Origin of the sequence: Microbacterium zouquanmingi, assembly GCF_052266675.1 — a bacterium.
In the GTDB taxonomy this organism is placed as follows: Bacteria; Actinomycetota; Actinomycetes; order Actinomycetales; family Microbacteriaceae; genus Microbacterium.
This window is the reverse complement of record NZ_JBQPRA010000005.1, coordinates 111,257-201,820: the sequence shown is the minus strand read 5'-3', so window position 1 is coordinate 201,820 and position 90,564 is coordinate 111,257. Positions and strand designations below refer to the sequence as shown.

At 63.7% G+C, this 90,564-nt stretch carries 70 protein-coding genes, 1 tRNA gene and 1 pseudogene (1 of these 72 running past the window's edge); 46 read left to right on the top strand and 26 right to left on the bottom strand.

Annotation, left to right across the window (positions count from 1 at the left end; all coding sequences use genetic code 11):
* From ACTU6V_RS13410 to ACTU6V_RS13350, 13 genes and pseudogenes are all read left to right on the top strand, one after another.
* Positions 1-482, top strand: a pseudogene (locus tag ACTU6V_RS13410) (hypothetical protein); the annotation flags it as partial.
* 35 nt (positions 483-517) lie between these two features.
* Positions 518-1,621 carry an alpha/beta hydrolase gene (locus ACTU6V_RS13405; protein WP_443475838.1) on the top strand — a complete coding sequence of 368 codons (1,104 nt, stop codon included), beginning with the start codon at positions 518-520 and terminating at the stop codon, positions 1,619-1,621.
* Between the two features lie 113 nt (positions 1,622-1,734).
* Positions 1,735-1,932, top strand: coding sequence for a helix-turn-helix domain-containing protein (locus ACTU6V_RS13400; protein WP_443475837.1), 198 nt, complete (start codon positions 1,735-1,737; stop codon positions 1,930-1,932).
* A gap of 90 nt (positions 1,933-2,022) precedes the next feature.
* The gene (locus tag ACTU6V_RS13395; protein WP_443475836.1) at positions 2,023-2,625 is read left to right on the top strand and encodes a DUF1819 family protein; all 603 of its coding nucleotides are present in this window, start codon (positions 2,023-2,025) and stop codon (positions 2,623-2,625) included.
* On the top strand, positions 2,625-3,236 hold the full coding sequence (locus tag ACTU6V_RS13390) for a DUF1788 domain-containing protein (RefSeq protein ID WP_443475835.1): 612 nt from the start codon (positions 2,625-2,627) through the stop codon (positions 3,234-3,236). Before ACTU6V_RS13395 ends, ACTU6V_RS13390 begins: the two co-directional genes overlap by 1 nt.
* A 4-nt stretch (positions 3,237-3,240) precedes the next feature.
* On the top strand, positions 3,241-6,720 hold the full coding sequence (brxC, locus tag ACTU6V_RS13385; RefSeq protein WP_443475834.1) for a BREX system P-loop protein BrxC: 3,480 nt from the start codon (positions 3,241-3,243) through the stop codon (positions 6,718-6,720).
* Complete coding sequence (gene pglX, locus ACTU6V_RS13380) at positions 6,720-10,169, top strand: BREX-1 system adenine-specific DNA-methyltransferase PglX (protein WP_443475833.1); 3,450 nt, start codon at positions 6,720-6,722, stop codon at positions 10,167-10,169. The genes brxC and pglX overlap by 1 nt, the downstream gene beginning before the upstream one ends.
* Positions 10,162-12,654, top strand: coding sequence for a BREX-1 system phosphatase PglZ type A (pglZ, locus tag ACTU6V_RS13375; protein WP_443475832.1), 2,493 nt, complete (start codon positions 10,162-10,164; stop codon positions 12,652-12,654). Before pglX ends, pglZ begins: the two co-directional genes overlap by 8 nt.
* A 7-nt stretch (positions 12,655-12,661) precedes the next feature.
* Entirely contained in the window at positions 12,662-14,854 is a 2,193-nt protein-coding gene (gene brxL, locus ACTU6V_RS13370; protein ID WP_443475831.1) for a BREX system Lon protease-like protein BrxL, read from the top strand.
* 6 nt (positions 14,855-14,860) lie between these two features.
* Complete coding sequence (locus tag ACTU6V_RS13365; RefSeq protein ID WP_443475830.1) at positions 14,861-15,685, top strand: hypothetical protein; 825 nt, start codon at positions 14,861-14,863, stop codon at positions 15,683-15,685.
* A 154-nt stretch (positions 15,686-15,839) separates the two neighbouring features.
* On the top strand, positions 15,840-19,388 hold the full coding sequence (gene mobF / locus ACTU6V_RS13360; protein ID WP_443475829.1) for a MobF family relaxase: 3,549 nt from the start codon (positions 15,840-15,842) through the stop codon (positions 19,386-19,388).
* 196 nt (positions 19,389-19,584) lie between these two features.
* Positions 19,585-21,114, top strand: a complete 1,530-nt coding sequence (locus ACTU6V_RS13355) for an Abi family protein (RefSeq protein ID WP_443475828.1) — start codon at positions 19,585-19,587, stop codon at positions 21,112-21,114.
* Between the two features lie 292 nt (positions 21,115-21,406).
* Positions 21,407-22,648 (top strand): Fic family protein, encoded by a 1,242-nt coding sequence (locus ACTU6V_RS13350; RefSeq protein WP_443475827.1) that lies wholly within the window; start codon positions 21,407-21,409, stop codon positions 22,646-22,648.
* Between the two features lie 41 nt (positions 22,649-22,689).
* Here ACTU6V_RS13350 and ACTU6V_RS13345 read toward each other — a convergent pair whose 3' ends face one another.
* From ACTU6V_RS13345 to pgi, 4 genes are all read right to left on the bottom strand, one after another.
* The gene (locus ACTU6V_RS13345) at positions 22,690-24,957 is read right to left on the bottom strand and encodes a heavy metal translocating P-type ATPase (RefSeq protein WP_443475826.1); all 2,268 of its coding nucleotides are present in this window, start codon (positions 24,955-24,957) and stop codon (positions 22,690-22,692) included.
* Between the two features lie 7 nt (positions 24,958-24,964).
* Positions 24,965-25,195 (bottom strand): heavy-metal-associated domain-containing protein, encoded by a 231-nt coding sequence (locus ACTU6V_RS13340; protein ID WP_443469009.1) that lies wholly within the window; start codon positions 25,193-25,195, stop codon positions 24,965-24,967.
* A gap of 92 nt (positions 25,196-25,287) precedes the next feature.
* Positions 25,288-26,379, bottom strand: coding sequence for an ATP-binding protein (locus ACTU6V_RS13335; RefSeq protein ID WP_443469008.1), 1,092 nt, complete (start codon positions 26,377-26,379; stop codon positions 25,288-25,290).
* Between the two features lie 37 nt (positions 26,380-26,416).
* Entirely contained in the window at positions 26,417-28,096 is a 1,680-nt protein-coding gene (gene pgi, locus ACTU6V_RS13330) for a glucose-6-phosphate isomerase (RefSeq protein ID WP_443475825.1), read from the bottom strand.
* A gap of 67 nt (positions 28,097-28,163) precedes the next feature.
* Between pgi and ACTU6V_RS13325 the strand changes: the two genes are divergently transcribed.
* Positions 28,164-28,376 (top strand): hypothetical protein, encoded by a 213-nt coding sequence (locus tag ACTU6V_RS13325; RefSeq protein WP_443469006.1) that lies wholly within the window; start codon positions 28,164-28,166, stop codon positions 28,374-28,376.
* Between the two features lie 25 nt (positions 28,377-28,401).
* Here the strand turns inward: ACTU6V_RS13325 and ACTU6V_RS13320 are convergent, their stop codons facing one another.
* Complete coding sequence (locus ACTU6V_RS13320) at positions 28,402-30,714, bottom strand: hypothetical protein (protein WP_443475824.1); 2,313 nt, start codon at positions 30,712-30,714, stop codon at positions 28,402-28,404.
* A 94-nt stretch (positions 30,715-30,808) separates the two neighbouring features.
* The gene (locus ACTU6V_RS13315; protein ID WP_443469004.1) at positions 30,809-31,720 is read right to left on the bottom strand and encodes a LysR family transcriptional regulator; all 912 of its coding nucleotides are present in this window, start codon (positions 31,718-31,720) and stop codon (positions 30,809-30,811) included.
* 110 nt (positions 31,721-31,830) lie between these two features.
* Between ACTU6V_RS13315 and ACTU6V_RS13310 the strand changes: the two genes are divergently transcribed.
* From ACTU6V_RS13310 to ACTU6V_RS13275, 8 genes are all read left to right on the top strand, one after another.
* Positions 31,831-33,429 carry an ABC transporter substrate-binding protein gene (locus tag ACTU6V_RS13310; RefSeq protein WP_443475823.1) on the top strand — a complete coding sequence of 533 codons (1,599 nt, stop codon included), beginning with the start codon at positions 31,831-31,833 and terminating at the stop codon, positions 33,427-33,429.
* 12 nt (positions 33,430-33,441) lie between these two features.
* Positions 33,442-34,458, top strand: coding sequence for an ABC transporter permease (locus tag ACTU6V_RS13305; RefSeq protein ID WP_443475822.1), 1,017 nt, complete (start codon positions 33,442-33,444; stop codon positions 34,456-34,458).
* Positions 34,455-35,354: an ABC transporter permease gene (locus ACTU6V_RS13300; RefSeq protein ID WP_443469001.1), complete on the top strand. Its 900-nt coding sequence runs from the start codon at positions 34,455-34,457 to the stop codon at positions 35,352-35,354. The genes ACTU6V_RS13305 and ACTU6V_RS13300 overlap by 4 nt, the downstream gene beginning before the upstream one ends.
* Positions 35,351-36,310: an ABC transporter ATP-binding protein gene (locus tag ACTU6V_RS13295; protein WP_443469000.1), complete on the top strand. Its 960-nt coding sequence runs from the start codon at positions 35,351-35,353 to the stop codon at positions 36,308-36,310. The genes ACTU6V_RS13300 and ACTU6V_RS13295 overlap by 4 nt, the downstream gene beginning before the upstream one ends.
* On the top strand, positions 36,307-37,131 hold the full coding sequence (locus ACTU6V_RS13290) for an ATP-binding cassette domain-containing protein (RefSeq protein WP_443475821.1): 825 nt from the start codon (positions 36,307-36,309) through the stop codon (positions 37,129-37,131). The genes ACTU6V_RS13295 and ACTU6V_RS13290 overlap by 4 nt, the downstream gene beginning before the upstream one ends.
* Positions 37,128-38,300: a serine hydrolase domain-containing protein gene (locus ACTU6V_RS13285; RefSeq protein WP_443475820.1), complete on the top strand. Its 1,173-nt coding sequence runs from the start codon at positions 37,128-37,130 to the stop codon at positions 38,298-38,300. Before ACTU6V_RS13290 ends, ACTU6V_RS13285 begins: the two co-directional genes overlap by 4 nt.
* A 65-nt stretch (positions 38,301-38,365) precedes the next feature.
* Positions 38,366-44,101, top strand: coding sequence for a metallophosphoesterase (locus ACTU6V_RS13280; protein WP_443475819.1), 5,736 nt, complete (start codon positions 38,366-38,368; stop codon positions 44,099-44,101).
* 28 nt (positions 44,102-44,129) lie between these two features.
* Positions 44,130-44,720: a hypothetical protein gene (locus tag ACTU6V_RS13275; protein ID WP_443475818.1), complete on the top strand. Its 591-nt coding sequence runs from the start codon at positions 44,130-44,132 to the stop codon at positions 44,718-44,720.
* Positions 44,721-44,736: 16 nt separating this feature from the next.
* Here the strand turns inward: ACTU6V_RS13275 and ACTU6V_RS13270 are convergent, their stop codons facing one another.
* The 7 genes from ACTU6V_RS13270 to hrpA form a co-directional block, all read right to left on the bottom strand.
* Positions 44,737-45,327: a GNAT family N-acetyltransferase gene (locus ACTU6V_RS13270; protein WP_443475817.1), complete on the bottom strand. Its 591-nt coding sequence runs from the start codon at positions 45,325-45,327 to the stop codon at positions 44,737-44,739.
* 20 nt (positions 45,328-45,347) lie between these two features.
* Positions 45,348-46,310 carry an epimerase gene (locus ACTU6V_RS13265; protein ID WP_443475816.1) on the bottom strand — a complete coding sequence of 321 codons (963 nt, stop codon included), beginning with the start codon at positions 46,308-46,310 and terminating at the stop codon, positions 45,348-45,350.
* Complete coding sequence (locus ACTU6V_RS13260) at positions 46,307-46,924, bottom strand: DUF4166 domain-containing protein (protein ID WP_443468993.1); 618 nt, start codon at positions 46,922-46,924, stop codon at positions 46,307-46,309. The genes ACTU6V_RS13265 and ACTU6V_RS13260 overlap by 4 nt, the downstream gene beginning before the upstream one ends.
* A gap of 1 nt (position 46,925) precedes the next feature.
* On the bottom strand, positions 46,926-47,891 hold the full coding sequence (locus ACTU6V_RS13255) for an NYN domain-containing protein (RefSeq protein ID WP_443475815.1): 966 nt from the start codon (positions 47,889-47,891) through the stop codon (positions 46,926-46,928).
* Positions 47,884-48,879: a Gfo/Idh/MocA family protein gene (locus ACTU6V_RS13250; protein ID WP_443475814.1), complete on the bottom strand. Its 996-nt coding sequence runs from the start codon at positions 48,877-48,879 to the stop codon at positions 47,884-47,886. The genes ACTU6V_RS13255 and ACTU6V_RS13250 overlap by 8 nt, the downstream gene beginning before the upstream one ends.
* Positions 48,880-48,910: 31 nt before the next feature.
* On the bottom strand, positions 48,911-49,855 hold the full coding sequence (locus tag ACTU6V_RS13245) for a quinone oxidoreductase family protein (RefSeq protein WP_443468990.1): 945 nt from the start codon (positions 49,853-49,855) through the stop codon (positions 48,911-48,913).
* A gap of 62 nt (positions 49,856-49,917) precedes the next feature.
* A complete protein-coding gene (gene hrpA, locus ACTU6V_RS13240) occupies positions 49,918-53,811 on the bottom strand; it encodes an ATP-dependent RNA helicase HrpA (protein WP_443475813.1) in 3,894 nt (1,297 codons plus the stop codon).
* A 24-nt stretch (positions 53,812-53,835) separates the two neighbouring features.
* On the opposite strand from hrpA, the gene ACTU6V_RS13235 reads away from it, so the two are divergent.
* The 3 genes from ACTU6V_RS13235 (at position 53,836) to ACTU6V_RS13225 (ending at position 57,156) form a co-directional block, all read left to right on the top strand.
* Positions 53,836-54,672 carry an aldo/keto reductase gene (locus ACTU6V_RS13235; protein WP_443475812.1) on the top strand — a complete coding sequence of 279 codons (837 nt, stop codon included), beginning with the start codon at positions 53,836-53,838 and terminating at the stop codon, positions 54,670-54,672.
* Positions 54,673-54,764: 92 nt separating this feature from the next.
* Positions 54,765-55,331: an FMN reductase gene (gene msuE, locus ACTU6V_RS13230; protein WP_443475811.1), complete on the top strand. Its 567-nt coding sequence runs from the start codon at positions 54,765-54,767 to the stop codon at positions 55,329-55,331.
* Positions 55,332-55,359: 28 nt separating this feature from the next.
* Positions 55,360-57,156: a thioredoxin domain-containing protein gene (locus ACTU6V_RS13225; protein WP_443475810.1), complete on the top strand. Its 1,797-nt coding sequence runs from the start codon at positions 55,360-55,362 to the stop codon at positions 57,154-57,156.
* A 10-nt stretch (positions 57,157-57,166) separates the two neighbouring features.
* Here the strand turns inward: ACTU6V_RS13225 and ACTU6V_RS13220 are convergent, their stop codons facing one another.
* The gene (locus ACTU6V_RS13220; protein WP_443475809.1) at positions 57,167-58,120 is read right to left on the bottom strand and encodes a LacI family DNA-binding transcriptional regulator; all 954 of its coding nucleotides are present in this window, start codon (positions 58,118-58,120) and stop codon (positions 57,167-57,169) included.
* An 81-nt stretch (positions 58,121-58,201) separates the two neighbouring features.
* On the opposite strand from ACTU6V_RS13220, the gene ACTU6V_RS13215 reads away from it, so the two are divergent.
* Positions 58,202-59,167, top strand: coding sequence for a zinc-binding dehydrogenase (locus ACTU6V_RS13215; RefSeq protein ID WP_443475808.1), 966 nt, complete (start codon positions 58,202-58,204; stop codon positions 59,165-59,167).
* A gap of 42 nt (positions 59,168-59,209) precedes the next feature.
* On the opposite strand, the gene ACTU6V_RS13210 is transcribed toward ACTU6V_RS13215, so the two are convergent.
* Entirely contained in the window at positions 59,210-59,464 is a 255-nt protein-coding gene (locus tag ACTU6V_RS13210) for an HAD-IA family hydrolase (RefSeq protein WP_443475807.1), read from the bottom strand.
* Positions 59,465-59,784: 320 nt separating this feature from the next.
* Between ACTU6V_RS13210 and ACTU6V_RS13205 the strand changes: the two genes are divergently transcribed.
* Complete coding sequence (locus tag ACTU6V_RS13205) at positions 59,785-61,239, top strand: HNH endonuclease signature motif containing protein (RefSeq protein ID WP_443475806.1); 1,455 nt, start codon at positions 59,785-59,787, stop codon at positions 61,237-61,239.
* 29 nt (positions 61,240-61,268) lie between these two features.
* Here ACTU6V_RS13205 and ACTU6V_RS13200 read toward each other — a convergent pair whose 3' ends face one another.
* A complete protein-coding gene (locus ACTU6V_RS13200; RefSeq protein WP_443475805.1) occupies positions 61,269-62,819 on the bottom strand; it encodes a dolichyl-phosphate-mannose--protein mannosyltransferase in 1,551 nt (516 codons plus the stop codon).
* Between the two features lie 35 nt (positions 62,820-62,854).
* Here ACTU6V_RS13200 and rsmI point away from each other — a divergent pair, with 35 nt between their 5' ends.
* Positions 62,855-63,676, top strand: a complete 822-nt coding sequence (gene rsmI / locus ACTU6V_RS13195; RefSeq protein ID WP_443475804.1) for a 16S rRNA (cytidine(1402)-2'-O)-methyltransferase — start codon at positions 62,855-62,857, stop codon at positions 63,674-63,676.
* Between the two features lie 6 nt (positions 63,677-63,682).
* On the opposite strand, the gene ACTU6V_RS13190 is transcribed toward rsmI, so the two are convergent.
* Positions 63,683-64,252 (bottom strand): hypothetical protein, encoded by a 570-nt coding sequence (locus ACTU6V_RS13190; protein ID WP_443468983.1) that lies wholly within the window; start codon positions 64,250-64,252, stop codon positions 63,683-63,685.
* Positions 64,253-64,359: 107 nt separating this feature from the next.
* On the opposite strand from ACTU6V_RS13190, the gene ACTU6V_RS13185 reads away from it, so the two are divergent.
* The 11 genes from ACTU6V_RS13185 to ACTU6V_RS13135 all read left to right on the top strand — a co-directional run bounded on the left by ACTU6V_RS13185 (position 64,360) and on the right by ACTU6V_RS13135 (position 76,373).
* On the top strand, positions 64,360-65,562 hold the full coding sequence (locus tag ACTU6V_RS13185) for a sensor histidine kinase (RefSeq protein ID WP_443475803.1): 1,203 nt from the start codon (positions 64,360-64,362) through the stop codon (positions 65,560-65,562).
* Positions 65,555-66,199, top strand: coding sequence for a response regulator (locus tag ACTU6V_RS13180; protein WP_443475802.1), 645 nt, complete (start codon positions 65,555-65,557; stop codon positions 66,197-66,199). The genes ACTU6V_RS13185 and ACTU6V_RS13180 overlap by 8 nt, the downstream gene beginning before the upstream one ends.
* Before the next feature lie 32 nt (positions 66,200-66,231).
* On the top strand, positions 66,232-67,809 hold the full coding sequence (gene metG / locus ACTU6V_RS13175; protein ID WP_443475801.1) for a methionine--tRNA ligase: 1,578 nt from the start codon (positions 66,232-66,234) through the stop codon (positions 67,807-67,809).
* Positions 67,806-68,693, top strand: a complete 888-nt coding sequence (locus ACTU6V_RS13170) for a TatD family hydrolase (protein WP_443475800.1) — start codon at positions 67,806-67,808, stop codon at positions 68,691-68,693. The genes metG and ACTU6V_RS13170 overlap by 4 nt, the downstream gene beginning before the upstream one ends.
* A gap of 123 nt (positions 68,694-68,816) precedes the next feature.
* Positions 68,817-69,665: a 16S rRNA (adenine(1518)-N(6)/adenine(1519)-N(6))-dimethyltransferase RsmA gene (gene rsmA / locus ACTU6V_RS13165; protein ID WP_443475799.1), complete on the top strand. Its 849-nt coding sequence runs from the start codon at positions 68,817-68,819 to the stop codon at positions 69,663-69,665.
* Between the two features lie 9 nt (positions 69,666-69,674).
* Positions 69,675-70,742 carry an aldo/keto reductase gene (locus ACTU6V_RS13160; protein WP_443475798.1) on the top strand — a complete coding sequence of 356 codons (1,068 nt, stop codon included), beginning with the start codon at positions 69,675-69,677 and terminating at the stop codon, positions 70,740-70,742.
* Positions 70,743-70,766: 24 nt separating this feature from the next.
* Positions 70,767-71,702, top strand: coding sequence for a 4-(cytidine 5'-diphospho)-2-C-methyl-D-erythritol kinase (locus tag ACTU6V_RS13155; protein ID WP_443475797.1), 936 nt, complete (start codon positions 70,767-70,769; stop codon positions 71,700-71,702).
* A gap of 118 nt (positions 71,703-71,820) precedes the next feature.
* The gene (locus ACTU6V_RS13150; RefSeq protein ID WP_443475796.1) at positions 71,821-73,623 is read left to right on the top strand and encodes an ABC-F family ATP-binding cassette domain-containing protein; all 1,803 of its coding nucleotides are present in this window, start codon (positions 71,821-71,823) and stop codon (positions 73,621-73,623) included.
* 73 nt (positions 73,624-73,696) lie between these two features.
* Positions 73,697-74,596, top strand: coding sequence for a MetQ/NlpA family ABC transporter substrate-binding protein (locus tag ACTU6V_RS13145; protein WP_443468974.1), 900 nt, complete (start codon positions 73,697-73,699; stop codon positions 74,594-74,596).
* A 74-nt stretch (positions 74,597-74,670) separates the two neighbouring features.
* Positions 74,671-75,714: a methionine ABC transporter ATP-binding protein gene (locus tag ACTU6V_RS13140; protein ID WP_443475795.1), complete on the top strand. Its 1,044-nt coding sequence runs from the start codon at positions 74,671-74,673 to the stop codon at positions 75,712-75,714.
* On the top strand, positions 75,714-76,373 hold the full coding sequence (locus tag ACTU6V_RS13135) for a methionine ABC transporter permease (protein WP_443468972.1): 660 nt from the start codon (positions 75,714-75,716) through the stop codon (positions 76,371-76,373). The genes ACTU6V_RS13140 and ACTU6V_RS13135 overlap by 1 nt, the downstream gene beginning before the upstream one ends.
* A 7-nt stretch (positions 76,374-76,380) precedes the next feature.
* On the opposite strand, the gene ACTU6V_RS13130 is transcribed toward ACTU6V_RS13135, so the two are convergent.
* Genes ACTU6V_RS13130 through ACTU6V_RS13120 form a run of 3 tightly spaced genes read right to left on the bottom strand, consistent with a single transcriptional unit; the run spans position 76,381 to position 78,732 of the window.
* Positions 76,381-77,286 (bottom strand): L,D-transpeptidase, encoded by a 906-nt coding sequence (locus ACTU6V_RS13130; RefSeq protein ID WP_443475794.1) that lies wholly within the window; start codon positions 77,284-77,286, stop codon positions 76,381-76,383.
* A gap of 20 nt (positions 77,287-77,306) precedes the next feature.
* The gene (locus tag ACTU6V_RS13125; protein WP_443475840.1) at positions 77,307-78,218 is read right to left on the bottom strand and encodes a pseudouridine synthase; all 912 of its coding nucleotides are present in this window, start codon (positions 78,216-78,218) and stop codon (positions 77,307-77,309) included.
* 19 nt (positions 78,219-78,237) lie between these two features.
* Positions 78,238-78,732, bottom strand: a complete 495-nt coding sequence (locus ACTU6V_RS13120) for a MarR family winged helix-turn-helix transcriptional regulator (RefSeq protein WP_443468970.1) — start codon at positions 78,730-78,732, stop codon at positions 78,238-78,240.
* 89 nt (positions 78,733-78,821) lie between these two features.
* Here ACTU6V_RS13120 and ACTU6V_RS13115 point away from each other — a divergent pair.
* The 4 genes from ACTU6V_RS13115 to ACTU6V_RS13100 all read left to right on the top strand — a co-directional run bounded on the left by ACTU6V_RS13115 (position 78,822) and on the right by ACTU6V_RS13100 (position 82,967).
* Positions 78,822-78,893 (top strand) — tRNA-Gln (locus ACTU6V_RS13115).
* Between the two features lies 1 nt (position 78,894).
* Positions 78,895-80,343, top strand: coding sequence for a bifunctional UDP-N-acetylglucosamine diphosphorylase/glucosamine-1-phosphate N-acetyltransferase GlmU (gene glmU / locus ACTU6V_RS13110; RefSeq protein WP_443475793.1), 1,449 nt, complete (start codon positions 78,895-78,897; stop codon positions 80,341-80,343).
* A gap of 8 nt (positions 80,344-80,351) precedes the next feature.
* A complete protein-coding gene (locus tag ACTU6V_RS13105) occupies positions 80,352-81,386 on the top strand; it encodes a ribose-phosphate diphosphokinase (protein WP_443475792.1) in 1,035 nt (344 codons plus the stop codon).
* Between the two features lie 69 nt (positions 81,387-81,455).
* Positions 81,456-82,967 carry an FAD-dependent oxidoreductase gene (locus ACTU6V_RS13100; RefSeq protein ID WP_443475839.1) on the top strand — a complete coding sequence of 504 codons (1,512 nt, stop codon included), beginning with the start codon at positions 81,456-81,458 and terminating at the stop codon, positions 82,965-82,967.
* Between the two features lie 58 nt (positions 82,968-83,025).
* Here ACTU6V_RS13100 and ACTU6V_RS13095 read toward each other — a convergent pair whose 3' ends face one another.
* Together ACTU6V_RS13095 and ACTU6V_RS13090 are read right to left on the bottom strand one after the other, a co-directional pair.
* Positions 83,026-84,501 (bottom strand): sensor histidine kinase, encoded by a 1,476-nt coding sequence (locus ACTU6V_RS13095; RefSeq protein ID WP_443468968.1) that lies wholly within the window; start codon positions 84,499-84,501, stop codon positions 83,026-83,028.
* Between the two features lie 44 nt (positions 84,502-84,545).
* On the bottom strand, positions 84,546-85,274 hold the full coding sequence (locus ACTU6V_RS13090) for a response regulator transcription factor (protein ID WP_417510778.1): 729 nt from the start codon (positions 85,272-85,274) through the stop codon (positions 84,546-84,548).
* A gap of 126 nt (positions 85,275-85,400) precedes the next feature.
* On the opposite strand from ACTU6V_RS13090, the gene ACTU6V_RS13085 reads away from it, so the two are divergent.
* Positions 85,401-86,660, top strand: coding sequence for an FAD-binding oxidoreductase (locus ACTU6V_RS13085; protein WP_443475791.1), 1,260 nt, complete (start codon positions 85,401-85,403; stop codon positions 86,658-86,660).
* A gap of 53 nt (positions 86,661-86,713) precedes the next feature.
* Here ACTU6V_RS13085 and gnd read toward each other — a convergent pair whose 3' ends face one another.
* Entirely contained in the window at positions 86,714-88,162 is a 1,449-nt protein-coding gene (gnd, locus tag ACTU6V_RS13080) for an NADP-dependent phosphogluconate dehydrogenase (RefSeq protein WP_443468966.1), read from the bottom strand.
* 102 nt (positions 88,163-88,264) lie between these two features.
* On the bottom strand, positions 88,265-88,390 hold the full coding sequence (locus ACTU6V_RS13075; protein WP_443468965.1) for a hypothetical protein: 126 nt from the start codon (positions 88,388-88,390) through the stop codon (positions 88,265-88,267).
* A gap of 232 nt (positions 88,391-88,622) precedes the next feature.
* Here ACTU6V_RS13075 and ACTU6V_RS13070 point away from each other — a divergent pair, with 232 nt between their 5' ends.
* A complete protein-coding gene (locus ACTU6V_RS13070) occupies positions 88,623-89,237 on the top strand; it encodes a 50S ribosomal protein L25/general stress protein Ctc (protein ID WP_443468964.1) in 615 nt (204 codons plus the stop codon).
* Between the two features lie 116 nt (positions 89,238-89,353).
* Positions 89,354-89,935 (top strand): aminoacyl-tRNA hydrolase, encoded by a 582-nt coding sequence (gene pth, locus ACTU6V_RS13065; protein WP_443468963.1) that lies wholly within the window; start codon positions 89,354-89,356, stop codon positions 89,933-89,935.
* 23 nt (positions 89,936-89,958) lie between these two features.
* Here the strand turns inward: pth and ACTU6V_RS13060 are convergent, their stop codons facing one another.
* Both ACTU6V_RS13060 and trpS read right to left on the bottom strand, forming a co-directional pair.
* A complete protein-coding gene (locus tag ACTU6V_RS13060; protein WP_443468962.1) occupies positions 89,959-90,480 on the bottom strand; it encodes a hypothetical protein in 522 nt (173 codons plus the stop codon).
* Between the two features lie 34 nt (positions 90,481-90,514).
* On the bottom strand, positions 90,515-90,564 hold the end of the coding sequence (gene trpS / locus ACTU6V_RS13055) for a tryptophan--tRNA ligase (RefSeq protein WP_443475790.1). Its footprint extends 955 nt past the window's final position; the window shows 50 of its 1,005 coding nt (coding positions 956-1,005); its start codon lies beyond the right edge, outside the window; its stop codon occupies positions 90,515-90,517.

The following is a 90,564-nucleotide window of genomic DNA, read 5'->3' as shown; positions in this document are numbered from 1 at the left end:
CAAACAAGACGAGTCAACTAAACCGTCAGCAGTCCCATATCGCTCACGTCACTGGTGCGCTGAGCATCATGCATGCGGTTGAGCCCGCATACGGGCCAGTCATGATCGCTACGTTCCTGTTTCTCTGTGCTGGCTTCATTGCCCAGCCCGCGATGCGCTCACTTCGACAGCGCCTCCGCGATGTGCAGACCGACGTGCTCGTCGCGCAGCTCGAACCTATTTGGCGAAACGCAACCATCCTCCGACCCGGGCTCGGTGAGAGCCACCTCACTCCCGGGATTCTCGAAGAACCCGAAGCACGATTGCATCGCAGTATCGTCGAGATACGCGACGCCATGATCGACCCAAGGGTGACCTTCGCCATCGACGATGCCGACCGCAAATTGCTCGAACGAGCTGAGTCCCATTTGCTGGGCGTGAAGGCGCCGAAGACGAACAGGCGCAAGCTCGATGACGTTGAGATCAAAGCGGAGCCGTCGTGAGGGCAGGGCGCGCTTTCGGCGCTGGTGTTGCACTGGTGGGTGCGGGCACGGCGGCCCTTGGCTGGGTTATCGCTCGCAAGCTCACCGCACCAGTCGGCCCACGAACCTTCAACATCGTTGTTCGCGACGTTGAAGATGACGATGGCGTGATCAAGATCGTGCTCGACCGCACACCAAGCACCGCGGCCAAAGGTATCTACAATCTCTGGTTCGAACACGGTGGTTGGGCACAACTTGGTAGCGACGTGCAGGATCGCGGTCCACGCCGAATTGCGCGTGCAGTTACCGGTGCTTCTGACAACCTCAAGATCCAAGTCGGTGACCGTGTCTCGTGGAGTGGCATCTACTTTTCTACTCCAGCAGATGCGGGTCTAGAGGCTCGTGAAATCAAGATCAACACCCCGTCAGGGGACGCGCCTGCATGGCGAATCAATGGCAGTTCTTCGACGTGGGCGATCCATATTCACGGGCTTGGCAGCTCCTGCGCAGGCACGCTTCGCGGAGTACAGGTCGCAACAGAGCAGGGGTACACGTCGCTCGTCGTGAGCTACCGTAACGACGGAGACGGCCCGAACATCGGAGGCGGTCGCTCAACCCTCGGTGCAACTGAGGCAGAAGATGTCGAGGCAGCGATCAGTTATGCAGTTCGTCGCGGAGCTGAACGGTTCGTGTTGTTTGGCTGGTCGATGGGAGCCGCGATCGCACTACAGCTCGCGCACCGGTCCGACTATGCACAGTTAGTCGTAGGGCTCGTGCTCGACTCGCCAGTGCTCAATTGGGTAGCGGTCATCAAGAAGAACTGCAAGCGTTCGGGTCTTCCGAGAAACGCGGGGATACTCGCGATTCCGTGGCTGACTGTCAGGCCGCTCGCACGCATGGTCGGGCTCCCGAGCGGGATCCCGCTCTGCGAGTTTGATTGGGTGCAGCGCGCAAATGAACTCACCGCGCCGACGTTGATAGTTCATGGCGTCAGCGATGACTCAGTTCCCGCCGACATCTCAGAAGCTCTCCGCGATCGACGTCCCGATCTTGTGGAGTTGGAATCCTTCGACGCGGGTCACACGCTGGCGTGGAACTCGGATCCGGACGGGTGGCGCACTGCCGTTAGCTCCTGGCTTTCGAGCCACTTGCCAGTCTGACCCTCGCCTGCGGTCTCGTCGACCAATTACACCCGGAAAAACCCTACTCAACCCGCTGTCACTCCGATATCATCGGGAATGTCGGCCTGTGCAGGTCGAGATGGAGGACTGACGTGACCGAGCCGTGGCTGTCTGCCGACGACATCGCCTCCCATTTGGGCGTCACAAAGGACACCGTTTACACCTGGATCGCCGAGAAGGACATGCCCGCGCACAAGGTTGGGCGGCTCTGGAAGTTCCAAGCGAGTGAGATTGACGAATGGGTGCGCCGTGGGGGTGCTGCGGCGTCGGATGATGCGGCACCGAGTTGACCGATTTATGCCTGCCGTTCGCAACCACCACCTCAATGTCGGTGGTTGCTCGTATCCTGATCCACTGCCCAAATTCCGGAAGGAGGCCTCATGTCACACAGTGCAGATGATCGCTACGCACTGTCGTTTACTACTGGCGGTCTTTTCGCTCGGGAGGCCGTAGCGCTGGCGCCGATCTATTTGGCGCATCGTGATTGGGGCAAGGTGCGTGACTTCGCGGTCAAGGAAAACCTTTTGCAGGCGAGAACTCACCGCTCGGGGGTGACGCTTGTCCGGGAGACCATTAAGCGACTGTCGGCGCTCTCTGATCGAGAGGTTGCGATGATCCTTGAGGTCACTGCTTCTGAGCGCGAACATCTCATGTGGGCGGCGGTTTGTCGCCATTTCAAGCTCATTGGCGAATTCGCTGAAGAGGTTCTCCACGAGCGCTACATGATCTTGGCGGGCACAATTTCCTACGAGGATTATGACTCGTTCTATCGTGCCAAAGCTATGTGGCACGACGAATTGGACGGGATCACCGAACTGACCTATAAGAAGCTCCGCGAGGTTCTGTTCAAGATGATGGGTGAGGCAGGTCTGGTGACCAAACAGGGCGTGATCGAGCCAGCACTCCTGTCCGCCCGCGTTGTTGAATGCCTCAGCGAGCGCACACCGAGCGACATCCGCTTCTTCCCAACAAGGGAGGCCTAATGCCCGTTCAGCCCAAGCTCACATTGGCCCAGCAGGAAGACCACCTGTTTAGGGTACTCAGTAGTGAACGCTTCCTCAGGATGGAGGGTCTCGGCAACGAAGTCGCTCACTTCATCTTTGACTATGACCCGACGTGGGCGCTTGATGTCGCGCAGGCCAAGAAGCGCATCAAGACCAAGCTTGACACTGAGCAGGGCATCAAAGTCCTCGAGATAGACCTCTACGATCTTTGCATCGACCTGCTCAAGCAACGCAACGTCTGGGACCGCGTACTTGCTGCTGAGTCATCAATGGACAAGTCTGACTTCCTTAAGATGCTCCAGAATATGCTCGATCCCCAGATACACCTTGCTCCGGCTATCAAGGAATGCATCGCGGCCGAGTCGTTCCAGATCCTTTTCCTCAGCGGCATCGGCGAAGTGTTCCCGTTCGTTCGCTCACACACGGTGCTCAACAACCTACAAACTGTCGTCTCAGACAAGCCGATGCTGATGTTCTTCCCAGGCCGATATGAAGTTTCGGCCACGCAGGGCTCGTCACTGGTCCTGTTCAGCCAGCTTAAGGACGATTCCTTTTATCGCGCCAAGCGAATCCTCGACCAGGAAGCATGACTCAATGAAACTCAATGAAATCTTCCTCAAGGATGTCACCCGCTCGATCGAGGGGGTCGTCAAAGCTGACGACACCGACCACCTTGCTGTCGAGGTCGAGGAGTACGTCTTCACTAACGATGCGGCCAAGGGGGTCGCTCCATTGCTGGAGGAGTACACGAACTACACGAACGCAAACGGCGTATGGATCTCGGGGTTCTTTGGATCCGGTAAGTCTCACCTTCTCAAGATGCTCGCGCACCTCTTCGGCGATGTCGAAGACCAGGCGTTTTCACGCGAGAAGGTGAGCGAGAACTTCCTCGGCAAGACTGATGATGCGATGCTCGTCGCTTCCCTCAAGAAGGCCGCCGCTATCCCTGCCAAGAGCCTTCTTTTCAATATTGATCAGAAGGCGACCTTGATCGCCAAGGACCAGACAGACGCCCTGCTCAAGGTGTTCGTCAAGGTCTTCGACGAGAGCCGGGGCTACTTCGGTAATGATGGCGCGGTGGCCCGTTTTGAAGAGGATCTCGACAAGCGGGGCCAGTACGAAGCCTTCAAGGAGGCCTTCGCAGAGCACGCAGGAATCGACTGGTCACAGGGGCGTGAACAGACCGCGCTGGAGGGCCACAACATTGACAAAGCGTTCGCTGAGGTCAACGGTGAGGCCAACCCCGGCATTATCGCCCAATACCAGAAGTCCTACGCTGTTTCGATCGAGGACTTCGCTACTTCGGTCAAGGCGTGGATCGACCAGCAGGAGCCCGGCTTCCGGCTCAACTTCTTCGTCGATGAGGTCGGTCAGTTCATTGCTGACGACGTCAAGCTGATGCTCAACCTCCAGACCATCGCGGAGTCACTTAATACCAAGTGCAAAGGCCAGTCGTGGGTCTTCGTGACCTCCCAAGAGGACATGGACAAGGTCATCGGTGACCGCACGAAACAGCAAGGCAACGACTTCTCCAAGATCCAGGCGCGGTTTAGCGTCAAGGTGAAGCTCACGAGCCAGGACGTCGAGGAGGTCATTAGCAAGCGTCTGCTGGAGAAGAATGATGCAGGCGCAGCAGACCTCAAATCTATTTACTCCACGGAGGCCGGGAACTTCCCGACGATCTTCAACTTCGTGGACGGTGCGAAGACCTACCGTAACTACGTTGATGAAGCCCGCTTCATCAACACGTATCCGTTCGTCACTTACCAGATCCCGATGTTTCAGGCTTCCATCGAGGGCCTGTCCGACCACAACATGTTCGAAGGTAAGAACAGCTCGGTTGGCGAGCGGTCTATGCTCGGCGTGGTTCAAGAAGTCGCAAAACGTATTGGTGGCGAACAGGTGGGCTACCTCGCGACCTTCGACCAGATGTTCGCCGGGATTAGTGCCGCACTGAAGTCGTCGGCCCAGAGCGCGATCCTCCAGGCGGAGAGGCACCTTCCCGACCCGACCTCTGACGTGACGATTCTCGCCAACAGGCTGCTTAAGGCGCTGTTCCTGGTCAAGTACGTTGACACCTTCAAAGCTACGCCCCGCAACCTCACGGTGCTCGTCTATGACCGTTTCGGGCTGGACCTCAATGGGCTAGGCAAACAAGTTCAAGAGGCGCTCAACTTGTTGGAGTCGCAGTCATACGTCCAACGGAACGGCAACATCTACGAATACCTCACCAACGAGGAACAGGAGATCGAGAAGGAGATCAAGGCGGTCGATGTCGATTCGTCTGAGGTCTCCAGCAAGTTTTTCCGGTACCTTGCTTCGGACATCCTCAAGTCGAACAAACTCAAGTACGCGAAGAACGGACAGGACTTCGCGTTCGGTTACAAGCTCGACGACATCGCGCAAGGCAATCAGCGAGAACTCACCATTCACTTCATCACACCCGAGACGAACTACAGCGACTCCGAGATCGCGGCTCAGAGCATGGGCCGGGACGAACTGAGGGTTTTCCTCGGCCGAGACAAGCGGCTTCTTGCGGACTTGCGCCTGCTCCTGAAAACCGAGAAATATACGAAGCAGCGCACGAACTCTGGAGCGACTCCCTCGATGCAGGCGATCCTCCAGTCCAAGCAGGTTCTCAACGCCGACCGCGAGAAAGAGCTCATCGAACGCATCCGCCAGACGGTCGGTAAGGCGCAGCTGATTATCAACGCCGCGGAGATCCCTTCCAGCTCTCAGGATGCAGTGAGTCGGGTGTCGGACGGATTCCAGGAACTCGTAGGCCGGACCTACGCGAACCTTGGCCTGCTTGGCGGCAAGGTGTATCCAGAGCAGCAGGTCGCTGGTGCAGTCCAGAACGACCAAGGGCTGTTTAGCGTCGGTAGTTTGAGCGTTCTCTCCTCACCAGGAACCGAGATGGAGTCTTGGATTATCACCCAGACAGGCTTGGGTGAACAGGTGACGGCAAAAAAGATTGTCGACCGCTTCGAGTCCAAACCATACGGTTGGGACCTTGGCTCGATCGAGGTCGTGCTGGGCTGGCTCGTTGGTAACGGTAAGGTTGCGCTCTCCGTCGATACCAACCCGGTCGTGCGTACTGAGGCTACAGCGCTCATTCGAAACACCGCTAAACACCACCACATGGTCGTGGCGCCCCAGAAGGCGTACGACCCGGTGAAGGTCGCCGCGTTCAAGAAGTTCTGTACTGACTTCTTCGACGAGGGGGCTGTGCCGAGTGATCCGACCGAACTCGCCCGGTTCGGTAAGGAGAAACTTGCGGCCAAGCATGACGAACTTAGGGCTCTCGTGAGCACCAGTCGGTACCCGTTCGTCAGCCAGCTCTCGGGTGTCGTCGCCGTGCTTGATCAGGTCGTCGGCAAGCCGGTCGACTGGTATCTGAGTGGCTTTGACGAGGCCGACGAGCTGATCGAGGCCAAGGATGACTTGGTCGACCCGATCAGATCTTTCCTCAACGGTCAGCAAGCCAAAATTTTCGACGAGGCCCAAACTCTCATGGCTAATAGCGCTGGGAACCTCGGATACCTCCCAATGGGCAGCGCCGACGCTGTCAAAGCCCTGCTTACTGATAACAACACCTTCCGCGGCAACAAGATGAACCTGCTTAAGGCCGCCGCTGACACCCTGCGAGGGCAGACCGACGATGTCATCGCCGTCAAGCGGGCGGAGGTGACCGAAGCGATCCAGGGGCGGAAAGCCGAGATTCTCGGAAGTAGCTATTACGCCAACGCCACCCCCGTCGCTCAGGAAAATGTGATTGGACGCATCGATCAGATGCTTGCGCATCTTGTCGCGGAGACACAGATTGCGCTCATCCTCCAAGCAGGCGCGACCTTCGAACAAGACGACTATCCGGCGCTCCTGAGCCGTCTCGTCGAGTCTCAGCAAAGCGACGACGACGTATCTGCGCCGAAGCCGATCGTGTCAGTGAAGACGATCAGTGTCCCCGGTGCCACCGGTGTGCTTGAGTCTGAAGCCGACGTCGACAACTACCTTGCTGCCCTCCGGACCGCGCTCGTGGCAACCCTCAACGACGGAAAGCGAATAACGCTGTGATGGACACCACTCTGCTCAAATCCTTCGCCACATCGGCGCGCACGGAACTCATCCGCGAGGTCGGAGCGCGCATCACTGCTGTGCTCGCCCCGGGCTCGCCGGAACGAGTCGAGCAGCCCAGTGCCGTGACCGCGCTGGAGCGTGCCATCGCCGGAGCGGGTGGGGGAGACGCAGGTAAGGCGCAAGCGGCGGACAAAGTCGCCTATACGTGGTTTAACCGCATCATTGCGCTGCGCTTCATGGATGCCAACCACTACACCGGCATTGGTGTGGTTTCGCCTGCGGCAGATCAAGTAGGTCAGCCCGAGGTACTCGCCGCCGCCAAGCGCGGCCAGGTCGACGTAGAGGTGGTCAAGGGAACAAACGCTGCAACCGTCACCGGTCTGCTCAACGGCACGCGCCAGTCGCGCTCCGGCGTCGACGCCCAAGCGGAGGCGTATGCGCTGCTCCTCGCGGACTATTGCCGTTACTGGAACAGGTCGATGCCGTTCATGTTCGAGCGCGAAGGCGACTACACCGAACTACTCATCCCGGCCAACCTGCTCGCCGAGGATTCTGTCTTGAGCCGCTCTGTCAGGGTGTTAAGCGAAGACGTGTGCCGCGATGTCGAGGTAATTGGCTGGCTCTACCAATTCTATATTTCGGAGCGGAAGGACGAGGTCTTCGCCGGGTTCAAGAAGAACGAGAAGGCGCGCGCTGAGGACATCCCCGCGGCCACGCAAATCTTCACGCCGCACTGGATCGTCCGTTACCTCGTTGAGAACTCCCTCGGTCGCGTGTGGATGCTGAACCACCCGGACTCGCAGCTTGCAGAGAAGATGGAGTACTACATCCCGCCGGTCGACGAAGAGACCGATTTCCTCAAGATCACCAAGCCTGAGGAACTCACCGTCATAGACCCGGCATGCGGCTCGGGCCACATGCTCACTTACGCCTTCGACCTGCTTTACGCGATCTACGAGGAAGAGGGCTACACCCCGTCGCAGATCCCGAGCCTTATTCTCACGAACAACCTTTATGGGACCGAGATCGACCCTCGCGCTGGAGCGCTGGCCGCATTTGCTCTGACGATGAAAGCCGCAGCTAGACGCAAGCTCTTTCTGAGGAACCCGGTCGCGCCGAACGTTTGCGTGCTCGAACCCATCACCTTCACCCCCGATGAGCTGGGCTACCTTGTAACCAAGGAGGGGGACCGCCAGTCAGAGGAGGCATTCTGGAACCAGTTTGCCGAGGCCGACACCTTCGGCTCTCTCATCCAGCCCGACCCGGCCTTGGCCGCCCACCTCGTTGGCCACCTCACGACATTTGACGACGAGGGTGATCTCTTCCGTGCTGACGCACTTGGCCGGGCGAAGCGGGTTCTGACGATGGCTAAATACCTGACAACTGGCTACTCCGTACTCGTTGCTAATCCTCCGTATATGGGCAGCGGCAACATGGGGGATCAGTTGGCTCAGTTCGCGGGCCGATACTTCAAGGTCAGCAAGTATGACCTTTATGCGATGTTCATAGAGCGTAGTTTTGGGCTATTGGCTCACCATGGATACTCCGCGATGGTCACAATGGAATCTTGGATGACCGGAGCCGTCTACGCCAAGTTCAGGGCTCACGTCATCTTCGAACAGGACCTTCGCTCGCTGGTGCACATGCCGTACCTCGGTAAGGGGCGTACAGCGATGGGGATCAACTTTGGGATCACTGCGATGGTTCAGAGGAAGGCTCTCGGAGGCTCAGACCGCGCCATGTTCCAGTGTGTCCGGCACTTTGAACTCGATGACTTCGGGGTGCCGCACACGTTCCCAGTTCACAACGAGCGAGTCGCCTCTCTCAAAATGGACGAGTTTGCCAGGATTCCCGGAAAACCTGTCATCTATGCCGCTTCTCATGATGACCTCGACGCCCTAGCGTTCCACCCGAAGATTTCGGATCTACTAGGAACTCGTGAGGGTCTGACGACCGGGGACAACGACCGTTTTCTGCGGCGCTGGTTCGAAGTCTCGAATGCGAGGATATCGAGCCCTAGGAGCGCACGTGAGGAAAGCCGTGGTCGCAGCGCCCCTCGCTGGTACATGTATGTTAAGGGCGGAGAATTTCGACGTTGGTATGGGAACATCGACTTCGTCGTCGACTGGGAGTCAGACGGGGCTCGCGTAAAAGCCAACGTAGATGTCAAGACAGGCAGGGTCCGTTCGCACAATTACAACGGCGACTATGCCTTCCGAGAAGGACTTACTTGGTCGGGAGTATCAAGCAGTAAGTTCTCTGCGCGGTACGTGCCTGCTGGGCATATGTTCGACGCGAAGGGGCCGATGGGGTTCGGTCGCAACAGGACTGATCTACTTGCGGCTTTGGCAATTCTGAATAGCGGTACGGCGGATCGGTTCCTTGGAATGTTGGCGCCAAATCTTGATTTCAAACTCGGGCACGTACTCAGTCTGCCTATACCCGAGGATGAGAGCCTTCGGATTGAGTTGAGCCACGTGGCCGAGAATGCGGTAGAAGTATCGAAGGCGTTGTGGGATGAGGCTGAGACATCATGGGACTTCAGTAGGTCGCCTCTGATGCGACGTGAGGGAAGGCTTGTGGTTTTCTTGGAGGAGGTCGCGAGCGAACGTCAAGCGCTTTCCACAGAGCTAGAGAGTCTTCGTACGCGCGTGGACCAGATTGTACTTTTGGGGCGTAACGAGACCCGGGACTTCCGCCCAGGAGACGTTGAGAAGATCGACGCTGAAGTCCCACCGATCCCGACAGGGGAGCGCATTAAGGACCTCGTCTCGTATGCGGTTGGATGCATGTTCGGCCGCTACAGCCTCGATGAGACGGGCCTGATCCTCGCTGACCAGGGTGTGACGTTGGAGGAATACCTCGCTAAGGTTCCGGTGCCAACGTTTAAGCCGGACGCCGATAACGTCATTCCGATTGTGGATGGTGATTGGTTTGAGGACGATGTCGTTGAGCGGTTCCGACAGTTCCTCCGTGCGACATTTGGGGAGCAGCACTTCGAGGAGAACCTTCAGCTTGTCACGACGTCGCTCGGCGTGAAGCGCCTCCGTGACTACTTCGTGAAATCGTTCTACAAGGACCACGTCCAGCGGTATAAGAAGCGCCCGATCTACTGGCTATTCTCCAGCCCGAAGGGCTCGTTCAATGCCCTGATCTACATGCACCGATACACGCCGTCAACCGTCTCGACTGTGCTGACCTACCTACGTGAGTACGTGACCAAGCTGGAATCAACACTTCAACAGGCTGAGCGCGCTGGGAACGCGAAGGAAGCTGATCGGCTCCGCAAGATCCTTGTCGAGCTGAACGAGTACGAGCATGACACGCTTTTCCCTAAGGCATCCGAGAACGTTGCGATTGACCTCGATGATGGTGTCAAGACGAACTACCCGAAGTTCGGTGCTGCGCTGAAGAAGATTGCCGGTTTGGAGGCAGCTAGTGACTGATCTCACCTCGGTTCAAGACGCGCTTCGAAGCCGACTCGCGTCCGAGCGGGTCGTGTTCTGGCACGATCCTGCTGGCGAGTACACCGCTGAACTTGCAGTGCTCGATCTCGGGTTAGTGAACGTGATTCGTGTCGAGGACAACGAGTTTGGCGTGAAGAGCATGCTCCTCGCCGACCACGTGAGCAAGCACCTCGTTTACCGTTCCGGCGACCTGCCACGCGGTACTGCGAACTGGTTGCTCGACCTGGAAATTGCCTACGGCGTCTTCACAGCCGACAAGACTTCTATGCTCCAGCGGGAACTCGGTCTCAGCGACCCTGCACTGGTACCGGTGATCGAGCAACACCAGAAGTTCTTCGCCGCGAACAGCCGTAAGCATGCACTGGAAAAGCTCCTGAATGACGGTGACGATGCCACCTTCCTCCGAGCCAAGATGTGCCAGGTGCTCGTCAAAGCATCAGGAAACAAGCTGACCGACATCGTGCGCGAACTCCTCGTCGAGAATGCCTCGGGGAAGACAGCGAAGTTCGACGATCTCGTCACTTTCGGGCTTGACCAGTTCTTTTGGGACGGGCTCTCCAGCATCTACAACTACCCGAGCAAGACTCCGACGATTGACGACTTTGTCCTCTGGATGTTCAATCGCGCGATCGAAGGGTTCGCATCGACCACCCCTGATGAGTTCCGCAACATCCGTAGCGACTTCAACAGTTTGCGCTACGACGTTCGCACGCAGGATGTGATGACGAAGCTCGCCACCCGCGCAGCTGACGCGCTTGACGTGAAATCCAAGATCGAGCATCGCGACTACCGGGATCTGGCCAAGGTCACGATTTTCGAAGAGGTCGACCGCAAAGTTGTCGTCGACCTCGCCGCCGCTGTCACCACTCAGTCGGTGACGCCGCGCGAGGTCGCGGACATCGTGCGGCAGCGGCAGGAAAGCCTGTGGAAGGCTAAATACGCCAAGCTTTACCAAGCCATTCAGAGCGCTTCAGAGCTGCTCGCGGCGATCACGAGCCTGCCGCACGCCATCGCGTCAGCTGCTCTGGGGCTGGATAAGTATCAGTCTGAATGGTTCCGCATTGACCAGCAGTATCGATGGTTCACCTACGCGCATCAGACGGCCGACTTCCAGAAGCCGCTTGAAGCACTGAAGGCTGAGGTCGATAAGCAGTACGTTAACAAATACCTTTACGACTTCGGCGGGCTGTGGCAGCACGCGCTTGAGCCCATGAGCGAGTGGAAGTCCACTGCCCTCGCGCCTCAGGCGAAGTTCTTCGACCGCCACGTCGCTCCCGTGGTCAAGGACGGCCGTACCAAGGCCGTTGTCATCATCTCCGATGGCATGCGCTACGAGGTTGCCGAAGAACTCGCATCTCTGATCCGCAGCGAGAACCGCTTTGATGCCTCGCTTTCGGCCGTACTCGGATCACTGCCGAGCTACACGCAGCTCGGCATGGCGTCGCTACTCCCGCAGTCGAGCCTGGAGCTTGACCCTAATGCCTTGCCGGTGCTCGCGGATGGTAAGCCAACAAACGGTACTGCGAATCGTGACAAGATTCTGCAGACAGTTAAGGGGCACGCCATCAGCGCAGCCGAGGTCCTGGCTATGCCGGGGAGCGAACTGCGCGAGTTGTACACGAAGCACCAGATCTTCTACGTCTACCACGATCGCATCGATGCCGCGGGTGACAAGGCCCCGACGGAACGCACCGTGTTCGAGGCCGCTGAAGAGACCCTCCGCGAACTGCTCCTTCTCGTGAAGAAGTGGACAAACGCCAACGCCACAAACGTCCTGATCACGGCCGACCACGGATTCCTCTACCAGGACATCCCACTAGAGCAGGCCTACTATGTCTCGGAAACGCCTCAGGGTGACGCGGTCACTAAGGTCAACCGTCGCTACGTACTCGGCCGGTCACTGAAGCCATCCCCCTCATTCATGACGTTTACCTCGGCGCAAGCTGGACTCGTGGGAGACCTTGACATCCAGATTCCGAAGTCGATCCACCGCATCCCGCAACCCGGCGCTGGCACTCGCTACGTTCACGGAGGCGCGTCCCTCCAAGAGATCGTCGTCCCGGTGGTCACGGTCAATAAGAAGCGCAAGAGCGACATTCGCCCAGTCAATGTTGATCTCATGCCAGAGACCGACAAGATCACCACTGGTCAACTCGCGGTCAAGCTGCTCCAGCGCGAAGCCGTCACGGACAAAGTTCAGCTGCGTCAAGTCCGTCTTGGACTTTACGTGGGGGACACCCTGATCTCCGACCAACCTGTCATTACCTTCGACAGTGCGTCCACCGACCAGCGTGATCGCTATCAGAAGGCCGTCCTGTACCTGACTCAGGACGCTGACCAGTACAACAACCGGCCCGTCGAGCTACGGCTTGAAGAGCTGATCCCAAACACGACGCAGTGGAAGACGTTCTCTAAGGGGAACTACACCATCAAGCGATCGTTCACGACGGACTTCGACTTCTAGGAGAACTATGACGAACCTCGAAGACGCTCTCGGTGAGATCGACATCCTCGCCGCTGTTCAGGCTTCCGATGCCGCCCCGGTCAAGTCCGCCCTCGACGATAAAATCAACGAGCACTTCTCCGGAGCCGTGGTTCGCAAGGACCTCGTCAAGGCGGTCCGTGGGAACGCCGTAGTGCCCTCGTACGTCCTGGAGTACTTGCTTGGGCAGTACGCTGCGTCCGACGACGAGGCAACGATCCAGGCCGGGATCGATAGTGTCCGCCAGATTCTCGCGACCCACTACGTCAATCGCAACGAGCACATGCTCGTGAAATCGGAGATTCGCCGCAAGGGCCGCCACCGTGTGATCGACAAAGTCACGGTCACGCTCAATGAGAAGAACGACGTCCACGAGGCCGAGTTCGAGAACCTCCAGATCAAGGGCGTCATCATCGACGACGTCACGGTTAAGCAGAACCCAAAGCTACTTATCGGCGGGGTATGGTGCATCTGCGATATCGAGTACTTCCATTCCGATGATCAGAGGGTCGCACCATGGATTCTTGGAAGCCTCAAGCCCATCCAGGTTGCTGGCGTCGACATCGACCACTACTACGAGGCCCGGAAGGCGTTCACGACCGATGAATGGATCGACCTGCTCATGCAGTCGATCGGCCTCAACCCCAAGCAGTTTAACGAGCGCGGCAAACTCATCGCCCTGACTCGCCTGATTCCGTTCGTCGAGCGCAACTATAACGTTGTCGAGCTGGGCCCCAAAGGTACCGGAAAATCGCACATCTTCAGTGAATTCTCTCCTAATGGCATCCTTATCTCGGGCGGCGAGGTCACTGTCGCGAAGCTCTTCGTGAACAACGCCAGTAAGCAGATAGGTCTCGTTGGGTTCTGGGATTGCGTTGCGTTTGACGAGTTCGCTGCTAATCGGCGCACCGACCAGAATCTCGTCAATGTAATGAAGAACTATCTCGCAAACAAATCGTTCTCACGAGGCACTAGCGTCTACGGCGCCGAGGCCTCGATGGTCTTCATCGGCAACACGACGCACACCGTGCCATACATGCTCAAGAACTCAGACTTGTTCGACGAGCTACCGGATGCCTACCGTGACCCCGCCTGGCTCGACCGCATTCATCACTACATCCCGGGCTGGGAGGTTGCCCCGATCCGCTCGGAGATGTTCTCGAAAGGTTATGGCTTCGTAGTCGACTATCTCGCCGAGATCCTGCGTGCCAAGCGAGTTGAGGACTTTTCGGACAAGTACAAGGACTACTTCACGCTAGACAACTCAATTTCGACGCGTGACCAGGATGGAATCCATAAAACGTTTTCAGGCCTCATGAAGCTCGTGCACCCGACAGGTGAAGCCTCGGACGAGGAGATCCGCGGGTTGTTGGAGTTCGCGATCGAGGGCCGCAAGCGAGTCAAGGATTCGATCCTGCGTATCGATGCGACGATGCGCGACACGCTCGTGAACTTCCGGTATGTCGACAAAGCGGGCGCGTGGCACGATGTCGTGACGCTCGAAGAGAGCCAGTACCTGCAGCTGTATCGGCGGGACTGGGATTCACTGCCCCAAGATGACGGCGGGTCTGGTGAGGGTATGAACACGGTATCCCAACTGGCCCCGAGTACTGCGCACTCAACCGCTACCGCGGTGGAGGCCAACGTGTCCCCAGAACCTGCGACATCACCGTTGGTGGAGGGCCACCGCGATTTCACGGCGGGTCAGAAGGGCGTCTCATACGAAACCCTCATCCTGCCCTACCTTCGCGGAGCAGCGAAGATCATGATCACGGACCCCTATATCCGCATGCCGCACCAGGGGCGGAACCTCGCAGATTTACTCAGCCTGCTCGCTGCGGCCAAGGACGATGCAGACGAGGTCGACGTCGAGCTTGTCACCACCGAGGAATCAAAGGTCGAGTTCAAGCAAAATCAGCTTCTCATGCTCAAGTCAATCAAGGACGCATCAGATGCCGTCGGAGTCCGTTTGAAGGTGCGACTCGACGACACAATCCACGACCGTCGCATTGAAGCTAGCAATGGTTGGCGGATCGACCTCGGCAAGGGCCTCGACATCTGGCAACGGCCGAGCGACAACCCATTCGACTTCGGGCGCAATCGCCAGCAGTTCCGCCTCATCGGCTCGGCGTTCAGTGTTCACTACGTGAAGATCACCGCCGTGCGTGACGAGGAGAACTGAGACGATATGTTCAACCTGATTGTCGGCTTTACCGATGGGACTGCGACTAAAGATCGCATGCTGGAATACACGGCTGACGACGTGAAAGAGTTCCTTCAGCCCGGTGGCTCCCTCGATCTGGGACGCTTGGCGAGACTCCCAACGGTGATCATGCCTGAGACTGGGTTCGCTGACGAGAAGCAAGTTGCGCGCGTAGGGAGACTTTCGGACCTTAGGTGGAAAGGCCGCGAGCTTCACTTCAATCTCGTTGACACCCCGGGTATCCCGTCGATTGGAACTGGTCATATCGAAGCGCTCGCCGACGAACTGGAGATCCAACAGTTCGAGTTCACCCGAACCCACTGGGCGGTCAAGGAGGTTGACCTCTACGGGGCATTGTTCGGCGGTGGAGCAGTTGGTCAAGTTGCCCCGAAGGTGTTCAGCTTTCCAGTTCACCTTCCTGTGGAGCCTGACCTCGTGGCGGTCATGATGCCGTTCTCTGGATTCGACAGTGTTTACACGTCGATCAAAGATGCGGTCGAGAGCCTCGGGCTCCGCTGTCACAGGGCCGATGACATTTGGGAGAACCACCACATCATGGACGATGTGATCAGTCTGATTTGGCGTTCACGTCTGGTGATCTCTGACCTGTCGGGCAAGAATCCGAACGTTTTCTACGAGACGGGGATTGCGCACGCGCTTGGTCGTGACGTTGTTCAGCTCGTGCAAAACCTTTCGGATGTGCCGTTCGATTTACAAACAATCCGTACCCTCACCTATTTGAACAACGGCGAGGGGCTCGAGAAGATGAAGACTGCCCTGGCCCAGCGCCTCAAGACACTTGTGGGCTGACCCGCGTTTACTGCGGCTGGTTGGCCATCATGCTTCCATTCTAAAAAGGGACCACGCGTCTTGCAGATCGAGGTCGCGACCACTCGCGTGCGACTTTTTAGGTCACCGATCCCGCTTGTTCACCTCCTCCTTGACGGAGGGAAGGTGGGCGGCGATGACGGTGTCGATGCGGGTGATGTCGGCGGGCGACGGCTACAAGTATCTGCTCCGCACGGTGGCTGCGGGGGACGGCGAACGAGACCTTTCTACTCCGTTGACGAGGTATTACAACGCCGATGGCACTCCGCCGGGTCGATGGACGGGCAGCGGCCTTACGGCGCTTGGGAGCGGTCGGCTGCGTGATGGCGACGAAGTGACCGAAGCACAGCTCCAGCTGCTGATTGGCATGGGTCGTGATCCACTCACTGGTGATCCGCTTGGGCGCGCCTACCCGGCTTACAAGTCTGTGGCCGAACGCATTGAAGAGCGCGTAAGCGCGCTTGATCCCGACCTGGGGGCGACCGCTCGGGGTCGAGCGGTCGCGGTGATCGAAGCCGAAGAATCTGAGCGCGGCACACGGCGAGCAGTAGCCGGATACGACTTCACCTTCTCCATCCCGAAGTCTGCCTCCGTGCTGTGGGCCGTCGCTGACGCGGGAACACAATCTCTCATTGTCAACGCACACCATGCGGCGGTTGCAGAGGTGGTTGCGTTCATGGAGCGCGAGGTTGCAGTCACTCGCGCCGGTGCAACTCCAGGGGATGGTGCTGTTGCACAGGTCGACGTGCGTGGGTTGATCGCAACAGCGTATGACCATTACGACTCGCGCGCGGGTGACCCCCATCTGCACACGCACGTCGTCATCAGCAACAAGGTGCAGACCGTGCTCGACAACAAGTGGCGAAGCTTGGATGGGCGCCCCCTCCACGCTGCAACGGTGGCGCTGTCGGAGTTTCACGAAGCGGTGTTCGCTGATCACCTCACGAGGCTCTTCGGGATTGAGTGGGAAACACGTGATCGGGGACGGGACCGCAATGCGGCATGGGCTATCGCGAAGGTCCCTGAACAACTCGTTTCCGAGTTCTCGTCTCGTTCGCGGCACATTAATGAGGAGAAGGATCGTCTCATCGCTGCGTATGTGGCGAAGCACGGCAGGCAACCCTCCAGCGCGACGATCATCAAACTGCGTGCCCAGGCGACACTCGCCACGAGACCGGAGAAGGAGATCCATTCCCTCGCTGAACTCACCGCTGAGTGGAGACAGCGGGCGGGCAACATCCTTGGTGTCGATGCAACTCGTTGGGCACGCTCGGTCACGGTGAATGAGGCGCCGTTGCTTCTGCGCGCTGATGATGTGCCGCTTGACGTAGTTCGTGGGCTGGGGCAGAGCGTCGTGATCGCAGTCGGAGAAAAACGATCGACTTGGCGGCGCTGGAATCTCACTGCCGAAGCTGCCCGACAAACGATGGGGTACCGTTTCGTCAGCACCCGCGATCGCGAAGCGATTATCGGCATGGTTGTCGACGTTGCCGAGGCAGTGTCAACTCGGCTCACGCCACCTGAACTGGCATCCAGTCCTGCGGTCTTTCGTAGGAGCGATGAATCGTCGGTGTTCAGGTCAAAGAACTCCACGGTGTTCTCATCGGGTGAGCTGCTCGATGCTGAAGATCGTCTGCTTCAACTTGCGCACACAACGACGGGCCCCACCGTCTCGCTGGAGACGGTGGAACGCATCGTGCGGAAGACTGACCGTGCAGGACGGGTTCTGGGAGAGGACCAAGCGTCCGCGCTGATGGCGATCGCGGTGTCCGGTCGCGTCGTCGATCTTCTTGTTGGCCCCGCTGGTGCCGGGAAAACTACCGCGATGAACGCACTGCGACGACTTTGGGAAAAGGAACACGGCCAAGGATCTGTCGTAGGGCTTGCGCCATCATCGAGTGCGGCACATGTGCTCGCTGAGGATCTCGGGATCACTACCGAGAACACGGCGAAATGGTGGCAGAACCACCTTCACGCAGGCGCGAGCTTCCAGCCTGGCCAGCTCGTCATCGTCGATGAAGCATCACTTGCGGGAACGCTGTCGCTTGACCGAATCGCCCAACTTGCTGCTGAAGCCGGGGCGAAAGTGCTCCTTGTCGGCGACTACGCACAGCTCCAGGCGGTTGAGGCGGGCGGCGCATTCGGGCTGCTCACGCACGACCGCGATGACGTGCCCGAACTTGTTGACGTTCACCGGTTTACGCACGACTGGGAAAAGCGTGCGTCTCTCGACCTCCGACACGGTCGCACTGAAGTCATCGACACTTACGACGCGCATGATCGAATCGTTGACGGTGACACTGAAAGCATGATCGATGCCGCCTACGCTGCATGGCGCACCGATCTCGTCGCGGGGCGGGCAACGGTTCTTGTCTCAGACTCCAACGAATCGGTGACTGCGCTCAACAACCGAGCACGAACCGATCTGATCTTGGATGGCACCGTCCACGGGGCGTGCGAATCTGAGCTGCACGATGGAACGAATGCGGCATGCGGTGACATCGTCATCACGCGCCGCAACGACCGCCGCCTGTTGGCAGGGCGAGGTTGGGTGCGTAACGGGGACCGCTGGAACGTCGTCGACGTTCGACGCGATGGATCGATGCTTGTTCGAAGGACTGGAAGTTCCTGGGGGACCAGCGTTCTTCTACCAGCCGACTACGTCGCAGAGCACGTTGAACTCGGCTACGCCGTGACATCCTTCCGAGCACAAGGCCTCACCACCGATACTGCCCACGTGCTCGTCGACTCGACCATGACCAGGGAGACCCTCTACGTGGCGATGACACGGGGTCGAGATGCCAACGTCGCTTATGTCGCCGTCGATAAGCCCGACGCTTCCCACGATGGTCCACATCCTGGTGAGCACGATGGAGTCACCGGCCGCAGAGTTCTCGCGGGGGTGCTGCAGCATGTAGGTGCTGAGCTTTCCGCGCATGAAACGATCGCTGTCGAGCAAGAGTCCTGGGGAACGATTGCACAGTTGGCCGCCGAATACGAAACGATTGCCGCGGCCGCGCAGCGCGACCGGTGGGCCGCGCTGGTTCGGGTATCCGGTATCAGCGCAGAACAGGCCGAAGAGGTGGTTACGTCGGATGCGTTCGGCCCACTGACTGCGGAGCTGCGCCGAGCTGAAGCCAACCATCATGACCTCGCGGTTCTACTTCCACGTCTGGTGCGAGCACGCGACTTCGGCGACGCGGACGACATCGCTGCGGTGATGAGGCATCGGCTCACAGCAGCTACTGTTCGTCCAGCCAGGGCGGGGCGTGCTCGGAGGGTGCCGAGGCTCATTGCCGGTCTCGTACCCGAAGCGATGGGGCCGGTCGCTGATGACATGCGTCAGGCGCTTTCGGAGCGCCGTATGTTGATGGAAGAGCGTGCAGATGCGGTACTGGACCGCGACCTGGCTGATGGTGCTACGTGGGTGAACGGTCTTGGCCCAAGACCATCCGATGCTCGCGGCAGCGAGACGTGGCGTCGGTCGGCTCGGATCGTCGCGGCCTACCGTGACCGCTACAGAATCACCACCGACACCCCGCTCGGTGCGTCACCTGACACGACCGCCCAGAAGATCGATTACGTCCGTGCCGAAGCAGCCTTCCTTGTTGTCTCGAAGCCTAGAAAGACGCGCGAGCATCAGGCTCCTCTGAGGGAGCGGAGAGCCCGTGGAATGCGGTTGTGAGATGGCGTGTGGGCCTCTTCGAGAGCGGCAACCGACGACGCTGAGTAGCGGCGGAATTGCGCTTGACGGTGCCAGAGGCGCCACGTATTATTGAAGTAACACGGCAGGCTCGCTTCTCTAGATGAGACGCGGGCTTGTTCTTTTTCTACCTCAGCGCGAGACACCCAGGCTTGCCAAGAGCCAGGATGTTGATCACGTGACAAACCCGGACAGCACATACGCGAAACCGTTTCTGACCGTGCCTGCGCAGATCCACCGGCTGCGCGAACGCGGCATGGACTGCCAGTCCGGCGCCTTCGCCACTGCAGCGCTAGAGCGCTACGGGTACTATCGGTTGTCTGGGTACTGGCACCTGTATCGAGAACTGCCCCCGGAGCTGGAACTGCGAACTGACGAGGATGGCCGCGAGATCCGGCTTGACACGTTCGTCCAGGGCACCAACCTGCCGCACGTTGTTGCGTTGTACGACTTCGACCATGCGCTGCGTACCAGGCTCGGTGAGACGCTGAGCACGATTGAAATCTCGATTCGGTACTTCATCGGACATCGACTGGGGCGGAGAGATAAGTTCGCTCACCGCAAATCCCAGGTGTTGGGTGCTGTGCGCGACACTGCACCTGATGGCTCATCCGAACCGAAGACGTCATACAACAAGTGGCTAACGGAGTACGATCGTCACGAAAACCGTGCCAGGGACGCCTTCGTTTTACATTTTCGAAGGAAATACGGACCTCACCTACCGATCTGGGTAGCGACGGAAGTTATGTCATTCGGAGTGCTGAGTAATCTCTACACGTTGATGCCCCAGGTTGACCAAGAGATACTCGCTGCACGTCTTCAGATCAATACGGCTGACGGCAAAGGTGACCGCGGTGCGATGGCCAACTGGCTCAACAGCCTCCGGCACGTGAGAAACATCTGTGCACACTACGGACGCGTATGGAACCGCACCTTTGACGTAGACATTGATGCGCCCGGACAAGCACGAAAAGATTCAACAGATCACTTGGCGGCACTCGCCGACACCGCGGTGAGTAACAAGCTCTATGGTGTGCTCCTGATCGTTCGGCATCTTCTGCTGAGCATCGCACCGGATCGAAATGATGCACTTGAGATAGCCCAGTTCATCACTGGACGGGCGAAGACGGTTCGATTTGATCTTGATCAGCTCGGGTTCCCTGCAGGGTGGGAAGACCAAGACATATGGAAGCTGGACTTCACGCTAGCCAGTTCGCCCATGAGGGCTGCGAGCCTGCTTGACCGCGTAGAGACTTACACGACGGTCGAAGCGCGGTCTGCGCTTACCGCGGCCGAAGTCGCTGAGCCAAACAAAGACCGTAGCGAAGCGGAGTGGGAGCGGGCGTTGAAGGCCGCACAACGTAAATTGCTCGGTACGTATTTGCACCACAACGTGTTGATTGAGATCGAGCTTGGGGGAGCAAAACACTACCCAGCTTTTCAATTCAGGGGTGGCAAGATTATCGATGCACTAGCTGAGATTAACCAGACGTTGTTTGCACGCTGCGGAGAAGTAGATTCTACGGAGACAGCGGGGGCACTCCTGGACTGGTGGCAGACACCAAATGCCGACCTGCCAACTGCACCTGACGGGTCGATGCAAGCCCCCGCAGACCTGCTGGCGACAATGGTTGAAACAGACTTTGACCTTGCGATCGAGAAGTCGGATGCGATGACGACTTTCAGGGTTCCAGCGTCGTCTGAGTGAGTTCTCGTTGCCCGGGGAACCATGCGCGACTACCCTTGAAAGTGTCCTGGTCGCTGCAAGACCGCGCTGGACACGAGCCCCATTTCACAGTGGCACGCTGGGGGCACGACAACTCCACAACTGCCGATAATCCGCGAAATCATGCGGCTGATGACGAGTACTGGGACTTCTAGGCGTTTTTTGAGAAGCCCTGGCTGAAAAGCCTGGTCAGAGGCCCGGATCCGCGAAATCTCGCGGGTTCGGGCTTCTTCTTACCAACATTTAGGTGCGTAAGTGTTGGTAAGGTGGGGTGATGTCCACAGGAGTCGCCGATCCACTGATCCCCATCGAACCGATCTCGTTTGAGAGGTTCGAATGGAAGCCGCGTGCGCCAGAAATGTATTCGCGCGCGGAGGTGATGCGTCAGACTGGGCCGTACCAGGCTGCTGTCACCGCACCGATTGCCGGGTGGTCGCCCAGGCTCCCGGTCGAAGCGTTGGCTGATGTGGAAGACGCAACGCGCCAGTTGGTCGAGTTTGATCTTCATGCGCAGCGCACGCTCGCAAACGACAGCCCCGCACTCGGTCCGATGGCTGCGATTCTGTTGCGCACGGAGGCAGCTTCGAGCTCTCAGATTGAACAGTTGACGACGTCGGCAAAGCAACTCGCCCTTGCCGAGATTGATGAGGGCGATAGGGCGAACGCGCGTGCAGTCGTGGGCAACGTTCACGCGATGGAGGCAGCACTGAGCTTGGCGGGAGATGTGAGCGAGGGATCCATCCTCGCGATGCGCGAGGCGCTGATGCTGCATCAGCATGGTTTCGATCCCTTGCTCGCCGGTCGCTTCCGGGGCGAACAGGTGTGGATTGGGCTAGGAGAGGCCGGCCCACGAACCGCGGACTTCGTTGCACCGCACCATGACCGCGTTCCCGGCGCGATCGCGGATCTCGTGGCGTTCGTGCAGAGGCAAGACCTTCCAGTGCTGGTGCAAGTTGCTGTTGCGCACGCACAGTTCGAGACGATCCACCCGTTCCCCGATGGCAACGGTCGCACAGGGCGAGCGCTCGCCCAATCGATTCTCCGAAATAAGGGTCTTGTGAGATCGACTGCAGTACCGATCTCCGCCGGGCTCCTTGTCGATGTCAACCGCTACTTCGCAGCGCTAGGCAGTTTTCGTGAAGGCGACGCCGCTCAGATCATTCATGAGCTTGCGCGCGCAAGTCGTATCGCCGCCGTCACTGGCAGCGACCTCGTGAATGATCTCGCAGCGCAGCTCGAGGATTCTCGCGCGAAACTGGCGGGAATCCGTTCTGATGCGGCTGCGTGGCGGATTCTTCCGGCACTGGTCAGCCAGCCTGTGATGAATGCGAAATACCTCGTGCAGACGCTCGGACTGGGGGAGATGGCGGCGCTCCGTGCCCTCGACGCGATGAGTGCGAGGGGCGTGCTTGTCGAGATGACGGGCAAGTCTCGCGGGCGAGTGTGGCAGCACAGCGGCATCCTGGGCGTGCTTGATGAGTACGCCGCCCGGATTCGGCGCATGTCAGCAGAGTAGCGCGACGGTCAGCTCTAGGAGCTTGTTCGTCGGCCGCGCGCCTACCCGTGCTTGCCGAATCGGCGCAGGCGCAGTGAGTTCGCCACGACCAGCACGGAGCTTGCCGCCATCGCGGCCCCCGCGATCATGGGGTTCAGTAGCCCGAGGGCCGCAATCGGGATGCCGACGGTGTTGTAGAGGAACGCCCAGAACAGGTTCGTCTTGATCGTGCCGAGCGTCTTGCGGGAGAGTTCGATCGACAAGGCGACCTGAGCCAGATCGTTGCCCATGATGGTGAGGTCAGCGGCCTCGATCGCGACGTCGGTTCCCGAGCCCATCGCGATGCCGAGATCTGCTTGGGCGAGAGCCGGAGCGTCGTTCACGCCATCTCCGACCATCGCGACGACCTGGCCGCGCGCCTGCAGATCGCGAACGATCTGCGCCTTGCCATCGGGGAGCACGTCGGCGAAGACGTCAGCAGATGCGATGCCGACGGATGCCGCGACCTGCTGAGCAACCGCGGCGTTGTCGCCAGTCAGCAGGATCGGGCGCAGCCCGAGTTCCTTGAGCGAGGTGATGGCTGCGGCAGAGGACGCCTTGATGGTGTCGCTCAGGTTGATGAGACCGGCGAAGCTGCCGTCGACGGCGACCAGGATCGATGTCGCCCCGCCGCGCTGTGCCTCTGCGAGGTCTGCGAGGTGCTCATCAGTCAGCTCGATGTCGTTCTCGTTCATCCAGCTGATCCGGCCGACGACGACGATGCGAGCGTCGACGGTGGCGCGTACCCCGCCGCCGGCAGCCGAGATGAAGTTCGAGGGCTCCGTGACCGGCGCAGCAGCGATCGCGGCGTCGACGATGGCTCGAGCGATCGGGTGCTCGGAACCCGACTCCGCCGATGCTGCGAGCGCGAGAAGCTCAGGCTCGGTCATGCCCGCCGCAGCCTGAACTGATGTGACAGCGAGATTTCCCTCGGTGATGGTTCCGGTCTTGTCGAGCAGCACCGTGTCGATCTTGCGGGTGTCTTCGAGCACCTGCGGTCCGCGGATCAGGATGCCCAACTGCGCACCGCGCCCACTGCCCACCAGTAGTCCGATGGGCGTGGCAAGACCGAGCGCGCACGGGCAGGCGATCACGAGCACAGCAACGGATGCAGTGAAAGCGGCCTCTACATCGCCGGAAAGCAGCATCCACAGCGCGAAGGTGACCACCGCGATGACCAGCACGATCGGGACGAAGACCGCCGAAATCCGGTCAGCGAGACGAGCAATGGGAGCCTTTCCGGTCTGCGCCTCGGAGACCAGCCGGCCCATCTGTGCGAGGGTGGTGTCTTTGCCGACCCGGGTGGCGCGCACCACCAGTCGTCCTGACGTGTTGATGGTCGCGCCTGTGACGGTGTCATCCGGCCCGACTTCGACGGGGACGGCCTCGCCGGTGACCAGAGCGGTATCGATGGCCGAGTGTCCGGAGACGACGAATCCGTCGGTGGCGATCTTCTCGCCGGGTCTGGTGACGAACTCATCTCCGGGCACGAGATCGGAGGCGGCGATCTTCACCTCGATGCCGTCCCGGAGCACAACCGCTTCTTTCGCACCCATCTCGAGCAGTGTTGCAAGGGCGTCACCCGCACGCGACGTCGCACGGGACTCGAGATATCGGCCCAGCAGCAAGAAGGTGGCGACGACGCCGGCCGTCTCGAAGTAGAGCGCGTGGTCGCTCATCGACATGCCGACGTGAGCGGTGAGGTTTGGGTCCTTGATCAGCTGCCACAGGGAGAAGAAATAGGCGGCGAGGATGCCGATGGAGACAAGAGTATCCATCGTGGATGCGAAGTGGCGGGCGTTGATGGCTGCCGCACGGTGGAAGGGCCACGCCGCCCAGAAAGTGACCGGGGTGGCCAAGACCAGTGCGACCCAGCCCCAGTGCGGGAACTGCGCTCCCGGGATCATAGAGATGACGAAGAGCGGGACGGTGAAGATCGCGGCGACGATCAGCCGGATCTTCAGATCGCTGCCGCCATGCGGGGCGGTGTGGTCGGTGTGGTCGGTGTGCAGGTGGCCGTGACCGTCGTCATCATTCGCCGGCGCGTACTTGTCGACCTTCACATTCGCCTGGTAACCGGCCGCCTGCACGGTCGCGACCAGCTGCTCATCACTGACGCCTGTGGGAACGGTCACTCGCGCTGACTCGAGCGGCAGGTTGACCACGGCCTCGACGCCGTCAATCTTGCCGAGCTTGCGCTCGACCCGGCTGACGCACGAAGCACACGTCATGCCCTGGATCGCCAGTTCGACCGTGCGCTGATCAGTGGGGTGCGCGGACACGTTGCTCATGACAGCCTCAGCTGTCGATGGAGACCAGCGCGTAGCCGGCTTCAGCGACGGCCGCTTCGAGAGCGGAGTTCGAGATCGCAGCATCAGCGGAGACGGTTGCGGTGGAGGTGCCGCCAGCGGCGAGATCGACAGCGACGCTGTTGACGCCCGCAACTGCGGAGAGCTCTTCGGTGACAGAGGAGACGCAGTGGCCACAGGTCATGCCGTCGATTTTCAGAGTGATGTCGTGCGTGCTCATGAGGGCTCCTGATTCGTCGTGCGGATACCAGAAAGAATACCCCCTGGGGGTACCTCCGTCAAGTACCCCTCTGGGGTATCTGACTCCGGTCGTCAGCGCAATGGCACATCGACGTCGGATCCGCCCTCGACGGTCAGACGAGCGCCCATTTGGACGATGGTCGGCTCCCCGACGAATCCTCCGGCGAACAGGGACTGCCCCTGCGTGAACTGCGACGCTCTGGAGAGAAGATCAGGGGGCGCGAAGCCGAAGATGCGGGCGATTTCGGCGAGGTCTTCAGGGGAGTTCATCCGCATGAGCGCGAGATTGTCGCACTGTGAGATGACGTTCGGATGGACCTTCGAGGGGCGCTGCGTCGAAAGCAGTAGCCACAGGCCGTACTTGCGTCCCTCGGCAGCGATCTGAGTGATTCGCTCCGAGAGCAGCCGCTCGACTGCCGTCGTCGGATTCGGCGGGCACAGGTTGTGGGCCTCATCGATCACGATCAGTCGCGCGATCCGCTCGTGTCGTCGCTCCCAGAGATGATCGAGGATCGCGAGAGCCGCGATCTTCGGCTCCGCCGACGTATCGAACTTTCCGAGGTCGACAACGGTGGCGTCCGGCTGCTCGTCGATGATCTCGGTGACCGGCTTGCTATCACGTGCCCACATCGTCCAGTCGGCGATGCCGAGATTCTCAAGGCGCATTGCGAACCTGTGATGGACTTCGTTATCGGACGCGCGCAGCCACTCGAGCAGCGTGCCGTCTGCGGGCAGGCCCGAAGCACGTGTCTGCGCGACCAGGCCCAGAGAGGCGTTGAACTCCTCGGCATCGAGGATCGGATCCAGCTGCAGAAGAGCCGCGCGTGAGCGCTCATCCATGTCGAGCAGGCGGACTTTGAGATCGTCCCCGAGGCCCGGCCGCGAATGCAGCACGCGTATATCCCGAGTGCTCAGCGCCGCGGCATCCGCCCCGATCGCTCCGTCACGCAGCTCACTGAGTCGCACGAAGTCCGAGTTCGGGTCGAGCACGATCACTGGCAGCCGCGTGTGGAGCAGGATCTGCTCGAGCAGCACCCCGAGTGCGTACGTTTTGCCCGAACCACTCTGTCCGCACCAGAACGTGTGTCGGTTCAGTCCGCGCGCACGGATATGAGCCTGGTCGGCAGTCTGCGCGACCGTGCCGATCGGAATCACGTCACCCATGCCTCGAGAGTATCCGTCAAGGCATGGGCGCGGTAGGTTACTCGCGGTTCGCGGCGTAATAGGCGAGCAGAGCCTTGGTCGAGGCATCCTGTGCATCGATTGCGGAGGTGTCGCCGTCGATGGCGGGAGCGATCTGCATCGCCAGCTGCTTGCCGAGCTCGACGCCCCACTGGTCAAAGGAGTTGATGCCCCAGATTGTGCCCTGCGTGAACGTGATGTGCTCGTACAGCGCGATCAGCTGACCGAGCACCTGTGGGGTGAGCGCGGGTGCGAAGATCGATGTCGTGGGGCGGTTGCCGGCGAACGTGCGGGCGGTGACGAGAGCACCCGTCGTTCCCTCTGCTTCAACCTCGGCCGCCGTCTTCCCGAACGCCAGCGCCTTGGTCTGTGCGAGGAAGTTCGCCAGGAACAGCGCGTGCACATCCTTGTCGCCGTCGCTCAGCGCGTACGCCGGGTTGACGAACGCGATGAAGTCAGCGGGGATGAGACGGGTGCCCTGGTGGATGAGCTGGTAGAACGCGTGCTGTCCGTTGGTGCCGGGTTCGCCCCAGAAGACCTCTCCGGTGTCGGTGGTGACCGGTGAGCCATCCCACCTGACGGACTTGCCGTTGGATTCCATCGTCAACTGCTGCAGGTACGCGGGGAAGCGGCTCAGCTGCTGTGCATAGGGGAGAACAGCGTGCGACTGCGCGCCGAAGAAGTTGTTGTACCAGACGTTCAACAGGCCCATCAGGACCGGTACGTTGCGGTCGAGCGGAGTGGTGCGCACATGCTCGTCCACCGAGTGGAAGCCTGCGAGCAGGTCGCGGAATACGTCGGGGCCGAGCGTGATCGCGAGGGACAGGCCGATTGCGGAGTCGACGGAGTAGCGGCCGCCGACCCAGTCCCAGAACCCGAAGGCATTGTCCGTGTCGATGCCGAACTCGGCGACCTTGTCGAGAGCCGTCGAGACAGCGACGAAGTGATGCGCGACGGCGTCTGTGCGCGACGCATCGTCGTCAGCGATCGCACCGGACTCGGTCAGGCCCGACCACAGCCAATCGCGAGCGAGACGCGCGTTGGTGAGCGTCTCAAGTGTCGTGAAGGTCTTGGATGCGACGATGAACAGCGTCGTCTCAGGGTCGAGGTCCGCGGTCTTCTGCGCCATGTCGGTCGGGTCGATGTTCGAGACGAAGCGGGCCTCGATACCGGCGTTCGCGTACGGCTTGAGCGCCTCATAGACCATGACGGGACCGAGGTCTGATCCGCCGATGCCGATGTTCACAACGTGCGTGACCTTCTTTCCCGTCACCCCGGCCCACTCGCCGGAGCGGACCCGGTCCGCGAACGCGCTGAGTCGGTCCAAGACGTCGTGCACGTCAGCATCCACGTCCTGGCCATCGACCTCGAGCGCGGGCAATGCATTCGTGGGGCGACGCAGTGCAGTGTGCAGCACTGCGCGGTCCTCACTCGTGTTGATGTGCGCACCCTCGAGCATTGCGCTGTAGCGCTCGGCCACACCGGTTTGCTCTGCCAGTCGCACGAGCGCTGCCAGTACCTCATTGGTGACCAGGTTCTTGGACAGATCCACGTGCAGATCCGCGAGCGGCAGCGAGTACCGGCGTGCGCGGTCCGGATCAGCATCGAACCACCCGCGCAGGTCGGGGACGATCCGTCCCTGCAGGTCGGTGAGCTCGGCCCATGCGGCTGTGCGAGTGGGGTCAATCGGTGCGGTCATGGCTCCACGTTAGCGCGCACCGTGGGAGTGGGTATCCTGGAATGAGCATTCACAACAGGAGGCCGCCGTGATCATCAGCTTCATCGTCTTTTTGGTTATGTTCGTTGGCGGAATCTGGGTGATGGGCATCGCGCACGGACTACCGCTGGACTTCCAGGCGCTCACCTTCTGCGCCGGCCTTGCACTGGTCTGCCTGTCGCTCGCGTGGATGATGCGCGAGGGCCGCTCCGGCGCCACGCGTCGCGCGAACAACTGGGATGGTGGCCCCGCCGCTCGCTGATCCAGAGCGGACGGGACCACCCCGTTCACTCCAGCGTTACGTCGTCGATCACGAACGACGTCTGCAGCGAATAATCTTCCGAACCGGTGAAGGTGATCGTGACGGTCTGCCCAGCGATTCCGGTCAGCGGCACCGCGACAGCTGAATAGTCCTGAGCGTCGAGGTTGCTCCACTGGCGCTCTGCGATGCTCGCTCCTGTGTCGTCGACCACGGTCAGAGCCAAAGAGTCGTACGCGACCGCTCTGCGCTCTGCGGTCGTGATCCGCAGCCAGAACGTCAGCGTCGCGTCGGCGCACTCCGTCGGCACAGTGAATGTCTGACTCAGGGTGTCGGTGTTGGCCCAACCGAAACCGTTGAGCCATGCCTTCCACGATCCGTTCCTGGCGGGCTCGAGGTATGAGCGCGAATCGATCACCGTGCTCGTTGCAGACCATGGCGCTGCGGCGCCGGTCTCGAAATCACCGTTTCCGACGACGCCACCTGCCGAGCACTCGTCTGGAGTGGGGTCGGGGTCGGGGTCGGGGTCAGGATCCGGCTCCGGATCGCTGGTCATCGACGCAAGCCGATGAGACTGCGTCACAGCGGGATTCCACACGAACTCATTGCCGTCGCTGAAGACGTAATAGGTTGATCCGTTCGGCATGAGCGCGACGGTGATGCCGCCGAAACCAGACATGAATGGCACGGTGAACGCCTCAACGAAGCTCGGGTCGTCCGCTGAGCTGAAGTCTTTCGCCCATACCGACATGTTGTAGTGCAGCGATGACTCACCGGGGACGTCCAGACCGCGGTCGGAGACATCGCGCTGCATCGCCGCATCGAGAAGTCCGGGGTGCAGTAGCTGCTCTCCGTCGACCGCTCCCCCCAGGGGGCCGAACAGCTCGGCGACCTTGGCGATAGCATCCGTCGTCCAGAACATCCCGTACCCACCGAATGGTGCACCAGTCGGTGAGTTCTCGGTGCGCAGGGTGCTCAAGGCATCCGGACCGACATCGGCGGGAATGAGAACTTCATCGCGAAGCATCTCGAAGATGTCGGCATCGGCGCCTTCATACCCCTCGAGCACGGAATCCATCGCCTGGACAGCGAGGTACGTATCCGAGGTGTGATAAACCCACTGCGTCCCCGGAGCACTCTTGCGCGGAAACGACAGAGCGGCCGTGGTTTTGCCCGAGTAATCCTCAGCGAGGAAGAAGTCGTTCATGACGGCGCCCGCTTCATCGACCTCGTAGCCCGCGGAGTTGTAGTTTCCGGTCGCCATGTCCAGGGCGTTTCTGATCGTCACGCCGTTCCACGCCGCATCTCTCGCGGCCTCGGGCACGTGATCTTGGATCAGTTCTTCGGCAATGGCAGGGGAGTACTTCTGCGCCAGATGGAGCAGCGCGAGAGTTCCGAATGCGGACTTCGCTGTCGAGTATGACGGCAACAGGACCTCGCTGCAGTACGGATGGTCGCCTTGGCGAGTGGGGCACGTGCTCACGTAGTTGATGCCCTCGTAGACGAATCCGTATCCGGACAGCGCTGAGGGCGTGATCCCAGAACCGAATGCAGAGACGTCGATTCCGGAACCGGGGTGGTCGCTGGCCAGCTGCGCGATGGGGCGGGTCGGAAGCCGGTCAGCGAGCTCCTCTGCCGCGCGAAATCGGATGCCGGACGCATCCGCGACCTGCCCGTGCGTGAGCGTCACCGCCTGCTGTCCCCATAGGTCGAACTGGAAGTACTCGCAGGTCTCGCTGGTGATCTGGTAGCGCAGCTGCGACACGCTCGTGTCGGAGAAGAGGAACGTCATCAGGCCGTTGTGCACACAGTTCGCATTGCGCTCGATCAGCGAGAAGGGCAGCGCGGCACGCGTCATTCCGCCGTCGCCTTCCTCCTGCCAGGCGCGGCCGAGTCCGATCGCCATGTTCCACGCGGTGCTGTCGGTGATGCGAAGCCCGCGGGCCGCCGGGATGACCACGCCGTCGTTCTGCACCAGCTCGATCGATACGTCAGGCAGCCGCTTCACTGCGTCGAGAGTCCCGTAGCCGTACGGATCCTTCAGCGCGATGAAGCCTCCAGAGAGCGCTGGTCCCTGGAGAGTCAGTGTGCCTTCGAGCTCATGCACAGGGGGAGCGGCATCAGCCGGAGCCGCAAAGGCGCTGCTCGGCACCGCGGCCGTTGCGATGCCACTCGTGAGCTCGGCGGCGGTCAGAGCAGTGCGTGACACGGTGGCCTCAGCGGTGGGAACGGTATCAGCCGTCGCCGGAACAGACGAGAGCGCTCCGGCGAAGATGAGTGCGGCACCGAGCGCGCAGGCAGCGCGGGTGGCGCGGCGGTGAAAAGGGGCAGGCACATGCATGGATCCTCCTTGATCGAAATGCGTGCCCAGTCTGCGCGACGGCGGGGTGCGGCGTCCAAGACCCCTTCTCGAGTGAAGCGATGCCCGTGAGGTATCAAGACTCGGGGTGTGCGCCAGAACGCGGCGTGGTCTGCGGATACAGTTCGGTGACGAATTCGCTGAGCGCGCTGAGACATTTCTCGATCCGTGCACCAGCGAAGTGATTGTCGTCCCAGACCCCGTACAGAGTGATCGCCAGGTTGCCGTCGGCCGCGCGGATGGGCACTGTGCGAAGGCCGTAGCGGGAATCGTCGGACAGTACGCAGATGCCTCTGCCAGCGGCTGCCAGCGCCAGCGCCAGAGATGAGGACTCCGTCTCCGTTTCTGGCGTGTAGGACAGCCCTGAGCGAGACACTGCGGTATCGAACATGTTGCGCACCCCGTGTGCGCGGCTCATCACTATCAGGGGCTCGCGTACCAGGCGAGCCAGCGGGATGGCCTCTGCGGACGCCAACGGATGGTCGGGATGCACCTGCGCCCAGAGATATGCGTATCCGATCACTCGCGACCGGAACTCCGCGGGCGGGATGCGCGTGCCCACTGCGAAGTCGGCATCCCCTCGTTCGAGCACGTCGTAGACATTCTCCGGGACCACCTCCACGGCATTGCTGATCGGGCCATCCTGTCCCTGCGCGACGACGAACGGCGCCAGGATGTCGGTGACCGTCGTGCCAGCGGACGAGACGGTCAGCCCTCCGCCGTCGCCGCTTGCGATGGAACGCGCGGTGGCTGCGGCGCGCTCGGCGCGAGTGAGAAGGGCCTGCGCGACAGGAAGGAAAGCGCGGCCGGCCGCTGTGAGGGTCACGCCCCGGGGTGCGCGATCGAAGAGTGCGAAGCCCAGGTCCTGCTCCAAGTGGCGCAGCTGGCGACTCAGAGAGGGCTGCGCGACGTGGACTGCTTCGGCCGCTCCGTGGATGGTGCCGTGCGTGCTCGCAGCGACGAAATAGCGAAGCAGACGAAGCTCCATGAGATACCTCCTAGGCATCGAAGTCTTGGAAAACAAGTATTGGCGAGTCTCGCCTCCGTGTCCATAGACTGGCCGAAACCCGCCCCTTGCGGTCTTACCTGGAGGTTGACATGGCTGTCACCACGCAACGATCACGGCGCAGAGCGCTGTTGACCCTGACCGCTGCCGCAGCAACGGCATCGCTGGTCGCATGCACGTCCGGCGGGAGCGGTGCTCCGGCAGAGGGAAGCGGCGCCGATGTGCTCACCGTTGCCGCATCGGCAGCGGTGACCACCTGGGATCCGGTCGCCTCGTTCTCCACCGAAGCGCTCTATATGGGAAACATCTACGAGCCACTCATCTGGAAGAACGCCGAGGGTGCAGACGAGGACTTCACGCCGGCGATCGCCGAGGCGTGGGAAACCAGCGAAGACGGACTCACCTGGACGTTCCACATCCGGCCAGACGCTTCATTCCACGATGGTGAGGCGGTGGATGCCGACGCGGTCGTCGCGAGCATCGAAGCGGCCCGCGAGCGCGCTGGTGCCTCGTTCATCTGGGCGCCGCTGGAGAGCGTTGAAGCCGCCGACGATCTGACCGTCGTCATGAACCTGGCCTACCCGGCGCCGATGGATCTCGTCGCGGCATCCACGTACGGTGCATGGATCGTCTCGCCCAAGGCGCTTGAGGCCGCGGCAGCTGACGAGCAGTACTTCGAGGCCGGTATCGAAGCCGGTACCGGTCCGTACACACTCAAGGAGTACGCGCCAGGCGAGAAGGTCGTGCTCTCGGCATACGAGGACTACTGGGGCGAAGCGCCGCACTACGACATCGTTGATGTCGCGATCACCCCTGATGCCATCACCGCGCAGCAGATGCTGACCGCCGGTGAGGTCGACTTCGCCACCACGATCCCGCTGGATAACGTCGAGTCGGTCTCCGAGCAGATCGGTGCAGAGATTCGCACGGCGAACTCGCCGTTCAACTTCATCGCGCTGCTCAACACGACTCGTCCGCCTCTGGACGATCCGCTTGTGCGACAGGCGCTCAGCTACGCCATTCCGTATGAGGACATCATCGAGGTCAGCGCGCTCGGTTACGGCACTCAGTCTCGGACCGCCGTGCCCAAGGGGATCTTCCCGTACTCGGAGAATGTGCCGCAGTACACCCAGGATCTCGACAAAGCTCGTGATCTTCTCGCGGAAGCGGGCCATGCAGACGGCTTCACGCTAGAACTCACCTACGCCTCGGAGAACGCCACCGAAGCGCGTTTCGTTCCACTCATCAAGGATGCCCTCGCTCAGATCGGCGTGGAGGTGAACGTCACCGCCATGTTGTACAACCAGCAGTGGGAAGCAGCAAAGGCAGATCCGGCAACCGCACAGGACATCTTCGTGCTCTACTACTGGCCGACGTACTCCGATGCGGGCGCAGACAACCTGTACTCGCTGTTCCACTCCAGCGACGTGCCCTTCTTCAACCTGAGCTATTGGAACAACCCCGAGTACGACGAACTCATCGACCGGGCCGCGACTCTGACCGGCAGCGACCGCGAGGCAGCGCAGGCGGCCTACGAGGAAGCCATGCAGATGTTGTACGAGCAGGCGCCCGCGCTCTATCTGTTCGACCCTGAGGTCGTCACGGTGGCGCCTCCCGGACTTCAGATCGGCGACTTCAACGAGAACTACCCGTTCACGACGTTCTTTTCACGCATCGCTCCTGCTGCCTGATCGGCCGACGAGATGTGGCGTTTTCTAGGCAGGCGGATCGTATCCGCGATCCTGGTCCTGCTGGTCATCACCGTGATCGTGTTCGTGATGACCAGGGTGGTTCCTTCGGATCCGGCGGTGGTGTACGCCGGGCCGAAGGCGCCACCCGCCGAACTCGAGCGGATCCGTGAGAAGCTCGGGTTCAACAATCCCCTCCCGATTCAGTTCCTGACCTACCTCGGCGGACTGCTCACCGGAGACTGGGGTGATTCCCTGGCCACTAAGCGCCCAGTGCTCATGGAACTGGCCACCCGGCTCCCCGCGACACTGGAGCTGCTGTTCGCAGCGATGATTCTCGCCACGGTCGGCGGAATCATTCTCGGCGTCATCGCCTCCCGGCGTCCGGGCGGGATCGTGGATGGCGCTGTCCGCGTCGTCGCCATCGGCGGGGTCTCCGTCCCGTCCTTCTGGCTCGGACTGCTCCTGCAGGTCGTGTTCGTCGGATCCCTCGGCATCCTCCCGGCGACGGGGCAGTTCTCCAAAGGGATCGAGTACACCAATCCGGTGGCCGATATCACCGGATTCGCGCTCTTGGACAGCGTGATATCAGGCAACTTCGTGGCCTTCGGTGACGGGATGGCCCATCTCATCCTTCCGGCGGTGACGCTGGCCGCCTATCCGATGGGACTGGTCGCACGGATGATTCGCGCAACCATGCTCGATGTCCTGAGTGAGGACTACGTCTTCACCGCCAACGCCTACGGGCTGCGCGACGTCATGGTGCGGTGGCGGCTTGCGCTCAAGAACGCGCTACCGCCGACGATGACGATCGTCGGGCTGGCCACCGCCTATGCGCTCACCGGCACGTTCTTCGTCGAGGTGGTGTTCAACTGGCCGGGGATCGGCGCCTTCGCCAGTGCCGCAATGCTCGCCGTCGACTACCCGGCGATCATGGCCATCACTCTGCTCGGCGCATTCGCCTACCTCCTTGCCAACCTCATCGTCGATCTCGTACAGGCTCGACTCGACCCGAGAGTGACGATCGCATGACCACCATGACGACGACGCTGACGCCCCTCGCCCTGCCGCCGAAAGACAGCTTCGGCACGCGAATGGTGCGAGTTCTGCGCACGGATTGGCTCGCGACAGCGGGGCTTGCGATCGTGCTGCTCGTAATCGTGTGCGCATTCTTCGGTCAGTGGATCGCACCGTATCCGGAGCAGGGAAGCGGGCAGACGAATGTCGATACTCGTAACATCCCTCCTGGCCTTTCGCACCTGTTCGGAACCGACCAGCTTGGTCGCGACATCCTCAGCCGAGTGATCATGGGCGCGCAGCCCGCCCTGTCGATCGCTGTCGCCGTTGTCGGGCTGGCAGCGCTCATCGGGGTGCCGCTCGGTGCGATCGCCGGTTACCGCGGCGGGCGGCTCGACAACATCCTGATGCGGGTGACGGAGGTCTTCCAGGCGTTCCCGCCGTTGCTGCTTGCTATGGTGATGGTCGCCCTGCTCGGTCCGAGCCTGCTCAACGCCGGGATCGCCCTCGCGATCTGCTGGTGGCCCTGGTACGCGCGGCTGGTGCGGGCAGAGGCACGCTCGCTGCGTGAACGACCGTACGTCGAGGCGGCCCGCGCGATCGGTGTTCCGACCTGGCGCATTCTGCCGCGGCACATCCTGCGCAACTGCCTCACGCCGATCATCATCCAGGCGACCGTCGACGTCGGGGCGATCGTTCTGGCGGCTGGTTCGCTGGCCTTCCTCGGACTCGGTGCACAGCCGCCAGACCCCGACTGGGGACTCATGGTCGCTGAGGGACGCGGGCAGCTGTTCACCGCCTGGTGGATCTCGGCCTTCCCCGGGCTTGCGATCTTCCTCACTGTGCTCGGTTTCAACGTCATCGGTGACGCGCTGCGTGACCTCATCGACCCGAGGCAGGTGAAGAGATGAGCGAACTGCTGCGTGTAGAAGACCTCGAGATCGCGTTCGTCGAGCGGAACCGACTGGTGAACCGCCCCGTCCGCGGGCTGTCACTGAGCATCGGGCCGGGTGAAGTGCTCGGGATCGTCGGCGAGACAGGATGCGGCAAGAGCCTCACAGGGCTCGCAGTGTTGGGGATGCTCCCAGAAGGAGCTCGTCCAACAGGACGGATCGTGCTCGATGGCGTCGAACAGCGCATCGACCGTCCGTCCCCGCTGCGCGGTGACGCCATCGCCATCGTCTTCCAGAACCCTGGCAGCGCATTCAACCCGGTGTTCACTCTCGGCCAGCAGCTCGAAGCCGTCGTCCGCCGGCACCGAAGGATGAGTCGCGCATCTGCGCGCACGCACATTCTGGAGTACTTCGAGCACGTCGGGCTCCCCGACCCGAAGCGCGTGTACGACAGCTATCCGCACGAGCTCTCCGGCGGCATGCTGCAGCGCGTGATGATCGCGCAGGCGCTGGTGTGCGAGCCGAAGCTGCTCATTCTCGACGAACCGACCACAGCGCTGGATGTCACCATCGCGCGCCAGATCCTTCGTCTCATTCTTTCGCTGCGGGATCGCTTCGGCTTCGGTGTGCTGTTGATCACGCACAACCTGGGTGTGGTGCAGGAAGCGTGCGATACCGTCGCCGTCCTCTATGCCGGACGTGTGATCGAGACCGGTCCTGCTGCCGAAGTGCTCGCCGCACCGCAGCATCCGTACACGCGCGGGCTGCTCGGTGCGCTGCCTGCACGGCACGCGAAGGGCGTGCCGCTCGAGGCGATCCGAGGCAGCGTCCCGGCAAACCTGCTGGGCGTGATGGGGTGCGCCTTCTCCGATCGCTGTCCGCGTGCGATCGACGCGTGCTACGAGACGGATCCTGTGCTCAAACCTGTCGGCGCGCTGCGCGAGGCGGCCTGCATCCGGGTGGAGGAATCATGAACGCTGGGTCCGATGCACTGACCGTCACGCACCTCGTGAAGGAATACCGTGCTCACCGCACCGTCTTTCGTGCGGTAGACGATGTCAGCTTCCGCATCCCACGGGGCGCCACGTTCGGGCTCGTCGGAGAGTCAGGGTCGGGGAAGAGCACGATCGCACGGTGCGCGCTCAATCTCATCCAGCCGACGTCGGGAACCAGCCTCGTCGACGGTGCAGATCCCGCCCGCGTGCGGGGCCGAGCGCTGCGCCAGCTGCGCGCGCGGACAGGATTCGTCTTTCAGAACCCGAAAGCGGCTCTCAATCCGAGATTGCGCATCCGGGACAGCGTTGCTGAGCCCCTCAGGACCCATACCGCTCTGAAGCCCGCCGAGATCGACAAGCGCGTCGCCGCGCTCCTCGACGAAGTCGGGCTGTCGTCTTCTCACGCGGACCGGCTGCCTCATCAGCTCTCCGGCGGCCAGGCGCAGCGAGCTGGCGTCGCGAGGGCGATCGCCACCGAACCGGAGCTGATCGTGCTCGACGAACCGACGAGCGCGCTTGATGTCTCAGTACAGGCGCAGGTGCTCAACTTGCTGCAAAGACTCAAGCAAGAGCGGGGCCTCAGTTACCTGCTCATTTCGCACGACCTCGACGTGGTGCGCTATATGAGCGACGAAGCCGGCGTCATGCGCAGAGGACAGATGGTCGAGAGCGGGCCGGCGGACGTCGTACTCAGGACACCGTCGCATGAGTACACGCGGCAACTGCTGGCAGCGATGCCGGCAACGCCAGGAGCGGTGGAGATCGTCCCAGGCGGAGACGAGAGGAGCATCCTGCTGTGACCGATCTGACTCAGGCACTCGCCGCGCGCCCTTCGCGCTACGAGGGGGCTCCCACGCCGCCGACGCTGGACACGTGGCAGGATGCTCCGCACAACAGGTGGGCGTTCGCGCATGTGACGGAATTCGTTCCAACGACCACCATCCACCGTCAGCAGCCCGATGATTCGGGCATCACGCGGCTGGATGCGCTTTCGCGCGCAGATCGGCTCGAACAGCGGTTGACGGATGCGTACACCGATGCGCTGGTCGTCTCGCGGCGCGGGGAAGTGATCGCGGAGTACTATCGCGAGGGCTTCGCCCCGGATGACCGACATCTGCTGATGAGCGTCTCGAAATCAGTGTGCGCACTCACTCTTGCCGCACTGATCGATGAGGGAAGCGTTGATCCCGGCGCGCAGGCCACACGTTACGTGCCTGCGCTCGCCGGGTCCGCCTACGGTGACGTCACCGTGCAGCACGTGCTCGACATGACAGTGGCGGTCGAGTACGACGAGGACTATCGCGACGCGGACTCCGAGGTGCGCGCGCAGGACCGCATCGCGGGATGGCGGACGGCTCGAGAGGGCGACCCCGTCGACACCTATGCATTCCTGCGTTCACTGCGCAGCGCCGGTGCACCAGGACGACGGTTCCAGTACTGCTCGGCAGATACCGATGTGCTGGCGTGGATCATCGAATCGGTCACGGGGCGACGATACGCCGAAGTCGTTTCAGCGAGGGTGTGGCAAGCACTGGGGTGCGAGGACGATGCCTCAGTCACCGTCGACCCTGTGGGATTCCCGTTCGCCAACGGGGGCATCTCCTGCACAGCCAGGGACCTCGCGCGGATCGGCGACCTCATGCTCTCTGGGGGAGTCAGCGGAGGGCGGCAGGTCATCTCGTCCTCGTGGGTGAGTGAGACTCTGGCCGGTGGCGATCCGGAGCTGGCGCGAGGGCTCGCGATCCAGCAGACGCATCCGAACGCGTCGTACCGCAACCAGTGGTGGTCGACGGGAAATGCACGAGGCAACGTCTACGCCGTCGGAATCCACGGACAGTATGTCTGGCTGGATCCGAAGACCGAGACCGTCATCGTGAAGCTCTCGTCCTGCCCTGAGCCGGTGACGACCCGCTGGAACGATGTTCATGCGGGACTCTTCATGAGCATCTGCTCCGCGCTCGAGGGCTGAGTCGTTCACCTTTTGTTCGTGTCGGCGCTGGCTCACGTTCGTCGGTCGCCCCTAACGTCGAGCGAGTGCGTGCTCCTACCTCTTCGTCTGCTGTCCTGACTCGTGGTCTTCTCGGAAGGCTGCGCCCCGGTATCGCCGGTGCGGTCGCTCTCGGCGTCGTCGCTGCGCTGCTGCCTGCCGCAGGAGCGCAGGCTGCCGCTCCTGCGATCGATGGCACGGATGCGCATCCCACCTTCCTGAACAAGACGCACTACACCGGAGAGTTCCACTCGCACACCTCGATCAGCGACGGTGTCGAGCTGCCCGAGGACGCGTACACCTTCGTGGCAGAGAACACAGATGTGGACTTCTTCTCGGCCAGCGAGCACGACGTCACGATGGACGTTCGCTCGGCGGATGACTGGATCGAGCACCACGAGCACGCGCACTCCGACGAGTGGAAGTACCTCAAGAGCGGTGCCGAGCGGCACAACGAATCCGGAGACGGCAAGCTCATCGCCGTCCCGGGGGAAGAAGTCACCTGGTACGACGCCACAGGCCACATCAACCTCTTCAACGCAGAGTGGTTCGTCACCGCTCCGGGCTATGTGCGGGGGTCAGGAGACGGCCTCGGCGGAGCCTTCCCTGTCGGCGACTTCATGTACGACCTTCCGACGTTCTACGCACGCCTCGCCTTGGATCCCGAGGTGATCGGGCAGTTCAACCACCCCTCGCCGAACGGCAAGGGCAACTTCGACAACTTCACCCACCTCACTCGTGAAGCAGATGAGCGCATGTCGCTCTTCGAGCACAAGGGAGCGTCCTACGACGGACAGTGGCAGCTAGCCCTCGACAGCGGTTGGCACCTCGCTCCGGTGTTCAACGGCGACGAGCACGGTGCCAATTGGGTGGCAGGCAACCCCGCGCTGACCGGGGTGTGGGCCGACGAGAAATCCCTCGATGCTGTGCACCGCGCCATGCGCGAGCGCAGCATGTACTCGACCCTCGACGAGAACGCGATCCTCGCCTTCAGCGGAAACGACCAGATGATGGGCGCTGTCCTGTCGGACGACACAGACGAATTGGACGTCGTCGTGCAGGCGGCAGATCCGGATGCTGCCGACTCGTTCACCAGCATCCAGATCATCAGCAATGCCGGCCGGGTCGCGCACGACTTCGGTGCGCTGTCCGGCAACGTGCAGGACCTCGCCGTCACCCTCGATGTCGCCGACGGCGACTACTACTTCGTGAAGGCGACGCAGGCAGATGGCGCTCAGCTCGTCTCCGCGCCGATCTGGATCGGCGACACAGTGCGCGGGGCGAATTACGCGCCCGAGATCACCATCGACACGAACGCTCCAGAGCTCGTTGCGGAGGGGGAGCGCGTGGAGATTCCCCGCTTCTCGGCAGTCGACGACAGCGGAAAGACGCCGACCACGACGGTGGAGGTCTACAACTCAGAACACCTGCTGCCGGTCACCGACGGCGAGTTCGCCATCGAGGGCTACGACGACCACTTCATCGTGATCAAGGCGACCGACGGCGACGGCAGCACATCGGCGAAGGTGCACCGCATCCAGGTGCGCGACACCGACCTCGATCCTGAGCAAGTCTTCCGACACCTCGGTGCGGTCGCCACGGTCGGTGCAGAGCCGGGAGAAGCCGGCCTGAGCGTCGCGACCGACGTCGGCATCGAGAACGCCTGGGCGAAGATCACGCCGGTGGGCTCCTTCCTCGATCTGGGATCGAAGACCATCGCCTCGTCGAATGACCGCGTGTTCGAGCTGGACTCCATCGCCACTGAGGCAGAGACCTATCTCGACAGCATCACCGCCCACGCGCTGCGCAGTCACGAGTTCGATCTGACCGAGCTGCAGCAGGGAACCAGGTACGAGTACCGCTTCGGCGTCGGAGAGGGCGGTCCGTGGACGGACGTGCGCGGAGAGTTCGTCGCCGGCGGCGCAGAGGATGCGCCGGTCTACGTGCTCGGCGATGTTCAGGTCGGTAGCGGCGAGAAGTCGGACTTCGAACTGCCTGCACGGATGCTCGATCAGTTGCGTGAGCAGCGTGCGGGCGGGGAGACCGTCATCCAGGTCGGCGACCTTGTAGACAATGCCGGCAACGCCAGCCTGTGGCAGGGAACCTTCGACTACTCTCTGCGCGACCTCGACCTGCAGTTCGCGACCATGGTCGGAAACCACGAGACATACGGCGACCGCGAAGTGGGCATGGCGCTTTCCTCTGAGCGCAACCGCATCTTCACCTCGATGTACGATCTGCCCAAGAACGGCAGCGCGGTCGGCGAGAGCAACTACTCGTTCGATCGAGGCAGCATCCACTTCTCGGTGCTCAACTCGAACTATGACCTCGATACCCAGCTGGCCTGGCTCGAAGAGGACGTGCGCTCCAACGACGCCGAGTGGCACGTTGTGATGGGCCACTTCCCCTACTACGGGGGACGGCACAGCAGCGATGCCGGAATGTCGATCGCTCGCGCCAAGGTCACCCAGACCCTGGACCAGCTCGGGGTCGGCCTCTACATCGGCGGTCACGACCACGTCTACAAACGCGGCACAATCCTCGACGGCGCACTCGTCACGGACGACTCACAGCGAGACCTCGGCACCACCTTCATCACGATGGGCTCGAGCGGACCGAAGTTCTACGACAACCAGGTCCAGTGGTGGGACGACAAGGTCTTCGACGTCGACACGCAGACCGGTCTTGTGCTCGAAGCCGCAGACGGCGAGCTTCAGGCGCGCGTCTACACGATCGACGGCGAGCTGGTCGACGAGTTCGCGGTGGACAAGCCCGAGAGCATGTTCCGCGTCACATCCCACGACGTCGTCGACGGGGAACTCAGCCGGATCGGCGTGCTCAGCACCGACGGTGCACCGAACGACACGACGCTCGTGGCTGCCGCCTACGACCTCAGCGGCGAGCAGCTCCTCGATGTTCGAACCGTGACGGCAGAGCTCGACCACCGCGGGATCGAACAGCTCGTGACCTTCGAATCGCCGTTGCCAGTGCGATCCGACAGCACGATCCGCTTGTTCGCCTGGGATGGCCTGGCCAGCGGCCAGCCGCTGACACCCGCGATCCTGGTCCGCGAGGGAATGCCAGGGGAGGGGACGGCCGAAAGTCCGTACGAACTGCGCACCTGGGCTGACATCGAGAAGATCGTGCAGGCACCGGACGCTCACTACGCGCTGATGAACGACGTCGCACTCGACGGCGCAGAGCGCACCCAGATCGGCGCGGGGGCGACGCCGTTCGCAGGCGTCTTCGACGGGCGTGGGCACACGGTCAGCGGTTTTGCGGCCGAGCCGTCCAGCGGCTCAGGACTGTTCCAGACGAACGAGGGGACCATTCACGACCTCGCCGTCGTGGAGGCAGACATCACTGCGGTGATCGGCACCGCCGGCATCCTCGCTGACGTCAACAACGGCACGATCGAACGCAGTTGGACCAGCGGCTCGATTTCTGCTCCCGCTCGCGCTGGCGGTCTGGTCGGCGATTCTGCAGGAACGATCAAGGACAGCTACTCGACCGCGCGCGTCCAGGTTGCGGGCACCGAGTCCGGTGGCCTCATCGGAGTGGCGCTGGGCGGCTCGGTCACCGAGAACGTCTACGCCTCCGGCGCCGTGGCTGCCGATACCCGCAACACCGGCGGCATCGTCGGCTACGGCTACAACGAGACCGCGATCCGCAACGCGATGTCTCTCAACGTCGCTGTCACCGCACCGAGCTACGCCCATGCGGTCCTTGGGCGAGTGCTTTCCAGCCAGCAGGCGACGCTCGAGAACAACCACGCCTCGGATGAGACATTCGTTTCGGCGGAGTCCTTGGCTGATGCACCGGCTGCCGACAATCTCAAGGGAGCCCGGGTGCCGGCTTCCACAGCAAGGACGGTGGAGCACTTCGCCACGACGCTCGGATGGGACCTTGACGGCGTCTGGGCATGGAACGCGGATGCCGAACGCCCCGTGCTGCGCTCCAATCCCGAGGAGTACAGTAAGCCCACCCCCGAACTGCCGACCAACGAAGAAGGATTCTTCGAGATCGCCACAGCCGAGGATCTGCGACTGATCGATGAGTTCCCGACCGAGCGCTTCGTGCTCACGTCGGACATCGCGCTCGCCGATGCCGCATTCACGTCCCTTGCCTCCCTGGTGCCGTTCTCTGGTGAGCTCGATGGCGCAGGTCACGCCATCTCGGGGCTGCAGTCCGAAACCGGCGGACTGTTCAACCTCAACGGTGGGCACATCCACGATCTCGGCATCGAAGGCGCGAAGGTCAGCAGCACCGTGGCGCGCGCGGGAATTCTCGCGAACGTCAGCACTGGCCTCATCGAGCGGGTGTACACGACGGGGGAGATCAGCGGGCTGAACCGCGTCGGCGGCATCCTCGGCGACTCCAGTGGTGAGCTTCGCGATGCCTACACGACCGCGTCAGTTCACGGATCGAGCACCGAGGTGGGCGGTGCTGTCGGTGTGGCACTTGCCGGATCGCTCAGTGAGCGGGTCTACGCCACGGGAACCGTCGCTGCCGACGCCCGCAACACGGGCGGTGTCTTCGGCTATGCCTACACCGGCACGGTGATCCGCAACAGCGTTTCGCTGGCGCAGACCGTCACGGCTCCCTCGTGGGCGCACCGGTTCCTCGGGCGGGTGCTGGCGGGCAATACCGCAACGCTCGAGAACAACTGGGCCTCTGTCGACACGACCGCTGAGACTCCGACCGACACGGCAGCTCCCTCGACGACGAACCTGCATGGCGGAACCGCGACAGCGGAGCAGCTGGCAAGCTTCGGGTTCTATCTCGACACACTCGGCTTCGACGCGAACATCTGGCAGTGGGGCAGCGCCAACGCGCGCCCGCTTCTCAGCGGCGTCGGGGAGTCGCGTGGACTCGACGAGGATGATGAGGAGACGCCTGAAGTCGGGCCGAACCTCGACACTGACGAAGATGGTGTGTTCCTCGTTGACGATGCGGCGGACTTCGCCGAGATCGGAACATACCCCGCGGAAAGCTATCGACTGATCGCCGACGTCGATCTCACAGGTACCGACGCACGCATCGCACCGGTGTTCTCTGGGACGTTCGACGGTGATGGACACACGGTCACCGGCTATCGCTCGGAGACGGGCGGACTGTTCGCAGAGGTGACCGGCACAGTGCGCAAGCTCGCGCTGGTGGATGCTGAGGTCGTGTCGACTGCATCCGAGGTCGGACTGCTGGTGGATCGTCTGGCAGCCGGCGCCGCCGTCGCAGAGGTCCGCACCAGCGGATCGATCAGCGGCGCCGCCACCGTCGGCGGCATCGTGGGCTATCTCTACGGCACGATCAGCGATTCCTCTTCGGATGCTGACGTCACGGCGAACGCGGGTCGTCAGGCCGGCGGCGTGGCAGGTATCGCCGGACGCGGCAGCCTCACGCAGCGCGTGTACGCGGCGGGAGCCGTCGAAGTCATCGCGAATCAGAATGCTGGCGGTGTCGTGGGGTACTCCTACGCGACGACGACGGTGGTGCAGTCCGTTGCGCTGAACAGCGCGATCACCGCGTCCTCGCACGCGGGACGGATCGCGGCGCGCGAGCTCGGCACCGAGCACGCGACGTTCGTGGACAACCTTGCGGTCGATTCGATCGTCATTACCGGGCAGACGGTCACCGATCAGGGGCGCCAGACGCGCAACGGAGAGACGATCTCTGCGGATGCCGCACACCAGCAGAGCACGTATGAGGCAATCGGGTGGGACTTCGCAAGCGTCTGGGCGTGGGATGCCACAGCATCTCGCCCCGTGCTGGTCAACGCCCGATAACCGCCGCATAAGCGAAGAGAGCAGAAACATGAAGATGAACAAGACGGTGTCACACACGTGCGGTGCGATCGTGCTCGGCATTGCGGTGGCGGTAGGCGCGCCTCTGATGGCGAGTGCCGCTGAGCATGATGCCACGACGGCAGACGGTGTTGCCGATGTACAGATCGATTTCGGAACCGGGGCAGCGGAGCGGACCGCGACAGTGCTCGTGCTGGACGCAAACGCAGATCCGGATGCCCCGACTGAAGCCAACATCGCTTACGTCGCCGAAGTGCCCACCGATGCTTCGGGTGTCGCTTCCTTCCGTGCGGTGCTCCCGGAGGGGCTGGACTACTGGCTCGCCAGCACAGTCGATGGTGGCGAACGCTATGTCGCGATGCTGGACGGCAGCGTCCCTGACGATGGCAGCAATGGCGGCGGTGACGGCGGCGGTACGGGCGACAATGGTACGGGTACGGGCACGGGCTCGGACCAGGGCGGCAAGAACGCCCCCGCTGCAGACGGCGATCTGGCCACGACGGGTCTTGCCGAATGGGTCCTTCCGGCAGGTCTTCTCGCTGCCGGTGGCCTGATCGCCGCCGGTACGGCATTGGCCCGTCGGCGTCGCACGCACGCGTGACGCCGGCGCGGTGACCTCAGCGCCTCTTCGTGAGGCGCATTTCGAGGTTCGCCTTCACAGCCGGCCACTCCGGCTCGATGATCGAGTACTCCACGCTGTCGCGCAGGGCTCCGTTGCGATAGCGGGAGATCGCGCGCATGACGCCGTCCTGTTTGGCTCCGAGACGCTCGATCGCCGTGCGCGACTGGAAGTTCACCCACTGTGTGGTGAGCCCGACCCGGTACACGCCGAGGGTCTCGAACGCATGGGTCATGAGCAGCAGCTTCGACTCGGCGTTCGTACCGCTGCCGTGCGCGGACGGACGATTCCACGTGTAGCCGATGTGCAGTCGCGGTACCGACTCATCGAAGTCGTAGAACGAGGTCATCCCGATCGCGCGACCGGAAGCATCGAATGCCGTGAACGGCACCATCTCGCCCGTTTCGATCAGCGCAAGTCGGCGGTCGATTTCTGCGGCGACACCATCCGGCGCGGGGACAGAGGTGTACCAGGCCGTTTTCCAGAGGTCACCCTCGGTCACCGCTTCGACGAGCCCGTCACGGTGCTCACGCGCGAGAGGGCGCAATTCGACCAGGTCGCCGGTGAGAGTCAGGGGAGTCGGAGGCACGAGAAAAGGCACCCGACTATTCAATCAGCGAATGATTCCCGGACTGCACCCTCCAGCGTCGGATACTCGAACTCGAAACCCGCCGCCACAAGCTTCTCGGGCAGCACCCACCGGCTTTTGAGGATCAGCTCGGTTTCGGTGCGGATGCCGATGGCGCCGAGCTCCAGCATCCATCGCGGCATCGGCGGGCCGAAGCGCACGCCGAGCACGCGACGCACGGTCGCCATGAACGTCGTGTTGTCCACCGGGTTCGGGGCTGCCGCATTGACGGCACCGTCGAGTTCAGGATGCTGCTCGAGGAAGTCGATGATGCGGGTGACGTCGTCGATATGCACCCAGCTGAAGCGTTGTCTGCCGTGCTTCGCGCCCGGGAGGTGCGCGGTTCCTGCGGCCTTGCGTGCGCGACTCACGGGCCACCAGCCGTCGTGCTGCGCGCCGCCGAGGCCGATTCGCGCGAGGTTCTTCAGCGGACCGAGCACACCACCGTGGCCGAGAACGATCGTGCTGCGAAGGGCGACTCTGCGCGTGTGCGGTAGGTCATCGGCGAACAGCGCCTTCTCCCACGCCCTTGCGACCTCGACGGAGAAGCCCGTGCCGATCTCACCCGAGGATTCCGTCATGGGTCGGTCCTCAGCGTGCCGATAGATCGTCGCCGTCGATGAGTTCACCCAGAGCGCGGGAGGGGCAGCCGCTGCCTGGATCGCGTGGCTCAGCGCTGCCGTGGTCTGCAGTCGAGAGCTGAAGATCTCGTCCCGATTCTCGGGCGTGTAGCGGCAATTGACGCTCTTGCCTGCAAGGCCGATGATGAGGGCTGCGCCGTCGATTGCCTGGTCGATGCCGCTGTGATCGCTCCAGGACAGATCCGCGCCGGAGCGGGAGATCGTTGTGACCTCGCGCCCTTCGGCACGATACTTCTCCTGCAGTCGCCGTCCCATGAATCCCGAGGATCCGCCGATGACGACCCGACCTTCATTCGCGTTCACGCGGCCTCCACGATGCGATAGGTGAAGTCACCGGAATACTCGTACAGGCGCCCGATCAGCGGCATGTCGATCGTGACGGAGACCTGCTGGCGTTCGCTTTCATCGTCGAAGCGCTCGGTGAGTCGGACGGCAGGTGCGATCAGCCGGGGGATGCGGATCTGCAATCGACCCCATCGGATGCCGACGGTGTGACTGACCATCGACAGCGCACCGTCGTCGACGGCGACTTCGAAGCTCGCTGCAACGACAGCTGGATCGCCGAGCTCGTCGACGAGACGGCCGTGTGGACGATGCGCGACGGCGTCGCGCATCGTCCACGGCTGGCCAGGCAGCAGGAACTCGCGATCGCTGACCATGCGCCCGGCGATCAATTCGTTCGTGACCCGGAACGGAACGTGCAGCTGCCAGCCCGCGTAGACGACGCCGCGCCGATGAAGAGGCCGCAGCAGCGGCCACAGCCAGCGACGGGGCGTGCCGACGCTGCGGAAGATCCCCTCGCCGACTCCGAGGCGACCTTCAGGAATCGTGGAGAAGTACTGCTGCAGCTTCGGGTGCAGATCGTGCAGCCGATCGCCGAGAACCTGCTCGTAGGGAGAGCGCGATATGTGACGCATTTCAGCGGTCGCGCAGGCGAACGAGTCGTTCGTGTCCGGTCTCTTCGAGCTCGGCGATCTGATCGCGGGACTTCAAGAAGTCGGAGAACGACCGGTAGCCGAGTGCCTTCTCGCTGAACGACGGGTCCATCCGTCGCATGTGCGTCTTCACCGCTGAGCTGTGCAGCCAGTCGTCGGCATCTGACTTGTCGTGCCCAAGGCGAAGCGCACGCTCGAGCAGGGCGGTGGCTTCGTCCTGCTCAGTGAGCTGCGGCGACTCAGGCTCGACCTCTGCCGGCTTCGGCGTCTTCTTCGCACGCGTGCGGCTGGTCGACTTCGCCTTCGCGGGGGCCTCGGCTTCGACCTCGACCTCGACTTCGGGCTCGGCAGCAGGTGCGGGCACCGTCTTCTTCGGCACCGGACGCGATACCCCAGGCAGCGAGTCATACGATCCGAACTCGTCGCATGCCGCTGCCAAGGACTTCGCCGTCGATCCTGCGACACCCACACCGATGACGTAGCGTCCGAGGCGCTTGCAGCGCTGAGCGAGCGGCACGTAGTCGCTGTCGCCGGCGACGATCACCACGTGGGTGAGATCCGGCAGACGGAACATGTCTTCCACAGCATCCACGGCGAGACGGATGTCAGCGCCGTTCTTCGCGTAGGCCGCAGCAGGGAAGAGCTGTACGAGATCGACAGCACGCGCCACCAGCTGCGAGCGGTACACGGCATTCACGGGGGAGGACCAGTCCGCATAAGCGCGGGTGAGCACCAGAGTGCCGAAGGAGGCCGCGTAATCGATGATCGCCCCGACCTCGATCATGGCGTCCTTCAGTCGCTCGGCGACCTCGGGGTCAGTGGGGTTCTCGGCGATGCGCTGCCGGTCCTTGCCGTAAGCGTTTCGGCCGTGCACGCGGTCGTACCAGGAGATGACGATGTTGTCGAAGTCCAGGTACACCGCGACGCGGGCGTCCGCACTCTCAGCCATTGATGGGCTCCTCGTTCGGGTATCGGACGCCGATCTGCGCCCGGATCTCATCGAGCGTTCCCATGATCGCCACCGTCTCGGACAGCGGCAGGATGTCGCCCTCCAGCAGCTCGGCGCTCACGAGACGCTCGGCGGCGATCGCCTGGAACTGCATCCCGCGGCCATCGACCTGTGATTCGTAGGTCTCCCGGACCTCGCCGTTCGAGGCGATGACCCGGAATGTCGTGGGGGTGTACCAGACGTGATCGATCTCGATGCGCCCTTCGGTGCCGATGATCGCCGCGGTATTCGGGCCGGCTGCTCGCGATGACGACAGACTCGTCGAGACGGCGCCGCCGGCGTGCGTCATGATCGTTGCGACCTCGGCATCGGCGCCTGTGTCGGCCAGACGCGCGGTGGCCTGGACGGTCTCTGGCCTGCCCAGAATGTCCCAGATGAACGAGACGGGGTAGATGCCCAAGTCGAGCAGTGCGCCGCCGCCGAGGGCGAGGCTGTTCAACCGGTGCTCAGGGTCGTCGGTGATCTTCTGCGTGTGGTCGGCCATCACCGCGCGGATCTCGCCGAGCGCCCCGCTTGCGATGATCTCGCGGATGCGCACCATGTGCGGCAGGTACCGTGACCACATGGCCTCCATCGCCAGCAATCCGCGCTCGGCAGCGATCCGCTGCAGCTCTTCGGCCTCGGCCCGATTGACCGTGAACGGCTTCTCGACGAGCACGTGCTTGCCGTTCTCGAGCGCGAGCTTGGCGCCGTCCTTGTGCATGGGGTGCGGCGTGGAGACGTAGATGATGTCGACGTCGGGGTCGGTGACCAGCGCCTCGTACGAGTCGTGCGCGTGGGGGATGTCGAATTCGGCGGCGAAAGCATCAGCGGACTGCTGAGAGCGCGAGCCCACCGCGACGACATCGAGACCCGCAGTGCGCAGATCCGAAGTGAAAGCGTGGGCGATGCCACCTGTGGCGAGGATTCCCCAACGAAGACCGGTCATGCTCTCAGCGTAGAGCAGAGATGAGAGGCGCCTACGGCACGAGCGTAATCTTGCCGTGCGCCTGGTGCGCCTCGATCAGCCGATGAGCTTCGGCGGCTTCGCTCAGGGGGAGCTCCGCCCCCAGCTCGACCTGGAAGTCGCCGCTCGAGATGAGATCGATCGCCACTGCGACGGCTTCTGCGCGCCAGGCGAGTTCCTGCTCGGTGAGGGGCTCGGGGGAGCCGCCGCTGAATGCGCGGATGCCGTAGTCCGCAGCATCCGGACCGCGCACGATCGTCGCGATGCGACCGCGGTCAGCGACTAGTTCGATCGAGGTCTCGATGGCCTCATCGGTGCCGGCGCAGTCGAGCGCGACGGTGACCTCGCTTGCTGCCGCTTCGCGGACGCGATCAGCGAGTCCCTCACCGTAGGCGACCGGGATCGCTCCGATCTCACGGAGCTGTTCGTGGCGGGCGGGGCTCGCGGTGGCGATGACCTTCGCGCCGCGGGCGACCGCGAACTGGATCGCCGCCTGTCCGACAGCACCAGACCCCGCGTGCACGAGGAAGATGTCGTTCTCGGCCACGTCGAGCGAGCGGACGCACTGGTATGCCGTCCCGATCGGGATCGACAAACCCGCAGCCTCAGCCGCGGTGACGGCATCGGTCAGCTTGTCGAGGTTCTCCGTGGCCACAGCGAGGTGCGTGGCGTACGTGCCGAGGGCGTTGCCGATGGCGACGCGATCGCCGACCGCGAACTCCGTCACGCCCTCTCCGAGTGATTCGATGACTCCGGCACCGTCGAAGCCGACGCGGCGAGGCTCGACGATCGGTGCGGACGGCCGCTTGCCGCTGCGCCGCTTCGCATCGAGCGGGTTGACGCCAGCGGCCTCGATGCGGACGACGACCTCCCCGGGAGCTGCGACGGGGGTGGGGATGTCGATCAGATGCAGGACATCAGGTGAGCCGAATTCGGTGTAGACGATCGCACGAGCCATGCCGCCAGGCTACCCTTCGACAGGCTCAGGGACCGATTTCGACGGGCTCAGGGTCCGCAGGCTCAGCCGCCCTTCAGAGCCTTCGCGATTCGTTGCGGTGATACCGGCTGTGCGGTGCCGAGGCGCTGCGCGAAAATGCTCACGCGGAACTCCTCCAGCAGCCAGCGCGTCTCGACCAGCTCCGGTGTTGCATCCGCGGAGAGCGGCGTCGTGCCGCCCGCATCCGCGAACGACTGCGCGGCGCGTTCGTACTCCGTCATCCGAGTGCGGTCCTTGCCCGGCTCGTTCGCGAGGGTCTTCAGGCGGTCGAGCATTCCGTCCAGGTACCGGGGGAAGTGCACGAGGCGCGCCGTGCCCGCGGCAGAGATGAAACCCGGATGCAGAAGAGCGCTGAGCTGGGATCGCACATCGTTCAACGGTCCGAGCAGGGCGAGAGAATTCTGCGACTTGATGCCGCGTTCGACCTCACGAGACTTCGTCAGGATGCGCGCGATCAGAGAGACGGTCTGAAAGAGCTCTTCGACGAGCGTCGCGCTCACGGCGTTTCGGACCTGCTCGTATTCGGCCTTGTTACGGACAGCGTGAGCAGGCAGCGCCGCGGTCACGACAGCGCGACGGGCATCCTCGATGAGAGCTGCGACCGAAGGATACGGTGACGCTGCGAGCGCCAGCTTCTCCTGCGAGGTGAGGTGCTCCTGCACATAGGAGGCGGGGGAGGGGACGTTCAGCAGCACCATTCGCATGATGCCGTCGCGGGTGGCGTGCTCCGCAGCATCCGCTGTCGCCTCGAGCCGCACCGAGACGCTCTTCCCCCGGTCGATGATCGCGGGGTATCCGCGCACGACTCCGCCGGCGACCTTCGTGTCGAGGACGGCGGGAAGATCATCGAAGGTCCAGTCCGTGAGCCCGTCCTGTTCGATCGACGTGCGAGCGGATGCCGCGGCAACTGCGCTCACGTCGGCTTCAGGCCGGGTCTTGGCGGGCCGAGAGATGGAACGGGCGACACTTGCCCGCGCGCGGTCGGAGAGCGAGTGCTGCAGTTCGCCCAGGGCGCGCGCGGAGCCCGCCACGCGACCGCGCTCATCGACCGCGCGGAAGTTCATCCGCAGGTGTCCTGGCACACGCTCATCGTCGAAGTCGGCAGCGGAGACCGGCTGATTCGCAAGCGGCTGGATGAGTCGCGCGAGAGCCTCCTTCAGCGATCGCTCCGGTCGTCCCTCGTGGCCTTCAGGACCTTGGGCGGCGAGCTCTTCGCCGAACTTCTCGGCCCAGTCCGCGGCGGGAACGACGTGTCGTCGGATGGTCTTGGGCAGCGCGCGCAGCAGCGCCGTGACAAGGTCTGCGCGCAGCCCTGGCACCTGCCAGTCGAAGCCGCGATCCTCGATCTGAGCGAGCAGCGCGAGCGGAACCACGACGCTCACACCGTCATCGGGTGCCCCCGGTTCGAACCGATAGGCGAGACCGAGGATCTGATCGCCCTGCGCCCAGCGGGTGGGGAACTCGTTCTGATCAGCGCGCTGCTCGTCCTCAATGAGGTCGCTCTCGCGCATGACGAGCAGCTTCGGCGTCTTCTGGAGCGCTTCACGCCACCACTTCTCGAATGAGCGCACGTCGAAGACATCCGCAGGGATTCGGTCGTCGTAGAAGCGGAAGATCTCTTCGTCGCCGGCGAGAATGTCGCGTCGCCGCTCCCGCTCCTCGAGCTTCTCGAGCCGCTTGCGCAGTTCGCCATTGCTGCGCCAGAACGCGCTGACGCGCTTGTCGATCCGGCCTGGATCCCACTCGCCCTCCACGAGGGCGTGCCGCACGAACAGCTCTCGTGCGGCTGCGCGGTCGATGCGCGCGAACTGGATGCGCCGGCGGGCGATGATCTCGACACCGAAGAGAGTCACCTTCTCGTAGGCGACGGCGGCACCGGCGTCCTTGGACCAGTGCGGCTCGGTGACCTGGCGCTTGGCGAGGTCACCGGCGAGAGATTCCGCCCACGCGGGGTCGATCGCTGCGACCGTGCGGGCGAACGTGCGCGACGTCTCGACTACTTCTGCCGCCATCACCGCGCGGGGGCTCTGCTTGCGCAGGCCCGACCCAGGGAAAATCGAGAAGCGGATGCCTCGGGCACCGCGATATTCGGCGAACCGGCGCTTGGGATCCTTCTGGCTCTTGGCCTGGCCCTTCGGAGGCGTCTGGGAATTGCGCTCGTCGAGGATGCCGATCTGCGAGAGCAGGCCCGCCAGGAGCGAGCGGTGGATCGCATCAGGGTCGGCTGCGCCCGACGGCTTCTGCGAGCCCGTCTTCGCAAGGGACTTCAGCTGGCGATGCACGTCGAACCACTCGCGCACCCGGACGTAGTTCAGGTACTCCGACCGGCACAGCCGCCGGAACGCGCTGGAACCGAGCTCGCGCTGCTGCTCGCGCAGGTGATTCCAGAGGTTCAGGATCGCGAGGAAGTCGCTGGTCGGGTCGGTGAAGCGCGCGTGCATGCGATCTGCGGCATCCCGCACAGCCTGCGGAGCATCCTGGGATGGGCGCTCGCGAACATCCTGAATCGTCATTCCCGAGACGATCGCGAGCACTTCGTCGACCACGCCGGCGCGCTGCGATTCCCGCAGCATCCGGGCAAAGCGAGGGTCGATCGGCATGCGCGAAATGTCACGGCCGATCTTGGTGAGGCGGGTGCCATCGACCGCCCCGAGCTCGGTGAGCAGATCGAAGGCGGCTTTCACTCCCCGCGAATCGGGCGGGGTGAGGAAGGGGAACGCGGTGATGTCGCCGAAGCCCAGCGAAAGCATCTGCAGGACGACCGAGGCGAGAGAGGTGCGCAGGATCTCAGGTTCGGTGAACTCCGCTCTCTTCTCGAAGTCTTCTTCCGAGTACAGGCGGATCGCGATGCCGTCGCTGGTGCGGCCTGCGCGTCCTGAGCGCTGATTCGCGGATGCCTGCGAGACCGCCTCGATCGGCAGCCGCTGCACCTTCGAGCGGTTGCTGTATCGCGAGACGCGGGCGGTGCCGGTGTCGACGACGTACTTGATGCCGGGGACGGTGAGGCTGGTCTCGGCGACGTTCGTGGCGAGGACGACGCGGCGGCGGACGCCCGCGATCTTGCTCTTCTCGAAGACACGGTGCTGCTCGGCGGCAGAGAGCCGTCCGTACAGCGGCAGCACTTCCACCGGTGCCTTCGTGGACTGATAGGCGGCGCGGACAGCATCCGCGGCATCCCGGATCTCCGCCTCGCCGGGGAGGAACACGAGCACGTCACCGGGTGCCTCCTGATCGAGCTCGCGCAGCGCTGCGACGATCGCGGAGACCTCGTCTTCCGCATCCGCCTGTTCGTCTTCGGACGGACCTCGGTACCGGATCTCGACCGGATACGTCCGCCCCGACACCTCGATGACGGGGGCGGGCACCGGATCGGTCCCCGGGCCTGTCGAAGGCCCGGCGAAGTGCTTCGCGAAGCTCACCGGATCGATCGTCGCCGAGGTGATGATGACCTTGAGATCGGGGCGTTCGGGCAGGATGCGGGTGAGGTAGCCGAGCAGGAAGTCGACGTTGAGCGAGCGTTCGTGCGCCTCGTCGATGATGATCGTGTCGTAGCGGCGCAGGAGCCGGTCGCGGTGGATCTCGTTCAGCAGGATGCCGTCGGTCATCAGCGCGATCCTGGTCTGCGCCGATACCTGATCGGTGAAGCGCACTTTGTAGCCGACGAGTCCGCCGAGCTCGACCTGCAGCTCTTCCGCGACGCGCTCGGCGATCGTGCGTGCGGCGAGGCGCCGCGGCTGGGTGTGCGCGATGCTCGTGCGCCCGAGCTCGAGGCAGATTTTGGGCAGCTGAGTGGTCTTGCCCGATCCGGTGGCACCAGCGATGACGACGACCTGGTTGTCACGGATGGCGTCGGCGATCTCCTCCCGCGCTGCGCTGACGGGCAGCTCCGGGGGATAAGAGATGACGGGAGAAGACATAGCCCTCCATCGTAAGCTGGTCCCATGACTATTCCTGCGACCACACTCAATGACGGCCATTCCATTCCTCAGCTCGGTTACGGCGTCTTCAAGGTGGATCCGGAGGCGACGGAGAAAGCCGTCAGCGAGGCGCTGGAGGTGGGGTATCGTCACATCGACACTGCCGCGATCTACGGCAACGAAGAGGGCGTGGGGGCGGCGATCGCGAAGAGCGGCATCGAACGCTCTGAGCTCTACATCACCACCAAGCTCTGGAACGATCGTCACGACGGCGATGAGCCGAACAAGGCGATCGCCGAGAGCCTCGACAAGCTCGGCCTCGAGCAGGTCGACCTGTACCTCGTGCACTGGCCGACACCCGCCAAGGACAACTACGTCCACGCGTTCGCGAAGCTCATCGAGCTGCGCGAGCAGGGGCACACCCGCAGCATCGGCGTCTCGAACTTCCTCGTGCCGCACCTCGAGCGCGTGGTCGCCGAGACCGGCGTCACCCCCGCGGTGAACCAGATCGAACTGCACCCCGCGTACCAGCAGCGCGACGTCGTCGAGTGGGCTGCAGACCACGGCATCCGCATCGAAGCGTGGGGTCCGCTCGGCCAGGGCAAGTACGACCTGTTCGGCACCCCGGCCGTGGCCGATGCGGCAGCCGCACACGGGAAGACGCCCGCACAGATCGTGATCGGCTGGCACCTGCAGAAGGGCAACATCGTCTTCCCGAAGTCGGTGCATGCCGAGCGTCTGCGTCAGAACCTCGATGTCTTCGACTTCACGCTCACCGGCGCCGAGATCGCCGCGATCGACGCGCTTGACCCCCAGGATGGATCGGGCCGAGTGGGAACGCACCCCGAAGACTTCAATTGAGTTCTTGAGCGTCCAAGACGCCGCATTGCGTTCGATGACGCCCCGTGTCACTTCTCGTGCCGCGGGGCGTCTTCGTCGCTAGCGTCGTCATCATGTCCGCTCCCTTCCGCATCGTCGCCGTCTCTGGCTCACTCCACGAGCCCAGCAAGACGACAGCCCTGGTCCGCGCGATCGCAGACGCTGTCTCCGCACGTGCGGAGACCAGCGTTCAGCTCATCGAACTCACCACGATCGGGCCGTCCCTCGCGGGGGCGCTGCGGCGAGAAGACGTGCCGCCGTTCATCGAGGAGCAGCTGGTCGCCATCGAGCAAGCCGACCTTTTGATCGTCGGCAGTCCGGTTTACCGCGCATCGTTCACCGGGCTGTTCAAGCATCTGTTCGACTTCGTCGGCCAGTACGCGCTCGTCGGCAAGCCTGTGCTCCTGGCCGCCACGGGTGGAGGAGAACGGCACGCGCTGATCATCGAGCACCAGCTGCGGCCTTTGTTCGCGTTCTTCCAGGCGCTCACCCTGCCCGTCGGCGTGTACGCGAGCAACACGGACTTCGATGGATACGTGATCAACTCCGACGTTCTGGCGGCGCGCGTCGCGCTCGCCGCAGACCGCGCGCTGCCCCTGGTCGGCTATGCCGCATCGCGATCCGTCGAGCTCCTGGTCTGACGCATCAGGCTCGGCGTAGCGTGAGGTCATGACCAATCGCCTCGCTGACACGCTCAGCCCGTACTTGCGGGCGCACGCCGACAACCCCGTCGACTGGTGGCCGTGGGGAGCGGATGCTTTCGCGGAGGCCCAGCGGCGCGGGGTGCCGCTGCTCATCTCGATCGGCTATTCGACGTGTCACTGGTGTCATGTCATGGCCAGGGAGTCATTCTCGTCTCCCGAGACCGCAGCACTCATCAACGAGAACTTCGTCGCGGTCAAGGTCGACCGCGAGGAGCATCCGGATGTCGACGGTGCGTACATGGCCGCGGCTTCCGCATTCACCCAGAACCTGGGCTGGCCGCTGACCGTGTTCGCGACTCCGCAGGGGCGTGCGTTCTACGCGGGGACTTACTGGCCGCCGCAGGCGCAGGGGCAGGTGCCGGCCTTCCATGACGTACTCACCGCGGTGCACGAGGCATGGACGCTGCGACGCGAGCAGGCTGTCGAATCGGCGGATGCCGTCGCCGAGGCGCTTGCCGCCGCCGCTGTCATCACGCCGTCGGATCTGCCGGGCCTCGCCGCGCTTGCTGCCGCTGCGGGTTCGATCGCCGCGCGAGAGGACCGGACGTTCGGCGGCTTCGGGGGCGCGCCGAAGTTCCCGGTGGCGACGACCCTCGGGTATCTGCAGCAGCCGCTGGTGCGCGGTGAGACACCGGATGCTGCGGCCGCAGCCGACCGTGCGCTCACAGCCATGGCGGCATCCGCACTGCGTGATGAGGATGGCGGGTTTTTCCGGTATGCCACCCAGCGCGACTGGACAGTGCCGCACTACGAGCGGATGCTGACCGATAACGCACAGTTGCTGGATGTCGCCGTGCGCGCCGGCGACGACGCGACGGCTCGCGGGGTCGTCGCGTTCCTCCTTGACGTGCTGCGCCGGGATGGTGGGGCGTTCGGCGCTGCGCAGGACTCGGAGTCGTGGATCGATGGGCGGCGCAGCGAAGGCGGTTACTATCTTGCGGCGTCGCGTGGAGGGCTCGAGCCGCCGGCGGTGGATGGCAAGGTGATCACCGGATGGAACGGGCTCGCGATCGCAGCCCTCGCCAGGGCGGGCGCGGCGTTGGACGAGCGGACATGGGCGGATGCCGCGGCAGCCGCCGCATCATTCGTATCGTCGGTGAACCGTTCGCCGGATGGTCGACTCGTGCGCGCCTCACTGGACGGGGTGGCATCGACGGCGGTGGCGACACTCGCCGATGTGGGCCTGTTCGCGGAGGGGCTGTTTGCGCTCGCGGTGGCGACCGGAGAAGTGCGGTGGGCGTTGGCGGCGCGCGAGCTGCTGAATGACGTGCTCGACGGTGGCGTCGACGGCGACCCCGTGCTCGCAGCGCAGAATGTGGCGGCGGCGCCGGACCAGACGGACGGGGATCTGCCGTCCGGAACAGCAGCGGTCGCGGGTGCCTCGCTGGCGGCCTGGCGACTGGGCGCGGGTGAGAAGTACCGGGCAGCCGCCGAAGAACAGGTGCGAGCACAGGCGTCAGCTGCTGTGCAGCATCCGTTTGGTCACGGCTCGCTGCTGGGAATCGCCGCGGCACTCATCGACCCGCCCCGTCAGATGGTCGTGGTGGCCGAAGATCGCTCCGGGGCTCTGGCTACGGCATCCCGCCGCGTCGATGCCGACGTCATAGCGATCGTCACGCCCGCTCAGGCGCGGGAGTTCGCCGATGCCGGGTTCGAGCTGTTCGCCGGGAAAGATTCCGGCGCAGAGCTCGCGTACGACTGCCGGGCGTTCGTCTGCCGGTTACCGACCGCGGATGCTGGCGCGTTGAAGTTCGAGCGCTGAGGCCACACGCTCACGTCGTTTCCCGCACGATGACCCATGATGGAGCCTGTACCCACGCTCCGGGGTCACGGCCCAGCATGAGCAGCGCAGCGCGGCGGCCGAAGGACTCGGCATCGATGGACACTGTGGTCAGCGCGGGCCGCCAGAGCTGTCCGTGCATCCCGTCATCAAAACCGATCACCGCAAGATCCCTCGGCGCATGAAGCCCCAAACTCTCCATTGCGTTCAGGACCCCGAATGCCACGTCGTCACTGCTCGCAGCGACTGCGGTGACCGATGTGCTCTCGGCGATGGTGCGGACCGCGGCGATGCGTTGATGCGGGTCCTCACCCAGCGCGATGTGCAGTGGATGAATCCGCTCGATTCTGAGATCCGCAGCGATTCGGGAGGCTTCTTCCACGGAGATCGCTGGGGCTCTGCCGAGAGTGAATGGGAGGGCGAACGCGATCTCGCGGTGTCCTCCTTCTGCGAGATGGCGGAGTTGAGTGAGCGTGTGAAAAGCGAGCCCCGTCCGATATCCATCCACGATGGCGAACAGAGGATGGTTGGCATCAGCGTCGGCGAGGAGAGCGGGCAGATCAAGCACCGCACGCGGCATCAGAGCTCCGAGTGCTTCGGCCGGCGCTCCGCCATCGATGGTGTCGGGGCCAGCAGTGACGAGCAGCGCGTGCTGATGTGCACGCAACTCCTCATTCATGCCGACGATGAATCGATCGAGGCTGTGCCCGCCAAGCATAGATCCGACCTTCAGGAGCACGATGCGGGACATCCCTTCGCGGAGCGCCCGGGCCGCGCTGTGCGGGACATAGCCGAGTTCGGAGGCCGCGCTTAGCACGCGATTGCGGGTCTGCTCGGTGATGGTTTGTCCCCGAGTCTCGTTCAGCACGTAACTCACGGTTGCCGCTGAGACCCCGGCAGCATCCGCAACATTCCGGATCGTTGGCTTACGGAGAGGTGGAATCATCTGGGCACGCTACCACTTAATCGATTAAGTAACTACGCTGAACGAAATCAACGTACGGAGCACGGCGAGAAGGAGCAATTCATGAAGGCTTGGCAGTATCTGGGAGACGGCGCGCCGATCCAGATGAATGAAGTTGCAGCACCGGACCCGTCACCGACGCAGGTGATCATCGATGTGAAAGCATCTGGGCTCTGCCACTCTGACCTGCTTTACATGGAACTGGGTGATGGGATGATGCCCTTTCTTCCTATGACGCAGGGCCACGAGAACGCCGGTGTGATCTCCGCGATCGGTTCCGAGGTCGTCGGGTTCCGGATCGGTGATGTCGTCGGCGTCAACTCCTCCGGCGTGCAGCCGCCTCTGGGAATGTTCACGCCCGGTGGCTTCGCCGACAAACTCGCGGCGGACTATCGCGATCTTGCACGGGTACCCGCGGGCCTGGATGTTTCGCTGGCCGCACTCGCCACGGATGCGGGAATGACGTCGTACCACGCGATGATCAAGGAGGGCGGCGCGAAGGCAGGAATGAAGGTCGGGGTCATCGGCTTTGGAGGCCTCGGACAGATCGGTGCTCGCGCCGCGGTACTCGCCGGCGCCGAGGTCCACGTCGCTGAGAGTAAGAAGGACGTGTGGCCGGTTGCGCTCGCGGCCGGTGTCGTCAGTTGCGTCGAGGATGCGGATGAATGGGCAGTCGCGCCCGGCGGAGACCCGCTCAATTCAGCATCCGGTTTCGACCTCATTGTTGACTACGCCGGTTTCGAGACGACTCAGAAGGCGATCAACGCGGTCAAGCGTGGTGGCACCGTCGTGCAGGTCGGACTCGGCAAGCAGACCTTCACGGTCGTCACCTCGACGCTCCTCGGCAAGAAGCTCATTGGCTCTCTGGGCGGAACGGTGCAGGACATCGAGGAGGTCTTCGACCTCATGCTCTCTGGAGAGATCACGCCGGTCTATGAGGAGATCTCGTTCGAGGAGATCGGAACGGGGCTTCAGAACCTGAAGAATGGCGAGGTGACGGGTCGCCTGGTCGCCCGGTTCGGTGACTGATCTTCCGGATGCTGGCGAGCTGCTGCTCGAGCGCTGAGCGCTTCAGCCCGCGGCAATGCCGTGGGCGCGGAGCGCGCCTCGCAGCTCTGCGATTCCGACGAAATGGTGGGTGCGGATGCCGAGGGCCTCTGCCCCGGTGAGTTTGGTGGGCGAGTCGTCGGTGAACAAGACCTGGCCGGCGGTGAGCCCGAGTACGTCGAGAACGTGTTGGAATGCGCGTTGGTCAGGTTTCGCGTGGCCGATGGTGGCGGAATTGAAGATCGGGTCGAAGTGCGCGGTGAGCCCGGCCGCCACCATCTCTTCGGGGGCGGCCTCATTGGCGACGTCGACGGCAATCTGCCCGATCCATTCCTGGCGACTGATTCTGCCGTCGTGACCTGATCGAGGGCCGCGGTCGAGAACGCTGCGCGGGTGAGCGCGCCGGGGTCGACCCCGTGGCGCTGTTCGATGTCGGCGACAGCGGCTGAATCGAAGTGTCGAACAACCCCGTCGAGGTCGAAGAGGACGGCGCGGATCATGATCGCCATTCTGCCCGCAAAAACTCGGTTCGACGCGTGGTTGAGGGTATATGGCGAATCTTTGTTCGAATGTCGGTGGTGGTCGATTAAATGGAAGGTATGAACAGCGTTGTCGCCCAGATCGAGAGTCTCGACGAGACTCTCGCCAGTGCGATGCGCGAAATGTTCGCAACCGAGACGATTCCCGATCTTGCGGGCGAAGACATCGCGGCGCTTCTGGTGGCGACCGGAAAGCTGCAGCGACGGCTCGAGGGACTACAGGTAGAGGCAGCAGTGCAGGTGAGCGAACGCTCCCAGGGCATTCGCGATGAGCGACTCACCACGGCGTACGGCTGCGCGCGTCCGACCGAGATGATGCGGATGCTGACGCTCAGCGATTCACGTTCCGCTAACAAGCGGATGAAGGCAGCCGGCTTCGTGCAGCGAGTACGCGGCATCACCGATGGGGCTTTTCTTCCGCCGCGTTACCCGATGCTGCGGGACGCGATGATTTCGGGCGACCTGGGTCTGGAGGGCTTCCTCGCTGCCATCGAACCGCTCGAGGCCGCTGGCACGCGGATCACCGCCAGCGCGCGAATCGAGGCCGACCGCCAGCTGGGGGCATTCGCTCGGGGGATCTACAGCGATCTTGATTCCGGTTCGGATGCTGTGCAGGGCCCCTTGCCGACCCCCGAAGAACTCAGAGCGCTCGCGACGGTGCTCGTTGCCTACCTTGACCCCGATGGTGCCGAACCCTCCGACGAAGTGGCACAGCGCGAGCGCAGCTTCACCATCGGGCGGGTTCGCAACGGCACCGCTCGCGTGGCCGGCAACCTGCTGCCCGAGGTCGCCGCTCAACTGAAACTGCTGATGGACAGCTCGTTGAATCCTCAGGTTGACGGCCCGCAAGATCTGGGCGTGCACTTTGTTCCCTCTGAAGACGAAGCGCTCGGTGATGACGACTCATGCCCTGACACGACCTACGTCGACACGCGCAGTCGCACGCAGAAGCAGCACGATGCCTTCGCGAGCATGGTGAATGTTGCTGCTCGGGCCGGAGACGTCTCCGATCTCGGTGGAGCCGCGCCAACACTCATCGTCACAGCGAACGCCGAAGACTACGCCACCGGAACCGGTTGGGGAACGGTCGTCAACACCGGAGACCTCGTGCCGATGAGCGTCGCCGCCCAGACCGCGTGCGCTGGCGGTATTCAGCGGGTTCTCTTCGATGAGAATGGCCGCATCGTGTCGCTGGGAACCTCCGCCCGGATCTTTAACGCCCTGCAGCGTCGGGCGATCGTGATTCGCGATGGCGGATGCGTGGTTCCCGGATGCATGATCCCGGCGACCTGGTGCGAAGTGCACCACGTTCAGGAACACGCGGCCGGCGGCCCGACCCACACCGATAACGGGGTACTGCTGTGCTGGTTCCACCATCGCACACTGCATCTTTCGCATTGGCAGGTTCGAATGCGGGACGGGCTGCCTGAGATTCGGGGTCCGGAATGGTGGGATTGCGAAAGGCGCTGGTGGCCGGCCAGAAAAACTCGGCCGAAAGCGCGGCAACCCGTCTGACCAGTGACCAATGACGCTGACCAGCCTGCTCAGATCCAGGTGGGGATCCAGTTGTGGATGAGCCAGAACTCGTACGGCACGCTCATGCCGGTCCACACCGGGTAGTAGAACGCCGAGACGAGCACCACGACGACGAGGAACACGATCACGGTGCGCTCGCCGGCCTGTCGTCGGTACAGCGGATCCTGACGTCGACCCGCGATATCGCGCAGCGCGAGAACGAGCGCGAGAACGAGGAACGGCACCATCACGACCGTGTAGAACTGGAAGATCGTGCGCTCGGGGTACAGCAGCCACGGCACGTAGGTGACACCGAGTCCGACGAGCGGTAATCCGTAAGTCCACGGCATCGGGCGGCGCTCGATGAGACCGCGCACGAACCGATACAGCAGGTATATCGCGCTCGCGACCCCGGCGTACCAGATCAGCGGATTCGGCACAGTCGAGATCACCGACATGCAGTGATCGGTGCCGCAGGTGTCGTCACCGCCCACCCATACCGCAGTGGGCCGGATGAGCAGCGGCCATTCCCACGCAGGACTCGCATAAGGGTGCCCCGAATCGAGACCCACGTGGAAGGCGTAGATCGCCTCGTGGTACTTCCACAGAGCCACGAACGGGTTTGCATCCGACTGGCGGTCATAGCCGCCGGCAGTGACGAGCCAGCCCGTCCAGGTGACCAGATAGGTCACGACGGCCACCGGCACCAGCAGCAGGAACGAGACGACACCCTGGCGGGCGACAGCATCCATCGGCCAATACGCAACGCCCGCACGACGTCGAGCGAGCGCATCAGTGACGACGAGATAGATGCCGAAACCTGCCAGCGCATACAGGCCCGACCATTTCACGGCTGTCGCCGCGCCCAGCGCGACGCCGGCCGCCACCACCCACGGGCGACGCCAGATGATCGGTCCCCACAGCAGCTCGCGGTCGTCGGTGGCGGTGTATTCCACGAGTGGAATGGAACGCCTCCGGTCGATCAGGATGAAAAAGAACCCGAGCAGGACGAAGAACGTCAGGATGCCGTCGAGCAGCCCGATCCGGCTCATGACGATGCTCAATCCATCGATCGCGATCAGCAGCCCCGCCACACTCGCCGCGACGATCGAGCGGGTCAGCTCTTTCGCGACGAAGTACACCAGCAGCACGGTCGCCGTGCCGATGAGAGCGATCATCAATCGCCACGCCGCGCTGTTCCCCGCGCCGAAGAGTCCCATCCCGAGCGCAATGATCCACTTGCCCAGCGGCGGATGCACGACGAAGCTGCCCGACGTGCTCAGGGTGCTCGTGTCACCTGTCAAGAACGCCTGGTTCGCGCCATCGCCCCAGGTGCCCTCGTAACCGAGCAGCCACAGCGACCAGGCGTCTTTGACGTAGTACGTCTCGTCGAAGGCGAGCGTGTGCGGGTGGGCGAGGTTCGCCAGGCGCAGCACCGCCGCGAGCGCGGTGATCACGAACGGTGCGAGCCAGGAGATGACGCGTCGCCACTCCGGATCGAGCAGAAGGCGGTCGCGCAATGTGCCCCACGCAGTCAGGCGCTCCGCAGGAGCAGGGAGCAGGGGTGCAGGTGCGGACACGGCATAAGCCTACGGCGCGCGCCTAAGCTGAACGGGTGATCATCCTCGCGGCGACCCCGATCGGCAATCTCGGCGACGCATCCAAGCGTCTGATCGAGGTGCTCGAGAACGCGGAGATCGTGGCGGCAGAGGACACCCGCACCACCCAGCGGCTGCTGCGGGCGCTCGCGATCGAGAACCGTCCGCGTCTGATCGCTCTGCACGATCACAACGAGAAGCACAAGGCCGCCGAACTGGCCGCGCTCGCAGCGGAGCAGGACATCGTCGTCGTCAGCGATGCCGGAATGCCGGCGGTCAGCGATCCCGGGTACGCTCTGGTGGCCGAAGCCGTCGCACAGGGCGTCACCGTGACCGCCATCCCCGGACCGAGTGCGGTCATCATGGCGCTCGCCATCTCGGGGATGCCGACCGACCGCTTCACTTTCGAAGGGTTCCTGCCGCGCAAACCGGGGGAGCGGCGCACAACCCTCGGAAAGCTCGCGACCGAACTTCGCACCATGATCTTCTTCGAGTCGCCGTCGCGTCTGGCCTCGTCGCTCGCTGACATGGGCGCGGCCTTCGGAGATGCCCGCCGCATCGCCGTCTGCCGTGAGCTCACCAAGTTCTACGAAGAGGTTCGGCGCGGCACAGCCCCCGAGCTGGCCAAGTGGGCCGAAGCCGGAGTCAAGGGCGAGATCGTGGTCGTCGTCGAGGGCGGGGCACGGGTCGAGACTTCGGCGGAGGATGCTGTCACCCAGGTGCAGCAGCTCGTGGCCTCCGGCATCCGATTGAAAGACGCCTGCGCAGAAGTCGCCGCGGCGACGGGCCTGTCTTCGCGCGACCTCTACCAGCAGGCGCTCGCCGCGCGCTCACAGTGACCGCTCCTATGCAAAAGTCTCGTCCTCCTGACGCGCAGGCTGCACGAGGGAAGCGACGCTGACCCAGACCGGCCAGCCGATCAACCACACACCCGTCACGAGCCACACCCGCCAGATCCAACTGGTCAGTTCGGCGGTGCGCGTGGGGTCTGCGACAATCCACGTGATGCCGCCGAGTACAACGGTGGCGATCACCGCGCACAGCACCATTCGGCCCCAGTCCTTCCACTCGTGCAGGACTCGGGCGCGGCCGCGCGCTGGCAGTTTCGTCGGTGCGGGACCATTTGCGAAACGGTGCGCGAACCAGACGTCGACGCTGTGAATGACGCGATGCCCGAACGCGACGGTGAAGCCGAGGTAGACGGCGCCGAGACCGTGGGTGAAGTCGGCGGTAGCGCCTGCGACAGTGAGGTCCCACGCGATGAGGCTCAGCAGGGCGATGTCGAGCAGTGGCACGCACAGCAGCAGCAGCGTGGAGAGCCGTTTCATCCGTAACAGATAGCGTACGGCGAGGCCGCCGAAGAGCACGACCCAGAAGCCGATCTCACAGGCGAGGATGGCGGCGAAGATGTTCATGCTTCCACGCTGATCGAGATATCGCGGGCACGGATCCTGCGACCGGCCGGGATCGTCTCCTCCGTTCGAAGGAGGTCGGATGCCTGGAGATCGGGCAGGATGAACACATGCTTTGGTCGCGCCTTGCCTCGGGCACTCATCGGCTGAATGCCCGGCCTCGTACCCGCGACACGATTGTCGCCGTCGCGTACCTGGTGCTGGGCCTCCTGCTGCTGCAGTTCGGCGGTTACGGTATCTGGGCGGCGCTTCTCTCTCTCCCGACGATGGGGCCGTGGAGCACAGGGAGCGGCTTTCTGCTGCTGTTAATCCTCATGTCGGCACTGGCGACCCTGCGCTCATCCCGCCCGTTCCTCGTCCTGGCGCTTGGCACACCACTCACTGCGGTCGACTTCTTCCTCGGCGGCAGCCTCGGGGTCGTGCTGCTGTTCGCCGATTTCGTCTACTGCGCCTTTCGTTACGGCGGCGATCGTGGCGTGCGAACCCTGCTGGTGACCATCGTTGTGACGATCGCGGCGACGGCGCTTACCCTCCTGCTCTGGCCCGGGGTCTCGGTGCGCATCGTCACGGTCGTCCTTCAATGGGCGCTCATTGTGCTGATCGGTGCGCTGTGGGGCTGGAACGTGCGCAGCGAACGACAACGCACCCGCGCGGTGATGAGCGCGGAGCATCGGCAGGCCACGCAGCAGCTGCGGCAGAAGATCGCCCACGATCTGCACGACCTCGTCGCCAACCAGATCGCCGTCGCAGGGCTCAACATCGAAGCTGCGCGGCTGCGGTTGGGACAGATGACTGAGATATCTGCTGAGGCAGATGAGAGCCTCACACAGGCAGCCCACGGCGCCGACGAGGCGCACCGCCAGCTGCGCCGCCTCATCGCCGTACTCACCACGGTCGATGACCTCGCTGACGAGACCGCGCCGCTGCGCATCCAGCACATCGACGACCTTGTGCCCATCGGCCGCACCCTCGTGCGCGAAGGCGCCGACCTCGACGTCGCGCTGACCGCATCGCCGCGATCAGCCGGAGTTGCGATGCGCGCCATCCACGAACTCGTGGTGAACGCGGTCAAACACGGCGAGGGCGACATCGTGCTGCGCACACGAGTGGGAGAGTCCGGACCGGTCACTGTGCAGATCGAGAACCGCATCGCCTCGCCGGGGGCGTCTCGCACCGCCATCGGCCGCTCCGGCATCGGCATCTCGGGCGCGACCCTGCTGCTGGGCGGCATCGGTGCGAGTGTCGAATCCGCGCCGACGGGGGACGGACGCTGGAGAGCGGGCCTCGCCCTGAAGGAGGAGCAATATGGCTGACGGCATCCGCGTTGTCATCGTCGACGACCATGAAGCGGTCCGCAGGGGTGTCGCGGCCATCTTGCAGGTGGACCCGGGTATCGAGATCGTCGGCGAGGCAGAGAACGGCTTCGACGCCGTCGACCTGTGCCTGCGCGAGCAACCCGACGTCGCACTCGTGGACCTGCGGATGCCAGGGACCGACGGTATCTGGGCGACGGAGCGGATCACCGCAGCGACCCGAACACGAGTGCTGATGCTCACCACCTTTGATTCCGACGACCTCATCGCGGCTGCGCTGGCAGCCGGCGCGCACGGCTATTTGCTGAAGACGACCCGCGGCGCGGAGCTGATCCAGTCCGTGCACCATGTCGCCGCGGACCGTCATGTCATCGATCCTGCGATCGCGGGCGGACTCATCGCGCAGCTGACTCGGCAGAGCGACCAGCAGCCGACGCCCGCAGCACCGCTTCCCGATCTCACCCCGCGCGAGACCGAGGTGCTCGCTCTGGTCTCCGATGGTCTGACGAATCAGCAGATCGCCGACCGCCTGCACATCGGTATCACCACGGTCAAGACGCATGTCGGCGCGCTCTACGACAAGACCGGGGCATCCACCCGTGTGCTGCTGGGGCAGCTCGGCCGCCATACGACGTAGCCACCCAGTCGATCCGGCCTAGAATCGAGAGCATGCCCGCAGGCGAATCTTTTTACATCACCACGCCCATCTACTACCCCTCTGATGTTCCGCACATCGGACACGGGTACACATCGGTGGCGGTCGACACGCTCGCGCGTTGGCACCGCCAGGGCGGCGATGACACCTGGATGCTGACCGGTACCGACGAGCACGGGCAGAAGATGCTGCGCGCCGCGGCCGCGAACAACGTCACCCCGCAGGAGTGGGTCGACAAGCTCGTCACCGAGAGCTGGTTCCCGCTGCTCGAGACGCTCGACGTCGCCAACGACGACTTCATCCGCACCACGCAGGAGCGCCACGAGAAGAACGTGCAGGTGTTCTTCCAGCGGCTATACGACTCGGGCTACATCTACGCCGGCGAGTACGAGGCGCTGTACTGCGTTGGCTGTGAGGAGTTCAAGCCCGAGTCGGAGATCGTCGACGGCACCGGTCCCTTCGAGGGCCTGAAGGTCTGCGCGATCCACTCCAAGCCCCTCGAGTTGCTGCAGGAGAAGAACTACTTCTTCAAGCTCAGCGAGTTCCAGGACCGCCTACTCGAGCTCTACAAGACCGAGCCCGACTTCGTGCGCCCGCACTCCGCGCGCAACGAGGTCGTCTCGTTCGTCAGCCAGGGCTTGAAGGACCTCTCGATCTCGCGCTCGACCTTCGACTGGGGCATCCCGCTGCCGTGGGACGAGTCGCACGTCATCTACGTGTGGGTCGACGCACTGCTGAACTACGCCACCGCCGTCGGGTTCGGCTCGGACGAGGAGACCTTTGAGCGTCGCTGGCCCGCGTACCACGTGGTGGGTAAAGACATCCTGCGATTCCACGCCGTCATCTGGCCGGCACTGCTGATGGCTGCCGGCCTCGAGGTCCCCAAGGGGGTCTTCGCGCACGGCTGGCTGCTCGTCGGCGGCGAGAAGATGTCCAAGTCGAAGCTCACCGGTATCGCCCCGACCGAGATCACCGACGTGTTCGGCTCTGACGCCTACCGCTTCTACTTCCTCTCGGCGATCGCTTTCGGCCAGGATGGCTCCTTCAGCTGGGAAGACCTCGCAGCCCGCTACCAGGCCGAGCTCGCCAACGGCTTCGGCAACCTCGCATCTCGCACGATCGCGATGATCGAGAAGTACTTCGACGGAGTCGTTCCTGAGGCTGCCGAATACACCGAGCAGGACCTTGCGATCCAGAAGATCGTGGCGGATGCTGCGACTGCTGCCGACGCGGCTGTCGAGCAGTTCCGTATCGACGAGGCGATCTCTTCGATCTGGACGATCGTGGACGCGCTGAACGGCTACATCACCGAGAACGAACCGTGGGCGCTTGCACGCGACGAGGACAAGCGTGCTCGCCTCGGCACAGTGCTGTACACCTGCGCCGAGGGTCTGCGTGCACTTGCCGTGCTGCTGTCGCCGGTCATGCCGCAGTCGACCGAGAAGCTGTGGTCGGCGCTCGGCGCAGCCGAGGCTCTGGGCGCGCTGCAGGAGCAGCCGATCCGTGAAGCCGGCGACTGGGGCGGGCTCGCTGCGGGCACCGAAGTCCAGGCGCTTGCACCGCTGTTCCCCCGTGTGGAGAGCCAGGCTTGACCGATAACCCCAGCCAGTACGTCCGGGAGCGGAAGGCGGAGGGCCGCAAGGACCTCCGCTATCCCGCAGCTCCCGACCCCCTGACCGTGCCCGTGTACGACAACCACGCGCACCTTGAGATCCTCGACGGCGACGAGCCGTTGAGCCTCACGGAGCAGCTCGATCGCGCAGCGGCCGTCGGAGTCGCGGGCGTCGTGCAGGCATCCGGCGATATCGAGTCGTCGCGCTGGGCGGTGGATGCCGCCTCCGCCGATTCTCGCGTGCTCGCCGCCGTCGCGATTCACCCGAATGACGCACCCGTCTATGCGGAGGCCGGCCAGCTCGACCACGCGATCAGTGTGATCGATGAGCTCGCCGCCCACCCGCGCACGCGGGCGATCGGCGAAACAGGACTGGACTTCTTCCGCACAGGGCCCGAAGGTCACGCGGCGCAGTTCGAGGCGTTCGAAGCGCACATCGCCCTGGCCAAGAAGCACGGCATCGCGATGCAGATTCACGATCGGGATGCTCACGACGCTGTGCTCGAGACCCTCGCACGCGTCGGGGCGCCCGAGAAGACCGTGTTCCACTGCTTCTCCGGTGACGACGCCATGGCCAGGATCTGTGCGGATGCCGGTTACTACCTCTCCTTCGCCGGCAACGTCACGTTCAAGAACGCGCAGAACCTGCGCGATGCGCTGAAGGTCACCCCGCGCGATCGCATCCTCGTAGAAACGGATGCCCCGTTCCTCACCCCCGTGCCGCTGCGCGGTCGGCCGAACGCGCCGTACCTGATTCCGCATACGCTGCGGTTCATGGCTGGGGAGCTCGATGTGGGCATTGATGAGCTCGCCGTGCAGATCGCAGCGAACACCCTCCGCATCTACGGCTCCTTCTCGGCCTGACCGTCCTACACCTGTCAGTCGATTTCACAGAGGTCGGTCCGAAACCAGGGTTTTCCGCAGACGCCTGTGTTTCCTACTGACGTCTGTGTGGGTGGGATGCCGCAGATCAGGGACAATGGCAGGATGACCGTCACGCTGCTCGGCGCCACCGAGATCCGCCGTCTTGCCGCCGAGCTCGATGTCACACCCACCAAGAAGCTCGGACAGAACTTCGTCGTCGACGCCAACACCGTGCGCAAGATCGTGCACGTCGGCCGTGTGCAGGCAGGGGAGCGCGTCGTCGAGGTCGGTCCTGGGCTGGGCTCCCTCACCCTCGCGATCCTCGAGACCGGAGCATCCGTCACAGCCGTCGAGATCGACCACCGTCTCGCCGCGCGCCTGCCGCAGACCGCCGCGGACCACGGTGTGCCAGATGGGGCGCTCACCGTTGTGGATGCCGATGCACTTCGGATCACCGAGCTGCCAGGAGCCCCGACGGTGCTCGTCGCGAACCTGCCGTACAACGTCTCGGTGCCTGTGCTCCTGCACTTCATGGAGACGTTCTCGAACCTCCAGCGCGGCGTCGTGATGGTGCAGGCCGAGGTGGGCGAGCGCCTCGCCGCTCCTCCCGGGAGCAAGATCTACGGCGCTCCGAGTGTCAAGGCCGCGTGGTACGGGGCGTGGCGTCTGGCCGGCAACGTTTCGCGCCAGGTGTTCTGGCCGGTCCCGAACATCGACAGCGTTCTCGTCGCCTTCGAGCGCGACGCAACCCCTAGAGGCAGCGAAGAGCTGCGCCTTCGCACGTTCAAGATCGTCGATGCCGCGTTCCAGCAGCGTCGCAAGATGCTCCGTCAGGCGCTCGCCTCTGTGCTCGGCGGCACCGCCGCCGAGGCATCCGATCTTCTTGAGCGCGCAGGTGTGGCACCGACCGCTCGAGGCGAGCAGCTGACGGTAGACGATTTCGTGCGGATCGCCGAGGTATTGGGCGGCTAATCTGGAGACGTGACTGAATCGCCGCGCTTCCGCACCGACGTTCCCGAGATCCACCGCCCGTATGTGGCGAAGGCTGATCGCTATGAACAGTTCGAGTACCGCCAGGTCGGTACCTCGGGGCTCTACCTCCCGCCGATCTCGCTGGGGCTGTGGTGGAACTTCGGCGACAACATCCCGCTCGACAACCAGCGCGCGCTGCTGCGCCACGCTTTCGACCGGGGAATCACGCACTTCGATCTGGCCAACAACTACGGCCCTCCCTACGGCTCCGCAGAGAAGAACTTCGGACGCATCTTCACCGAGGACTTCCGTCCCTACCGCGATGAGCTCATCATCTCGTCGAAGGCAGGTTGGGACATGTGGCCGGGCCCGTACGGCAACTTCGGCAGCCGCAAGTACCTCATCGCCAGCGCGGAGCAGTCGCTGACGTCGACGAACCTCGACTACGTCGACATCTTCTACTCGCACCGTGTCGACCCGGTCACCCCGGTCGAAGAGACCATCGGAGCCCTCGACGCATTGGTTCGTCAGGGCAAGGCCCTCTACGTCGGCATCTCCTCGTACAGCGCTGAGCGCACCGCACGCGCGGTGGAGGCGGCACGGGCGCTCGGGACTCCGCTCGTGATCCACCAGCCCTCGTACTCGATCCTCAACCGATGGACTGAGGCGGAGCTCAACGACACTCTGCGCACCGAGGGCCTCGGCGCGATCGCGTTCACGCCGCTCGCGCAGGGCCTGCTCACCGACAAGTATCTCGGCGACGGCACGGCTGAGCGTGCGCAGAAGCGCGGTTCGATCTCTGACAAGCCGCTCTCTGCCGAGGGGCTCGCAATTCTCCGCGGTCTCAACGACGTCGCCAAGGGGCGCGGACAGTCGCTTGCACAGATGGCACTGCAGTGGACGCTTCGCGATCCTGTGGTCGTCTCGGCCCTGATCGGAGCATCCCGTCCCGAGCAGCTCGACGAGAACATCGCCGCAGTGGGCGGTCCGGTGTTCTCCGACGATGAGCTGGCCCGCATCGACGCCCTCTCCGACGGCATCGACGTCGACCTCTGGGCATCCTCGTCTGCTCTGTGACCCGTCGACTGATCTGAGCCCACCATGAGTCTCGCCGCGTTCCCGGAATCGGTGCACGTGCGTGCCCCGGGCAAGATCAACGTCTATCTCGGGGTCGGCGGACGCCACGACGACGGTTATCACGCTCTGGCGACCGTGTTTCAGGCGGTGTCGCTCTACGAAGACGTGATCGCAAGGCCAAGCGACGAGTTCACGCTGAGCGTGTCGGGTGTCGAAGACACAGATGCCGTGCCCCTTGACGATCGCAATCTCGCGATGCGTGCGGCCAAGATGCTGGCTGCAGCAACGGGGTACGACGGCGGTGTGCACCTGGAGATCCGCAAGAGCGTGCCTGTCGCAGGCGGCATGGGGGGAGGATCAGCGGATGCCGCGGCCGCTCTCGTCGCCTGCGATGCGCTCTGGGGCACAGGTCTTCACCCTCCACGGATGCACGAGCTGGCAGCCAGGCTGGGGGCGGACGTGCCGTTCGCCCTGCACGGCGGAACCGCCGTCGGCACAGGACGAGGTGATCAGCTCAACCCCGCCCTCGCGCATGGCCGGTTCGACTGGGTACTCGTCACGAGCGAAGAAGGTCTGTCGACACCTGTGATCTATGCGCGCCTGGATACGCACCGTTCACAGGCAGGAGCGCTCGCTGACGATCCGCCGATGTCTCTGGATGTGCCGATCCCGGTGCTGCAGGCGCTGCGTGCGGGGGAGCCGCGCTCGCTCGCAGCATCCATGTTCAACGATCTCGAGGTGCCAGCGCTCCTGGAGCGCCCGTCTCTCGACGGTGTCATCAAGGCAGGGCTCAACGCGGGAGCGCTCAGCGGCATCGTCTCGGGCTCGGGCCCGACCGTTGCATTCCTCTGCGAGAGCCCGGAGAGCGCGCACTACGTGCAGGACGAACTCATGGATGCAGGGTACGCCGCCCTGCATGTGCATGGACCGGTGCCGGGCGCCCGCATCATCACCGGGTGAACTCCCACTTTGATCTCATAGCTCAGCGCACGGTTCCGAGTCGAGAGCGTCTGCCGGCGGCTGTCCGGGTGTACCCGGAGGGCAGCTCGCCCGATTTCGCGACTACCCTTGAGTGGACATGGCACATCTTCTCGGGGCCGAAGGCCTCCACCTCGAATACCCGACCAAAGTCGTCTTCGACTCCATCACGCTCGGCATCGAGGAGGGCGATCGGATCGGCATCGTCGGACGAAACGGCGACGGCAAGAGTTCACTGCTCGCGATGCTCGCAGGCCGCAAGGAGCCGGATGCTGGACGCGTGACGATGCGCGCGGGAACGACTGTCGGCGTGCTCGACCAGGCCGACACGCTCGATGACGCACTGACGATCGCGGAGTCGGTCGTGGGCGATGTGCCCGAGTACGAATGGGCGGGCGATGCCCGCGTGCGCGATGTCATCCAGGGTCTGCTCGCCGACCTCGCCTGGGATGCCCCGGTCGACGGGCTCAGCGGTGGACAGCGTCGGCGCGTCGCGCTCGCGGCGCTGCTGGTGAAGGACTGGGACATCGTCGCACTCGACGAACCGACGAACCATCTCGACGTCGAGGCCATCACGTGGCTTGCGGCGCACCTGAAGAAGCGCTGGGCTGCGAATTCCGGCGCGTTCCTCGTCGTCACGCACGATCGGTGGTTCCTCGATGAGGTCTGCACCGAGACCTGGGAGGTGCACGACCGGATCGTCGAGCCCTTCGAAGGCGGTTACGCGGCATACATCCTGCAGCGCGTCGAGCGCGATCGGATGAGCGCTGCCACCGAGGCCAAACGCCAGAACCTCGCCCGCAAGGAGCTCGCGTGGCTGCGTCGGGGTGCGCCAGCCCGCACAGCCAAGCCGAAATTCCGCATCGACGCGGCGAATGAGCTCATCGCCGATGTGCCCGAGATCCGCGACAAGGTGTCGCTGCAATCGCTGGCCACGACGCGGTTGGGCAAGGATGTCGTCGACCTGCTCGATGCCGGAGTGCGGTACGGCGACCCTTCGACGGGCTCAGGGACCGAGGTTCTGAGGGACGTCGAGTGGCGCATCGCGCCGGGGGAGCGCACGGGCATTCTCGGCGTGAACGGAGCGGGCAAATCGACGCTCCTCGGTCTGGTCGCCGGCACCATCGAGCCGACCAGCGGTGTGGTCAAGCGCGGCAAGACCGTGCAGGTGCGCACGCTGACCCAGCGGATCGATGAGCTCGAGCAGCACTGGAACGACCCGGTGCGCGTCGTCATCTCCGCCCTGCGCACTGAGTACACCTTCGGTACGGGGGCCAAGGCGCAATCGCTCACGCCCAGCCAGCTGCTCGAACGGCTCGGCTTCGCATCCGCGCAGCTGTCCACTCCCGTGAAGGACCTCTCCGGAGGCCAGCAGCGTCGACTGCAGCTTCTGCTCGTGCTGCTCGACCAGCCGAACGTGCTGATCCTCGACGAGCCCACCAACGACATGGACACCGACATGCTCGCCGCGATCGAGGATCTCCTCGATTCCTGGTCGGGGACCCTCCTCGTCGTCTCGCATGACAGGTACTTCCTCGAGCGCGTCACCGATCAGCAGTACGCCGTCATGGATGGCCGTCTGCGCCATCTGCCGGGGGGAGTGGAGGAGTATCTGCGCCTGCGCTCTGCCGAGAAGAACGCGCCTGCGGGCGGTGCAAAGGCCGCAGGCAGCACCCCGAAGCTGGATGGCGCGGCTCTTCGCGCGGCCCAGAAAGAAGTCGCCGCGCTCGAGCGGAAGATCCAGAAGCTCACTGGGCAGATCGACCGCGCGAAGCACGCACTCGTCGACCACGACCAGTCCGACTACGAGGGGCTCGGCGAGAAGATGAAGACGATCTCAGCACTCGAGGCAGAGGTCGAAGAGAACGAGATGCGCTGGTTGGAGCTCAGCGAGGAGCTGTGACGCTCTGTGACGTTTCGATTCTTCACAGGAACTCGCGCGTGCGTAATGTGGCCGAGTCCCACCAGGAGGAAACATGTCCCGTCGCACCACGTCCATCATCGCCGCGCTCGCAGCGGTCCCGCTCTTCGTCGCACTCTCCGGCTGCGCGACAGCCACTGGCGGTGACGCAGGGGGCGGCTCGAATGAGACCGTGAAGATCGGTGTCGTCGGCAAGTCCGATGAGCAGTGGCCTGCATTCGTCGAGGCCGCCGCAGAAGAGGGCATCACCGTCGAGCTCGTCGACTTCGGCTCCTACGAGCAGCCGAACCCGGCACTGACGGAGGGTGAGATCGACCTCAACCAGTTCCAGCACATCGTGTACCTGGCGCAGTACAACGAGGCTTCGGGTGAAGACCTGACGCCCATCGGCTCCACCGCGATCTACCCGCTGGGCCTGTACTCGCAGAAGTACGACGACGTGAAGGACATCGCCGAGGGCGAGTCGGTCGCCGTCCCGGATGATGCCTCCAACCAGGCTCGTGCCCTTCTCGTGCTGCAGTCCGCAGGGCTCATCGAACTGAAGAGCGGTGGCACGATCTTCTCCGACCTCGCAGACGTCGATGAGTCCGCGTCCAAGGTGAAGGTGACCGCGCTCGAGGCAGCGCTCATTCCCACCTCGCTCCCCGACGTCGCAGCCGCGATCATCAACAACGACTTCGTCACCCAGGCGGGCCTGAAGTTCGAAGACGCGATCGCGCAGGACGACCCGAGCGACCCGAATGCACTCCCGTACGTGAACATCTTCGCCGCGCGCGCAGACGATGCAGACAACGAGACCTACCTGAAGCTCGTCGAGATCTTCCAGACCGACCCTGATGTCCAGGCAGGGCTCCTGAAGTCCTCCGGCGATACTGCCGTGGCTCTGCAGACTCCGGTTGCCGATCTCGTGGGGTCACTGGAGACCGTCCAGAAGGACGTCGCAGCGAACAGCTGATCACCACAACGTGAAAGAATCGGGCGGCGCGATCGCGCCGCCCGATTCGTCGTCTGAACCAAGCCGGAGAACCCATGCCGATCGTGACACTCGAGAACGTCTCCAAGGCGTATCCGCCGCAGCGCCGTGACACTCAGCCCACAGTCGCTGTCGACGACGTGTCTCTGACCGTCGAGAAGGGCGATGTCTTCGGCATCATCGGATACTCGGGGGCAGGCAAGTCCACCCTCGTGCGTCTGATCAATGCGCTCGAGCCCGCCAGCGGCGGCACGATCACGGTCGACGGCACGGACATCACGGCGCTCGCCGAGCGCGACCTGCGTCCGGTGCGCAGTGGAATCGGCATGATCTTCCAGCAGTTCAACCTGTTCTCGGCCAAGTCTGTGCGGGCGAACATCGCCTATCCGCTCAAGCTCGCCGGTTGGTCGAAGCCGGACGTCGATGAGCGGGTCGCGGAGCTGCTCGCGTTCGTCGGCCTCAGCGACAAGGCCAAGGCCTATCCTGAGCAGCTCTCGGGCGGTCAGAAGCAGCGGGTGGGCATCGCGAGGGCCCTCGCAACCCGGCCGGCGATCCTCCTCGCCGACGAGGCGACCAGTGCACTCGACCCGCAGACGACTCACGAAGTGCTCGCGCTTCTGAAGCGCGTCAATGAAGAACAGGGCGTCACGATCGTCATCATCACGCACGAGATGGATGTCATTCAGACGATCGCCACGAAGGTCGCGGTGATGGACGCAGGCCGCGTGATCGAACACGGCGATGTCTTCGAAGTGTTCTCAAACCCGCAGCATCCGGCTTCTCAGCGGTTCGTCGGCACGGTGATCAAGGGCATCCCCTCTCCTTCCGAGATCGCCGTGTTGCAGGAGCGTCACCGGGGACGCCTCGTCACGTTCTCGTTCCGCGACGGCGATTCTTCACAGGCGCAGGTCTTCCTCGATCTCGCTGCGGCAGGGCTCGAGTTCGAGCTGATCTACGGAGGTATCAACGACATCCGAGGCCGCGCGTTCGGGCATCTCACTCTCGCGATCCGAGGAGAGGATGCCACCGTTGATGCGGCGCTTGCGAAGATACGCACCCACGCCACGGTGACCGACATCTCTGCAGGGGAGGCCCGCTGATGGATCGTCTCTTCGAACTTCAGGGAGAGTTCTGGGCGGCCGCCGTCGAGACCCTCTACATGACCTCGTACGCGCTCGTGCTCGGCGGGGTGCTCGGTCTGATCATCGGTGTCGCCACCTACGCGACACGCACAGGCGGCGTGCTGCCCAATCGCCCGATCCACGGGGTCGTGAACCTCTTCATCAACTTCTTCCGGCCGATTCCGTTCGTGATCTTCTTGGCCGTGCTGCAGCCGTTCACGCGAGCCGTGATCGGCACGGGAATCGGAATCACCGCTGGTGCTTTTGCGATCGGCATCGCCGCGTCCTTCGCCATCGGCCGCATCGTCGAGCAGCACCTCGTCTCTGTCCCGCCCGGCGTCATCGAAGCAGCGCGGGCGATGGGCGCCGGGCCCTGGCGCATTCTGCTCACCATCGTCATCCCCGAAGCACTCGGGCCCCTCATCCTCGGCTATACCTTCATCGTCGTGGCGATCATCGACATGACGGCGATGGCGGGGCTGATCGGCGGGGGCGGACTCGGCGCGTTCGCGCAGATCTACGGCTTCCGCCAGTTCGAGCCGGTGGTCATGTGGGCAGCGATCATACTCATCGTCGTGTTCGTGCACCTCGTGCAGGTGCTGGGAACGTGGCTGGCCCGCAGGGTGATGCGGCGCTGACGCGGGGTCAGGGGCGGATGCTGACGCCGGTGCCCGCCGGCAGTTCGGCGAGCCTGGTGATCGCTGCCTCATCCAGCCGGATGCATCCGTTCGAGATGGGGCCGGTGCGCTCATCGTGATAGTGGAACGCCGTCACCGCGACATCCTGCCCGCCGAAACCGTCGAGGGTCGGGGACTGGAGCGAGAGGTACACGGTGGGCAATCCCCGCGTGTAGTCGAAAGAGGTCACCTCCGTCAGGTGGATGAAAGAGCGGCCGATCGGTGTCGGAGTCTGGTCGGTGCCCCATGCGAAGTCTGAGGCGATCCGTTCGGGAACCCCGGCACGGACGATATCGATCGTCCGCGCAGAGATGCTCACCTCGACGGTGACGTCGATCGGCGTGAGTTCGACGTCTGCAGTGCGCAGCCATCCGGTCAGCTGCGCAGGGTTCCCCGCGGAGGGGAGCCCCTGGCGACCGGTGAGGAGCACGTGCACCCAGTCGTTCTGCTTCTCGATCACCGCGACAGTGGTACCGCCGTAGCGGTATTCACGGGGGAGCGCGGCCACGGGGTCGCCGAGCGGGTCCGCCCAGATCGGTGCGAGATCGGCGAGGGGACGGGCGGTGTGCCCCGCGAATGGTGCTTGTGGTTCAGCATCCACCGGCAGCTGCGGCAGCACGGCGAACACGTTCGCCTGCGGGAGTGCTGTGGCGTCGTAGACCGCGCGATTCGCGGGGAAGCCCGGGGGGGTGGGCGACGGCGTGGGCGTCGGACTGCTGAGCTCTGCGGTTGACGCAGATCTCGCGGCGGGCGTGACATCTGATCGCGGCCAGACGAGGACCGCGACGATCGCAATGATGACCGCGGCACCGAGCCCAATGAGCACCCAGGCTCGGGTCCCCGGCTTTCGCTTCGGATGCTCCTGATCGCTCACGAGACCTCCTCCGAGTGGCTTCATCGAGGAGCGTAGTCCAGTCTCCTGCGGGAGATAAACTCGCGCTCGGATCCGGAGAGCGGATCGATGAAGCGCAGTTCTCTCGCGAGCAGCTGCAGCGGCCGCTCATGATCGTCCGGCTTCTCATCGGTGAGGATCGGGTACAGGTTGTCGTGCAGAATGCCCAGGCCGATGCTGGCAAGGTGCACGCGCAACTGGTGCATTTTGCCGGTGTGCGGATGCAGCACTGTGTGCACCACCTGGTCATCGGCAGAGATCAGCTCGATGAGCGTCTCGGAGTTCGGTTCGCGTTCGGTGTCGACCTCTACGCAGACTTGGGCGCGAAGCTTCTCGATGTGCAGGCGCACCGTGCGCGGGAGGTCGTTCTCCCCGCCTTCGGGCCGTGCGGATACCGCCTCATAGACCTTCTCGATCGAACGGCGCTGGAAGAGCGTCTGATACGCGCCTCTGGTCACCGGGCGGGCCGAGAACATCAGGAGCCCTGCTGTGGCTCGGTCCAGGCGGTGGATGGGCGCCAGGTCAGCGTTGTCGAGAAGGCGGCGCAGGCGCACCAGCGCGGAGTTCTGTACGTACTTGCCTGCCGGGGTGCTGGGGAGGAAGTGCGGCTTGTCGATCACCACCAGATCATGATCCTGGTGCAGGATCTCGATCTCGAACGGAATGTGCGTCTCGACGGGAGGCTCACGGTAATACCAGATGAACTCCTCTGCATCGAGAGGGGTGTCACGAGTGAGAGCTGAGCCGTCGAAGGCGACGATCTCACCGCGGTCGAAGCGCGCGAGCAGCCACTCCGGATCAAGATGGAAGAACCGCTCGATCATGTAGGCGCTGGCGGTGGGCCAGGGGCCGGAGTTCGGCAGGTGCAGACGGGTGGCACCGACTCCGTCGCGAATGGGCAGTGGAGATCGCATCGCCATCAGGAGGGCACCATCACGAGTCGAAGCTCAGGCTGAGCTTGCGCAGCAGAGCGGCCATCCGCTCGCGGTCGGGGCGAGAGAGAGCCTGCAGCAGATCCGCCTCGACGTCGACGAGGCGGGTGATGGCCGCATCCACGCGGATCTGTCCGTCTTCAGTGAGGGTGACCAGCACGCTGCGGCCGTCGCCCGGATCCGACTCCCGTCGTACGAACCGTCGCCCTACCAGGCGATCGATCCGGTTGGTCATGGTGCCGCTGGAGACGAGCGTCTGCTGCAGGAGCTGCTTGGGTGAGAGCTGAAACGGCGCACCTGCTCGGCGAAGGGCCGAGAGAACATCCCATTCCCAGTGCTCCAGATCGCTGCGGCGGAACACGTCGCGGCGCGCACGATCGAGATGCTTGGAAAGACGATCCATACGGGAGAGCACCTCAAGCGGGGAGAAGTCGAGATCAGGACGCTGCGTGTTCCACGCGCCGACGATCCGGTCGACCTCATCTACTTCGCTCATCCCCCCATTATCCGGTGCCGATGCTGATGGCGTCGCCGAAGCCCTTGACCGTGGCAGACTTGTGTAGGGCGTTCTGCGGGGCGCCGCGGTCCGCCGTAGTGTAATGGCAGCACGACAGCCTTTGGAGCTGTTAAGTCCAGGTTCGAGTCCTGGCGGCGGAGCATGACCGAGAACAGACTCGCCATCGTCGTCCTTGCGGCAGGCCAGGGCACACGCATGAAGTCCCGACTGCCCAAGGTCCTCCACCCGATAGCGGGGCGCCCGCTCGTCGGCCACGTGCTGACCACGGCAGCTCACCTCGGCGCGGAGCACATCGAGGTCGTGGTTCGCCATGAGCGCGACCGCGTCGTCGAGATGCTCAGCCAGGGCTACCCCGATGCCGTGATCGTCGATCAGGACGAGGTCCCCGGCACGGGGCGTGCTGTGCAGGTCGCTGTCGATGCTCTTCCCGACGAATTCGAGGGCGACGTTCTCGTGCTTTCCGGCGATGTCCCGCTGCTCGAGGCCGACACGCTGCGGACGCTCATCGATGCGCACCGTGGGGCCGCTGCCGCGGCCACCATCCTCAGCGCACTTCTCGACGACCCTACCGGCTACGGCCGCGTCATCCGTGATGGCAGCGGAGCGGTCGCGCGCATCGTCGAGCAGAAGGATGCGAGCGCAGAAGAAGCAGCGGTCACCGAGATCAACTCCGGTGTCTACGTGTTCCGAGCCACCGCCCTGCGCCACTTCTTGACCCAGATCGACCAGAACAACGCCCAGGGCGAGCTTTATCTCACCGACGTCATCGGCCTGCTCCGCGGGGCGGATGAAACCGTTGCCGCAGAGATCGCCGCCGATGCACCCGCGACATTCGGCATCAACGACCGCGTGCAGCTGGCAGCGGCCGGCCGCGTGCTCAACGATCGCATCGTTCGTCGCTGGCAGCGCGAAGGCGTCACGATCGTCGACCCGGCAACGACCTGGATCGATGATGATGCGAAGCTCGCACCCGACGTGACGCTCCTGCCGAACACGTACATCGCCGGCGCGACGGTCGTCGAGTCCGGCGCCGTGATCGGTCCCGATACCTCGTTGCTGGACTGCGAGGTCGGTGAGGATGCCGTCATCCGCCGCTCTGATGCGACGCTCGCCGTGATCGGTGCGGGCGCCAATGTCGGGCCCTTCGCGTACATCCGCCCCGGCACGACCCTGGGAGCCAACGGCAAGATCGGCACCTTCGTCGAGACGAAGAATTCCCAGATCGGCGAGGGCAGCAAGGTTCCGCACCTGTCGTACATCGGCGATACGACGATCGGGGAGCGGGTCAACCTCGGCGCAGGCGCGATCACTGCGAACTACGACGACATCGTCAAGCACCGCACCGAGATCGGCGACGAGGTGCACACCGGATCGCACAACGTCTTCGTGGCGCCGGTTAGGATTGGTGCTGGTGCGAAGACTGGAGCGGGAGCGGTCGTCCGTAAGGATGTTCCCGCGGGTGCTCTGGCCTTGAGCGTTGCCCCTCAGCGAAATGTCGAGGGGTGGGTCGAGAAGAATCGGGCAGGTACCGGCGCGGCAGTTGCCGCGGCTCGGGCCAGCGAAGCGTCAGTCAACAAAACTGCAGAGTAAGGCAGGTCATGGGGCACAAGAAGAAGACCGTTGCACTGGATCGGGACAACGGCGTTGCCCCCGGCATCATCGCCAAGACGAAGAAGCGCCTCGTCGTCGCCGGAGGTCGCTCGCACCCTGAGCTGACTGCGGCTGTCGCGAAGGCGCTCGGAACGCAGGCGGCGCCTGTCGAGCACCGCACCTTCGCCTCGGGTGAGATCTACGCCCGCTACGAGGTCTCGATCCGCGGAACAGACCTGTTCATCGTGCAGACCTTCGGCGAGCCGGTCAATGAGTGGCTCATGGAGACGCTCATCATGATCGATGCGGCCAAGCGTGCTTCGGCGAAGCGCATCACCGTCGTCGCGCCCTACTTCCCGTATTCGCGTCAGGACAAGAAGGGTCGTGGCCGCGAGCCGATCAGCGCACGTCTGGTCGCGGATCTGCTCAAGACTGCGGGTGCGGACCGCATCATGAGCGTGGATCTGCACGCCGCGCAGATCCAGGGCTTCTTCGATGGTCCTGTCGATCACCTGTTCGCAAAGCCCGTGCTGCTCGAGCACTTCCGCGAGAATCTTACGGAAGAAGACCACGAGACGCTCACCATCGTCTCGCCCGACATGGGCCGTGTGCGCGTCGCCGACACCTGGTCGGACAGCCTCGATGCGCCGCTGGCGATCATCCACAAGCGTCGCGATCCGAAGGTCGCGAACCAGGTCTCCGTGCACGAGATCGTCGGCACGGTCAAGGACCGAACGTGTCTGCTCGTCGATGACATGATCGACACCGGCGGAACGATCGTCAAGGCAGCGCAGGCGCTGAAGGCCAGCGGTGCACGCCGCGTCATCGTCGCCGCCACGCATGCCATCTTCAGCGATCCGGCGAGCGAGCGACTTCAGGACGACGCGATCGATGAGGTCGTCATCACCGACACGATCCCGCTCACCGCATCGCGTCAGTGGGATGGTCTCACGATCCTGCCGATCGCTCCGCTGCTCGCCCGCGCCATCCACGAGGTGTTCGAAGACGGCTCGGTGACCAGCATGTTCGGTGGCGACGCGTAGTCCTTTGATGTTGTGATCTCATTCGCCTCCCTGCGTCAGCGGGTGCTCGCCGTTCTCGGTGCCGTGTCGATGTATCGGCTGGCGCTGTACGGCCTCGGGCTCCTTGCTCTGACCGCACTGGTGCTGTCTCTGTTCGGTCTGGTCTCTCCTGCTCCGATCGAGCTGGTCGCCTCATACGTCGTTCTTGCGGCGGTGATCTCCGCTGTCGATGCCGCGGCGCAGCGACTGCTGCACCTGCCATGGCGCGTGGAGTCGTCTCTGGTCACTGCGCTGGTGCTGCTGTTCGTGATGCAGCCCGGTGCGAACGGGCCGGCGCTAATCGGTCTTGCACTGGCAGGTGCGCTCGCAAGCCTCTCGAAGTACCTCATCGCATGGCGTGGACGCCACATCTTCAACCCGGCGGCATTCGGCGCGGCGGTGGTGTCGATCGTCGGCGCGCTCGGAGCACTCGAATGGCTGGGCACGTCGGCATCCTGGTGGGTGGGAACGCCCGCGATGGCGGGACCGGTGGCACTGGTCGGCCTCGCCATCCTGTGGCGCGTCGAGAAGGTGCGCGTCGTGCTGGTGTTCCTGCTCATCGCAGTGGGAACCTCGGTGGTGCACCAGGCCGCCCAGGCCCCGCCGCTCGGCGGCGAATTCGAGCTGTCTGCGGCGCTGTTCAACGCGGTGCTGCAGTCGCCGTTCCTCTTCCTCGGGATCTTCATGGTCGCCGAACCCCTGACAAGCCCACCGCGCCGCTGGCAGCAGTTCTGGGTCGCTGCTGTGGTGGGAGTTCTCGCGGGCTGGCCGATCATCATCGGCGGCCTGTTCACCCTTGGGCAGGAACGGGCGATGCTGATCGGCAACCTGGTCGCGCTCACCTTCGCCCTGCGCGGATCCGTGCGTCTGGTTCTCGAGAAGCGCGAGTTCATCACCCCGACTGCGCAGGAGCTCACCTTCAGGGCACGCGGGGCGCTGCGGTTCCTTCCTGGGCAGTATCTCGAGCTCGATGTCCCGCATCACCGTCCGGATGCCCGTGGGACCCGTCGCGAGTTCAGCATCGTGTCTGCTCCGGCAGATCTTCCGGTGCTTCGCATCGCGTACAAGAACGGTGATCAGAACCATCCCTCGTCCTATAAGCGCGCGCTGGCCCTGGCAGATCCCGGCACGGTCCTCGCGGTCACCGGTACCTGGGGAGACTTCCTGCTTCCCAAGGGCGACGCTCCCGTGCTCATGGTGGCTGCCGGCATCGGCGTCACGCCTTTCGTCTCGCAACTGCGCCAGCTCCAGGCCGATGGCGCCTCCCGTGACGCCGTGCTCGTATACGTGGCATCCGAGGCCGCCGAACTGGCATTTCGGGCCGAGCTGGAAGCGACCGGCGTGCCGACCATCGTCTTCACTCGCGATGAGCCGGCAGATCTTCCTGCGCACTGGACGTGGGCGCAGGGCATCCGCCTTGACGCAGCGGGACTCGAGCATGCGGTTTCTGACATCGCCGCGCGGCACGCCTTCATCTCGGGCCCGCCGCGGCTGCTCGCCGATCTCGCGCCCGCGCTGCAGAAGACGCATTCGGTGACGACAGACGCCTTCGCCGGGTACTGACGGGCAAGGTCACTGAGGGGCACGGTCACCGAAGGGCGCAGGCCCGGCGGCGCCTGACTTAGATGCCGGATGCTGCGCGCGCGGGGAACCGGACCATGAACGTGGTGTCCCCCGGCTGAGACTCCACCGAGATCGTGCCGTGGTGGCCCTCGACGATGGCCTTGGCGATCGCGAGCCCGAGACCCGTCCCACCGGTCTGGCGGGCGCGAGAGCTGTCGCCGCGGGCGAAGCGTGCGAACAGCTCGTCACGCACCCCAGGGTCGATCCCGGGCCCGTCATCGTGCACGCGGATGACCGCCTCGTTACCTTCCTGCGCCACGCTCAGGGTGATCTGCGTGCCCACCGGGGTGTGCGTCCTGGCATTCGCGAGCAGGTTCGTGACCACCTGGTTCACGCGCCCCGCATCGCCTGCCATCATCACCGGCTCTTCGGGCACATCGATGCTCCAGACGTGTTCGGGGGCAGTCGGGCGCGCATCAGAGATGCTCTCCAGCGCGAGTTGGGTGAGATCGATGGTGCTGTAGACGAGCTCCTGCCCTTCATCGAGACGGGCGAGCAGCAGCAGGTCCTCGACGAGCCGCGTCATGCGCAGAGACTGCGCCTGAATGCGCTCGAGGGCAGTTTCCGTGTCGCTTGCATCCACACCGGCAGCCGATGCCCGAGCCTGGTGAAGAGAGCGAAGCGACAGCTCCGAATAGCCGCGAATGGATGCCAGGGGAGTGCGGAGCTCGTGGCTGGCGTCTGCGACGAACTTGCGCATCCGCTCCTCGTTGCGCTGGCGCGCGGCGAGTGAGTCGTTCACGTGGTCGAGCAGTGTGTTGAGTGATGCGCCCACGAGGCCCGTTTCAGTGCGGGGATCGGCCTCGGCATCCGGAACCCGTTCGGTGATCTCGACCTCACCGCGGTCGAGAGGCTGGTTGGCCACACGCGTGGCAGTGCCCGCCACGGCGCGCAACGGCCGGAGGCTGAATCTGATCGTGACCGCCGTCGTCAGCGCGAGCAGGATGAGCCCGCCGAAGGTGGCGAGGGTGATCACCGTCAGAAGCTGTGCCAGGGTGCTCTGGATGGCATCTCGCGGCAGACCGGTGACGACGGAGATCTTGTCGGAGAACTGTGTTACCGAAGTCTGAGTCACGGTCAACTGGTACGTGCCACCGCGGGGACCGTCCAGAGCGATGACGCCATCAGGGTGCCCGCGGAGAGCCGCATCGATGGCGACGAGCTGCGAATCCGTGAGGTCGCGCACTTCTCCGGAGCCGTTCACTTGAATCCCGCTCGCGCCCTCCTGCGTGGCGATGGCGAGCACCATCCCGGTGGCAGGCGGTGCGACGTTCTCCATCGCAGCCTGAGCGGTCAGCGGCACGTTGCGGACCGCCGCCGGGATAGAGGCCTGTGTGACGAGACTGGTCGTGCGGATGGACAGCGACTTAACCTGCTCCGCCAGCTGCCCCTCGAGGGCTGTGCCGAGCGTCGCGCTCGTGATCACTGCGACGATGATGAGAATCAGTGACACGAAACCGATGACCGCGGTCATCAGTCGTGCCTGAAGTGTCCAGGGCCGAGACGGACCGGCTTCGGTCACTGCGGCGCCTTGATCATGTAACCGACACCGCGCACTGTGTGCAGCAGGGGAGTGCGGCCGGCATCGATCTTCTTGCGGAGGTAGGAGATGTAGAGCTCGACGACTGAGGATTTTCCGCCGAAGTCGTAGCTCCAGACCCGATCGAGGATCTGAGCCTTCGAGAGCACCCGACGCTCATTGCGCATGAGGTACCGCAGCAGTTCGAACTCCGTCGCGGTCAGCTCGATCTCGGTACCGTCGCGCTCGACTTCGTGACTGTCTTCATTCAGCGTGAGGTCGCCGACCCGCAGAATCGACTGGCCCTCGTCAGATGAGGCAAGACCCGTGCGCCGGATGACCGCGCGCAGCCGGGCGATGACCTCTTCCAGGCTGAAGGGCTTGGTGACGTAGTCGTCGCCGCCGGCGGTGAGGCCTGCGATCCGGTCGCCGACGGCGTCCTTCGCTGTCAGGAACAGCACCGGCACGAGGTTTCCGGACTCGCGAAGGCGGCGCAGCACGCTCATGCCATCGAGATCCGGCATCATAATGTCGAGAACCAGCGCATCCGGCTCGAATTCACGCGCCACCTGCAGGGCCTCGAGCCCGGAAGACGCCGTTCGCACCTCCCAGCCCTCCATGCGCAGAGCCATCGCCAGCAGATCGGTGAGCATCTGCTCATCATCCACGGCGAGGATGCGAAGAGGGGAGCCGTCCGGGCGGTGCAGTTCGGGCTGGTCAGCGGTCATGCACTTATTCTGTGGAATCTCCTATGGAGTTTCTATGGAGAATGCTGTGCGTGCTCTGTGAGTAGAAGCTGTTCGCGTTGCGTGAAACACTGTCGCGATGTCGGATGCGGGTACTACCGTTTCTGCATGACCGATGAGACCAGAGCCACTGGATCAACCACCGCCGAACCGTTCGCTGCTCGCCCCACCACTGCCGTCGAAGTCGCCGACCTCGTCCGGCATGCGAAGGAAAGCGGCCTCCGTCTCACGGTCGTCGCGGGCGGGCATGGGCCCTGGGCGCGGACCCCGGCACCAGGCATGCGCATCGAACTCGAAGTGCTCTCACACATCGACGTCGATGACGCTGTTGTCCATATCGGCGGCGGAGCCGTCTGGGGAGACGTCGCGGCGGCGCTTGACGCACATGGGCTGGCGATCAGCTCCGGAGATACTGGATCGGTCGGTGTCGGCGGGCTCACGCTCGGCGGCGGGATCGGATGGATGGTGCGCGCCTGGGGGATCGCCGCCGACCAGCTCATTGGAGCCCAGATCGTGACCGCTGCCGGCGATATCGTCGAGGCATCCGCCGCAGAGAACCCCGATCTGTTCTGGGCGATACGGGGCGGGGGAGGCAACTTCGGGATCGTGACCCGCTTTGATTTCCAAGCGCACCGCATTGCGGGAATCACGCTTGGCGAGCACACGGTAACCGACACCGCTCCTGCGCTGAGGGCACTGCGCGATCTGATGAGGGACGCGCCCCGTGAGTTGACGGTGACCTACATCGACGTACCCCCGATGGACCCCAGCGCTCCGGCGGGAGCGCGGCTCACTGCTGTCTGGGCTGGTGTTGATCCTGACAGGCTCCGAAGCGTCATGGGCCCGGTGTCACACGTCGCTGGAGTCGAGGCAGACTACTCAACGCCGGCGTATCGAGAGATTCTTCTGGGGCCGTCTGAGCCTTCAGAAGGAGCGGATACGCTGCCTGCGTTCATCGGCGGAAACGGTCTGTTCGCTGATTTGGACGACGAGCTCATCGACCGACTTATCGACTTCCGATCGACGCATCCCGCATCCGTAGTTCTCCTGCGGTCACTCGGCGGCGCGTACTCCGACGTCGTGCAAGAAAGCACGCCGTTCCCGGCGCGCAGCGCGAACTGGTTCGTCATGGCGGGTGGATTCGATGTCCCTGGCCTGGTGGACGATGCCACGCGCGAGCGGATCAGTGCGGATTGGGGTCGTATCCAGGAGCGCCGGATCGCCGAGTACGGCAACTTCGCGGTGACGGAGCGCACAGAAGCGGTGCCGGGGATGTTCACTGAGTCGGCCCTTGCCCGGCTTCGTGAGATCAAGGCGAAATGGGATCCGGAGAACCTGTTCCGCAGGAACCACAACATCGAGGTATGAACGAAGAAGGGCTGGGAATCTCGCGATTCCCAGCCCTCACCTCGACTGCGTGATCAGTGCGTGTCTTCTGCTTCGATCTCGGTGCGGTCGCCCGACCAGAGCGTGTGGAAGGTGCCTTCCTTGTCGACGCGCTTGTAAGTGTGGGCACCGAAGAAATCGCGCTGCCCCTGCACGAGGGCTGCCGGCAGGCGGTCAGCGCGGAGGCCGTCGTAGTACGACAGTGATGAGCTGAATGCGGGGGCGGGGATTCCGGCGGTCGCTGCAGCGATGACGACGCGACGCCAGGATGCTCCGGCGCGAGTGATCGCCTCGGCGAAGTAGGGCGCGGTCAACAGTGCGGGCAGCTCGGGTGCCTCGTCGTACGCTTCAGCGATGCGGTTGAGGAACTGGGCGCGGATGATGCAGCCGCCGCGCCAGATCTTCGATACCGCTCCGAGGTCGATGTTCCAGTTGTACTCGGCAGCACCGGCGCGGATCTCGTCGAATCCCTGCGAGTAGGCGACGATCTTCGAGGCGTACAGTGCGAGACGGACATCCTCGATGAACGCGTCGACGTCATCGACCTGGAACTCTTCTGCAGGGCCGGGAAGTCCCACGGCGACCGCACGCTGCTCGGGGTGAGACGAGAGCGAGCGAGCGAAAGTCGCCTCGGCGATTCCAGAGACAGGCACGCCGAGGGAGAGCGCGGTCTGCACGGTCCATGCGCCGGTGCCCTTGGCGCCGGCCTGGTCGAGGATGACATCCACGAGAGGCTTGCCGGTCTCAGCATCCACCTGGCGCAGGACCTCAGCGGTGATCTCGATCAGGTATGACTCGAGTTCGCCGGCGTTCCACTCGGCGAAGATGTCGGCGATCTCGGCAGGCGTCTTGCCGGTGCCGCGGCGGATGAGGTCGTACGCCTCGGCGATGAGCTGCATGTCGGCGTACTCGATGCCGTTGTGGACCATCTTCACGAAGTGTCCGGCACCGTCGTGGCCGATGTGGGTGACGCAGGGCTCGCCCTCGGCGACAGCGGCGATCGACTTCAGGATCGGGCCGAGCGTGACCCAGGACTCATCCGAACCGCCGGGCATGATGCTCGGGCCGAGGAGAGCGCCTTCCTCGCCACCGGAGATTCCTGCGCCCACGAAGTTGATGCCCGTCTCACGGACGGCCTTCTCGCGGCGGATGGTGTCGGGGAAGTAGGCGTTGCCGCCGTCGACGATGATGTCACCGGGCTCGAACACCGAGGTGAGCGAATCGATCACTGCATCGGTTGGGCCGCCGGCCTTGACCATGATGATCGCGGTGCGCGGCTTCACCAGGGAGTCAGCGAACTCCTGGTACGAGAACGCGGGAACGAAACCGGCTTCGGGGTGTGCGGCGAGCAGCTCATCCGTCTTCGAGCGGCTGCGGTTGAGCACCGCGACCGTGTTTCCCTCACGTGAGGCGAGGTTGCGGGCCAGATTCGAACCCATGACGGCGAGTCCAACGACTCCGATATTCGCAGATGCTTCGGGCACAGATTGCTCCTCGATCGTGAAGGGGGGACGACTTCAGATTATCGCTGTGGCGAGGAGGTGTCGCATTCGTGACGACAGACGTCATGAATGCTGCCCGAGACGTCAGTCCTTGCGGTAGCTGGTGCGCCCCATCGCGAACAGAGCGCCGACGGTGCAGACGGTGGCGCCGAGCGCCATCGCGCCGATGAGCCACAGGATCACGTGTGAGAGGAATGCGCCGTCGAGCATGTCGGGCTCCGATTTCTGGGTGTTGTCTGCGTATGTGGAGGACTGTTTTCAGCCTACCGTGAGATCGGGTACCATTGAGGAGTTCCTCGGCGAGGGATGCTTCGCGTGCGCGGCATCCGTAATCGACGCGGCGAATCCAGCCTCGTGGCTATTTCGCACGTCTGCGTCCGGGAAGCCGACCATCAGACCACCACGCGGCGAGCAATTCGCCGTGTGCCCCGAAGGAGAACCAATGTCTCAGGACACCAAGGTCCACGCCGAGGTACGCGAACAGTTCGGCAAGGGCTTCGCCCGTCGTCTGCGCGCAGCCGGCAAGATCCCCGCCGTCATCTACGGCCACGGCACCGACCCGGTGCACGTTGCGCTTCCCGGCCACCAGGTCTCGCTCATCATCCGCCGCGCCAACGCGCTGCTCGAGCTCGACGTCGATGGCAAGGACCACCTCGCGCTCGTCAAGGACGTTCAGCGCGACCCGGTGCGCCAGATCATCGAGCACATCGACCTCCTCGTCGTGAAGAAGGGCGAGAAGGTTCACGTCGAGGTTCCGATCCTCACCGTCGGCGAGTCCTTCTCGGGCACGATCGTGACGAACGAAGTCAACACGATCCGCCTCGAGGTCGAGGCAACGCACATCCCTCAGCACATCGAGGTTTCCGTCGAGGGCCTCGTTGAGGGCGCCCACATCACCGCAGGCGATGTCAAGCTGCCCAAGGGCGCAGCCCTCCTGGACGACCCGGAGCTCCTGCTCCTCGCTGTTTCGGTGCCGGCAGCAGAGGTCGAGTCCTCTGCTGACGCAGAGGCCGCTGAGGCCGCTGCAGCTCCCGCCGCTGAGGCCGCTGCAGAGTAAGTTCTTCAGAACGGCAGAGGGGACGCGAGCACATCGCGTCCCCTCTTTCGTACCTGAGAACAGTTCCGTGTCCGAGAACCGTTTCGTGCCAGAGCACCGCGAGAGATGAGAGTCGAATGGCCCAGACGTGGTTGATCGTGGGACTGGGAAATCCAGGACCCCGCTATGAATCGACCCGCCACAACGTCGGTCAGATGGTCCTCGACGAACTCGCCGCGCGTCGTGGCGAGAGCTTCCGCGAGCACAAGAGCGGCGCGCGCGTCGTCGAGACATGGCTGCGGCCTGGCGCGGACAAGATCGTGCTCGCAAAGCCGAACTCATTCATGAACGTCTCCGGCACCCCTGTCGCAGCCCTCGCGAGGTTCTACTCGGTGTCTCCGGAGCATACGGTCGTGATTCATGACGAGCTGGACATCCCCTTCGACACCCTCAAGCTCAAAAGCGGTGGAGGACACGGCGGGCACAACGGCGTCCGAGACATCGCCCGCGCGATCAGCACCTCAGATTTCCCCCGAGTCCGCATCGGGATCGGGCGCCCGCCTGGTCGACAGGATCCGGCCGACTGGGTGCTGTCACCGTTCGGCAAGACGGAACGAGAGACGCTGCCCGTGCTCGTTTCGGATGCTGCTGACGCAGTCGAGCTGCTGGTCGCAGAAGGGCTGCTTGCCGCGCAGCAGAAGCATCACGCGCCGCGCTGAGTCGGCACGACAGCCGCTCTCGCTCAGGAGGGCTGCGAGATGAATCCGGCGCTTGCGCCGCTGCCCAGCATGACGCTGAGCACAGTGAAGAAGATTACCGGGCCGATCACGCCGAGAATCAGCGCGATGATTCCCCAGACGCGTCCCTGCCGCTTCACGATCGCGATGATGCCCAATACGATCGCAGCAAGACCGGCAAGCGTGCCGCCCCAGAATCCGATCTCTCCCATCAGCACCTGATCGCGGACAGGGGAGAGGAATGCCAGATCCGACGTCGCCGCATTGATGTCACTCGCGACCGTCGGAAGAGCGATTCCGATCTGGTAGCCCGCGATACCGGCGAGGATCGGCATCAGTGCCGCGGCCACGATCGAGAGCGCGAAAGCGATCACGCCCAGCAGAGCAGACCTCGGTGCTGCCGGCTGCGGCGCCTGATAGGCGCCGGCGGGTGCGCCGTAACCGCCGACGGGTGCGGAATAGGCCCCAGGAGGGGTCTGATACGTCGGGTTCTGATAAGACGGCGGCGGAAGCTGCGGTTGTGTCACGCCCCCATCTTAGAGGGCGTGACACAACCTGCTGTCAGAGACGGCGGAGCAGCCCGATCTTGTCGTACACGTCGGCGAGGGTCG

What these genes read in the sequence shown, in the direction of transcription:
- ACTU6V_RS13395 (WP_443475836.1), top strand. Translation starts at nt 2,023, where the DNA reads ATGTCACACAGTGCAGATGATCGCTACGCACTGTCGTTTACTACTGGC.
- ACTU6V_RS13390 (WP_443475835.1), top strand. Translation starts at nt 2,625, where the DNA reads ATGCCCGTTCAGCCCAAGCTCACATTGGCCCAGCAGGAAGACCACCTG.
- brxC (WP_443475834.1), top strand. Translation starts at nt 3,241, where the DNA reads ATGAAACTCAATGAAATCTTCCTCAAGGATGTCACCCGCTCGATCGAG.
- pglX (WP_443475833.1), top strand. Translation starts at nt 6,720, where the DNA reads ATGGACACCACTCTGCTCAAATCCTTCGCCACATCGGCGCGCACGGAA.
- brxL (WP_443475831.1), top strand. Translation starts at nt 12,662, where the DNA reads ATGACGAACCTCGAAGACGCTCTCGGTGAGATCGACATCCTCGCCGCT.
- ACTU6V_RS13365 (WP_443475830.1), top strand. Translation starts at nt 14,861, where the DNA reads ATGTTCAACCTGATTGTCGGCTTTACCGATGGGACTGCGACTAAAGAT.
- mobF (WP_443475829.1), top strand. Translation starts at nt 15,840, where the DNA reads ATGACGGTGTCGATGCGGGTGATGTCGGCGGGCGACGGCTACAAGTAT.
- ACTU6V_RS13350 (WP_443475827.1), top strand. Translation starts at nt 21,407, where the DNA reads ATGTCCACAGGAGTCGCCGATCCACTGATCCCCATCGAACCGATCTCG.
- ACTU6V_RS13345 (WP_443475826.1), bottom strand. Translation starts at nt 24,957, where the DNA reads ATGAGCAACGTGTCCGCGCACCCCACTGATCAGCGCACGGTCGAACTG.
- ACTU6V_RS13340 (WP_443469009.1), bottom strand. Translation starts at nt 25,195, where the DNA reads ATGAGCACGCACGACATCACTCTGAAAATCGACGGCATGACCTGTGGC.
- ACTU6V_RS13335 (WP_443469008.1), bottom strand. Translation starts at nt 26,379, where the DNA reads ATGGGTGACGTGATTCCGATCGGCACGGTCGCGCAGACTGCCGACCAG.
- pgi (WP_443475825.1), bottom strand. Translation starts at nt 28,096, where the DNA reads ATGACCGCACCGATTGACCCCACTCGCACAGCCGCATGGGCCGAGCTC.
- ACTU6V_RS13320 (WP_443475824.1), bottom strand. Translation starts at nt 30,714, where the DNA reads ATGCATGTGCCTGCCCCTTTTCACCGCCGCGCCACCCGCGCTGCCTGC.
- ACTU6V_RS13315 (WP_443469004.1), bottom strand. Translation starts at nt 31,720, where the DNA reads ATGGAGCTTCGTCTGCTTCGCTATTTCGTCGCTGCGAGCACGCACGGC.
- ACTU6V_RS13310 (WP_443475823.1), top strand. Translation starts at nt 31,831, where the DNA reads ATGGCTGTCACCACGCAACGATCACGGCGCAGAGCGCTGTTGACCCTG.
- ACTU6V_RS13305 (WP_443475822.1), top strand. Translation starts at nt 33,442, where the DNA reads ATGTGGCGTTTTCTAGGCAGGCGGATCGTATCCGCGATCCTGGTCCTG.
- ACTU6V_RS13300 (WP_443469001.1), top strand. Translation starts at nt 34,455, where the DNA reads ATGACCACCATGACGACGACGCTGACGCCCCTCGCCCTGCCGCCGAAA.
- ACTU6V_RS13295 (WP_443469000.1), top strand. Translation starts at nt 35,351, where the DNA reads ATGAGCGAACTGCTGCGTGTAGAAGACCTCGAGATCGCGTTCGTCGAG.
- ACTU6V_RS13290 (WP_443475821.1), top strand. Translation starts at nt 36,307, where the DNA reads ATGAACGCTGGGTCCGATGCACTGACCGTCACGCACCTCGTGAAGGAA.
- ACTU6V_RS13275 (WP_443475818.1), top strand. Translation starts at nt 44,130, where the DNA reads ATGAAGATGAACAAGACGGTGTCACACACGTGCGGTGCGATCGTGCTC.
- ACTU6V_RS13260 (WP_443468993.1), bottom strand. Translation starts at nt 46,924, where the DNA reads ATGCGTCACATATCGCGCTCTCCCTACGAGCAGGTTCTCGGCGATCGG.
- ACTU6V_RS13255 (WP_443475815.1), bottom strand. Translation starts at nt 47,891, where the DNA reads ATGGCTGAGAGTGCGGACGCCCGCGTCGCGGTGTACCTGGACTTCGAC.
- ACTU6V_RS13250 (WP_443475814.1), bottom strand. Translation starts at nt 48,879, where the DNA reads ATGACCGGTCTTCGTTGGGGAATCCTCGCCACAGGTGGCATCGCCCAC.
- ACTU6V_RS13245 (WP_443468990.1), bottom strand. Translation starts at nt 49,855, where the DNA reads ATGGCTCGTGCGATCGTCTACACCGAATTCGGCTCACCTGATGTCCTG.
- hrpA (WP_443475813.1), bottom strand. Translation starts at nt 53,811, where the DNA reads ATGTCTTCTCCCGTCATCTCTTATCCCCCGGAGCTGCCCGTCAGCGCA.
- ACTU6V_RS13235 (WP_443475812.1), top strand. Translation starts at nt 53,836, where the DNA reads ATGACTATTCCTGCGACCACACTCAATGACGGCCATTCCATTCCTCAG.
- msuE (WP_443475811.1), top strand. Translation starts at nt 54,765, where the DNA reads ATGTCCGCTCCCTTCCGCATCGTCGCCGTCTCTGGCTCACTCCACGAG.
- ACTU6V_RS13225 (WP_443475810.1), top strand. Translation starts at nt 55,360, where the DNA reads ATGACCAATCGCCTCGCTGACACGCTCAGCCCGTACTTGCGGGCGCAC.
- ACTU6V_RS13220 (WP_443475809.1), bottom strand. Translation starts at nt 58,120, where the DNA reads ATGATTCCACCTCTCCGTAAGCCAACGATCCGGAATGTTGCGGATGCT.
- ACTU6V_RS13215 (WP_443475808.1), top strand. Translation starts at nt 58,202, where the DNA reads ATGAAGGCTTGGCAGTATCTGGGAGACGGCGCGCCGATCCAGATGAAT.
- ACTU6V_RS13210 (WP_443475807.1), bottom strand. Translation starts at nt 59,464, where the DNA reads ATGGTGGCGGCCGGGCTCACCGCGCACTTCGACCCGATCTTCAATTCC.
- ACTU6V_RS13205 (WP_443475806.1), top strand. Translation starts at nt 59,785, where the DNA reads ATGAACAGCGTTGTCGCCCAGATCGAGAGTCTCGACGAGACTCTCGCC.
- ACTU6V_RS13190 (WP_443468983.1), bottom strand. Translation starts at nt 64,252, where the DNA reads ATGAACATCTTCGCCGCCATCCTCGCCTGTGAGATCGGCTTCTGGGTC.
- ACTU6V_RS13185 (WP_443475803.1), top strand. Translation starts at nt 64,360, where the DNA reads ATGCTTTGGTCGCGCCTTGCCTCGGGCACTCATCGGCTGAATGCCCGG.
- ACTU6V_RS13180 (WP_443475802.1), top strand. Translation starts at nt 65,555, where the DNA reads ATGGCTGACGGCATCCGCGTTGTCATCGTCGACGACCATGAAGCGGTC.
- metG (WP_443475801.1), top strand. Translation starts at nt 66,232, where the DNA reads ATGCCCGCAGGCGAATCTTTTTACATCACCACGCCCATCTACTACCCC.
- rsmA (WP_443475799.1), top strand. Translation starts at nt 68,817, where the DNA reads ATGACCGTCACGCTGCTCGGCGCCACCGAGATCCGCCGTCTTGCCGCC.
- ACTU6V_RS13155 (WP_443475797.1), top strand. Translation starts at nt 70,767, where the DNA reads ATGAGTCTCGCCGCGTTCCCGGAATCGGTGCACGTGCGTGCCCCGGGC.
- ACTU6V_RS13150 (WP_443475796.1), top strand. Translation starts at nt 71,821, where the DNA reads ATGGCACATCTTCTCGGGGCCGAAGGCCTCCACCTCGAATACCCGACC.
- ACTU6V_RS13145 (WP_443468974.1), top strand. Translation starts at nt 73,697, where the DNA reads ATGTCCCGTCGCACCACGTCCATCATCGCCGCGCTCGCAGCGGTCCCG.
- ACTU6V_RS13140 (WP_443475795.1), top strand. Translation starts at nt 74,671, where the DNA reads ATGCCGATCGTGACACTCGAGAACGTCTCCAAGGCGTATCCGCCGCAG.
- ACTU6V_RS13135 (WP_443468972.1), top strand. Translation starts at nt 75,714, where the DNA reads ATGGATCGTCTCTTCGAACTTCAGGGAGAGTTCTGGGCGGCCGCCGTC.
- ACTU6V_RS13125 (WP_443475840.1), bottom strand. Translation starts at nt 78,218, where the DNA reads ATGCGATCTCCACTGCCCATTCGCGACGGAGTCGGTGCCACCCGTCTG.
- ACTU6V_RS13120 (WP_443468970.1), bottom strand. Translation starts at nt 78,732, where the DNA reads ATGAGCGAAGTAGATGAGGTCGACCGGATCGTCGGCGCGTGGAACACG.
- glmU (WP_443475793.1), top strand. Translation starts at nt 78,895, where the DNA reads ATGACCGAGAACAGACTCGCCATCGTCGTCCTTGCGGCAGGCCAGGGC.
- ACTU6V_RS13105 (WP_443475792.1), top strand. Translation starts at nt 80,352, where the DNA reads ATGGGGCACAAGAAGAAGACCGTTGCACTGGATCGGGACAACGGCGTT.
- ACTU6V_RS13100 (WP_443475839.1), top strand. Translation starts at nt 81,456, where the DNA reads ATGTATCGGCTGGCGCTGTACGGCCTCGGGCTCCTTGCTCTGACCGCA.
- ACTU6V_RS13095 (WP_443468968.1), bottom strand. Translation starts at nt 84,501, where the DNA reads ATGACCGCGGTCATCGGTTTCGTGTCACTGATTCTCATCATCGTCGCA.
- ACTU6V_RS13090 (WP_417510778.1), bottom strand. Translation starts at nt 85,274, where the DNA reads ATGACCGCTGACCAGCCCGAACTGCACCGCCCGGACGGCTCCCCTCTT.
- ACTU6V_RS13085 (WP_443475791.1), top strand. Translation starts at nt 85,401, where the DNA reads ATGACCGATGAGACCAGAGCCACTGGATCAACCACCGCCGAACCGTTC.
- ACTU6V_RS13075 (WP_443468965.1), bottom strand. Translation starts at nt 88,390, where the DNA reads ATGCTCGACGGCGCATTCCTCTCACACGTGATCCTGTGGCTCATCGGC.
- ACTU6V_RS13070 (WP_443468964.1), top strand. Translation starts at nt 88,623, where the DNA reads ATGTCTCAGGACACCAAGGTCCACGCCGAGGTACGCGAACAGTTCGGC.
- pth (WP_443468963.1), top strand. Translation starts at nt 89,354, where the DNA reads ATGGCCCAGACGTGGTTGATCGTGGGACTGGGAAATCCAGGACCCCGC.